Raw genomic sequence first — 113,122 nt, forward strand, 5'->3', positions numbered from 1 at the left:
ACCTGCACGTCCATATCTGGCACGGCGGCACCGATATCTCGATCCGCCCATCCGAATGCGGCGCCGAGCGTGGCGTCACGACGCTTGTCGATGCAGGATCCGCCGGTGAAGCCAACTTCCACGGCTTCCGCGAATATATCATCGAGCCGTCGAAAGAGCGGATCAAGGCCTTCCTGAATCTCGGCTCGATCGGTCTCGTCGCCTGTAACCGCGTTGCGGAGCTGCGTGATATCAGGGATATCGATCTCGATCGCATTCTCGAGTGCTATGCCGAAAACAGCGAACACATCGTCGGCCTTAAGGTGCGTGCCAGCCACGTCATCACCGGCTCCTGGGGTGTGACCCCGGTCAAGCTCGGCAAGAAGATCTCCAAAATCCTGAAGATCCCGATGATGGTGCATGTCGGCGAGCCGCCGGCACTCTATGACGAAGTGCTAGAAATCCTCGGTCCTGGCGACGTCGTCACCCACTGCTTCAACGGCAAGGCGGGCTCCAGCATCATGGAAGACGAGGATCTCTTCAATCTCGCGGAACGTTGCGCAGGCGAGGGCATCCGCCTCGACATCGGCCATGGTGGCGCCTCCTTCTCCTTCAAGGTGGCGGAAGCGGCGATCAATCGCGGGCTGCTGCCGTTTTCGATCTCGACCGACCTGCATGGCCATTCGATGAACTTCCCGGTCTGGGATCTGGCGACGACGATGTCGAAGCTGCTGTCGGTCGGCATGCCGTTCGACAAGGTCGTGGAAGCCGTCACCCATGCCCCGGCCTCGGTCATCAAGCTGTCGATGGAAGATCGCCTGGCTGTCGGCCAGCGCGCCGACTTCACCATCTTCGACCTGATCGATTCCGATATCGAAGCGACCGATTCCAACGGCGACGTATCGGTACTCAACAAACTTTTCGAGCCTCGCTACGCCGTCATCGGCAGCGAGGCGATCACGGCGAGCCGCTATATCCCGCGTGCCCGCAAGCTCGTGCGTCACAGCCACGGCTATTCCTACCGGTAAGAAAGAAGATAGAAATCGCATGACAGGAGCTTACGTGAACACGTCTCCAACCACCGCCAAACTATCCGGTTCGCCTCAGGAGAGGCTGGCGGCGCTTGGCATCACCCTGCCGCCGGCGCCGCCGCCGATCGCCAATTTCGTGACGCATGTCATCGAAGGCAATATTCTCTACCTGTCCGGCCAGGGGCCGCGGGAGGCCGATGGCTTCCTGCATTCCGGCAAGGTCGGCGCCTCCGTCAGCGTCGAGGATGCCTACAAGCATGCACGGCTGACCGGCATCAACCTGCTGTCCGTCATGCAGGATGCACTCGGCGATCTGTCGCGCGTCAAGCGCGTCGTCAAGCTGCTCGGCATGGTCAATGCGGTGCCTGATTTCCTTGATCATCCGAGTGTCATCAACGGCTGCTCCGATCTCTTCATCGATGTCTTCGGCGAAGAGCGCGGACAGCACGCCCGCTCGGCGGTGGGTTTCGGCTCGTTGCCGGGAAACATCACCGTCGAGATCGAAGCGATCGTCGCCTTGCGCGACTAGAGGAGAATGTCAGTGGTTGCGCCAGCCCATAATCTTTTCGATGCGTTCCGCCGACGCGCGCACATGCGCCGTGTAGCGGTTCTCGTCCGAAAAGGCCTTCTGCTCGGGAAGGACGATGGAGATGGTGGCAACGCACTGGCCGTCGCGATCGCAGATCGGCGAGGCGATGCAGGCGACCGCATAGTCGGATTCGCCAGCCTGGATCGAAAGGCGCGACTGGAAAGCTGCGCCTGCCGAACTCGACAGCACCTCGGCGTCCATTTCCGCCCGGCCGGTCGGCGAGGTCTTGGCGCATCGTTTGAACAGATCGACGCGTTCCGGCTCCGGCAGGTGCCCGACGAGCAGGCGGCCGGAGGCCGTCCAGTTCAATGGCACGCGGGTTCCGACGCGGGACGCGACCTGGAAATGGCTCGGACCATCGGCCATGGCAAGCACCAGCATATAGTCGCCGTCGCGGCCGCAGACCTGAACGGTCTCGTCCGCCTCGCGGCAGAGGTCGTGCATTTCATGGGTGGCGACGCTCATGAAATCCAACGAGCGGGCATAGGCAAGACCATAGTGGTAAAGCCGGGAGCCGAGCCAGACCGAGCCGTCCGTATTGCGCGACAGCATGTTCTTCTCGACCAGATCATCGACGATCACATAGACGGTGGAGAGCGGCGCCTTGACGGCCTTCGCGATCGCGTAGACACCGGCTGGAGACCCGGTTTCGTAAAGATAATCAATGACCTGCAGAGCACGGTCGATACCGCTTACGCGCGAACGGCGCGCAGTCTTGCCGCCGTCCGCCTCTTCCACAGAGACGCCGTCTTCGGAGTAAACTGCCGATGATGTCTTGCCGTCCAATTGCACGCTCCTCGTCTGAATATGCGAGTTTATTACATTACTATGGCATAGCCGTCACTGAGGCAAATCGCAACACCCCTCACGCAGCGGCCACCGAAATTGGAGATACAAATGTCTGATGACATCCGCACGTCGATCGGCCTTCGCCCGGTCATCAATGTTTCCGGCACCATGACCAGCCTCGGCGCGTCGATCGTCGTTCCCGAGGCAATTGCCGCCATGTCGGCGATCCTGCCGCAGTTCGTCGAGGTCAACGACCTGCAGCGCAAGGCAAGCGCCGTCATCGCCCGGCTGACGGGCGGCGAGGCGGGCTTCGTCACTGCATCCTGCTCGGCAGGTATCTCGCTGGCTGTCGCAGGCACCATCACCGGAAACAATCTGCTGGCGATCGAGAAGCTGCCTGAGGTGACGACGGAAAAGAACGAAGTGCTCGTGCAGATGGGCCACGTCGTCAGCTATGGCGCGCCTGTCGATCAGGCGATCCGTCTTGCCGGCGGCAAGGTCGTGTTCGTGGGACAGGCGACCTCGACGCATCGCTTCCATATGGAAAATGCGATCACCGAAAAGACAGCCGCCGCCGTCTATGTCGTCTCGCACCACGTCGTCGATTACGGTCTGCTGAACCTAAAGGAATTCGTCGAGATCGCTCACGCCAAGGGCGTGCCCGTCATCGTCGACGCGGCCTCGGAATATGACCTGAAGATCTTCCTTGAGCAGGGGGCAGATATTGCGCTCTATTCCGGCCACAAGTTCCTGGGCGGCCCGACCTCGGGCATCGTCGCCGGAAAGAAGGAGCTGGTCCGCAACGCCTTCCTGCAGAACATGGGCATCGGCCGCGGCATGAAGGTCGGCAAGGAAAGCATCTTCGGCGTCATGGCGGCCTTGGAAGCCTGGGAAAAGCGCGATCACGCCGGCATTCGCGAGCGGGAAACCAGCTATCTCAATCTCTGGAAGGAGAAGCTGGAGGGACGTCCGGGCGTGACCGCGCTGATCGAGCCTGATCCGACCAACAATCCGCTCGACCGCATGCGCGTGATCGTCAAGGCCGACGAGGCGCACATCACCGCCTGGGATCTGGCTGACGCGCTCGCCCGCGGCACGCCGCCGATCATCGTGCGCGATCACGAAGTCGAGCATCACTATTTCTATCTCGATCCGTGCAACCTGCATCCGGGCCAGGAAAAGATCGTCGCCAGCCGTCTGGGCGAGGAACTCGACAAGGCGCGTGGCTCCAACGAGATCATCGCGACGCCGATCGAAAACCGCAGCAAGCACCGCTTCGACGGCGCGCTTCGCTGGCCTGACTAAGGGCCGATTGCCCAGAGAATGAAGCAGTGCGTGAAGCCCTCCCCCTTGTGGGGAGGGGTTGGGGAGGGGATCTTACACAAACCCCTCCCGCCTGCCGTAACCCTCCCCACAAGGGGGAGGGTTACGGCTGCCGCAGCGCCGAGCACTGCCGGACGCAACTGAAACGAAGGGGACGACCATGATCGCGGAAGCTCAGAAAAGACAGGCCATTGATCCGGTCCTCTCCGTCCGTAACCTGACGACATCGTTTCTGGTCGATGGCGCCTGGAAGCCCGTGGTTCGCGAGGTTTCCTTCGATGTCGCGCCCGGCGAGACGGTGGCTATCGTCGGCGAAAGCGGTTCCGGCAAGAGCGTTACCTCGCTGTCGATCATGCGGTTGCTGCAGGCGGATTCGAGCCGTATCGAAGGCAAGATCATGCTTGGCGGGCGTGATCTCCTTGCTCTTCCCGAAGAGGATATGCGCAAGGTTCGCGGCAATGACGTCGCGATGATCTTCCAAGAGCCGATGACGAGCCTCAACCCGCTCTTCACCATCGGCGACCAGATTTCCGAGGCGCTGCTCTGCCACAGGTCGATGTCGAAGGCGGATGCCCGCGCCGAGACGATACGTCTTCTGGAGAAAGTGCGCATTCCCTCCGCGGCCTCGCGTTTCGACGAATATCCGCACCGGTTCTCCGGCGGCATGCGCCAGCGCGTGATGATCGCCATGGCGCTCGCCTCGCGGCCGAAGCTCTTGATCGCCGACGAGCCGACGACAGCACTCGACGTGACAATCCAGGGCCAGATCCTCGACCTGATCAAGATGCTGCAGGAAGAGCAGGGGACGTCGGTCCTCTTCATCACCCACGACATGGGCGTCGTCGCCGAAATCGCCGACCGGACCGTCGTCATGTATCGGGGCGAGCAGGTGGAAACCGGCGAGACCGCCGATATTTTCCACCGCGGCAAGCATCCCTATACGCGGGCGCTCCTATCGGCTGTGCCGGTGCTTGGCTCGATGCAGAACTATGAGCGGCCGCTGCGCTTTCCGGTCGTCAACACGGCGACCGGCGAGTCCGATATTCCGGTGCAGACCGCAGATACGGTCGCTGCCACGGCGCGTCCGGTTCTGGAGGTCAAGAACCTCACCAAGCGCTTCGACATTCACTCCGGTCTTTTCGGCAAGCTGACCGGCCGCGTTCACGCCGTTGAAAACGTCTCCTTCGATCTTCATGCCGGCGAGACGCTGTCGCTGGTTGGCGAATCCGGTTGCGGAAAATCGACCACCGGCCGCGCGATCATGCGGTTGATCGAAGCGCAGAGTGGTTCCGTCATCGCCGACGGCAAGGATGTGCTGGCGCTCGACAAGTCGGGTATGCGCGAGATGCGAAAGATCGTGCAGATGATCTTCCAGGACCCCTTCGCCAGCCTCAACCCGCGCATCCGTGTCGGCGATGCGATTGCCGAACCTTATCTCGAACACAAGATGGGAACGGCAAAGCAGGCAAAGGAGCGCGTCGCCGATCTCCTGACCAAGGTCGGGTTGACGCCCGACATGGCCTCGCGGTTCCCGCATGAATTCTCCGGCGGCCAGCGCCAGCGCATCTGCATTGCCCGGGCGCTTGCGCTGGAGCCAAAGGTGATCGTCGCCGACGAAAGCGTGTCGGCTCTCGACGTCTCGATCAAGGCGCAGGTCATCAACCTGATGCTCGATCTGCAGCAGAGCCTGAACCTCGCCTTCCTGTTCATCTCCCACGACATGGCCGTCGTCGAGCGCGTCAGCCATCGCGTCGCGGTCATGTATCTCGGTGAAATTGTCGAGATCGGCCCGCGCGCGGCGGTCTTCGGAAATCCGCAGCACGACTACACGAGAAAGCTGATGGCGGCAGTCCCCGTGCCCGATCCCGACAGAAGGAGCGAGAAACGGGCGGTGGCAAACGACGAGATCAAGAGCCCCATTCGGCCCGTCGATTACGCGATCAAGCCGCTGGAATACCGGGAAGTGTCACCCGGGCATCTAGTGGCGGTCTAGATCAGCCGCGCAGGGATTTCGAGTGCTGCGCCTGCATCCGCCAGGCGGCGGTCCAGCGTTACGAGTTGCGCGCGCGTTTCCTCGGCCAAAGCCAGGTGCAGTGCGTCGCCGGCCCCCAGGTCGACGTTTCGCTGGGCGGTAAGTTTCGCCGCAAGGGCAAAGTGGCGTCTTTCGACGGCAAACCAGCTCGAAGGTCTCGTGGACCAATCCCTCGAAGACCTGCTGGATCTCGGCCTGATATTGGCTGTTCAGCTGCCCGGCGCGGATTTTCAACGCGATTGCCGACGAAAACTCGGTCAGCGTCCAATCGCTGACAACCACGCGGCTCGTGTTCACCGCGTCCCACAAAAAAGCGCTGGCCCGCTCGCTTGAATCGTCGTTGACCAGCGCGGCGATAATGACGGACGTGTCGAGATAGAACATTCAGTACCGTTCGCTGTTGCGCATGCTGCGGATGAAAGTGCCGGAATCGACGCTCTGCTTCGGCTGCGCTTGGCGCAATGCCCGCAACGCTTCGAGGTCGATCGGTGTCTTGGGTTTCCTGATCGGCACGATTTCGGCCACCGGCTTGCCGTGTTTCAGAATTTGCACGGTTTCGCCTGCCTCGACGCGTTCGACGAGTTCGCTGAAATGCGCCTTCACGTCTTCAAGATTAACCTGCGTCATCGCCGCACCTTCATGGGTCTCGAGAGGGTCATATTACCGGAGAGAGGTGAGGGGCAAGCGCATAAAACAGCGAAAGCCGCCGCGTGGGGGATCGCGGCGGCTTTCGCACGGGGGCAGGGAAGGTCCCCGGATGTCAACCGAAGCAGCAAACCGTAGACGGATTTGCGGAGGCCCGGTTGGCGATGGCGTTGATGAAATTGCCGACCTTGGAGGTGTTCGGCTCGCGTTTACGTGCGGCCGTCTCCAGGAGTTGCTTGAAGTCTTCAAGCTTCACGCCGTCGGCGCGCATCACCATGGCGATCAGCGGGTCGCGAAGAGCTTCGGAAATGGTCAAATCTATGGCCTTTGTCATGGTAGTCCTCCTTTCGTGGGCGGTCGCCCGTGTTCCGCAGCCGCAGTCTGCCCTCTCGGCATTGACTCTCGCGATCGGCGGTGTTACCGGTAAGTAACAATGCATTTGTTACCGATCGGTCACATCGATGTCAAGGACTTCGTCCTCAAAAAAATCAGAAACTTCGACTGAAATCGCCCAAGGCATCACGGACGAAAAGATCCCTCCGCGGGAGCGTATCGTCTCGACGGCCTCGGAGCTTTTCCGCGAGCATGGCATCCGCGGCATCGGCGTCGATGCCATTGCCGATGCGGCTCTTACGAACAAGATGACGCTCTACAGGCATTTCGGCTCCAAGGATGAGCTGATCTGCGAAACGCTGCGGCGCGCCTCTGAAAAGGCGGAGCAGATCTGGCGTGATCTGGAAACCGCTCACCCGGGTAATCCGCGTGCCCAGCTCGATGCCTGGGTCGAAGGCCGCGCGCACTGTCTGAACGGCGAGCCGGCGGGCTGCGATCTTGCCAATGCGGCGATCGAGCTCAAGGGCGAGGGCCATCCGGCCTATGGCGTCATTGAGCGCCACAAGGCCGATCAGCGTCAGCGCCTCGTCGCGCTTTGCGCCGCAGCCGGCGCCAGCGAGCCGCAGCTTTTGGCCGATACGCTCACTCTGCTTCTCGAAGGTGCGCGCGTGACGCGTCAGTCGATGGGCAGCGATGGCTGCTGCAGCCATTTCGCCAAAGCGGCAAGTGCTGCCGTCGCCTCCTATTGCTGAAGCACACCGCCGTGGAACCTCCGCGGCGGCGAGGCGTTACCTTCCTGGTCAGGAAGAACCCGTGGCAGTGATATGAACTACACCTATCTCCATCGTCTCTATGCCAAGCGCGCCGAGCTTGAAGCCAAGCTTGAGTTGCACGAGGCACGCGACTGCTTCGGCGACGAGGAGATAGAAGACGGTACCGAAGCAGATCTGCGGCAGCGCCTCAGCGAAGTCACCCAGGAAATCGACAATCTGGAACATTCGCCGGGCGGCTAACTTGCAGCGTCCAGAAGCTCGACAGTCCGCCTGTCGAATTCTCCCTCGTAATATTTGTCGATCGCCCGGTGAAAGGGCGAGCCGTGGTCGCTGATCGCGGCAAACAGCGTGAGCGACGAGCGGAACTTCAGATCATCCGGCGACCCGAGAATGTCATGAGCGCTCCGGCCATCCACCGCCAGCATCGCATCGACGCAGCGAAGCAACCTGGTTCCAAGGATCGGATCGGCGAGATAGGCGGCAGCTTCCTCGGCAGAGCGGATGGCGTATTTCTCCGCCATCGATGAAGTTCCAAGTCCTGCGATCTGCGGAAAGATGAACCACATCCAGTGCGATCGCTTGCGGCCTGCCTTCAGCTCGGACAGAGCCTGGCCATAAATGCCGTTTTGTGCGTCGATGAAACGATCGAGATCGTAGTTCAGGTCACTGGACATGGGGCGCCTCCCTTGCGGGGAACATATGGGAGGCTGCGTGGATTTCCATCATGCTGCCGTCAGCAGCCCCTTTCGGCGTAGGGGCTATATTCGCGGCACGCATCCAGATGGTGGTGGGGGTGCGGAACAGCGGTGACGGGCGCGGCAATTGCCGAGGTCGTCACGGGATCGGTTGCGACAGGCGTGGTGAAGTGGCCGGTGAGGCCGACGATCGCAAGAAGCGCGATCGCTGATACGACTACGAGCCGCTCAATGCCTGAAAGCCTCTGGGCCTTCACATGTTCGGCATAATCCTGCTCGCCGTCGCCGGCGCTAAAACTGTCAAAATTGGTCATGGCATGAAACTCCGAGTATCGCCGCGAGACCTGCCATGAGCTAACCGCTCACAGCGGGTGGGAGCCCGCGTGCGCCACACATTTATGTAGCCGCCTCATTGAATTTAAGCCGTCGCTCAGCAAACGCTGTGTTCAGAAAATGGTATCAATAGACGTTATTGCCCAATCCGGTACTGGCGATGATCGGCGATCCGCGATAGTTCTTTGACCCAGCAGAGATTGCGGATTTTTTCCATGACCAAATCATATGGCGCGATGTCCATTGCGCAGCTTTCTGTCCTTATTCAAAGCGGTGAAGCGGATCCTGTCGCAGTGACGGAATCGATCCTTGCCGGTATCACATCCTATCCGGATCAGACGATTTTCCTCGAACTGACCGAGGATCGCGCCCTTTCGGAAGCCAAGGCATCGGCCGAGCGCCTGAGGCAGGGCCGGTCGCTCGGCGTGCTCGATGGCATACCGATTGCCTGGAAGGATCTCTTCGATATCGAGGGCATCCCGACGACGGCGGGCTCGACCGTTCTGTCCGATGCGCCGGCGGCAAAGAGTGATGCGGCTATCGTCACGGCGCTGAAGCAGGCCGGGATGATCGCCGTCGGCCGCACCAATATGAGCGAATTCGCTTTCTCTGGCCTCGGCATCAATCCGCACTACGGCACGCCGCACAACCCGCACGGCAAGGACCAGCCGCGCATTCCGGGCGGCTCGTCTTCGGGTGCGGGCGCTGCCGTCGCCGCGGGCCTCGTGCCGGTTGCCATGGGCACCGATACCGGTGGATCGGTGCGTATTCCGGCGGCGTTGAACGGCATCACCGGCTACAAGGCAACCCACGGCCGTCACGCCATGGGCGGGGTCTTCCCATTGTCCGGAAATCTGGATTCGCTTGGTCCGCTCTGTCGCACAGTGCAGGATGCCGTGTGGGTGGACGCAGCAATGCGCGGCCGGACTTCGTCCGAGATCACCCGGCGCCCGATCGAAGGTCTTGAAGTCGTCATTCCCGAGAATGTTGTATTCGACGGTGCCGAGCCCGGTGTTGTCGCCACCTTCGAAGCCACAGTCGAGCGGCTGAGCCGCAAGGGCGTCCGCTTTACGCGCATCAAGATGCCAGTCTTCGACGAGATTTTCGCGTTGATGGCAAGATACGGTGCGCTTGTCACCGCAGAAGCCTTTGCCCTGCACCGCGAGCGTCTGGCGGGGCCGGAAGCGGCGCGGATGGACCATCGCGTCGTCATGCGCACCCGGCTCGGCGAGCGCACGACCACTGCCGATTATATCGCCATTCTGGCTGAACGCCGCCGGATGATCGCCGAGAGCGAGGCGCTGATCGCTGGCCGGTTGCTCGCCTTCCCGGCAGTCGCCCACGTCGCGCCGCCGATCGCGCCGCTGGAAGCGGATGACGAGCTCTTCATCGCCGTCAACGGCAAGACCTTGCGCAACACGCTCATCGGCAATTTCCTCGACTGGTGCGGCGTCTCGATGCCCTGCGGCCGCGGCGATGCGGATATGCCGGTCGGCTTCCTGCTGTCAGCGCCTGCCAACTGCGACGAAGCGCTGCTTTCGGCGGCGCTCGCGATCGAGCCGGCGGTGCAGGAGGGGTTCTGAGCGGGCCCGAAAATTATCTGAAATCGGAGGAGTAAGATAATGACGTCACTGCCGAACGGCCGCTTCGCGGTCTCCACCTGGTCACTGCACCGCCTTTTGGGGCCGACCTATCCCTACAGCCCGGATCCGGCAAAGAGCGCTGCGCGCCAGGAGCCGTACGGGGCAGGCGGGGCATCGCTGATAGAACTGCCGAAGCAGCTTGCCGAGCGCGGCATCCATTGCATCGAAGTCTGCTCCTTCCATCTGCCGAGCCTCGATCCGGCCTACCTGGCCGAGTTTCGCGCGGCGATGAAGGCGTCGGGTATCCTGTTCCAGACGCTGCTCGTCGAAGACGGCGATCCGAGCCATCCTGAAAACAGCGAGCGCGATATCCGCTGGATGGCCGGCTGGATCGAAATCGCCAAGGCGCTCGGCGCCGAAAATATGCGCGTCATCGCCGGCAAGCAGAAGCCGTCGGAAGAAAACCTGCAGCGGGCGCTGACGAAACTGAAATGGCTGGCCGCGCAGGCTGACGGAAGCGGTGTTCGCATCGTTGTCGAGAATTGGTTCGACCTGCTGCCGGCACCCAAAGAGATGAACTGGCTGCTCGACGGTCTCGACGGCAAGATCGGGCTCAACGGCGACCTCGGCAACTGGGCGGCGCCTGCGAAATATGCCGGTCTCGCCGATATCATGGGCCGCGCCGAGCTTTGCCACGCCAAGGCCGATTACAATGCCTCCGGGCTCGACTCGGACGACTATCGCAAATGCCTGGAGGCCAGCCGATCGGCGGGTTACACCGGGCCGTTCACGCTGATCTATGACTCGCCCTTCTTCGCGGACGAGTGGGATGGCATCCTTTTGCAGAAGGCCTTCATCGAGGACTTCTTGGACACGCGCCAACGCGCAATCGCTTGAAATGCAAGGAGACATGACATGAGCGCCCCATCGGCTATCGACGGCTTCGCGGCGAGGATCAAAAAGGGCGGCCACGGCGGTCTGGTTTCAGCCTGGATCGGCATTCCCTCGCCGCTGATGGTCAATCATCTGGCGCAGGAGGATTTCGACACGCTGGTCCTCGATATGCAGCACGGCATGTGGGACCTCGGCACTGCGGCGGCGACCGTCTCGCAGATCAGGGCGGCTGGAAAGCCGGCGCTGGCGCGCATTCCGGTCGGCGATTTCGCGGCTGCCTCGCGCCTGCTCGATGCCGGTTTCTCCGGTATCATCGCGCCGATGGTGAACTCCAAGGCGGATGCCGAAGCACTGGTTAGCTTCACCAAATATCCGCCGCTCGGTGAGCGCAGCTGGGGACCGACACTGGCCCTGAATCACACGGGCATTTCGGCCGGCGATTATCTGAAGACCGCAAACGACCTGACCGTGACGATCGCCATGGTCGAGACCCGGGCAGCACTCGCTGCAGTCGACGATATTCTTGGCGTTGATGGTATCGACGGCATTTTCGTTGGCCCTTCGGATCTCTCGATCGCGCTGTCCAACGGTGCGAAGGTTGCGCCGGATACGCCCGAGATCGACAAGGAGCTGTCGCATGTGATCGCCCGCTGCCGGGCGCACAAGAAGTTCGTCTGTGCCTTTGGCAGCGACGGCGCGCGGGCCGGCGAAATGCTGACGCTCGGCTGCGATCTGGTGATCGCGGCAGGCGATTCCACGCAGTTGCGCAATGGCGCCGCCCGCGAGATTGCGGCCGCCCGGAAGGGCTTCAAGGCTTAACGGTTAGGCTTGACCGCCAGCCAGATAACGTGACGCGCGCCGCGGCCCTTCCCGGCGCGCGTACTCACCGCTTCGGTGGCAAAGCCGCCATCCTTGAGCCGGCGGGTAAAGCTGGTGTCCGGTCCCGACGACCAGACGGCCAGCACGCCGCCGGCGCGCAGTGCGGCCTTGGTCGCGCTTATGCCGCCGAAATCGTAGAGCCTGTCGTTGGACTTGCGGGTCAGCCCGTCCGGGCCATTGTCGACGTCGAGCAGGATCGCATCGAACCCAGCCTTTGCGGCGCGGATCGCTTCGCCGACATCACCCTCGAAGATCGTCACGCGCGGATCATCCAGGCATCCCTTGAACACCTCGGCCATAGGCCCGCGTGCCCAGGCAACGACTGCCGGAACCAGCTCGGCGACGACGACTTCGGCATCACCGGGGAGAACGGCGAGCGCCGCCCGCAGTGTGAAACCCATGCCGAGACCGCCGATCAGCACCTTCGGCCGCTTGTGGCTCTTGATGCGCTCGTAGGAGAGGGTGGCGAGGGCTTCTTCCGAGCCGCTGAGACGGCTGTTCATCAGCTCGTTGGCGCCGAGCATGATGGAAAATTCCGAGCCGCGCTGCTTGAGCCGCAGGTCGCCGCCGTCGCCGGGGATGGTTGCCTTGTCGAGTTCGATCCAGGGGAGCATGCCGTTTCGCCTTCCGTTCGGCCGCTCCCCTAGCACAAGCGATAAATGAAGTCACAGGCTGCGGGCAAAATGTCCCGGCGATGCCTCGATGATGGTGTCCTGGGTGGCGGCAGCCGCCTTGCGGATGCCATCGACCTCTTCCGGCTTCAGCCGCGTCTTCGGATCATCGAAGCGGACGTCCGGATCCGGTACCGCCGACAGCAGCAGCCGGGTATAGGGATGGATCGGGTTGTCGATCACCTCTGAAGTCGGTCCCCATTCGACGATCTGGCCGGAATACGTGACGGCGATATCCTCAGCGACGTAGCGGGCGGTCGCGATATCGTGGGTGATGTAGAGAAGGCCGAGATTCATCTGTTGCTTCATCTCGTTCAGCAGATTGAGGACGCCGAGGCGTACCGAGACGTCGAGCATCGAGGTCGGCTCGTCCGCCACGATGATCTCGGGCTTTGCAGCAAGCGCACGCGCAATGTTGACGCGCTGGCGCTGGCCGCCGGAGAGCTCGTGCGGATATTTCGGGGCGACGAGATCGGGGTCAAGGCGCACGCGCTCGAGCAGCTCGCGCACTGTTGCCTCGATCGCCGACGCCTTGATATCGGGGCGGTGCAGCTTGAGCGGCCGTGTCAGATGATAGGCAATCGTATGCGCCGGGTTCAGCGAAGCGAAGGGATCCTGAAAGATCATCTGCACCGAACGCCGGTAGTCGGCGATTTCAGCGCGGCCCGCAGCTTCGACCGGCCTGCCCTTGTAGAGGATCTGGCCCGAGGTCGGCGCATATTCGCGCATGGCCATGCGGGCGCAGGTCGTTTTGCCGCTACCGGATTCGCCGACCAGCGCCAGGGCGCGGCCGGGGTGGAGCGCAAACGAGATCGACCGCGCGGCATGCACTGTCGAGCTGCCGTGTCCGAACGTCTTATCGACCTTGTCGAGAGAGAGGATCGCTTCGCTCATGCGAGCACGCCTCCATGCAGTGAGGGGAAGGAGGCCCAGAGCTTCTTCGTATAGTCGTGCTGCGGGTTCTTGTAGATGTCTTCGGCGCTGTTCTGCTCGACGAGCTTGCCCGCCAGCATGATGCCGATGCGGTCGCAGAACTGCACCATCAGTCCGAGATCATGGGTGATGAACAGCACCGAGAAGCCGAACTGGCGGCGCAGCTCGTTGATGCGCTGCAGGATTTCGCGCTGGACGACGACGTCGAGTGCCGTCGTTGGCTCGTCCATGACGACGAGCTTCGGATCGAGCGCCATGCAGATGGCAATGACGATGCGCTGGCGCATGCCGCCGGAAAACTGATGCGGGTAGTTGCGCATCCGGTCCGGGGCGATATCGACGAGCTTCAGCATCTCGGCCGCCCGTTCGCGCGCCTGCGCCTTGGTCATTCCCTTGTGCTTCTTCAGCACGTCATAGAACTGGTCCTCGATGCGCAGAACCGGGTTCAGCGAATTCATGGCACTCTGAAAGACCATGGCGACTTCGCGCCAGCGGAAGGCTGCAAGGGCTTGCGGGTCGAGGTCGAGGACTTCGCGGCCGGCAAGCAGGATTTCGCTGCCCTTGCGGATCAGCGCCGGCGGCTTGTGCAGGCGGCTGATGGCAAAGGCGATCGTGCTCTTGCCGCAGCCGGATTCACCGGCAAGGCCGAAGACTTCGCCGGGCGCTACATCGAAGCTCACATTGTCGACAGCGCGGAAATCCTTTTCCTCGCCGATATAGTCGATGGTCAGGTTTTTGACCGACAGCAGTGGCTGGCTCACAGGCGGCCCTCCCCGGTGCGGATCAATGTCTTCCAGCGGCCGAGCTGTCCGCCGGTGCGAAGCCGCGGATTGGCAACCTCGTCGACGGCGAAATTCAGCAGCGACATGCCGATGCCGAGCAGCGCCAGTGCGAAGCAGGGTGTCAGGATATCCCACCAGGCGCCGACCGAGAGCGCGGATGCCTTCTGTGCGTTATAGAGCATGGCTCCCCATGAAACGGCCCGGGGATCGCCGAGACCGAGGAATTCCAGCGTCGCTTCGGTGATGATCGCAAAGATGACGCTGCCGATGAAATTGATGCCGACGATCGAGATGACGTTCGGGAAGATCTCGAACAGCATGATGCGCCATTGCGGCTCGCCCATCGTTTCTGCCGATTTGACGAAGTCCTTCTGCTTGACCGAAAGCGTCTCGGCGCGGGTGACGCGTGCGCCCCAGGCCCAGGAGGTTCCGCCAAGGATCAGGGCGATGACGAGGGGGCTCGCCTGGCCGATGAAGGCGGCGAGCACGAGCAGCAGCGGCAGGTTCGGAACGACGAGCACCATGTTGGTGAAGAAGCTGATGACCTCGTCGGTCTTGCCGCCGCGGTAGCCTGAGATGATCCCCAGCGCCGTGCCGACGATGGTGATCAGCAGGCCGGCGCCGAAGCCGACGGCGAGCGAGGTTCGGGCGCCGTAGATCAGCCGCGAAAACACGTCCTGGCCGATGCGCGTCGTGCCGAGCAGATGATCGAGCGACGGCGCCTGATGCGGACGGCCGGTGCGCGCCGTCGGATCATATTGCGTGATCAAAGGCGCGGCGATCGCCACGATGATGATGAAGAGAATGATGGCAACGCCGACGAGTGCCTTGCGGTTGCGCAGCAGGCCGGAAATGAGGGTCTTCATGTCACGCTCCCTTCAATCGCGGATCAAGCAGCACGTAGCTGACATCGACGATGAAATTAGCGACCAGCATGGTGGTGGTCATGATCAGGAGCTGTCCCTGGATAACGGGGTAATCGCGGGCTAGGATTGCCTGGTAGAGGATGTTGCCGAGGCCGGGATAATTATAGACCACCTCTGTGACCAGCGACCCGCCGAGGATGGTGCCGATGGCGATCGCCAGCGACGAGACGGTCGGCAGCAGCGCGTTGCGCGCGGCATACCAGATCATCACGTGCCGGTCGGAGAGACCCTTGGCGCGCGCCATGACGATATAGTCCTCGCCGAGCAGGTTGATCATGTTGTTGCGCATGGTGACGGCAAAGCCGCCGGTCATGACGGCGCAGAGCGTGATCATCGGCAAGACGGCGTGATAGAGCACGCTGCCGATATATTGCAGCGTGAAGGCCGGATCGAGCGACGGATCGGCGGCATAGCCGTTCGGAAACCAGCCGAGCGTGAAACCAAAGATGAAGACGACGATCAGCGAGGTGACGACGGCCGGAACCGAGGTCGCGAAGATCGCCACGACCGAGACGATGACGTCGAAAGCACTGCCACGGCGCCAGGCGGCGAGGATGCCGAGGAAGCTGCCGATGGTGAAGCTGATGACCGTCGCGGTGCCCATCAGGCCGACGGTCCAGACGAGGGCATGACCGAGAACCGAGGTGACCGGCAACGGGAAATACTTGACCGAGCGGCCGAGATCACCGGTGAAGATACTGCCGAGATAGGTCAGATATTGCTGCCACAGCGGCCCGTCCACGAAACCGAAAGTCAGCTTCAATGCCTGCAGGCTCTCCGGCGGCAGTTCGGCGCCGGCGCTCGAGAACATGATCTGCACCGGGTCACCCGGCATCAGGCGCGGCAGGAAGAAATTGATCGTTGCCGCCGCGATGAAGGCTGCCAAGTAGAAAGCCAGGCGGCGTAGCAGGAAAGCCATGGAAACTCCGTGAAACCGGGAGCGGCTGAGGGGAGCCGCTCCCGAGGGTCCGTGCTTACTTTACCGGCTCGAGAGCGAGCAGGTTCAGAAGGCGAGCGGGGTTGGTGCGCGAGATGGACGGATTGACGAAGGGGTTCTCCTTGGTCGACCAGCCGGTGAAGCGCTTGGTGTTGTACTGATACCAGTTCGGGTTGTTGAAGACCGGGATCATCGGCAGATTTTCGGCAACGATACGCTGAGCCTTGTTCATCGCTTCCTTCTGCTTGCCGAGATCGGCGGTCTGCGTGAACTGGGTGACGAGAGCCTCGACCTCGGGATTGAACCAGCGCTGCGCCGTGAAGCGTGTCTTGCCCTTGTCCGAAGCGCTGAAGGCGCGCTTGTAGGGATAGTAGGGCGACGACGAGGCCGGCAGGCTGTTGATCGCGGCGTCGAACTTGCCTTCGATCAAGTCAGAGGTCCAGACGGCTTCTTCCGGGGTCTCGATCTTGGCGTCGATGCCTACGGCCTGCATGCCTTCGATGGCGATGTTGACGGTGTCGATCCAGTCGGTCCAGGAATTCGGCACGATGATCGTGAAGGAAATCTTCGAACCGTCAGGATTGTCGCGGAAACCGTCGCCATCCTTGTCCTTGTAGCCGGCTTCGTCGAGAAGCGCCTTGGCGGCGTCGGCGTCATAGGCTGCCGACTTGCCGAAATCGGCCTTCACGGACGGGTCCGCCCAGCTCTTGTAGAGCTCGCCCATCAGGCCGGGATCTTCGTTCAGCGTCGGATAGCCGTAGCCTGCGACGTCGATCATCGTCTTGCGGTCCAGCGACATGGAGACCGCGCGGCGGAACTTGACGTCGTTGAAGGCCTTCTTGTTGCTCTCGTTGGCGGTTTCCTGGTTGAACAGGAAGGCCACCATGCTACTCGGCGAATACCAGTAGTGATAGTGATCAGGGTCCTTCGAGACATAGACATTGTCGATATCGGGAATGAAGGAAACGCCCCAGTCGAGCGTGCCGTCAGCGGTCGCCGTCAGGATCTGGTTGTTGTCGGCGAGCTGCGGGAAGCGCATGCAGTCGACCTTAAGGTGCTCGGCATCCCAATAGTTCGGGTTGCGGCACTGGTCATAGGTCTGGCCGGTGAAGCGCGGAACTTCGGTCAGCGGGCCGCTGCCGACAGGGGTTTCGTTGGCGAAGGTGACCGGATCGGCAACGTCCTTCCAGACGTGCTCGGGAACGATCGGCAGCTGCGACAGCTGTTCGGCGGCGAGCGAGCTCGGGTCCTTCAGCGTGAAGCGGACGGTCTGGCCATCGACGGCTTCGACGCCGGTGATGAAGCTCCAGATGCTGACGAAGTCGAGAGCCGGGAACTTCTTGAGATATTCGTAGGTGAACTTGACGTCGGCAGCCGTCAGCGGCTTGCCGTCCGACCACTTGAGGCCCGAGCGCAGCTTGAACTCGATCGTCTTCAGATCGTCGGACTGCTTGAAGCTTTCGGCCAGGCGGAAGACCGGCTTGTTGCTGTCGAAGCGGTTGAAGATCACCAGCGGCTCATAGATGAAGTCGAGCGTCGACTGGCGCGACGACGTCTGGTTGAACGGGTTGAAGTTGCGAACCCAGGTCGTCGCCGGTTCGATGTTGGCGGTCAAAACGGTTTGCGCCATGGCGGTGCCGGACAGCAGTGACAGAGCTGTTGCGGCGGCGAATATGTATTTTTTCACTTTATTCCCCTTGGTTGGTTGCTTCGCGAACCGGGCTGGTCAGGCGGCCAGCACGGTCTTGAACATGTCCTCGACTTCCGCATGTGCAGCGCGGACGTCGATCTTGAGATTGCCGAGGCGGGCTTTGCCGGCCTCGATACGGGCAAGTGCTGCAGCTGTGAGCGGGCGGGCGGCCTTGGCGGCTGCTTCGCTTTCCGGAATGTCGCCATGGCTGTGAAGCGCGATGTCGAAACCGGCGTCGAGCACCTGCTTGACGCGTTCCGGCATGGTGCCCTGCAGCGATTCCATGAAGATGCAGTCCGAGATCAGCACGCCCTCGTAGCCCATGTCCTTGCGGATCACGTTATGCATGACCGGCGAGATGGAGGCGGGCAGTTCCTTGTCGTAGGCGGTATAGACGACGTGGGCAACCATCGCCCAAGGCGTGTCCTTCAGCGCCACGAAGGGCTTGAAATCGGTGGCTTCGAGTGTCTCGCGCGATGCATCGACGACTGGGCGCTCCTTGTGGGAATCGAGCGTTGCGCGGCCGTGGCCCGGAATGTGCTTCATGACGGGCATGTTACCGGTTTCGAGCAGGCCATCGACGACCTCGCGGCCGAGGGCGGCGATGATGTCAGGATCGGCACCGAACGAGCGGGCGCCGATGACGGCGCTCGTGGTCGGGAAGACCAGGTCGAGAACCGGCGAGCAGCCGCTCGTCAAGCCGAGCTCGGTCATCATCGCGCCCATGGCCTGGGAGGAAAGGCGAAGTGCACGCTTGGCGAGTTCGAGATCACGCTGAGCGAGCTCGGCAAAGGCGCCGAAGCTGCGGAAGAGCGGCCATGGACCGGCATCCAGATGCTGGACGCGTCCGCCTTCTTGGTCGGTGAATACAGGCGCATCCTCACGGCCAACAGCCTCGCGGAAGCGTTCGATCAGCACCTTGACGTCGCCGGGGGTCTTCAGGTTGCGGCGGCCGACGAAGAGACCAAGCGGATTGGTTTCGCGAAACAGCGCGAACTCGTCGTCCGACAGGGTCGGATTGGGCATGCCGACGAAAAGGGCGAGGGGGGTCTTGGACACTCTTTATGCTCCGGTATCAGTTTAGGTCTTCGGCTTGCTTCTGAGCATGCCTTCGTAGGTGCCCTTGTCGGGCGCGGGGATGGGTACGGCGCCAGCGGTCTTGGCGTAGAAATCGACCGGGCCTGCGTCGCCGATGAAGGCATAGGCGTGGCCAAGCGTCTTCATCGTCTGTAGGCAGGCGGAAAAGAGGGCGAGGCCGATGCCCTTGCCGCGGGCTTCAGGTGCCACGCCAGTCGGGCCGAAGAAGCCGCGTGCCGTGGTGTCGTAACAGGCAAAGCCGAGAAGCTTGCCGCCATCGACGGCGATCAGGCACGCATTGGGCTGGCGGGAAAACGCGACGGTGACTTCGCTCGCCCAGTTCTCGCTGAAATGCTCGCGAACCCAGGCGGTAACGACATGCATTTCCGGCGGCAGGGCCGGACGGATGGTGACACCGGTTTCATCGGCCTTTAATCTCAGTCCGTCGAGCGTCTTCGAATATAGGTTTACCAGCAGGTCGGGCACCTGTCGTCCTCCAATATTCCGTTATTACGGAATGTATCCCCTTTTAATGACATAGACTTCGTCGTTTCGATCCTGGATGTCAACAGGGAATCTGGGGGAGGACAGAACGCCGCGCAGGGGGCGGCAAAACGCAAATAGCCCGGCTCTGCGCCGGGCTATCCAAGGCTCTTGCAAGATCAGTGATTTAGCGCGCTGCCCAGTTGGCTCCGCGGCGGAAGATGGTCTTCATTTCAGGCACGCCGAATTCCTTGGCCTGATGGCCGAGCGAGGAATAGAAGACGCGGCCCTTGCCATATTTGCGCTTCCAGACGACGGGCATGACCACGCCGTCGATCCAATAGGCATGGTCGCCGGTGAAGGTCGTCGTCGCCAGCACTTCGTTCGACGGATCGACATGCATGTAATATTGCTCCGACGTGTAGGGGAAATCGACGATCCCCTCCATGACAGGGTCATCGTGCCTGGTGATGTTGACTTTATAGTCGATGATATTGCCGGGGTGGGCGACCCACTGGCCGCCGATCATGAACTGGTATTCGACGCATTCGCGAAAGCTGTCGCCGGCGCCGCCGTGGTAACCGGCAATGCCGACGCCGTTTTCCACAGCCGCGGCCAGGTTCTTGATCTCTTCCTTTTCGATCTTCGACATGGTGACGATCGGTACGACGAGGCTGAGATCGTGCACGGAAGGGTCGGCGAAGGCTTCGGTACTATGCTCGACATAGACCTTGAAGCCGTCCTCCTCGAGCATGTCCTTGATGATGACGGCGCATTCCTGCGGCTCGTGGCCGCTCCATCCGCCCCAGACGATCAGTGCTTCACGCATGCATATTCCTCCTGAAAATTATTTGGCGAGCCGCCCGTCGACGAGCGATTCCGAGAGCGGCGCGGGCCGCTCGGTGGCCGTGGTGATGGTGACCGTGCGGCCGCTTTCCGAGGCCGTGTGGAACGCTTCCATGACCTCGAGCACATGCAGCGCCAGACTGCCATTGGCGCGATGCGGCCGGTTCGAGCGGATCGCATGGGCAAGGTCGGCGACACCGATCGAGCGGTAGTTGCCATCGGCATAAGGCGAGGTCAGTTCCTGCGTCTCGAAGCTGCCGCCCTTCTTGAAAAACTGCACTTCGCCGCCGAAATGGTTCGGATCGGGGACGATCAGCGTGCCCTCGGTACCGTAGACTTCAAGTGGCACATGCTTGTGGCCCGCAACATCGAAGCTCATGCCGATCTGCACGACCGCGCCATTGGCAAAGGCCATGACACCGGCCACATGGGTCGGCACGTGAACCGGGATCTTCTCGCCGTTGCGCGGTTCGCTGGTGATGACGCGCTCCTTGCGCGGTGCCACGGCGAAACCGGCAACCTGCGCGACCGGGCCGAAGAGATTGACGAGATCGGTGATGTAATAAGGCCCCATGTCGAGCATCGGTCCGCCGCCGACTTCATAATAGAAGGCCGGATTCGGGTGCCAGCGCTCATGGCCCGGGCACATGAAGGTCGCGGTGCCGCCAACCGGCTGGCCGATGACGCCGCTATCGACGAGAGTCCGCGCCGTCTGATGGCCGCCACCGAGGAATGTATCGGGCGCTGCGCCAATGCGAAGATTCTTCGCCTTGGCGGCTTCCGCCAATTTTTTCCCTTCCGCGAAATTAATGCCGAGCGGCTTTTCGGAATAGGTGTGCTTGCCTGCGTCCAGCGCCTGCAGGCCAACGGCGACATGGGCCTTCGGCACCGTCAGATTGACGATGATCTCGATCTTGGGATCGGCGAAAAGCTCGTCGATATTCTTTGCCGGGACATTGAATTCCGCCGCTTTCGCATCGGCCAGTGCGCGGTTGAGATCGGCCACGCCCCGGATGTCGAGGATCGGGAAGGAAGCCATCGCCTTCAGGTAGGCGCCCGAAATATTGCCGCATCCGATGATGCCGATACCGACTTTTTCCATAAGTTCCTCCCAGGATATGTATCTGTTTCAGCGCTATAGCGCTGGCCCCGTGGTGCTCCAGGGCGATTCATAGAGTTCGTAGAGCGCGACGGCGGCAGCACCCTGCGCCCAGAAATCGTCGCTGGAATCGTCGAAGACGAGTTCGGTGACGCCCTTCAGCGATGGCGGGATCGCCACCGCATAGGCATCGCGAAGGCTGTTCAGGAACGGCTCGCCGAGCGCCAGGCTGGATCCAACGAGGATGACGCGCGGTGGAGCGAAAAGGGTTACTATATTGGCGACCGTCAGGCCGACTGCCTCACCGGCGCGAATGGCCGAGGCGATCAGCGTATTGTCCTCGGCCTTGATCAGCGCCTGGGCGTGGGTCATGCCCCGGCCAAGCCGGATCGCTTCGGCAAAACGGCCGTCGGCCTGTTGATCGCCGAGGATGGCGCTTTCGCCCGCCTGAGTGGAGAGGCGTACCGTGCCCTGCGGCCCCATGCCGAGCACGAGGTCGCCGAGATTATGGCTGAGGCCGCCCGCGCCGCGGAACAGCTGGTTGCCGTGCAGCACCCCAAGGCCCAGCGTTTGTTCGAGCGAAATCAGCACCATGTCTTCCAGATCGCGCGCCTTGCCGAACCAGTGATGGGCAAGCGTGATGGCGTGCGCGTCACTCTCGACGATCGTCGATGTGCCGAGTCGCGCCGTCATCTCGGCGGCGAAATCGACATTCACCTCGCGGAAGATCGGGCTGCTGCGCACATGACCGGTGCGATGTTCGATGACGCCGGGAAGGCCGAGGCAGACGGTATCGACATCCTCGAGCGAGAGCCCGGCATCGACCACGCAGCGGCGCACGCCGTCTTCCACGAGATCGGCGATGACGGCGATCGGCTGCCGGTCGATGCGGATCGGAAGCGTCAGCTTTGACAACACGTCGCCACGAAAATCGGTGACGACGAAGATCATGCGGTTGGCGGCGATCTTCGCGCCGACGACGCGGGCGGCATCCGGGTTCAGCTCCAGCATCACCCGCGGTCTGCCGCGCGCCGCTTCGTTGCGGATGTCGCCTTCATGCCGCGGCAGGATGAGGCCGTCGTCGAGCAGCGAAGCGGTGATCGCGGAAACGGTCGTCGTCGACAGCTGGGTGCGTTCGCTGATCTCCACACGCGAGATCGGCCCGTGGCGGCGGATCGTATCCAGCACGTTCAAGCGATTGATCGCGCGCATCAATTCGGGATCTGCGGTCTTCATGAAATCTAGCCGGGCAATCGCTTGAATGGGGCCGTGGCCCAAATATTTTCGACGGGTTACAAATTAAATAACAGGCAGTAACAGGCCTCTGTCAAGCCGGAACGGCAAAAATTTGGGCAGTTGGGTTGACATTGTGCGCAAGCTCCGTTGAATTAATCCGCATAGGGGAAAAATTGTGAGGATGGAGCCCCTGGGAGGAAAAATCATGACGTATATGCACAAGGGCCTGGCCCTTCGCGGCAAGCGCATTGCATTTCTGGCAGCCGCTGCAGGGGTTTCGCTGATACTCGGCGCCAGTGCGGCTTCGGCGAAGACTGTCGTCAAATGGCTACATCTGGAGCTTGATCCGAAATTCGTGGCGAAGTGGGAAGAGATCGTCAAGAAATACGAAGAGCTGCATCCCGACGTCGATATCCAAATGCAGTTCCTGGAAAACGAGGCCTTCAAGGCCAAGCTGCCGACGCTTCTGCAATCCGACGACGTGCCCGATTTCTTCTACAGCTGGGGCGGGGGCGTCCTGAAGCAGCAGTCCGAAACCGGCGCGCTGCAGGAGGTCACGGCCGCGCTCGACGCTGATGGCGGCAAGCTGCGCAAGCAGTTCACGCCCGCTTCCGTTAACGGCATGTCCTTCGACGGCAAGGTCTGGGCCGTGCCCTACAAGGTCGGCCTCGTCAGCTTCTTCTACAACAAGGAGCTGTTTGCCAAGGCCGGCGTGAAAGCCGAAGACATCAAGAGCTGGGCCAATTTCCTCGATGCCGTGAAGAAGCTGAAGGATGGCGGCGTCGTGCCGATCGCCGGTGGCGGCGGTGAGAAGTGGCCGATCCACTTCTACTGGAGCTACCTCGTCATGCGCGAAGGCGGCCAGAAGGTGTTCGACGCTGCCAAGAAGGGTGAGGGCGAAGGCTTCCTCGATCCGGCGATCATCAAGGCCGGTGACGACCTCGCCGCGCTCGGCAAGCTTGAACCCTTCCAGCCTGGCTACCTTGGCGTGACATGGCCGCAGGCGCTCGGCGTCTTCGGCGACGGCAAGGCGGCGATGATCCTCGGCTTCGAGAACACCGAAGCCAACCAGCGCAAGAATGCCGGCGACGGCAAGGGTCTGGCGCCTGAGAATATCGGCCGTTTTGCCTTCCCGACAGTCGATGGCGGCGCGGGCAAAGCCACTGATACGCTCGGCGGTCTGAACGGCTGGGTGGTCACCAAGAAGGCGTCCAAGGAGGCGATCGACTTTCTCGCCTATCTGACGAATGCCGATAACGAGCGGGAAATGGCGAAGAACGCCATGTTGCTGCCGGTCGCTGTCGGCGCCGATGACGGTGTCGTCAACCCGCTGCTCGCCGAATCCGCCAAGCAGCTCGCCGGTTCCACCTGGCACCAGAACTTCTTCGACCAGGATCTCGGCGCCGCCGTCGGCCGCGTCGTCAATGACGTCTCGGTCGAAATCGTCTCGGGCCAGATGAGTTCGAAGGATGGCGCCCAGCAGATCCAGGACGCGTTCGAACTGGAGCAGTGATCCACTCCGCATTCTCTTCCCGGCGCCGCAAGGCGCCGGGACCTGATCAGGCGCATGCGAAAGCAGGACACATGGCTGACATTTCCGTTTCAACTGGCATCGGCGCGAAAGGCCTTTCCAAGAGCGCGCGAAAGAACCGCAGTTCGATCGCGCATGACCGCTGGGCCATCCTGCTGCTCTTCCTGCCGCCGGCGCTGATCCTTTTCACGCTCTTCGTCATCATGCCGATGGGCGAGGCGGCCTGGTACAGTTTCTACAAGTGGAACGGCTACGGCACGCCAACCGAATTCATCGCCTTCAAGAACTTCCAGGTGCTGTTCCGCAATGCCGCCTTCAGCCAGGCGCTCATCAACAACGGCCTGATCATCATCATCTCGATCGCCATCCAGGTGCCGCTGGCAATCTGGCTTTCGACCATGCTGGCGCACCGCATTCCGGGTGTCGTCACTTACAGGCTGATCTTCTTCCTGCCCTACGTCCTGGCAGATGTCGCGGCCGGTCTCATCTGGCGCTTCGTCTATGACGGCGACTATGGCCTGTTTGCCGCAACGGCCAATTTCTTCGGCTTTGCCAACCCCTATGTGCTGGCCGACAAGGACGTGGCGATCTATGCGGTGCTCGGCGTCGTCGTCTGGAAGTACTTCGGCTTCCACATGATGCTGTTCATCGCCGGCCTTCAATCCGTGGACAAGAACGTGCTCGAAGCAGCCGATATCGACGGCGCTTCCGGCTGGCAGAAATTCCGCTACATCACGCTGCCATTGCTCGGCTCGACGCTGCGCCTGTCGATCTTCTTTGCGGTCATCGGCTCCCTGCAGCTTTTCGACATGATCATGCCGCTGACCGGCGGCGGCCCATCGAACTCGACGCAGACGATGGTCACCTTCCTCTACACCTACGGCGTCATGCGCATGCAGGTGGGCCTCGGCAGCGCCGTCGGCGTCGTGCTGTTCATCATCTGCGTGACGCTCGCCTTCGGCTACAAAAGGATATTCATGCGCAATGACTGACACGACCGACACCATTCGCATGCAAACGGGGACGAAAGTCTATCTCTACGTCTCGCTGACGCTGATCGCCGCCCTCGTGCTCATTCCGCTGCTGACAACGGCGCTTGGCGGCTTCAAGACGCTGGGGGATTTGCGCGTCAATCCGTTCGGCCTGCCGGCCGCATGGCAATGGTCGAACTATACTGACATCCTTTTCGGCGAGCGCTACTGGCTGCAGATCTTCAATTCGCTGGTCATTGCGGTGCTGACAGTGTCGCTGACGCTGATCGTCTCGTCGATGGCAGCCTTCACCTTCGCGCATGTGCGCTTCTTCGGCTCGTCGTTCCTGCTGAACTATTTCCTGCTCGGGCTGATGTTCCCGGCCGCCACCGCCATTCTGCCGCTCTTCATCCGCATCCGCGATCTCGGATTGCTGGATACCTATTGGGGCGTGGTGCTGCCGCAGGTGGCCTTCGGCCTTGGTATGAGCATTCTCTTGTTTAGGAATTATTTTCGCAACCTTCCGGAAGAATTGTTCCAGGCGGCCTTCGTCGATGGCTGCGGCTATCTGCGCTTCTTCTGGTACATCTCTCTACCGCTATCGCGGCCGATCATCGCCACGGTTAGCATCATCTCCTTCGTCGGCAGCTGGAACAGCTATATCCTGCCGCTCATCATGCTCAATTCGGAATCGAAATATCCCTGGCCTCTCGGCATCATGGTCTATCGCGGCGAATTCGGCACCGAATGGCAGCTGGTGCTGGCCTTCATCACGTTGACGATCATGCCGACCATCATCGTCTTCTTCCTTGCCCAGAAACACATCATTGCCGGTCTGACGGCCGGAGCGGTCAAGTCCTGAGCGAGTTGAAGTTTGCGCCGTGGCCGCTACCATGGCCGGGCGCAGGCTTCACGGGGGATAAAGCGAATGGCTCCGATCGTCGTCGATCCGGACAAGGTGCATGAATTCAGCAATGCCGGGGAATTCTACGACTGGCTTTCGAAGTATCACGATAAAGAAAACGAGGTCTGGATCCGCATCTTCAAGGTGGCCTCGGGCCTGCCATCGATCACGCCCGTCGAGGCGATCGATGCCGTGCTCTGCTGGGGCTGGATCGATGCGGTGCGCAAGAGCCTCGATGAGAAGAGCTATTTGCAGCGCTACACCCGGCGCACGAAGAACGGAACATGGAGCCAGATCAACGTCGACAATGTCGCACGACTGATCAGTGAAGGCCGGATGACCGGTCACGGTCTGCGCGAGGTCGAGGCCGCCAAGGCCGACGGCCGCTGGGACCGTGCCTATGGCAGCGGCAAGAACATGAAGATCCCCGACGATCTGCAGGCGGCGATCGATGCCGAGCCGGAGGCGAGGGACATGCTGGCAAAGCTCAGCGAGCAGAACCGTTTCGCGCTGGCATTCCGCATGCACAAGATCAAGACCGAAGCCGGCCGGAGGCGGAATATCGAGAGCTTCGTCGCCATGCTCAAAAAGGGCGAGACGATCTATCCGCAGGGAAAAAAGCAGAAGGGTTGAGACCGGCGGCTTTTTCGCCGGTCCCGGTGTCTCACAGGTCCGGCTCGTTCCACAAGGCGTGAAAGTGATGGACGGGGCCGTGACCTGAGCCGACGCCGAGTTGACCTGCCGCCGCCACCGCATCGGCGAGGTATCGCTTGGCGATGGCAACGGCGGCTTCCGGCGATTTGCCCTTGGCGAGCTCTGCGGCAAGAGCGCTGGAAAGAGTGCATCCGGTACCATGGGTGTTCTTCGTCGGAACCCGCGGTGCCTCGAACCAGGTGATGTGATCGGCGCTCGCCAGCACATCGGGACTGTCGTTGCCGCCGAGATGGCCGCCCTTGAGGAGAACCATTCCAGGGCCGAGCGTCAGCAGCTTGCGCGCCTGATCCTGCATCTGCTCGCGGCTTTCGGCATGGCCTTCACCGAGCAGCGCTGCCGCCTCCGGCAAGTTCGGGGTCAGCATCGTTGCGAGCGGCAGGAGACGCGTGGTTAGCGCGCCGATCGCAGCAATGTCGAGGAGGGTGGCGCCGCCCTTGGCGATCATGACGGGATCGAGCACGATGGGAATACCGCGATGCGGCTGCAGGGCATCGGCGACCGCCTCGGCAATCGCGGCATTGGCGATCATGCCGATCTTGACGGCATCGACGCGCACATCGGCGAAAACCATGCGGATTTGCTCAGCGACAAACGCCGGAGAGACCGTCTGCACGGCAGAAACGCCCGTCGTGTTCTGTGCGGTCAGCGCCGTCAGCACGGCCATGCCATAGGTGCCACGCGCCGAGAAAGCCTTGAGATCGGTCTGGATGCCGGCGCCGCCCGAGGGGTCGGACCCGGCAATCGAGAGGACGTTACGGATCATGAGCGTGCCTTTCTGATGCTGGCTGCGATGGCTGCGGTCGCCGCCTGCGGATCGGGCTGGCCGCAGATCGCCGAGACGACCGCAAGGCCCTCGGCGCCGGTGGCAAGCACCGGGCCGACATGCTCGGCCTTCAGCCCGCCGATCGCTACGGAGCGAACCGGGCAGGCACGAACGAGATCGGCCAGACCTGTCAGGCCGATCGGTTGCTTATGGTCAGGCTTCGTCGCGGTGGCAAAGACCGGGCCGATTCCGGCATAATCGACGATGGCGGGATCCACCGCGGCGGCAAGCGCCGCCGTCTCGACCGACAGGCCGAGGATCATGTCCGGCCCGATCTTCCGGCGAGCTTCAATCGCGCCGAGATCATCTTGGCCGATATGCAATCCGTCGGCACCGAGCGCGATCGCCGCCTCGACATCGTCGTTGACGATGAGCAGCGCGTTGCTGCCCGTGAGCACATGCTGCAAAGCCCGGCCGGTTTCGATCATTTGCCGGGTGTCCGCCGTCTTGTCGCGCAGTTGCACGATGGTCGCCCCGCCGGCAACGGCGGCACGCGCGGTTTCGACAAGCCCGTATCCGGCACAGAGATGCGGATCGAGGACGAGATAGAGGGAAAGATCGAAGGTCTTCACGCCGGGCTGATCCTTGCCGCCTGGTCGAGGCCCGGACCGTCGAGTGCCGCGAGCGCATCAAGGAAACGCCAGGAGAAGGAGCCGGGGCCTTTCGCTTCCAGCGCTGCCTGTTCGCCGGCGACGGCAAACATTGCCAGCGCTGCGACTGTCGCATCGAAAGTCTCCTCGGGCGCAATCGCGGCAAAGGCGCCGGTCAGGCAGGTCAGCGAGCAGCCGAGCGCGGTGATCTGCGGCATGAGGGCCGAGCCGCCGGCGATCCTGACAGCACGCGCGCCATCGGTGACGAAATCGATCGGACCGGTGACCGCAACGGCAGCACCATACTGGGCGGCAATGCTGCGGGCGGCACCTTCCGCCTGCTCGACGGGATCGCGGCTGTCGACGCCCTGGCCGCGGCTTTCGCTGCCGGCAAGCGCGATGATCTCGGAAGCATTACCGCGGATGATTGCCGGATTGAGATCGAGCAGCGCCGCAACGCTCTCCCGGCGGTAGCCCGTCGCGTAATGGGCGACCGGATCCAGCACCCAGGGCTTGCCGTTGCGGGCAGCGGCCTTCGCCGCCTGTTTCATGCCGCTCACCCAGGCGGGCGACAGCGTGCCGATATTGATCGTCAATGCCCCGGATATCGCCGCGAATTCACCGGCTTCCTCTTCGGCATGCACCATGGCGGGCGAGGCGCCCGCGGCCAACACGACATTGGCGGCGATGTTCATCGCGACATAGTTGGTGATGCAGTGAACGAGCGGCGGCGCGGCGCGCAGCGCGGTCAGCAATTGTCCGGGTGATCTCGAAGTCGTCATCTTGCGTCCCTTGTGGGGCGGGGCAAGACGCCGGAGGCCGGACGAACGAAAGCGAAGGGCCTCGAGCGACTCCCTCCGCCAGCATTATCTGGTTCAGGTTCAAAGGGTACTTCTCAGCCCGCCTTCCGGCGAACGCCCCTGTCTCTCAACGCCTTCGTCATCGCAAATTATCGGCGGCTTGTCACGCCCTATCAGTTCAGCCGGGCCTCGCCGCTGACGATACGCTGCTCGCCTTCATCGAAGAGATGAACGGCATCATGAATGGGCGCAACCTTCAGGACATCGCCGGGCGCTGCTCTGATCCGCTCGCGGAAGACGCAGCTGATGGTCTGCGTACCGAGTCTGGCGATGACGAGGGTTTCCGATCCCGTCGGCTCAACGACGACAGTGGTGATCTCGATGCCACCGGGGTCGAGCCGGAGATGTTCGGGGCGGATGCCGTAGGTTACGGCATCGCCCGGACGGCGGTCGCTTGGGAGGATGATGCCGTCTTCGGTGCGGAAACCCACATCCGTCATGCTGCCCTTGATGAAGTTCATGGCGGGCGAGCCGATGAAGCCCGCGACGAACAGGTTGTTGGGCCGGTCGTAGAGATCGAGCGGAGAACCGGACTGCTCGATGCGGCCGTCCTTCATGACGACGATCTTGTCGGCCATGGTCATGGCCTCGATCTGGTCGTGGGTGACGTAGATCGTCGTCGTCTGCAGCCGCTGGTGCAGTTCCTTGATCTCCGAGCGCATCTGGACGCGCAGCTTGGCATCGAGATTGGAGAGCGGTTCGTCGAAGAGGAAGACGGCCGGGTCGCGCACGATTGCCCGGCCCATGGCAACACGCTGGCGCTGGCCGCCGGAGAGCTGTTTCGGATAGCGTTCGAGCAGGCTTTCGAGGCCGAGAATCTTGGCGGCATTGCCGACGCGCTTGTCTATCTCCTCTCGCGGCATACGCTTCAGCCGCAGCGAGAAGCCCATGTTCTTGGCAACCGTCATATGCGGATAGAGCGCATAGTTCTGGAACACCATGGCGATGTCCCGGTCCTTCGGTGCCAGCTCGTTGACGATGTGCTTGCCGATCTGGATCTCACCGCCGGTAATGCCCTCGAGGCCGGCGATCATCCTGAGCAGCGTCGATTTTCCGCAGCCGGACGGTCCGACGAGAACCACGAACTCGCCGTCGCGGATATCGACCGATACGCCCTTGATGGCCTTGAACGCGCCATAGTCCTTGCGGGCATTATTCACGGAAACATGAGCCATTGTCGTCCTCCCCAGGCCGCGATCAGAGCGTGTTCAAGGTGTTTCTGAGAAAGCCGAGGCCGACGCGCTCGCCCTCCTTGCGGGCCTCCAGGTCCTTGCCCGGCCAGCCGTAGGCGGCATCCTCATGCTCGATCGAGATCGTGCCGTCGAAACCGTAGCTCACGGCCTGGCGCAGGAATTTCGTCCAGTCAAGAAGGCCGAGGCCGGGCAGCTTGTATTGCCACCAGCCCTTGCCGTGATAGCCGACGGCCTGCTGTACGGCGGGATCGATCGCGGTGTCCTTGGCATGGAGGATGGCAATGCGGTCCTTGACGTCCTCGAGCGCCTTATAGGGATCGACGCCGATGCGCAGGAAGTGCGAGGGGTCGAATTCCAGCCCGAAGCGGCGGTCTGGAATGCGCTTGAACAGCTCGTCGTAGCCCCTCGGCGTCGTGCCGACGAAATTGTCCTTCGGCCCTGGCCAGTTTTCGATCGCGAAGATCAGGCCGCTCGATGCCGTCTCGGCAATCAGGCCGTTGGTGTAGGCGGCGAAGTCGTCATAATTGGCCTCGTCGCTGGCTTCATCGTTGCGTCCCGGGAAGATCACAAAGATCGGCACACCAGCCTCGCCGATCGCCTGGGCGAATTCCGAGGTGCGCGAGCGCAGATCCTTGCGCTTGGCATTGTCGGCGTCGAGCTGGTTGCCGAAATAGGTGATGGAGGAGACGTAGAGATTGCGCTCGCGAGCGAGTGCCACGGCAGAGCGGACCTTGTCGGGCGTCTTGATATGCCCGCCGACATCGATCTCGATGGCATCGAAACCGGCGGAGGCCGCGAAATCGACCACTTCTTCCAGCGGCCGGTCGTTGAACGTCGACGTATAGAAACCGATCTTCATCAAAATCCTCCCAGGCGCCGCCGCGGCGGCTGTTCTAGTTGTTCAGGCGATCCATGTATTTCAGGGGTGAACGCGTGCGTTGAACCTCATCTGACGACGCTAGCATCAGCGCTGCCGCCATTGGCATGGCCGCAGCACCGATCGCCGAAGCATCGTCGCCAAGCGAGGCGCGGTGAAGCGACGGCAAAGCGGCGTCGGCGGCATCGAGATGCTCATGTACATAGCGCAGCAGCTCGTCGATCATGCGGATCGGCAGCCGCCCGCCGACCAGGATGGCGTCGGGATCGATGATCATGCCGATATGCCGGACAGCGACGGCCAAATGGGCGCTCATCTCCCGCAGCCATTGCGAGACCAGCCGCTTTCCGCGCGTATCGAGCGTCAGTAGATCCTGCGGTACGCTGACCTTGATGCCGTGTTCCGCGAGGAACTCGTAAAGGCAGAACAGGGAAAAGATCTCGCCGAGCAGCCGCACCTTCTGCGCCCGCTCGTCCTTACCGTCGGCAATCGGCAGCCAGCCGATTTCGCCGCTAAGGCCCATGGCGCCGCGGTGGCCATTGCCATCCAGCACCAGTCCGCCGCCGGGGCAGGCATTTATGGCGATGTAGAGGAAGCTGCGGCTTTCGGCGCCGAGCCCATAGTCGAGTTCGGCCAGTGCCGCGGCATTGGTTTCGTTCTCGATGAAGACGGGGTGCTGCGTCAGGCCTTCGATCGCGGTGCGCACGTCGAATTCCAGCCATTCGGAATAGTCGGCCGGCTTGCCTGGAAAGGATATTTCGCCCAGCCAGTCCGGCATGGCGAGACCGATACCGGCCAGATGAGCGTCGTCGATCAGGCGGCTGCGCTGAAAATGTGATATCGCGTCGGCCGACAGCTGCATGAATTCGGCAGGCAGAATGTAGCGCTTTTCGTGATGCACGCGGGCACGCACATTGCCGACCGCGTCGACGGCAAGGATGGTCAGGTGATCGCGGTCGATATTGATGCCGATGGCGAAGAACGCGTCCGGATTGATCTCGAGCTCGATGGCGGGCTGTCCGCGCAAACCGTGGCGGCGCCGAGCCTCGATGATCAGGCCCTCGTCCAGCAGCCGGTCGACGATGCGGGCGATGGCCGGCTTGGTGAAGCCGGTCTGTCTTGCAATCTCCGCCCGCGAAATCGGGGCCTGCCGGTGGATGCAGCGCAGCACGACGGCGCGGTTATGCTCGCCTGCATCTTCGACATTTGCCCCCGATAGATCGGGGGAGAGCTTGACGCCCGCGGTCTGGTTCATGGTCGCGATCCTTCATCTTCCATCGGCATCAGACCGGTCTCATCCCTTGACTGCGCCGCTGGTCATCGCGCCGAGAATCAGTCTCTGGAGCGACAGGAAGGCCACGATCGCCGGTACGACGGAGATCAGGCAGGCGGCGGCAAGCAGCTGGATCGACGAGTCGGTCTGCATGCCGCGGAAGTTAAAGATACCGACGCCGATCGGCATCAGATTGTTTTGGGTCAGCAGCAGAAAAGGCACGAGGAATTGCGACCATCCGGCAATGACGGTGATAATAAAGACCGAGGCGATGCCCGGCGCCGAGAGCGGCAGGACGATACGCCAGAACACCGAGAAGCGATTGCAGCCATCGATCATCGCGGCCTCGTCAAGACTGCGCGGGATGCTATCGACTGTGCTCTTCAACAGCCAGGTCGCCAGCGGCACCCCGAGCGCGATATAGACCATGACGACGGCAAAATGCGTGTCGAGCAGGCCTAGCTTGTTCATGTAGCGATAGAGCGGCACCATGATCACAAGCGGCGAGATCATCTGGAAGAGCAGCAACCCCATCATCGACAGGCCCTTGCCGCGAAAGTGGAAGCGCGAGAAGGCATAGGCTGCAGGCAGCGCCACGATGAGAACGCCGAGACCGCTGAGCGCCGCAAGCTTCAGCCCGTTCCACAGATAAAGCGGGAAATAGCTGTTGTTGAGAACGGCGACGAAGTTTTCCATCGTCGGATTGTGTGGGATGTAGCGGGCGACGCCGCGATAGATCTCGCGCCGGTCGCGCATCGCCATCGACAGCAGATAGGAGAGGGGGCCGGCGAAGAAAACGAACATCGCCAGCATGAACAGATAGCTCAGAAAATCGCCAAACCGCGTGCCGGTGCGCCCGCTCATTGCTCTTCCTCCTTGGGCAGGAACGACGCATAGACGAAGGCGAGCCCGAGACTGATGATCAGCATCAGCACGGAGAGAACGCTGCCGCCCGACAGGTCGTAATTTCTGAAGACGATGTTGAAGACGTAAAGCGAGATCACTTCCGTCGCACGGCCGGGACCGCCACCTGTCAGCGTGATGATCGCGTCGAAGGTGTTCAGCGTCATGATGGTGATCAGGATCATGTTGACCAGGATCGCGGCGCGCAGCTGAGGAATGGTAACGAAGAAGAACTGCTGCGATCCGGTTGCGCCATCCACTTCCGCCGCCTCGTAGAGCGAGGGGTCGATCGCCTTCAGTGCCGCATACATGACGACCATCGAGAAAGCCGCACCGCGCCAGATGTTGGATATCAGCGCCGACCAGGGCGCGATCGACGGATCCGAGAGCCAGGCGACGGCGGGCAGGTGCATCATTCTGAGGATGCTGTTCAGCGCGCCATAAGGCGCTTCGGAAAACAGCATCTGCCAGATGATGCCGCCGGCGATACCCGGGACTACCCAGGCGACAAGCGCCGTGGTGCGCAGGATCGTCGTGCCGAACAGGCCGCGCTTTTCGCCTCGAACGACGACGACCGCGACGGCAAGTCCGAGGATCTGCTGGCCGATAACGCTCCCGCCGACGAAGATCAGCGTTGCCCACAGGATATCAGGCAGCTGCGGCGAGCTCAGCGCATTGGAGATCGAGCCGAGTGTATAATCCTGATTGTCGCCGATCAGCGTGGCATTGGTGAACGACAGGCGGAACACGTCGATGACGGGGTAGAGATAGAAGATGCCTATGACGATGATCACGGGCATGATCCAGGGCAAGGGTGCCCCGGCGAAACGGCGCATGAACGATCTGCTGTGAGGCGGGCTGACGGCCTCGATGGCGATAGGGCTCATTGGGCTTCTCTGTCCGGGTTTGGGAATGCCGGCGGCGCCCATTTCCGGGCGCCGCCACGATCACAATCTCTAGAGACGCTTGTAAGCCTCCATCGTCGCATTGAACGCGCCGTCCAGTGCTTCTTCCGGCTTCTTGGTGCCGGAGAGGACGTCACCCATCATGATCTGGATCTGGTTGGAGATCTCAGGATAGATCGGTGCACCCGGCCGCGCCTGACCGTTCACCAGGGCGTCGGCGAAGGTCTTGTTGGCTTCGGTCGAGAAGACATCATATTTCGTGAACAGCGACTTGCGCGTCGGAAGCTGCTGCTGCAGAGCGTTTGCCGGTCCCATATAAACCTCGCGGGCGAGGTTGGCGCACATCTCGACCTTGTCCTTGTCCTTGGCGAAGGATGCGATCGTCCAGCCGCCGGTTCCCGTTGAGCGCTGGTCGGCGGTCGGACCGGGGATCGGCGAGAAGGTCCAGTTCTTGAACTCTTCGTCGTCGAGCGTGGCCTTCAGCTGTGCATATTGCCAGTTGCCGCCGATGAAGAGGGCGGTGGTTCCGGCCGCAGCCGCCGCGTTCAGGTCGTCATAGTTACCGATCGTCGTCACGCGCTTCGGTGCGGCACCTGAATCGACGAGGTCCTTGTAATAGTTGAGCGCCTTGAGGAACTTCTCCTTGTTTTCACCTTCGCCAAAGATCGGCTTGCCTGTGTCGTCGACCAGTTTGCCGCCGAGTGCCCAATAGTTGGCGAGCCAGTCGAAGGTCGAGCCCTCATAACGGCCGGCGTTGAAGAGGATTCCCTCCATGCCTTCGCCGACAGATGCGATGCCGGCCTTCTTCAGGTCGTCCCAGGTCTGGGGCGCGTCGGCGACGATCGACTTGTTGCGATAGAGCACGCGCAAGTCGGTATCCCACCACCAGGCGCGGACGCTCTTGTCCTTGTCGGTGATGCCCTCGCGGATGAAGGGGAAGAGGTCGTCCACTTCTTCCTTCGAGAAGTATGGCGTGAAATCCGCCAGCACGTGATTGACCATGAACTGCGAGAGCACGAAGGAATCGACCGCGGCGCAATCCGGCGCGTTGCCGGCCTTGGCCTGCTCGAGCATCTTGGCCTGTTCGGTGCCGATATCGGCCGACATGAACTGCATCTGCAGCTTCCAGTCGGGATGCTTCTTGATGAAATCGACGAAGAGTTTCTGGTAGCCTTCGGCGATCTTTGCGTCGGCATTGTTGGGACTGTCGTTTGTCAGGCGAACGACGAGGGACTTCGGTGCATCGGCAAGGCCGATCCTGTCCTTCGTCGCCAGTTCTTGGGCAAATGCGGCAGGCACTGAAAATAACATTGTGCTCAGCGCCAATGCGCCGACGAACGCTCTCTTCATGATGGGTCTCCTCCCCATTTTCAACGGATACAGCCTGGTGGTCAGTTGACCTCTCCTCAATTCCATGCTGCATTAATTAGATTAAGTTACTTTGATTTGATGTCAAGCCGCACTTGGGAGGAATGAGATGCTGGCGACATTCAACACAAGTTAGGCGGGTTAAAACCCGGTTTCCCACGGATCGAACAGGCGTCTTGCGACCGTCGCAACACGCACAGGATGTGTTTTGCCCGGCTGCCGACGTGGTGGCCGAACGTGATATCTATGGAGGATAAGATGCGATTACTCATTCTCGGCACTGGCGGAATGGCGAACCAGCACGCTGCGCGGTTCAAGGAGATCGAAGGGGTCAGCGTTGTCGGCGGCGTCGATGTCGTGCCCGAGCGGCTGGCGGCTTTTTGCGCCGAACACGGCATAGCCAAGCAGTTCAGCACGCTTGAGGAGGCGCTGGCTTGGGGCGAATTCGATGCTGTCGCCAATGTCACCCCCGATCGAATCCATCATCCGACGACGCTGCAGGCGATCGCCGCTGGCAAGCATGTGTTCTGCGAAAAACCGCTCGCAACGGATGCCACCAAGGCGATGGAAATGACCGAAGCGATCGAGAAATCGGGCAAGGTCGGTATGGTGAATTTCACCTACCGCAATTCGCCGGCTCTCCAGAAGGGAAGGCAGATGGTGCTGGCTGGCGAGATCGGCGCTGTCAGGCATGTCGAGGCTTCGCATCTGCAGAGCTGGCTGGTCGGCCGCCACTGGGGCGACTGGAAGAGCGAGAGCAAATGGCTGTGGCGGCTTAGCAAGAAGCACGGCTCGAACGGCGCGCTCGGCGATATTGGCATCCACATCGTCGATTTCGCCTCTTATGGTTCGGGGCTCGACGTCGCCCATGTCTTTGCGAGGTTGAAGACTTTCAACAAGGCGCCGGGCGACAAGATCGGTGAGTATGATCTCGACGCCAATGACAGCTTCACGATGAATGTCGATTTCACCTCAGGGGCGATCGGCACCATCCAGGCGACACGAACGGCAGCGGGGCAGATGGACCAGCTGCGCCTTCGCGTCTATGGCGAGACCGGTTCGATCGAAATGATCTACGACACCGGAAAATCGACGCTGCGCGCCTGCCTTGGCGAGGACGTGCACACCGCGACCTGGCGCGATATCGGCTTCGATCCCGTCGAGACCAACTACCAGCGTTTCGTCCAGGCGGTGCGTGCCGGGAAGACGCAGGAGCCGTCGTTCCGGCGGGCGGCCAATATCCAGAAGGTTCTGGACAAGGCGCTCGCTTCCGATCTCAGCCGTACGGACGAAGCGCTGGCATAGATCAGGCCGAAACCGGCGGCAGCAGGGTGTTGAGGAACGGCAGCAATGCCGCCCCGAGCGCAATGCCGCCGCCGCTGAAGCTGGCCGGTTTCATCGGCGAGATCCACGGCGTCAGGAACGGGCGCTTCGAGGTATCGCGGCGCTCCACCGACAACTGATGGATCAGCGCCTCGATGGTAGCCCGCGGCAGATCGCTGCCGATCATGATGACGCTCGGGGCGACGAAGCCGGCGATCGCGATGATCGGGTCGAGCAGATGGCTTGCGGCGTCGCGGATCCACTGCCCGAGTTCGTGCGGCGAGGCCTCACCATCTTCGAGAACGCGTGCAAAGGTCTCGCTGCCGACAGCCGCGCGCAGTGCTCCGAACCCGGCCACGCTGTTCAGCCTGACATTGTCGGGACCGGTCAGCATTTCGCCAATGCCGCCCGCCCTGCCATGAACGCCGGAATAGGGCGCGCCGCGGACGAGGAAGCCGGCCTGGACGTCCTCGTCGAGAATGATCATCGCAAGGCCGCCCACCGTTGCCGGGCTGCCGATCGTGCGCTCGGCCAGCAGGCTGGCGGTACATTCGTTTTCGACCTCGGGCTTCGGAAGTCCGGAGAGCGCAGCAAGCGCCTCGTTCTGCTCGTCCGTCCAGATATTCGAGCCGATGCCTGCACCGATGATCGGCAAGGCCGCGTGGCGGTCCATCATTTCCTTGATGGCGCTGTGGACGGACGTCACCATGGCAGCTGGATCTGGCTGGAAATAGGCGCGGTCATGCACCTGGCCGCTGAGATCGATCAGCACGGCTTCGCAGCGGCGTTCACGGATCCTGATGCCGATCGAAAAGGCCCCACCCGGGCGCAATGCGAATTCGGCAGCGGCCGCCCCGCCGCCCGCGCCATTGCGCCGGTTCGAGGTCACAAGGCCTTCTTCGCCGAGGCGGCGAAGGATGTTGGTGATCCCTGGGCCGGTCAGTCCGGAGTGCTGGCCTAGCTCCATCCGCGTCAGCGGCCCATGTCGGCGGATCGCCTCCAGGATGACGCGGATATTCCGGTCGGCGATCTCCCCGGATCGCAAACCAACCGTTTTGCCGCGCGCAACGCCCGGTTCCTGGGTCTGACGCCGCGGCCCTGATCGAAGATACCGCATGACCGTCTTTCTTGAGCACTGACTTGCTTTTGTATCACACCCGAAAGTCTCGCAACTGATTTCTCGCGCTTGACGTGAAAACAAAGTTACTTAATCTAAGAGGGCCGCGCGATCTGTTGGAGGAGACGGAGCCGTGCCGCTGGCGGCTCGTCCGCGCCATTCCACTCTCCCCGCCCGAGCATTCGACATCATTCGATAGGACACGCCATGTCTCTCACCATTGCCCAGCGTCTCGACAGCCTGAAAGCACGCACCGCCGAACTCGCCCATTGGCGCGACAGGCAGAGCGTGGAAATCGACGGCTGGACCTTCGACGGCGAGCCGATCGCCCATCACCAGGATTGGCCGCATCGCAAGGGCACGGTGCATTTTTCCGCTTCGGCAAAAGCGCCGGCCGACTGGCCGCTGGACAAGATCCGCCTGCAGCTCGATCTCGGTGGCGAAAGTCTGGTCACGCTTAACTACGGCGGTGAGGAAGCCGAGACGTTCGGGCTCGATCCCTATCATCAGGAGTTTCCTGTCAGGGGCCGCGAGTTTTCCATTTCGACGGAGAGCGTCGCGCGTTTCCCCTTCGGCGAGCCCAACCGTGCGCCGCGGCTGAACAAGGCGCGGCTGATCTGGCTGGACGAGCCGGTTCACCGGCTGCATCTGCTGCTGCGGCAGATCACCGAAGCTGTCGATGTGCTCGACGGGCACGAAGCTGTCGCGCATATGATCGAAGCGGCCGAACAGGCGCTCAGCAGTCTCGACTGGCCGTCGGATACGGCTGCCTATGTGTCCCGCACGTCGGGTGCTGTCATGCAGCAGAGGATCTGGGAATTGCCTGAGCTGCAGGATGATCCGGCCGGGCTCGACGACCAGCAGAGCGCCACGGCGCAGGCAGCTTTCGATGCGCTGACGATCAGGCTGAAGGAACTGCAGAAGCGCTTCCCGCCGAATGGCGAACTGCTTTTGACCGGCCACGCCCATATCGATCTCGCCTGGCTGTGGCCGTATAACGAGACCCGCCGGAAGATGCGCCGTACCTTCAATACCGCCCTGTCGCTGATGGAGCGCTCCGGCGATTTCCGCTTTAATCAGTCCACCGCCCATTATTATGCGCAGATGGAAGAGGATGATCCGGCGCTGTTGGAGAGGATCAAGGCTAAGGTCGCCGAAGGCAAATGGGAAACGGTCGGCGGCATGTGGGTCGAGCCCGATACCAATATGCCGACAGGCGAAAGCCTGGTCCGCCAGGTTCTCTATGGTCAGCGCTATTTTGAGAAAACTTTCGGCATCCGCCACAGCGTCTGCTGGCTGCCGGATTGCTTCGGTTTTTCGGGCGCCTTGCCGCAGATCCTCAAGCTTGGCGGCATCGACAGCTTCTTCACCATCAAGGTCAACTGGAGCGAGACCAACCATATTCCCTCCGATCTGTTCTGGTGGAAGGGCCTCGATGGCAGCCAGGTGCTGACCCATACATTCGACAATCCGATGCATGGCTATAACGGCTTCGTGCAGCCGGATTGCTTCGTGCCGACCTGGAAGAATTTCCGCGGAAAGACCCAGCACGAGACCTCGCTTCTGGCCGTCGGTTACGGCGATGGCGGTGGCGGCGTGACGCCTGAAATGGTCGAGCGCGAGCTGCAGCTGCGCGATTTCCCGGCGATCCCGCAGGCCCGCTGGGGCACGGTGAAAGGCTATTACGAACAGGCGCACAAGACCGCGGCGGAAAAGCAGCTGCCGGTCTGGGATGGGGAAATCTATCTCGAACTCCACCGCGCCACACTGACGACGCAGAGTGGGGTCAAGCGCAAGCATCGCCAGGCCGAGCGTGCGCTGATCACCGCTGAAACCATTGCCTCGCTCGCCCATATGCTGGGCGCGGAAAAGCCGCGGAGCCTCGAAAGCGATTGGCGCGTGGTGTTGAAGAATGAGTTCCACGACATCCTGCCGGGGTCAAGCATCCGCGAGGTCTATGCCGATGCCGAACACGAGCTCGACGGCGTGATCGGCAACGCCCGCCAGGAGCAGGCGGCAGGCCTGACCGCGCTCGCCTCTGTCCTGCCAAGGGGCGCGGCATCATCTGCGCTTCTGGTGGTCAATCCGTCGCTTGCAGCGCGGCCGCTGAACGCCACGCTGCCTGACGGAACGGCCATTTCGTCTGCCGATATCGTCGCGCCGCTTTCCGTCGCGGTTTTCGATCGCAGCGCTCTGAAGCCTGCCAGCGGCCTGAAGGCAGCCAGGCAGGTGCTGGAGAACGAGCATCTCTCCGTGACAATCGGCACGGATGGCTCGGTGACGAGCCTGATCCACAAGGCAAGCGGCCGTGAGGCGGTCGATGGCTCAGCCAACCAGCTCTGGGTCTATCCGGCCGACAAGCCGCGCAATTGGGATGCCTGGGATGTCGATGCCGACTATACCGCCAAGGCGATCCGCCTCGATACGCCTGATAGCATCGAGCTGATCGAGAGCGGTCCGTCGCGGGCGGCGATCCGCGTCGTGCACCGCTACCGGAATTCGCGCGTCACCAACACCTATGTTCTGACGGCCAATGCCAAGCGCCTCGATATCGAGACCGAGATCGACTGGCACGACCGCCGCACGATGCTGCGCACCCTGAACCCGGTCGCCATCAGCGCCCGGCAGGCAACGTTCGAATGCGCTTATGGCGTGGTCGAGCGCGCGACCCATACGAACACCTCTTGGGAACAGGCGATGTTCGAAGCCGCCGCCCACCGCTTCGTCGATATCAGCGAGCCGGGCTTCGGCGTGGCGCTGCTCAACAATGCCAAGTATGGCCACAGCGCCCGCGGCAATGTCATCGGCATGAGCATCGTGCGCGCGCCCGTCTATCCCGATCCGCTTGCCGATGAAGGCGCGCAGAAATTCACCTATGCGCTGATGCCGCACGAAGGCGCCTGGCATGAGGGCGGCGTTCTCGACGAGGCACTGGATCTCAACCAGCCGCTGATGACGGTCGAGGCAAGCGGACTGGCAACCGGAACGCTGTCGCCTGTCGGCGTTACGGGCACGCCTGTGGCCTTCTCGGGCCTGAAGCCTGCAGAGGAGGGCGAGGGGCTGGTGCTGCGCCTCTACGAACCGGCCGGGCGCCGCGGCAAGCTTTCGCTGTCGCTGCCCTCCGGATGGAAGGCATCCGGCGCGTTGAACATCCTTGAGGAACCGATGGAGCGGAAAGGTGCTGCCGACATCATGCCCTTCGAAATCCGGACCTGGAAACTGCAGAAGGGCTGATGCCGATCGGCAGGATAGCGCCCGCTAACGCGGGCGCGTCTGCCTTAAGACTGCGGCGGCGAGATCGGCCTGGCTATAGGGCTTGAGAAGAACAAGCGCGCTTTGATCTGCCTCGAAGCCTGCGACAGACGTATTGCCTGTCGCAAAGATCACGGGGAGCTGGGGATCGAGGGCGCGCGCCTTCTTCGCCAGCTCGGCGCCCGAGAGGCCGGGCAGGCCGACATCGGTCAGCAACAGGTCGAAACTGTCGGGTGACAGCTTCGCCAGCGCCTCTTCTGCGCTGCCTGCCTCGCTGACGCGGTGCCCGGATTGCTGCAGCATCTCGGCGGTATCCATGCGGATGAAATCGTCGTCCTCGACATAGAGGATCCGCAACGACGCCGCCGGGGCCGCAGCTGCGGCGCTCCGCCGTTCGCCCTGCGCGGCGCGCGCCAGATTGCGCTGGCGCTGATTGTTCAGAACGTGGCGGATCTTGCGGGCGAGGGCCTCGCGGCTATAGGGCTTGGACAGGAGATCGACGCCGGCATCCAGCCGCCCGCCGTGGACGATCGAGTTCTCCGTATAACCAGATGTGAACAGCACGGCGACATCGGGCAGGCGCTCTTTCGCCTTGCGCGCCAATTCCGCACTTTTCAGCGGTCCGGGCATGACGACGTCGGTGAACAGCAGATCGATCGGAATGCCGCTTTCGATGACCGTCAGTGCGCTGGCTGCGTCCTTGGCCTTCAGGATGCTGTAGCCGAGATCGGCAAGCATCTCGACAACGGTGGCACGAACTTCCTCGTCGTCCTCGGCAACAAGGATGGTCTCCTGGCCGCCGGTCGCCGGGCCATGGTCGCCTTCGGTCAGCAGATCCTCTTCTTCCAGAGTGCGCGGCAGATAGAGACGAACGGTGGTGCCTTGTCCGATCTCCGAATAGATCTTCACGTGGCCGCCGGATTGCTTGACGAAGCCGTAGACCATCGAAAGGCCGAGTCCGGTTCCCTTGCCGACAGGCTTGGTCGAAAAGAACGGTTCGAACACCTTGCCGATGACCTCGGGCGGCATGCCGGACCCGGTGTCGCTGACCGCCAGCATCACATATTGCCCGGCGCTGACATCGGCATGCCGGCGCGCGTAGTCGTCGTCGATAAAGGCGTTGCCGACCTCGATCGTCAGCTTGCCGCTTCCATCCATCGCATCGCGGGCATTGATCGCCAGATTGAGGATGGCGTTTTCGATCTGCACCGGATCGACGAAGGTGTTCCACAATCCTCCGGCGCGGATCGTCTCGATCTCGATGGCTTCGCCGATGGTCCGCCGCAGCATCTCGCCCATATTGGCGACGAAGCGCCCGACATTGACGACCTTCGGCTCAAGCGGCTGGCGCCGACCGAAGGCGAGTAGCTGGCTCGCAAGTTTCGAGCCACGATTGACGCCGGCAAGCGCGTGATCGATGCGCCTCTGCGCGCGCTCGTTGCCGACGACATCCTTGCTCAGAAGATAGAGATTACCGGCAACAACCTGTAGCAAGTTGTTGAAATCATGCGCAACGCCACCGGTCAGCTGGCCGATCGCTTCCATCTTCTGCGTTTGCCGGATCAGCTCTTCGGCTTCCTGTAGTGCCGCGGCCTGTTCTTTCTCGGCCGTGACGTCCCGCCCATAGGCATAGACCATCTCCTGCTCGAAGGAAAACCGCCAGGAAACAGTGCGTTGGCCGCCTTGCTTGTGGTTGAACCGCAGCTCGACACCCTGCAGCTCGCCGCCGGAAACGGCCTGCTTCAGGGCGGTGTCGAAGACCGTTGCGTCACCGGTCACCAGAAACTCACACATGCGGTGACCCGCCACTTCCTTCCGGCGGTGGCCGAGCAGCCCGGACCATGCCGGATTGATCGCCCGCACTTCGCCATCGGGCCGCATGACGACGAGAATGTCGCCCGCGTTGCGCCAGACGCGGTCGAGTTCAGCGCTGCGTTCCGCGACTTTCCTCTCCAGCGATGCGGCAAATTCCTGCAGCGCCTCTTCAGCGCGGCGGCGTTCGACGGCAGTGCGGGTGCGCTCGGCAAAATCACGGATGAAATCGAGCTCGACCTGCGGCCATTCGCGGGGCACCGCGTTGTTGAGGAAGAGAACGGCAGCAATCTGGCCATTCTCGCTCAAGGGAACCGTGACGGCGGAATGGACACCGATCGCCTTCAGCGCATGGGAGGTCGCAGCCGTGCGCGGATCCTCGTCGACATCGGCAAAGACCACCGTCTCGTTGCGCTTGAGGTCGTCGATATAGGTGCCGTATTCGCGAAAATGCAGCGTGCCTGCAATGCTCCGATTGCCGGCAACGTTCCAGTCCCGCTCGATCGTCACCGTTTCGGCAACCGGATCGATGATCCCGTAACCGGCCCGGGTGACGTGCATGGCCCGGCCGAGGATTTCGGCTGCGGCATAAGCAATTTCAGTCGGTTCGGTCGTTTGGCGGATGCAGTCTGCGAGATCGATCAGAGCGATGCGGCGCGCCTCCTCGTGCCGTGCGTCGGTGATATCGCTGTTGACGCCGATCATGCCGAGGAACTCGCCGCGAACGCCGAAGCGGGGCCGGGCGTCGGTGTGCAAGAGGCGGTACTCGCCTTCGTCGTTGCGATAGCGCGCCTCGACCGCAAAGGCCTCGCGCCTGGCGACGGCCTTTGTCACCTGGTCCATCAGCGGCGGGACATCGTCGGGATGGATCGTGGCGTTCCAGTCGAATGTCGAGATATCGCGCTCCGCCACACCCCAGAACTGCCGCATCGAGGCGTTGAGATAAAGGCAGTGCATCGCCTCGTCGCTCATCCAGAGCATGACCGGGGCATTTTCGGCGACCAGCCTGAAGCGCGATTCACTTTCGCGCGCAGCGTCCTCGGCTTCCTTGCGCTCGGTGACATCGTAGCCTTGGACGAAAATGCCGCCGATTTCGCCGTCATCGCCGGTCAGCGGCTGGTAGATGAAATCCAGGTAGCGGTCGATCAGTTCGGCATCCGGCCGTTGCTGCAGCTTCACCAGCTGTTCGCTGCCGATATAGGGGATGCCGGTGCGGCGCACCTGATCGAGCAGGGCCACAAACCCCTGCTCCTCGACCTCGGGCAGCGCTTCGCGGATCGTCTTGCCGATCACGTTGCGATGGCCGACAAGCTGCTGATACGCCGCATTGGCGATTTCGAACCTGTGATCCGCGCCGCTCATCGTCGCCACGAAGCCGGGCGCCTGTTCGAACATTTTCTGCAGCCGCGCCTTTTCGGCCCTGAGCTGACGTTCCGCCTTCACCTTGGCCGTTGTCTCGACGACGATCGCCATGACCGCGACCGGTTTTCCGGTCTCGTCGCAGATCGGCGAATAATCGAGCTTGGTCCACAGCCGCTCCGGCTCGCTGGTGCCACGGCGATAGAGCATCAGCTCCTGATCTTCATAGACAAGCGTCCCGCCAGCCAGCACGACCTTCATCACATGGTCGTTGAAGTCGGCGACTTCAGGCCAGCCCTCGCGAACCTTCGAGCCGAAGAGATTAGGATGACGGCGGCCGGCGAAATCGGAATAGGCGTCGTTGTAGATCATCACGCCGTCTTCGTTCCAGAGCGTCACGATCGGCACGGGGGAGTTCAGGATCAGGCTGCAAACGCTTCTCAGCGTCGGCGACCATCCGCTGATCGGCCCAAGCGAGGTTGCCGACCAGTCGAAGTTTGCAATGATCTCAGCGGCCTCGCTTCCTCTCTTCAGGAAGGAATGACCGTGTATGCTGGCTTGATGCATCTTGTCCGACCCGCGTTTCCATCGGGAAACTGCCCATGAATATCGCCATAACTATAGAGCGATCGCTAACCGGCAAGAGCCCAGGAAAATCGAGATTGCAAAACCAGTTAACGCCGGTTCTTAAGCCTTGTGGATCGGATCGACCCAGGCCACTTCCTCCGGCTTCTCGACCGGCTCGATATCGAGATTGACGACCACCGGATCCTGGCCGGAGCGGACGAGCACGCATTCCAGCGTCTCGTCGCGGCTGGCATTGATTTCCTGGTGCGGAACGTAGGGCGGGACGAAGATGAAATCGCCGGGGCCGGCCTCGGCGACGAATTCCAGGTTTTCGCCCCATCGCATTCTGGCCTTGCCCTCGACGACGTAGATGATGCTTTCGAGATCGCCGTGGTGATGAGCGCCGGTCTTGGCATTGGCATGGATCGTCACGGTGCCCGCCCAGATCTTCTCGGCGCCGGCGCGGGCATTGTCGATCGCCGTCGCCCTGTTCATGCCCGGCGTCTGGGCCGTGTTCGGATCGAGCGCATTACCCGGAATGACCTTCACGCCGTGTGCGCGCCAATCGATCGGGCCGTGCGTGTGATCTCCCGAATGGTCGTGATCATGGCTCATCGTAAATCTCCTCTTCGGCAATTGTGCCCGGGATAGCGCAGGCGAAGCAAGAGGTACTTGCCCGAGATCGGCGATGGAGTTTGAGAGCCCGGACTGCTATCTCCGTCGCGACGGAGAAACGAGAATGACGCCATGAGCCACATCCCGCAGATCGACTACGACACCGCATCCGACGATATCCGCCAGGCGCATGACGAGGAAGTCCGGGTGCGCGGCCGGATGACCAATATGAAGAGAACGCTGCTGCACTCGCCTGCCGCGCACCGCATCTATGCCGAATGGTTCACCCTGCGCGCCGAGCTCAATCCTGCCGTCAGCGACCGGGAGATCTGGATCTTCTCGCACGCGATCTCGAAATCCTGCAACTCGAAGATCGCCATCACCTTCTTCCGCCGCGCGCTTGTCAATGCCGGCTTCGATCCGGATGCGCTGGTTCTTTCAGACAGGGAACGCCTGCTTGCCGATTTCGGCACGGCGATCGTTGCCGACTCGAACGCGATCCCCGCGGCGATCTGGGAGCGGCTCAAGCAGCTCTATCCTGCCAAGGTGCTCGTCGATCTCGTCGCCTTTGCAGGCATCATGCTGGCGACGGCGGTCTTCAACAACGTCGTGGAGATCGATTTCGATCCGGAACTTGAGGCATTTGCCGAAGGTGCTGCGCATCCCGTTACGTCAGGTTGAACTCCGCGTGGCATTCTCCTGTGCGAAACCGGCGCATATCCCCAAAAAGTGGGATATCGCTGCGGCCTAAATGAGCACATAACCCGCCCTGGTTGAGCGGCAACGATTCGGTATCGTCGCTGCTTCCAAGGAGGAGTTGAGGATGATGTCTGATGTGATCGCGCAGATCGCCCGCGCAGCGGCGGAGCTGGAGGTGGAGCTTCGTTCTTTACTGCAGCTTGATCAGGATATGTCGCAGCCGTCTCAGGATGATGCCGAAACGTTGCCGCATCTTCTGGCCGAACGGTTTCCGCAGCTTTCCGGCGAACGTGCAGAACTTAGAGGCCTGCTGAAGATCGGCCGGGCGGCGCGGCGCAGCGAGCACCTGTCTCCGGCCGTTGCCTCCGCAGCGCTGGCAATGACGGCCGAATTCCGAACGATGATTGCAAGACTGGGCGCACGCGCGCAGCTCGTCTAGCCGCTCGCATGACCCGTATGCCGCTTTACGCGCAGCGGAAGCTCGCTTAGTTCTTCTGAACAGGGTTCAGGAGCGGATCGAGCGATATGGCCGGCAACATAGCTTCCACTGATATCTTGGCGCCGCTTGCTGCCATCTCGGAATTTTGCGAGCGGGTCCTGACCGCCTCGGGCGCCAGCCAGTCGACGGCAGAGGCCGCCACGAGAGCGATGATGCACGGAACCCGCCACGGCATCGACAGTCACGGCGTCCGGCTGCTGGCTCACTACGTGAAAGGACTGACCGAAGGGCGGCTCAATCCCAATCCGGCGCTGAAATTGGCAAGCGCCTTCGGCGCCATCGCCTCGCTGGACGCCGACAATGCCCATGGCGCGCTGGCGACCTATACCGCCATGGAGCATGCGACCCGTCTGGCGGGCGAGTTCGGCATCGGCGCCGTCGCGGTGCGTAACTCGTCGCATTTCGGCCCGGCCGGCGCCTATGCGATGGATGCGGCAAGCCGGGGCTTTATCGGTTTTACCTTCTGCAATTCCGACAGCTTTGTCCGTCTTCACGACGGCGCGATGCGTTTTCACGGCACCAACCCTATCGCCTGCGCCGTGCCGGTTCGGGGGCAAAATCCCTGGCTTTTCGATACGGCGACCAGCGCGGTTCCTTATAATCGCGTCCAGCTCTATCGCAGCCTCGGCCGCGACCTTCCATCCGGTGTTGCGTCGGACGAGCGCGGCCACGATACGACAAACCCCGATATCGCCGATATGCTGGCGCCGCTTGGCGGTGAATTCGGCTTCAAGGGCGCCGGGCTCGCCGGCATTTCCGAAATCCTCAGCGCCGTGCTCACGGGGATGAAGTTGAGTTTCGACGTCGCACCAATGCCAGGCCCCGATTTCTCGACGCCACGCGGACTTGGCGCCTTCGTCCTCGCGCTCAATCCGGCGGCGTTTCTCGACGTCGAAACTTTCGACGCCGCCATGACGCGCTATGTCGAGACGTTGCGCAATTCGCCGGCGCGCGATGGCTTCAATGTCATGGCACCCGGCGACCGGGAGTGGGCTGTGGCGGAGCGCCGGGAGCGCGAAGGCGTCACGATCGACCCGGTAACCGCGGCATCCTTCCGCAAGCTCGCCGCGGACTATGCTGTGAACTCGCCTATTTGACGTCATGCGGCGGATTGACGCACAACTTTGCCGATGGTACGTCTGATTCAATTGGTCAGGCCATTTGACCGATTGCGCGCTTGAGGAGGCGCGTCAGGGGGAGGCAGCCATGTTTTCGGCCGTGGAGTCACGCCGCCTTTACAGGCAGGTGGCGGATCAGATTCGTCTTATGATAATCCGCGGCGACCTTGCCGTCGGGCACCGGTTGCCGGCCGAGCGCGACCTTGCCGAACAGCTCTCGGTGTCGCGGCCGACGGTGCGCGAAGCGCTGATCGTTCTTGAGGTTGAAGGTCTCGTCAACATCCGCATGGGCTCTGGCATCTATGTCGTGCGCCAGCATGCCGTCGGCAGCACGGGTAGCGAGCGGGAGCCGGTCGAGGGACCCTTCGAGCTGCTGCAGGCACGCGCGATCATCGAATGCGCCATTGCCGAAGAGGCCGCCAGGACTGCAAAGCCCGAGGATATCGAGCGTCTCGATGAGACACTGCAGCGCATGAGCGGCGTGGTCAACGATGCCAGTGCGGTGCTTGCCGCCGACCGTGCGTTTCACACCGGCATCGCCGCAATCGTACAGAATTCCACGCTGATCCGGGTCACCGGCGAAATGTTCGACATGCGCCTGACGCCCTATTTCGAGAAGCTGGCTAGCCACTTCGAGGGGCCGGTCACCTGGCGCTCTGCGGTGGACGAGCACCGCGTCATTCGCGATGCGATCGCCGCTGGCGACGCAGCGGGCGCGAAGGCTGCGATGCGCGCACATCTGACCATGTCGCAGAAGAGATTTTCCGAAAGCTTCGGGGAGGAGTTTTCGGGGGAGGAGGGGCGCGGCCAGCAGGCCGGGCCGAAAAAGGGAATTGCAGTTACTTAAACAGAGCTCAGGAGGAGAGAGCGATGAAAATGAAATTGGCAACGATCGTCTGCACGGCTGCGGCGATCATGGCATCGACGGCAATTGCACATGCGCAGACGGTTCTGAAATGGGCCCATGTCTACGAAACCTCGGAACCCTTCCACACGGAATCGGTCTGGGCCGCCGGCGAGATCAACAAGCGTACCAATGGCCGCTACAAGATCGACGTTTTCCCGGCTTCGCAGCTCGGCAAGGAAGCCGACATCAATCAGGGCCTGAAGCTCGGCACCGTCGATATCATCATCTCCGGCTCAAGCTTCGCCGCCCGCGACTACAAGCCGATCGGCGTCACCTATTTCCCCTATATCTTCCGCAGCCCGGAACACCTGATCGCCTATACCAAGAGCGACGTCTTCAAACGCCTCGCCAAGGGCTACGAGGACAAGACCGGCAACCACATTGCCGCCGTCAGCTACTACGGCACCCGCCACACGACCTCCAACAAGCCGATTGCCAAATGCGCCGACATGGCGGGGTTGAAGATCCGCGTGCCCGATGTGCCGGCCTATCTTGCCATGCCGCGCGCCTGCGGCGCCAACACGACGCCGATCGCATTCGCGGAAGTTTATCTGGCGCTCCAGAACGGCACGGTCGAGGCCCAGGAGAACCCGCTGACGACGATCGAGGCGAAGAAGTTCTATGAGGTTCAGAAGAACATCATCCTGACCGGCCACATCGTCGACCACCTCAACACGGTGGTCTCGAAGACACTGTGGGCGAGCCTTTCGGACGAAGACAAGAAGATCTTCGGTGACGTCATGCAGGAAGCCGCCGAGCGCACCACCAAGACGATCGAAGGCAAGGAAAACAGCCTGATCGCTACCTTCAAGGAGAAGGGTCTGAACGTCGCCGAGATCGACAAGGCCGATTTCGAGAAGACGGTCATGGACAAGGTGAAGTTCGAGGACTTCGGCTACGACAAGGCCGATTGGGAAGCGATCCGCGCGATTCAGTAAAGCCCGCGGCGCGGCGTCTCCGGACGCCGCGTCCATTCTTTCCGCAGGGGATCAACGCCGCTCATGACGCAAGAAATTCACACGCAGGTGACCGCCGAAGAGATCGGTCAGGAATTCGAAGGCCACGCGCCGACCGCCAACATTTCCGACTATGCCATCGAAGACTGGATCACGCTGATCGTCTTCTGGCTGATGGCGGGCTGTGTCTTCCTGCAGTTCTTCACCCGCTATGTGCTGAACGACAGCTACGCCTGGACCGAGGAAATTGCCATCAACTGCCTGATTGGCGTCGTTTTCCTTGGCGCGATCATGTGCGTGCGCACCTCGCGCCACATTCAGGTGGACGTCTTCTATCACTATATGCCGGCACGCCTGGCCCGCGTCCTCGCGACTGTCGTCGATATCGTCCGCATCGGCTTCTTCGCTTACGCCTGCCACCTGATGTGGCGCTATGTGGACGTTGTCGCCGACGAGCAGATGGTCACCATCGATCTGCCCCGCAACATCGTCTTCTACAGCGTGCTCGTCGCCTTCGTGCTGATGCTGATCCGTGCGGTGATCGTCTTCATCGCCAACATGCGCCGCGGCTACTCGGTTCTCGAGCGCCCCGAAGAATTCCAGACCGTCGAGGGTTGATCCAATGCTGCTGCTTCTTGGCTCTTTTCTGGTGCTGATGCTGATCGGCGTGCCCGTTGCTATCGCGATGGCCGTCGCCTCGGTGCTTTACATTGTTCTCTACGGTGTTGCGCCCGATATCATCGTGGCGCAGCGGATGATCGCCGGCGTCGAAAGTTTCCCGCTGCTCGCCGTGCCCTTCTTCATCCTCGCCGGCAATCTGATGAACTCGGCAGGCGTGACCGGCCGCATTTATTCCTTCGCGGTGGCCCTCGTCGGCTGGATGAAGGGCGGTTTGGCGCAGGTCAATATCATCGGTTCGGTGATCTTTTCCGGCATGTCCGGCACTGCTCTCGCCGATGCCGCCGGTATCGGCACCATCGAGATCAAGGCGATGAAGGACCACGGCTACCCGGTTGAAGCTGCTGTCGGCGTCACAGCCGCCTCGGCGACGCTCGGCCCGATCTTCCCGCCGTCGCTTCCCTTCGTCATCTACGGCATGATGGCGAATGTTTCTATCGGCGCGCTGTTCATGGCCGGCATTCTGCCGGGCATCGTCATGACGCTGCTGATGATGGTCACCGTTGCCGGTTTCGCCTATGTCAAACGCTGGGGTTCGGACGCGCCGTTCGACGTCAAACAGCTGCTTTCGGCCGGTATGGAAATCGTCGTGGTTCTCTTGGTGCCGCTGTCGATCTATCTGATGATGCTTGCCGGACTATCGATGAATGCCGCTGCCGGTATCGCGCTCTCGACGCTGCTCGGGCTCGACTGGTATTTCGGCTTCTCCGCCGTCATGGCGCTGATGACCCCCGTCATCCTGATCGGCGGCATGACGATGGGCTGGTTCACGCCGACAGAAGCGGCCGTCGCGGCCGTTCTCTGGTCGCTTTTCCTCGGCCTGGTGCGCTACCGGACGATGACATTCTCGACACTGGCGAAGGCAAGCTTCGATACGATCGAGACCACGGCTTCGGTGCTCTTCATCGTCACGGCCGCCTCGGTCTTCGCCTGGCTTCTGACCGTCAGTCAGGCGGCGCAGCTGCTGTCGGACGCGATCCTGTCGATCACCGACAACAAGTGGGTGTTCCTGATCCTGGTCAACTTGCTGATGCTCTTCGTCGGCTGCTTCCTCGATACGATCGCGGCGATCACCATTCTGGTGCCGATCCTGCTGCCGATTGTTGCCAAGTTCGGGATCGATCCGGTGCAGTTTGGCCTGATCATGACGTTGAACTTGATGATCGGGCTGCTGCATCCGCCGCTCGGCATGGTGCTGTTCGTGCTCTCGCGCGTGGCCAAGCTCTCGGTGGAGCGGACGACGATCGCCATTCTGCCATGGCTGGTGCCGCTCTTCGTCGCATTGATCTTGATCACCTTTGTGCCGTCTATATCTCTCTGGCTGCCGCAGCAGCTTGGCCTGTTGCGCTAGGAGGATGGGAATGCAGACGCGTCTGGCACGGCTTTATGCCAAGGGTGACTTGAGGATCGAGGCGGCTGAGGTTCTTGAACCCGGACCGGGAGAGGTTTTGCTGAAGATGGCGGCCGCAGGTATCTGCGGCTCCGACTTGCATTATTATCAGGACGGTGGCTTCGGCCCCGTCAGGGTTCGCGAGCCGATCATTCCGGGACATGAAGCGGCGGGGATTGTCGAAAAGGCGGGCGAGGGTGTTCCCCTGAAGGCGGGTACGCTCGTCGCGGTCAATCCGAGCCAACCCTGCGGCCATTGCGAATATTGCCAGAAGGGCATGCCGATCCATTGCCTGGAAATGCGCTTCATGGGCAGTGCCATGCGGCTGCCGCACGAGCAGGGGATGTTCCGCGAGTGGCTGGTGGTTCCCGCCAAGCAGTGCTTCGAAGCCGGGCCGGAAACAAGTGCGGCGGAGGCTGCCTGCAGCGAACCCTTGTCTGTCTGCCTGCATGCCGCCTCGCGGGCGGGAGAGATCAGGGGCAAGCGGGTTCTGGTCACCGGCGCCGGGCCGATCGGCTCCTTGATGGTTGCCGTTGTCAAACATCATGGCGCGGCGGAGATCGTCGTCACCGACCTTGCGGATGCCGCGCTGGAGCGTGCTGTGGCGATGGGTGCAACGCGTGCGGTCAATGTCTCCCAGGGCGCCGGGGCACTCGCGGAATTCGAGGCCGGCAAGGGCTATTTCGATCTCGTCTTCGAATGCTCCGCGGCAGCCCCGGCGATCCGCGGCGCGATCGCGACGGTGAAGCCGCGCGGGACGATCGTGCAGGTGGGTGTATCGGGCGAAGTTCCGGTGCCGCTCAATGCCATCGTTGCCAAGGAGCTGCATATCCACGGAACGCAGCGGTTCCACGAGGAATTCGCGACCGCCGTCGCGCTGATCTCAAGCCGGGCGATCGATGTCCGCCCGATCATCAGCCACAGCCTGCCGCTTGCGCAGGCAGATGCTGCCTTCCTGCTGGCGGGCGACAGGAGCGCCGCCTGCAAGGTGCAGCTGACCTTTTAGACGGGTAGCGCAACACCCAGCCGTTCGGCATGAGGCTTCAGTGAGTCCATGATGCCCGGAAACAGCACGACGCCGTCCTCGAGCGCCTTGCGCTTGCGGGCAAGGCCATTCTCGCCGGGAAGGCGCACACGCGCCACGCCGGGGCGGGGCGGATTGCTGTGGCAGGCGTCAACGAGCCAACCGGTCTGGCGCAGGAAGGCGTCACGGCCGCCGAAGGCATCGGGATCGAAGACCTGAACGGTGACCGCCGCATTGGTGCCCTTCGGCTGATCGACGCGGCCATAGCCGGCGAGGCCCTGGGTAAAGGCTTCGACATGCAGCGCCATGCCATACCCCTTCTGGCCGTGGTCGAGACCGCCGGTTGGAAGAAGCGTGCCGCCGCGCTCGATGACACGTGGGTCACGGCTCGGATTGCCGTTCTCGTCGAGCAGCCAGTCGTGCTCGTATTGCCTGCCTTCGCGAACCAGGCGCTGGGCCATGTTCACCGTGGTGATCGAGGCGCTGATATCGATGAGAATGGGATCGCCGGGTGTCGGGATGCCGTGGGCGACCGGGTTCGGCGTATAGACGCCCTTGGTGCCGCCGAAGGGGGCGACTTGCGCGCCCGAAGGGCTGGAACTGGCGATGCTGACCATGTAGCCGCGGTCTGTGGCGAGCGTCAGGTAGGCGGCGAGGCAGCCGATATGATGGCTGTCGGCAATCGTCACGGTGGCCGTTCCATATTGCGCGGCGCGATTGCTGGCGAGCTTGACGGCTTCGGACGTCAGCCAGGCGCCGGGCAGGCGCTTGCCCTTCCAAGCAATGGCCGGACCGCGATCCGAGATGACATCGGGGGCGCCCGAAACCGTCATCACACCGTCGGCAACGCTCTGCAGATACCAGCCTGCAAGCGCCAGACCGTGTGTCGTATGGCCGAGCAGGTCGGCTTCGACAAGAAATCGCGAGACGGCGTCCGCCTTGTCATCCTCAAGACCAGCCGCCGAGAACAGCGACGTTGCGAAGGCGCGCAGTGCCTCCGCCGGATAGCGTTTGTCTGTCGTATCGGCCATGTCAGCCTCCGTTGGTGTTCAGCGGGCGAGGAAGCGCGGATGCAGGGTCTCGCCGCGCAAGGTCGCCAACACATGTTCGGCCGCGATGACCGACATGGCGCGCTTGGCGTCGAGCGTGACGCCGGCGACATGCGGCGTGACGATGGTGTTCGGCAGCGAGAAAAGCGGGTTGTCCTTATCCGGCGGCTCGACGGCAAAACTATCGAGTCCGGCTCCTGCGAGGTGGCCGCTTTTCAACGCCGCAATCAGTGCCGCTTCGTCGACGACTTCGCCGCGCGCCGTATTCACGAGGTAAGCGCCGCGCTTCATCAGGCCGAGCCGTCTGGAGTCGATCAGGTCGCGCGTCTCAGGCGTCAGAGGGCAGTGCAGGCTGACGATGTCGGCGTTTGCCAGCAGTTTGTCGAGATCGGTCTCGCGGGTGACGTCTTCGAAGGCTTCGGCAGGCGTATGCGGATCGAAGGCGGAAATTTCCATGCCGAGCGCCTTCGCCATCTTGCCCAGCGTCTGGCCGATAAAGCCGAAGCCGACGATGCCGAGGCGCTGGCCGCGCAGCTCGCGGCCCTGATACTGGCCCTTGTCCCAAGTGCCATCGCGGATCAGCGCATCCTGCCGGGAAAAATCCTTCACCAGCGCCATGATAAGCGCCAGCGCGTGCTCGGCGACAGAAATGCCATTGCTGCCTGTCGTCATCGAAACGGGAATGCCGAGCTCGGCGGCCGCCTTGACGTCGATATCGTTGGTGCCGACGCCGTGTTTGGCGATATGGCGGAGGTTGCCGCCTGATGTCATTTCTTCGGGGCCGAGGACATCGGCAAGCAGGCGGATGATGGCACCCTGGGGCTGGTGCTCCTTCATCAGGGCAATCACCGTAGCGCGGTCGATATAGGGCTTGGTCTGGACGACCTTGACGCCTTCCTTCTCCAGGACTTCGCGCCCTTCGGGCGCAAGTTCTCCTCCGAGAACGAGAACGGTTCTCTGCATGCCTGCCTCCTCATTTCCTCCCGGAAAGCGGCGCAGTCTGCGCCGCCGGGTGCTACGCCGCCTTGCGCGGCGAGCGCGCCATCAGCCGGGCATAAGCGATGGCCGAGAGCATGTTGACGTGATTGGCCTTGCCGGTTCCGGCAATGTCGAAGGCCGTGCCGTGATCGACCGAGACGCGGTCGATCGGCAGCCCGAGCGATACGTTGACGGCGGTCTCGAAGGCGACGAGCTTGATCGGGATATGGCCCTGATCGTGATACTGGGCGATGACCAGATCGAAAGCGCCGTTATAGGCGCGGGCGAATACGGTATCGGCCGAGATCGGGCCAACGACATCGATGCCCTTGGCCTGCGCCAGCTCGACCGCTGGGGCCAGGAATTCGCTGTCCTCGGTGCCGAAGAGGCCGTTTTCGCCGCAGTGCGGATTGATGCCGGCGACGGCGATCCGCGGCTTCATCCCGAGACGCATGAAGTGATTATGGCCAGCCTGGATCGTCGCCAGCACGCGCTCCGTCTTGGCGCGCTCGATGGCGCCGCGCAGCGAGACGTGGGTGGAGACGTGAATGGTGTTCAGCCGCTCTGAGGCGAGCAGCATGAAGGAGCTCTTCGAGCCCGTCAGATGCGCGAGCAGGCCGGTATGGCCATCGAAATGATGACCGGCAAGATTCATCGCTTCCTTGTTGATCGGCGCGGTGACGATGACGTCGGCTTCGCCCGACATGGCGAGATCGACGGCGCGGCTGATGTATTTCACCGAGGCATCGCCTGCAACCGGGCTGACCTTGCCGATTTCAGGCAGTGGCGCGCCAAGCTCCACTTCGTCGACGGCGATCGTCGAGCCGTCTTCCGAGGCAGTGGGTCCGAAGCGCAGGCTGGTGCCGGTGGCGCGGTCGGCGCGAACGAGCGCTTCCGTATTGCCGACGATGACGAAATCCTTACGCTCGCCAGCCGGCATTGCCGCCAGCGCCTTGACGATCACTTCAGGGCCAACACCAGCGGGATCACCGAGCGTTACCGCCACTTTTGCATTCTTCGTCATCGTCAAATTCCCTTAAAAAGCAGCCTGGTAGATGGCGCGGATATCGTCACGCGCGAGTTCGCGGGGATTATTGTCGAGCAGGCGGCGGATCGCAAAGGCATCGTCCGCCATGGCATCGAGATCATCGGAGGGAACGCCAAGGCCCGAGAGCTTCATCTCGATGCCGAGATCGGCGCAGAAGGCATAGGCCGCATCGAAGACCGAGCTGACGTCATCGGATGTCTGGTGGCCGAGGGCGGCCATCACGGCGCGGGTCTTTTCCGGAACGGAAGGCGTGTTGAAGGCCAGCACATGCGGGAAGATCAGCGCGTTGGCGGCGCCATGCGCCACATGCCAGCGGGTGCCGAGCGGATAGGCCAGTGCATGCCCACCGGCGGTATTGACCGGACCGAGGCAGAAGCCGCCATAGAGCGAGGCAAGCGACAGACCGGCACGCGCTTCGGCATCGGCACCATCCTTGACGGCGCGGGCAAGATACTTGCCGACGAGGCGGGCGCCTTCTATCGCATAAATATCGATCATCGGATGGGCCTTGCGATTGGTGAAGGCCTCAACGCAATGAGCCATGGCATCGACACCCGTTGCAGCCGTCGTGCGGGCGGGAACGGTAAAGGTCAGACCGGGATCGATGACCGCGATATCGGCCAGCATGTAAAGGCTTTCGACGGCAAGCTTCACCTGCGTCGCGGGATCGGTGACGAGGGCGCGGGTGCCAGCCTCGCTGCCGGTTCCGGATGTCGTCGGAACCTGCGCCAGCGCCACCTTGCGCGGGCCGGTCACTTTGTGGGGGCCGACGACCTCGCGCAGCGTTTGCGGCGAACCGGCGAGAACGGCGGCGAGCTTGGCAAGATCCATGGCGCTGCCACCGCCGAAACCGACGATCAGCTCGGCATTGGCCGCATTCGCGGCGGCCAGCACCTTGTCGAGATTGGCAATGTCGGGCTCGGGAGTGACATCGGCGAACACGGAGACGTGGCCCGGCAGTTCCAACACATCGACACGCGACGCGTTGAACGCATCGGAGATGACGAGCGTGCGCGTATAGCCCTTGCTTTCCGCCCACTTGCCGAGCTTGTCGGCGGTGCCGACGCCAAACTCGATGACTTCAGGCCTGACAACCGTGATGGGCGAATCCAGACTGACCATGAACACGGCTCCTCCATAAATGCGGCCAAAGCCGTTATTGATGTAAAGTTGTTATATCAACTTCACGTTTCTGGCAATAAGCGAGGCGATGGTTTTTCAGCAGTTTTGCGGAAACGTTCTGAAGCGCATCCGATAAAATCGAGAAAATAGCCTATAAATCAGGATGTTGATGGCTTTCATCTTGTGCCGTCAACTGTGATGTCGCAAATCCAAGCTATGCCCGGCAGCTGCGAAATCACTTGTAAATAGACGAGTCGATCCCGCGTCAAAGCGCGCGGAATCGGCCGACTTGATCCTTCATACGGCTACATCGCTTGGCAGGCGAACATATTTGATCGCCCGGCGATAATAGGTGTAGGCGATGTGCAATGCTCCATCCGGCCCCTCGGTGATCGACGGATAGGAGAATTCGCGGTTGAGCGAGTCCTTAGAGTTGTTGCTGAGGCAATAGCCGTCGCCGGTATCGAGATCGATATGGCTATCGAAGCTCTTGCCGCTATTGGTGGAGATTGCCAGGCTGAGCGGTGCGCGCGGAACACCCCACACGGCCTTTCGCCTTGTTTCTGCTGCGCTTTCTGTGGCTTTCGCCTCGCCCTTATCGCTTTCGATCTCGTCGTAGAGCGACTCGCGGCGCGCATCCGATGTCTCGGCATTGCTGTGGTTGTAAACCATCGCAATCCGCCCGTCCGCCAGCTTGGTTGCCTGGATCGACGAGTTGTTGTTCGGCAGGTTGACCGGCTTCGGCGCCGACCAGCTCTCGCCATTGTCATCCGATTCCGAGGAGAGAACATGTTCGGAAAAACGGTTGCGGAAGAAAGCGACCATTTTACTTCCGTTGAGCGGAATGATGTTCATGTGGACGGCGCCGAGGCTGTCGGGCACGTCGATCATCGTCCAGCTCTCGCCCTGATCGCGCGATACGAGAACGCCTGCCGTGTCTGCATCGCCGCTCCAGCGCTGGCCGGGCAGGCTCACACAGCGGAATGCCGGCAGAAGCCAGGTTCCCGCGGAGTTGACGATGACAGGCTGGCGAACGAAGGTGCCGGGCAGATCGCAGAGAACACGGACGGATCCGAACGTCTTGCAACCATCTTCGGAGATGCGGCACTTTACAATTGACCCATCCTGGTCACCAGATGTCTGTGACGTGTAAAGCAGCCAGACGTTTCCGTCGGGGGCCTTGAAAATCAGCGGATTCTGCTCGGATTTTGCCGGATCGTCGGAGAGCTTTTCGGCTTCCGACCATTGATCCGACCCCGGCGCGAGGCGCGACATGTAAACGGAAATGTCGCCCATTCCCTCCATCGTTCCGCCGAACCAGACGCAGGTCAGCGTGCCATCGGCCAGAAAGGCCAGGTTGGCGGCATGGTTCTGGATGCAGGGTGACGGCAGGTAGGCGTCGGCCCGGCCGGGCTGCGCCGGATTGGGGCCGATTTTCCCGTTCATCAGCGCCGGAACGGCTTCCGGCGGCAGCGCGGTAAAGCTCATGACATCCTCCTCACGGCAGCTGCGCGTAACCTTCGGAAAGGGCGGCATAGTCGGCGTCGCTGAGGGCGACGAGCGGCGGGCGGGTGCGCTTCCAGGCGGCATTGCCGGTCTTCAGGCCGACCATCGCCTTGATCGTCGGGATCTGGACGTAGGAGTTGGAGAGCGTACGGTAGGCATTGATGCGGGCCTGGGCCTTCTCGACCTTGTCTGCCTGCGCTTCGTCATGGACGTGATCGTAAACGGCGCGCAGCGAGTCGGCGACGAGGTTGGAGGTCGCCGTGATGCAGCCGGCGCCGCCGGCCTTGAGGAGCGGCAGCAGCAGCGGATCGGCGCCGCAGAGAACCGAAAAATCCGGATAGGCGGCGATGATCGCCTGCATGTTGTTGAAATCGCCTGCAGATTCCTTGATGCCGACGACCGTGTCAGGGAAAGCCTCGATCAGGCGGCCGATCAGCGGAACGGACAGCGGAATGCCGGAGACCTGCGGGATGTGATAAAGGATCACCTGCAGGCGGCTGTCGTTGATGCCTTCGAAAATCGCCGAATAGGCGTTGAAGAGACCGTCGTCGGTCACGCCCTTGTAGTAGAAGGGCGGCAGCATCACGACGTTGGTGACGCCAAGCGAAAGCGCATGCTTTGTCAGCTCGATCGTTTCGGGAATGGCGGCAACGCCGGTGCCCGGAAGGAGCTTGTCAGGCGAGATGCCGGCCTTCAGCGCGGCTTCGAGCAGCATCCGGCGCTCGGCAATCGAAAAGGAGTTCGCTTCGCCTGTCGTGCCGAGCAGGGCAACGCCGTGGCAGCCTTCATCAAGCAGGCGCTTGCAATGCTCGGTGAAGAGCGCAACGTCGGGGCTGCCGTCGGCGTTCAAGGGCGTGGTGGCGGCGCTGAAAACGCCGGTGATCTTGTGATTGCTCAAAGCATCCTCCTCTGCAGCGTGATGCTGCTCCTGGCACTTGCCGTGCGTGACTTTTCCTCGAAATGATAAGTTGTTGTCAATCTTACAAGCTGCGTCAGAATGACGTTGGTATTTTATCTATATGAAATTAAATGATAAAAATTTTTTGCGTGGATTTGAAAGTTGAAAACGGCAAATTTGGATTGACAGATTTACATTATCGCGCAAATCTCAGGGGCATTGTAAGGCGTCCGGCTCGGGGAGGGTTTTCGAGTACGCGCTGTTTTGCCCATGGGAGGAATGTATGACAGACCGCAATGACAAGAATGCTTCCACGGTTTCGCGCCGCGACGCGCTGAAGCTCGGTCTCGCCGCCGGCGTCGGCTTCACGCTGTTTGGCATGAGCGCCCGCATCGTCATGGCTGACGACGGCCAGGTGCTGAAGGCCATCAATCCGGCCTTCGATCAGGACTGGTCGCCGCTGCGCGGCGGTGGCCGTACGTTCCGCTGGAATTCATTCTGGTGGGCCTCGCCGATGTATTTCGACGCCGAAGGCAAGCTCAATCCCTACGTCTTCACCAGCTGGGAATCCCCGGACAAGAAGGTCTGGACCTTCAAGATCGATCCGAAGGCTGTGTTCTCCGACGGCAGCAAGATCACCGCGGCCGACGTCAAGGGCTCCTGGGAAGTCGCTTCCCGCCCGAACACCAAGAGCCAGCGCGCCGATCAGGTCATGGGCAAGGTTGACGGTTACAAGGACGTCGCCGGCGGTTCGGCCACCGAGATCTCGGGCGTTGCCACGCCTGACGAAGGTACCGTCGTCGTCACGCTGACGGAAGCCGACCCGATCTTCTTCATGCGCCTTGCCAACCACATCATCCCGATCACCAAGGCTTCGCAGTCCAAGGGCAGCGATGGCGAGGAAGTGGCTGACTGGTACAAGCCCGACAACAGCGCCGTCTATTCCGGCCCGTTCAAGCTGACCGCGCTCGATATCGACGCTGGCACGCTGACCTTCGAGCCGAACGAGAACTTCTTCGGCACCAAGCCGAAGCTTGCCCGCATCGAGATCGCCTCGATCGAAGACAACGTCACGGCAACGCAGCTCATCAAGTCGGGCGAATACAATGCCCATACCGAGCTGGTCACCTCGACCATCATCCAGGACCTCGGCCCGGAATTCTCCGCCGGCCCGATCATCCCGACCAGCCAGCACTTCTGGTTCAACGTCAAGCGCGCGCCGATGGACGATCCGAAGGTTCGCCAGGCGCTGATCATGGCGATCGACCGCGACGGTCTCTTCAAGGCATCCTATCCGGATGGCCCGCACAAGAAGGCCGATCAGATCCTGAACTCGGTCCCGGGTGCCGACAATTCCGGCTTCGAGCCCTATCCCTACGATCCTGAGGGCGCCAAGAAGCTGCTCGCCGAATCCAGCTACGGCGGTCCCGATCGCCTGCCGAAGATCATGTTCGTCGGCATCTCGGCTCCGGCCATTCAGGCAGCTGCCCAGTTCATTGCTGAGCAGTGGCGCCAGAACCTCGGCATCACCGCCGTCGATATGAAGCCGCAGCAGGACTCCTATGCCGGTCCGGACCAGAACTCGGTCCAGATCTTCCGCGACGACGTCGGCACCCGCGTTCCGGATGCCGTGTCCTATCTCTCGGGCTGCATCGCCTCCACGTCGTCCAACGCCCAGAACAAGCTCGGCGGTTACAAGAACGACAAGGTGGATGCGGCTCTCGCAGAAGCGGCCACCAAGGCTGCTGACGATCCTGATCGCATCAAGCTCGCCCAGGATGCCCAGAAGGCATTCCGTGACGATTGGGCGTTCATTCCGTGGTATTCTCAGGCCATGTCCCGCTGGGCAACCAAGGACGTCAAGGGCATGGAGAAGAACCTCGACTGGCAGGTCGTCGCTCCCTGGGACGTATCGGTTGGCTGATTGAGACGGCAAAGCCGGTCTCTCCAGCCCCCAAGCAACCGCGCGAAGGCCTCAGGGTCTTCGCGCAAGTTTCAAGAAAAGGTGCGGTCCGCGTCAGTTTGCGGAGAACGTTCCTGACAACAGGTGGGAGGTGGCCTTGCTTCGCTACGTGTTAACGCGATTTGCCATCTGGATTCCGTCGGTTCTCGTCGTCATGCTTGCCGTCTATGCGATGGCATTCTACGGCGCCGGCGATCCGATCAAGCTGATCTTTCTTCGTGCGCCAGGCGACGTCGCCTATAATCCGGAGCGCATCGAAGCCATCCGCGAAAGTGCTGGCCTCAACAAGCCCTTCATCGAGCAGTTCGGCTATTACATCTGGAACCTGCTGCATGGCCAGTTCGGCAATTCGCTGACCTCAGGCCGTTCGGTCTGGGCCATGGTCTCGGCTGCCGCGCCTGTGTCCTTCAAGCTGGCGCTCTGTTCCATCATCCTGACGGCGGTTGTTGCGATCCCGCTCGGGATGATCGCCGCGCTGAACCAGAATTCCCGCATCGACTACACGATCATCGGCTCGGCGCTGTTCCTCTGGGCGATCCCGGCCTATGTCGCCGGTCCGCTGCTGATGGTCGGCCTCATCGTGCTCCTGCCGATGATCAAGGTGCCCTATGGCTGGGGCGGCGTCTTCGACGTGCGCATCATCCTGCCGCTGATCGTCTTGTCCTTCCAGCCGATCGCGCTGATCGTGCGCCAGACACGCGCCGCCGTCATCGAGGTGCTGTCGGAAGATTTCGTCCGCACCGCCCGCGCCAAGGGCGTTCCTGAACTGGTCGTGGCGCTGAAGCATATTCTGCGGCCCGTCCTGACGCCCGTCGTCACCCAGCTCGGCCTCATCATGATCACCATCGTCAACGGCGCGATCTTCGTCGAGCTGGTCTTCGGTCTGCCCGGCCTTGGACGCCTGACCGTGCAGGCGCTGACCAACTCGGACTACCCCGTCATCCTCGCGATCACGCTGATCGGATCCTTCCTCGTCATGGTCTCGAACCTGCTTGTCGATGTGCTCTATCCGATGCTTGATCCGCGTGCCAACGACGCAAGAAGGAGCCGCTGACCATGTCCGCCATCCCTCTCTCGACAATCGAAACTGCCGATGAACCGCCGGTCAGCCTGTGGCGTGACGCCTGGTTCCGCCTGAAGCGCAACAAGCTTGCTGTTTTCGGCCTGGCTGTCGTCCTGATCCTGGCATTCGCCGCGATCTTCGGTCCCTATCTGACGCCTTACGACTACCTCAGCCAGGATCTGCAGGCGCGTAACGCCGCCCCGTCCATGGCGCATCTGTTCGGAACCGATGATCTCGGTCGCGATGTCTTCAGCCGCGTCGTCTTCGGCACGCGTACGGCGTTTCTCGTCGCCGTGGTCGTCACCTTCATCGCCGTGCTGATTGGCCTGACGCTCGGCGCGGTCGCGGGCTTCTTCGGCAATCCGTTCGACCGCGTCATCATGTGGCTGACTGATGTCACCATGTCGGTACCCAACCTGCTGCTCGTCGTCGTCATCAACGCATCGCTGAAGTCGCCGATCACCAACTGGATGGAGGCGCAGTATCAGGCGACCCTCAATCCCTTCTATCGCCAGACGATCTGGGTCGACTTCCTGCTGGTCTTCGGTTCGATGGCGTTGATTTCCTGGCCGCCCTATGCACGCCTCGTCCGCGCCCAGGTGCTGTCGATCCGCAGCCGGCCCTATATTACCGCCGCACAGGCACTCGGTCTTTCCAACTGGGTCATCATCAAGCGCTACGTGATCCCGAACGCGCTCGGTCCGCTGATCGTCTCGGTCAGCGCTGGTCTCGGCACCGCGATGGTTCTGGAAAGCGCGTTCTCGTTCCTCGGCGTCGGCGTCAACCCGCCGACCCCCAGCTGGGGCAACATGATCTCGGATGGTCTGCGCGTCTGGCAGCATTATCCGCATCTTCTTGCCGCTCCGGCGGCCGTGCTCGGCCTTGCCTCGGTTGCCTTCAGCTTCCTCGGCGACGGTCTCAACGACGCGCTCAACCCGCGGGGCAACAAGTGATGAACACGAAGACATCAGAACGCCTTCTCGACGTCCGCGATCTCACCGTCGAGATCGATGGCCGCAACGGCCCCGCCGTCGTCGTCGATGGCATCGATCTCTATGTCAACAAGGGCGAGACGCTCGGCGTCGTCGGCGAATCCGGTTGCGGCAAGAGCCTGACGATGCTCTCGCTCATGCGATTGCTGCCGAACAAGATCAAGGTCACCAAGGGCAGCGCCGCCTTCGATGGCCGCGACTTGCAGAAGATGTCGAATTCCGAACTGCGCAAGGTGCGCGGCGGCGATATCGGCTTCGTCTTCCAGGATCCGATGACCTCGCTGAACCCGGTCATGCGTGTTGGAGCGCAAATATGCGAGCCGCTGATCTATCATCGCAAGATGAGCAAGGCGGAGGCACGTACCCGCGCCATCGAACTGCTGCGGCTCGTCGGCATTCCCGGCCCGGAAGAGCGGCTGATGGCCTATCCGCACGAGCTTTCGGGCGGCATGCGCCAGCGCGTGATGATCGCCATCGGGTTGGCCTGCAATCCGAAGCTCCTGATCGCCGACGAGCCGACGACGGCGCTCGACGTCACCATCCAGGCCCAGATCGTCGATCTGGTGAAGGATCTGCGCGCCAAGCTCGGCATGTCTGTCGTCTGGATCACCCACGATCTGGCGCTGATCGCCGGTCTGGTCGATCGCGTTGCCGTGCTTTATGCCGGCACCGTTGTCGAAGACGCGCCTGTCGACGAGCTCTATGCCCGTCCGAGCCATCCGTATACGCGCGGCCTTTTGGCCTCGATCCCGAAGCTCTCGGACGCGCCGACGAGTCGGCTTTCCTCGATCGGTGGAACGCCACCGGAGCCCGGCCGCCGCCCCAAGGGCTGCCCGTTTGCGCCGCGCTGTCCGCTGGCGGAAGCCATCTGCCACGAGCGGGTGCCGAAGCTCGAGCCCGTCGCCGGTGCCGGAAATCACCGCGCCGCATGCTTCGTCGTCCAGAAAATGCAGGAGGCTGCGTGATGGGTGCTCAACCGCTTCTGAAGGTCGAAAACCTCGTCAAGCATTTCCACGTCAAGCTCGGCGCCTTCGGCGACCGCTCGGCGACGGTTTATGCGCTCGACAATGTCAACCTCGACATCATGGAAGGTGAGACGCTGAGCCTCGTTGGAGAGTCCGGCTGCGGCAAGTCCACGACCGGTTTCACCATTCTCAACCTCTACAAGGCGACTTCGGGCCGCGTGGTCTATAAGGGCCAGGATCTGGCGACGCTCGACGAAAAGCAGATGCGGCCCTTCCGCCGCGACCTGCAGATCGTCTTCCAGGACCCGTATTCGACGCTCAACCCGCGCATGACCATCGGCGAGGCGATCGGCGAACCGATCCTCTTCCACAAGCTCTGCACCAAAGCTGAGCTGAAGGACAGGATCGCCGCGCTGCTGACCGATGTCGGCCTGCCGACCCGCTTTGCCCAGCGCTACCCGCACGAACTGTCCGGCGGCCAGCGCCAGCGCGTCGTCATTGCCCGCGCTCTCGCCTGCCAGCCGAAATTCATCGTCTGCGACGAGGCAATTTCGGCGCTCGACGTGTCGATCCAGGCGCAGATCATCAACCTGCTTCTCGACCTGCAGGACAAATACGGACTGACCTACCTCTTCATCGCCCACGACCTTGCCGTCGTGCGCCACATCAGCACCCGCGTCGGCGTCATGTATCTCGGCCGTCTGGCCGAGCTCGCGAGCCGCGAGGAGCTGTTCGACAACCCGCTCCATCCCTATACCAAGGCGCTGCTTTCCGCGGTTCCGGAAACCGATCCGGAGCATGAACGCACCCGTCAGCGGCAGATCCTGCAGGGTGATGTTCCGAGCCCGCTCAACCCGCCGTCTGGCTGCCGTTTCCACACGCGCTGCCCAGTGGCGATGGACGTCTGTTCGAAAGTCATTCCGGAATGGAAGGAAGCCAAACCAGGCCATCTGGTCGCCTGCCACGCCGTCAACACGGGACAGACTGCATGACGTTGAAAGCTGCCATCATTGCCGACGACCTGACGGGCGCGCTGGATACCGGCACGCCCTTCGTGGACGCCGGGCTTTCGGTGGCGGTGGCAATCGATGTCGAGACCGCCGATGAGGCGCTTGCCGCCGGAACGGATGTTGTGGTCATCAACACGGCGTCGCGGGCTTTGTCCGCGGACGAGGCGGCCGGACGTGTCCGGCTAGCTGCCAAGGCGCTGAGCGCCAGGCAACCCGGTATCGTGATGAAAAAGATCGACTCTCGGCTGAAGGGCAATGTCGCTGCGGAGTCCGCAGCTCTTGCGGACGCGCTCGGCCTTGCCAGGATCGTTGTCGCTCCTGCCATTCCCGATCAGGACCGGACCACCTATCGCGGCTTTGTCGTCGGCCGCGGCGTCGAAAAGCCGATCCCGGTTGCCGATCTCTTCGCCGGACGCGAACTGGACGTCTCGGTTGCCGACGCCGAAAGCGATTATGATCTCGACGATATCGTTCTCGCCAACGATTGGGCTTTGGTCCTGGGGGTCGGTGCACGCGGCCTCGGCTCGGCGCTTGCCCGAAAGCTTGGCCGGAGCGGTGGCCAGCCACTGCCGTTCGAGGCATCGCGCCGCACGCTCTTTGCCTTTGGTTCGCGTGACCCGATCACCTCGGCACAGATGAACCGGCTGGAAGCCTCCGGCACGCTGCGCGCCGCAATCGATGCGCCGATGGGCACCGTCGAATGCGGCGAGGGCCTTGCCCTTCCCGTGCTGCTCCGCTGCAGTGGCGAAATCTCGGGAGACGGCGCTGCCGTCGCCCGGCGTTTCGCCGGCGGCGTCAAGGCCGTCATCGACGACACCAAGCCCGACATGCTGATGGTCGGCGGCGGCGACACGGCGCTTGCGGTCTTTCGCGAACTCGGCATCCGCACATTGATGCCGAAGGGCGAGATCGAGGCTGGCGTGCCGTGGTTCGACGTTGCGGCTGCTGATGGACGGCATTTCCGGTGTGCGGTGAAATCCGGGGGCTTCGGCAATTCCGAGAGTCTGCTAAGACTGGTTCCACGGAATCAGGCGGCTTGAGCATGAGACCGACGGGGAGAATGGGCGTGGATGAAGCAAATGGCGCATCGCTGAATGCGGGGAACGGTCCGGCAGCAAAGCCGGAACGCGGCAAGGCCGTGAAGCTCGTCGATCGCGTCTTCGACCAGATCCTCGAGCGCATCCGCGCCGGCAACTATCCGCCGGATTCGCGCCTGCCTGGCGAACATGAACTCGCCTCGATGCTCGGCGTCTCGCGCCCGATCGTTCGCGATGCGCTGGCGAAGCTGCGCGAGCAGGGCACCGTTTATGCGCGCCAAGGCGCCGGCACCTTTGTCAGCGCCCACGGCTCGCCGACGACGCAGCTTGCCTACTCGCCGGTCAAGACGATCGCCGATATCCAGCGCTGCTATGAATTCCGCCTGACGATCGAGCCTGCGGCGGCCTATTTCGCGGCCAAGCGGCGCGATGAGCCGGCGATCCAGAAGATCGCCTCGGCGCTGTCGGATCTGCGCGAAGCGACGAGCCACCAGCTGCATCGCAGCGATGCGGATTTCGTCTTCCACCGCTGCGTCGCCGAGGCGGCAAACAATCACTATTACACTGCCTCGCTCGATGCGCTGAAGCCGCATATCGCGGTCGGCATGCATCTGCACGGCCTGTCGCTGCTCGGCCCGCGCCAGGGTCTCGAGCAGGTCTACGAAGAGCACAACGAAATCTACAGGGCTGTCGCCGAGGGGCGCGCCGACGATGCGCGGAACCTGATGCAGACCCACCTCGAAGGGTCGCGTGACCGCTTGTTCGAGGGCAGGGCGCTCGATCTGTCGTTCAAATAGCGCGTTTGCCGATATCGGCGATAGCGCAAGCCTCGCCGCCGCCGAAAATGCGCGAGCGGGTGAGGAAGCGTTTCTCGCGTCCATTGTCCAGCGAGAACATGCCCCCGCGTCCGGGTACAACGTCGATGATCAGTTGCGTGTGTTTCCACGCTTCGAACTGGCTGGCGCTGATATAGACCGGCACGCCGCCGATCTCGCCGAGCTTGACGTCGTTGTCGCCGATCATGAATTCGCTTGCGGGGTAGCACATCGGCGACGAGCCGTCGCAACAGCCGCCGGATTGGTGGAACAGGATATTCGGATGATCGGCACGGATTTCACCGATCAGTTCGAGAGCTGCGTCTGTGGCCAGCACGCGAGGCTCGCCTTCGATTGTTTCTTCCATTTGGTTCCTCCCGTGGTTGAGGAGAGGAAACCCCTCCCCAACCCCTCCCCACAAGGGGGAGGGGCTAGTCTGTTGCGCCCTTCCTGTCCGCAACACCGTCTCATCCGCATTGATGTTGCCGAAGAACGAGCGGGTGCCTCAAGGTAAGCCCCTCCCCCTTGTGGGGAGGGGTTGGGGAGGGGACTCTCCCTCCAAACGCTACTCTCAGAAGAACCCAAGCGACTTCGGGCTGTAGCTCACCAGCATGTTCTTGGTCTGCTGATAGTGATCGAGCATCATCTTGTGGGTCTCGCGGCCGATACCGGATTGCTTGTAGCCGCCGAAGGCCGCATGCGCCGGGTAGGCGTGGTAGCAATTCGTCCAGACGCGGCCGGCCTGGATTTCACGGCCGAAGCGGTAGGCGCGGTTGCCGTCGCGGGTCCAGACGCCGGCGCCGAGGCCATAGAGCGTGTCGTTGGCGATCTCCAGCGCTTCCTTCTCATCCTTGAAGGTCGTCACCGAGACCACCGGCCCGAAGATTTCCTCCTGGAAGATGCGCATCTTGTTGTGGCCCTTGAAGATCGTCGGCTTGACGTAGTAGCCGCTCGCAAGCTCGCCACCGAGATCGTTGCGGGCGCCGCCGGTCAGAACCTCGGCGCCTTCCTGGCGGCCGATATCGAGGTAGGCGAGGATCTTTTCCAGCTGCTCGCTCGATGCCTGAGCGCCGATCATCGTCGCGCTGTCCAACGGGTTGCCCTGCTTGATCGCTTCGACGCGCTTGACGGCCTTTTCCATGAAACGGTCATAGACGGATTCCTGGATGAGCGCGCGGCTCGGGCAGGTGCAGACCTCGCCCTGGTTCAGCGCAAACATTGCAAAGCCTTCGAGCGCCTTGTCGAGGAAGTCGTCATCCTCGGCCATCACATCGGCGAAGAAGATGTTGGGCGACTTGCCGCCGAGCTCAAGCGTCACCGGAATGAGGTTCTGGCTGGCATATTGCATGATCAGCCTGCCCGTAGAGGTTTCGCCGGTAAAGGCGATCTTGGCAATGCGCGGGCTGGTGGCGAGCGGCTTGCCGGCTTCGAGACCGAAACCGTTGACGATGTTGAGGACGCCGGGGGGCAGAAGATCGCCGATGATTTCCGCCCAGACGAGCAGCGATGCGGGCGTCTGTTCGGCCGGCTTGATGACGACGCAGTTGCCGGCGGCGAGCGCCGGAGCAAGCTTCCATGCGGCCATCAGGATCGGGAAGTTCCAGGGAATGATCTGGCCAACGACGCCGAGCGGTTCATGGAAATGATAGGCGACGGTGTCGTTGTCGATCTCGCCGATCGAGCCTTCCTGGGCGCGAATGCAGGATGCGAAATAGCGGAAGTGGTCGATTGCCAGCGGAATATCGGCGGCCATGGTTTCGCGGATCGGCTTGCCGTTGTCCCAGGTTTCGGCCTGTGCCAGAAGCTCCAGCTTGTCTTCCATGCGCTGGGCGATCTTCATCAGGATATTGGAGCGCTCGGCAGGCGCCGTTCTGCCCCACTTGTCCTTGGCGGCATGGGCCGCGTCGATCGCCGCGTTGATGTCCTTTTCGTCGGAGCGGGGGATTTCGCAGAGCTTGCCGCCGGTGACGGGCGTGATGTTGTCGAAATATTTCCCGCCGATCGGTTCGCGCCACTCGCCACCGATATAGTTGCCGTATTTCAGCTTGAACGGAGATTCGACGATCTTCTGATGCAGCATGTCATCCTCCCTTGATGATGCCAGGTTCGGGAACGAACCAGTGGAGGAAATCTGCGCGTCTTTTGGCTTTCGAAATACCCGCCCGGGGCAATGCCGCACTGCACACTGTCGCAGCGCTGCGACAGGCTTGAGAGCTCAGTGCAGGTTGAGCCGCTTCATCTTGCGGTGAAGCGTGGCGCGGCTCATGCCAAGATTGGCAGCGGCCTGCGAGACATTGCCGTTGGTGCGTGTCAGCGCCCGCATCAGCGCAGCGCGCTCGGCGTCCATCAGCGCCTCCTCGCCGTCGGCCGGGCGGCTTTCCTGCAGGGCATCGGCCGCGGGGATGCCGGCGGCGATCCGGCGGTCGTCGAGTTTCAGCGCCAGCCGGGCGGCACGCGTGGCGCCAAGCACCAGATCGTGACGGTCGACGGCAAGCAGGGCGGCAGCGGAATTGGAGCCTGAAGGCACCATCAGGAAACGGGAGCCTGCAAAGGCGCTGCGGAAGATATTGAGCTCGATACGCATCGCCGCGTCACGCACCGCCTGCGCCAGGATCGACAGGGTCATCTCGTTGACGTCGTCGCGGCAGGTGGAGATGTCGAGAGCGGCGGCCAGCTGGCCGCGATGGTCGCGGATCGGCGCGGTCGTGCAGCTGAGCTTGATGTTCGAAGAGAGGAAGTGCTGGTCGCGAAAGATCGAGACGGAGCGCTCGTCGGCCAGCGCCGTGCCGATGCCGTTCGTACCGACGCTCGCTTCTGTCCAGACCGAGCCGGTCCAGAGGCCGAGGTCGTTGAACTCCTTGTCGTCGGCACTGGCGCCGCGGCGCTCCAGTGCCACCCCTTCGCGGCAGGTCAGAAGCAGGCAGCAGCCTGCCTTGCCGACCGTCAGGAACAGCCGGTCGAGCTCATCGCTCGCGTCGCGGATCAGTTGTTCGGATTGTTCGCGGGCAAGCCGGAATTCCTGCTCGGTCAAGCGCAAGGGGGTGCGCTTCTCTTCCGGAGTCAGCTGATGCTTGTCCATGCAGCGGCGCCAGGAGGCAACGATCGGGGAGCTGGCTGCAGCAGAGTTCTGCTGCGCCCACGTGTAGACATGGTCGGCATGCGCTGTGGTTTCGTGCATCTGCTCCTCCCACGGAACGTAGACAGCAGTCTGGGGCAAATGCCGTCTCATTGCAATTCTGCTTAAGGAAGCAGCCTGTTCCATGTCTCAGGGGAACTGTCGCAGATCTGCGACAGTTCGCTGTTTCAGCTGGTCTTTGGCTGTGTGGCGGGCAGAAGCTTGCCGCGGGCAATCAGCCAGAGCGTGCCGATCGCGATCAGGCCGACCACGGCATTGACAGCGATGAAGATTACCACGGCCAGACCTTGGAGCGCCGCGTCGTCGCTATGGCTGGCAACGCGGATCGTGGCGGTGGCAAGGGCGGTCGCACCGAAGGTGAAGGCCCAGTAGGAACCAGCGAAGGGCTGCTCCATGATCCAGGGCAGGAGACGCAGCAGGATAGCCGCCTCCAGGATGGCGTAGCCGAGCATCGCATGAACCAGCATGTCGGGCGTCCCGCCGTTGACACTGAGATAGGCGACACTGCCGACCGCCGGAGGGGCGAGCTGGATACCCAGTGTCGGGCGCAGTTGCACGGCGAGTTCCGGCGCCGTCAGCAGGCGATGCAGCAACACCGAGTCGATCGCCAGCCAGGCGAAGAAGCCGGCGCCGAAGGCAAGCTGGCCGAGCTCATGGTGTCCGAGTGCACCGAGAACGATGGCGGAGACGAAGGAGCCGGCGACCGTCGGCAGATAAAGGACGGGTGTCGTGGCGGTCACATCACGGCCGCCCTGCCACAATCCTCCGGTCCGCCACAGGGCGAAGGCGAAGGTGAAGACGACGCCGACACCGAAGAGGAGTTCGGTCGCTGCCCGCGAATAGGGCAAGAGAGCGAGGCCAGCCAGCATGGTGGCGACACCGGCGAGGCCGACGAAGCAGCATTGAACGGCATGCTCCAGCTCGGCCAGTGCCTCGCTCCGGGCATTCAGCCATTTCAGGCCGTAGAGGACGCTGACGACGAGCCAGACGGCCACTGCCAGCAGGCTGAGGATCTCGCCCGGCGCGGCGGGCAAGCCCCAGACCGAGGCCGCCGCCCGCCAACTGTTGCCGAGCCCGGCAATGCCGAGAACCATGCCGAAGAAGGATGCCGGGACACGCGGCATCTGGAAACCGGCCCTTGCCGGCATGTCTGCAGCTTGCATTGCCATGACCTCGCTTCAACAGGGGAGCGGAAGGCGCGCGCCTTCCGCGTCGCAGAATGTACTTAACCGGCGATCGCCTCGGCGGCGTCGAGGACGCGGGCCGAATAGACCATGGCGGCGCCGGCATTGATAGCCACCGCAACACCGAGCGCCTCGGAGATTTCCTCCTTGGTCGCACCCTGCTTCAGGGCTTCCGTCGTGTGGACGGCAATACAGCCGTCACAACGCACCGTCACCGCAACGGCGAGCGCGATCAGTTCGCGCTGCTTGGCGTCAAGATAATTGGTCTTCTGCCCGGCCGTCGAGAGGGTCTGGTAACCCTTCACCGTCTCAGGCACGGTCTTGCCGAATTCGCCGATCCGGGCGATCAGCTGGCTGCGGTATTCTTTCCAGTTCAACATGGTCTTGCCTTTCCATCATCTTCAGCAGCGCCGTCGCTGTCTGTTGGGATGGAATATGGACTTTTCAGGCGATCCGATGAATGTTTGAGAAAGTCAAATTCTAGCGTGATCGTCTCATGGATATCCTCAGCCGCCTTATCGACCTTGCCGGGCTGCGCACCAGCCTGGACATTCGCTGCCGTCTTGAGGGCTCTTTCGCGATCGACCACGAACCGGCCGGTCGCGGCGTGATCCCGTTTCATGTCGTCCTTTCCGGTAGCTGCCGTCTGCGGCTACCTGATCGGCGAACCTTCGAAATGGTGGCAGGAGATTTCCTCCTGCTACCGCGCGGCGAGGCGCATCTGATTGTCGGCCGCGACACCGGTGCCCGGCCATCGCCCGTCAGGGTCTCACATGACGGTATGCTTCCGGTGCGGGCGAATGGCGATGGACCGCCCGATGTCGATCTGCTCTGCGGGCATTTCGATGCGGCAGCGGGTTTGTCATCGCTGCTGCTCGACACCCTGCCTGATGTCTTTCATGCTTCGCTGGCCGGAGCGCAGTCGCAGGAGACCCTGAAGCTGCTGGTCGGAATCCTGCGTGACGAGGCGATGCATCAGGAAGCCGGTGCGTTGACGGTTGCCACGGCAATCTGCCTCGCACTGCTGGCGATGGCGCTGCGGGCGCTAAACAATGCAGCGCTCGGCACCGCCGGTCTCGTGGCGCTGATTGCCAATCCGCGCTTCTCGCGCGCGCTGAAGGCTGTGATCGCGAACCCGGCGGAAGATTGGACGATCGAGCGGCTGGCGTCGCTCAGCGCCATGTCACGCGCCACTTATGCCAGACAGTTCAAGGAAACGTCGGGAATGACCGTGGCGGGCTTTCTGACCGACCTCCGTATGACGCTTGCCAGCGACCTCTTGATCCGCACGCGCCGGACGGTCGCCGATATCGCAGTGGAGGTCGGCTATGACTCCGAGGCGGCCTTCGGCAAGGCATTCAAGGCAAGGCGTGGAGTGCCACCGGCGCGCTTCAGGCAGCAGATGGCCTGAAGCGCGCCGGGCATTTTCTCAGGCGACGGCGCCGAACTGGGCGTCGTGCAGGCGGGCATAGGCACCGTTGCGGGAGAGAAGCTCCTTGTGGGTGCCTTCCTCGTCGATGCCATCGCGCCCCATCACCACGATGCGGTCGGCATTGCGGATCGTGGCCAGACGGTGGGCGACGACGAGCGTCGTGCGTCCCTCCGAAAGTTCCGAAAGCGCCTGCTGGATCTGATACTCGGTCGCCGTGTCGAGCGCCGACGTGGCCTCGTCAAGGATCAGGATCGGCGGGTTCTTCAGGAAGATGCGGGCGATCGCCAAACGCTGCTTCTGGCCACCCGAGAGCTTCACACCCCGCTCGCCGGTCGGCGTGTCCAGCCCTGACGGTAGGGAGCGTACGAATTCATCCAGCGACGAGCGGCGCAAGGCCTCCATGATCTCGGCATCGGACGCGCCAAGACGGCCGTAAGCGATATTCTCGCGGATGGTCGAGCCGAACAGGAACACATCCTGCTGGACGATGCCGATCTGGCTGCGCAGCGACGCCTGCGTCATGTCGCGGATATCAATGCCATCGATGGTGATGGCGCCCGACGTGACATCGTAGAAGCGCGGCAACAGCGAGCAGATGGTGGTCTTTCCCGCACCCGAGGGGCCGACAAAAGCGACGGTCTCGCCTGCCGATATCTTCAGGTTCAGATGCTCGAAGACCTTGCCGTCGTCCGAATAGCCGAAGGAGACGTCGTTATAGACGATGTCGCCCCGCAACGAGTTGACCGTCATTGCATTCGGCCGGTCGGCGAGATCCGGCTCGGTGTCGATCAGCGAAATGAAGCGCTTAAAGCCGGCAATGCCCTTCGGATACATCTCCAGCACCGAGGTGATCTTGTCGATCGGGTGGAAGAAGACATTGACCAACAGCAGGAAGCCGACGAAGCCGCCATAGGTCAGCTCGCCTGACACGACATACCAGGTGCCGGCCACCATGATGATCAGCTGCACCAGGCGCGTGCTGAAATAGCTGAGCGCGATGCTTGCGGTCATGTAGGCATAGGCGTTGAGCTTGGTTTCCTTGTAGCCTTCGTTGTTGCGGGCAAAGAGCTCGCTTTCGTAGCCTTCATTGCCGAACGCCTTGACGACGCGGATACCGCCGACGCTTTCCTGGACGCGGGTGTTGAAGTCACCGACCTTGCGGAACAGATTGCGCCAGGTCACCGTCATCTTGGCGCCGTAACGGCTGACGAGCCAGGTCATGAACGGCACGATCGCGGTGGTGATCAGCGCCAGCTTCCAGTGGACCGAGAACATCAGCAGGAAGGCGCCGATGAAGGTCATGATGGCGATGAACACGTCCTCGGGGCCGTGATGCGCGACCTCGCCGACCTCTTCGAGGTCCTTGGTGACGTGGGTGATCAGGTGGCCGGTCTTGTTGTTGTCGAAATAGCGGAACGACAGCTTCTGGATGTGATCGAAAGCCTGGCGGCGCATATCCGACTCGATCGAGATGCCGAGCGCATGGCCCCAATAGTTGACCACGGCCGATAGAGCCGTGTTGATCGCGTAGATGGCGAGCAGTGCCGCGGCGACGGCAGCAATCAGTCCCCAGTCGCGGCCGGGCAGCAGCTCGTCGACGAAGAGCTTGACGGCCAGCGGAAAGCCGAGCTCCAGCAGGCCTGCCAGAACGGCGCAGCCGAAGTCGAGGAAGAACAACCGCTTGTAGCGGCCATAATAGGAAAAGAAGCGACGAAACATGAATGCCCTCCGGGGCAATATTTGTCAGGATCGTTGGATGGGAAGCGGGTCAAGCAGACGCGCCAGATCGGCACCGCTGCTCAGCGTTGAAATGTGCCGAAATTTCTCATCGGACGATCCTCCTTCATGAGTCGCTGAAGCCTTATAGTATGAGCTGCTGTATAAGTCACTACAGCTTGTGGGTGGAAAACGAAAAGCCCGGCGAGCTATTGTCCGCCGGGCTTCAAGAATGACCGTGATCAGAGGCTCACTTCGGTGTGACGTCGAAGCCGAACCACTTTTCCGACAGCGTCTTGATGGTGCCGTCAGCCTTGGCGGCGGCGATCGCGTCGTTGAACATCGCCTTCAGTGCGGCGTCGTCCTTGCGCAGGCCAACCGAGCTGCCACGGCCGAGGAAGCCGCCCTGGAAGCGCGGACCCGTCGTCGTCATGTCTTCGTTGCCCGGCTTCTGCGAAGCGGTCGTCAGGTAGGCCATCGAAGCCATGACCAGATCGACGCGACCGGCCTTGAGGTCGAGATCGTGCTCTTCGGTGGTCTTGTATTCGCGGACTTCGACGACGCCCTTGAGGTACTTGTCGACGAAGGCGGCAGCGGTGGAGGCTGTCTGGACGCCGATCGTCTTGCCCTGCAGCGCAGGCTTGATCTTGTCGATTTCGGCGGCGGCGCCGGACTCATCGCTGGCGAGCGAGAAGACCTGGCCCTTTTCCGGCAGGTTTGCCAGATCGCTCTGCTTCGAGGTGGCAAAGGCCTGACCGGTCGAGCCGTAGGAATCGCTGAAAGCGATCACTTCCTCGCGCTTGGCGGTCGCCGACATGCCGGAGATGATGGCGTCGAACTTGCCGGCGTTGAGTGCCGGGATCATGCCGTCGAAGTTCTGGACGACGACCTTGCACTCGACCTTCATGTGGGCGCAAAGATACTTGGTGAGCTCGATCTCGTAGCCGTCGAGCGTGCCATCAGGCTTGGTGAAATTGTAAGGCTTGAACGAACCTTCGGTGGCGATCGTCACCGTCGTCCACTTCTTGTCGTCGGCATGGGCGATGCCTGCCGTGGCGAGAACGGCCGTCGCGGCGGCCGCAGTCAAAACCCGCGAAAGAATTGTCATTGTAGCTCCCCTTTTCTTGGTTTGGGCTGAGAAATTACTTGCTGATGAACTGCTTGAAGCGTTCCGAGCGTGAATTGGCAAAAACGTCCTGCGGCTTGCCGTCTTCTTCGACGAGTCCCTGATGCAGGAAGACGACGCGGCTTGAGACGTCGCGGGCGAAGCTCATCTCGTGGGTTACGACCAGCATGGTGCGGCCTTCTTCGGCGAGCGCGCGCATGACGCGGAGAACTTCGCCGACCAGTTCAGGATCGAGCGCCGATGTCGGCTCATCGAACAACATCACTTTCGGACGCATCGCCAGCGCCCGGGCGATCGCCGCACGCTGCTGCTGACCACCCGAAAGGTGGGCCGGATAGAAATTGCGCTTCTCGGCAATGCCGACCTTGGCAAGCAGTGCCTCGGCCTCCTCGATGCATTCGGCGCGATTGCGCCTCTGCACGTGAACCGGCGCCTCGATGACATTCTCCAGCACGGTCTTGTGGGACCAGAGATTGAAGCTCTGAAACACCATGCCGAGCTGCGAGCGAATGCGATCGACCTGTTTGCGATCGGCCGGGCGGCTTGCGCCCTTGGCGTCAGGGACCATCCGGATTGTTTCGCCGGCAACGGTCACTTCGCCGGAATTCGGCGTTTCCAGCAGGTTGATGCAGCGCAGGAATGTCGATTTTCCAGAGCCTGACGAGCCGAGGATCGACACGACGTCGCCTTCATGCGCGTCGAGCGAGATGCCTTTGAGCACTTCGACATTGCCGAAGCTCTTGTGCAGTTTTTTGACGCTGAGCGCGATCGGGGAAGGGGTGGGGGTCATCGGGCCTCTCCTTCAAGTGCGGGAGCAGACACGTCTGCCGGATGATAGGGCACGGGCTGGCGCAGATGCGGGCTCAACCAGTATTCGACGAGATGGACGAGGCGCGTCAGCAGGAAGTTGATCGCCAGATAGATCGCACCGGCGACGATGAAGACCTCGATCGCCCGGTAGCTCTCGGAGATGATGCGCGCGGCAACGCCGGTGACTTCCATCAGCGTGATGATCGATGCCAGCGAGGTCGCCTTGACCATCGAGATCATCTCGTTGCTGTAGCCGGGCAGAGCCTGGCGGATCGCCAGCGGCAGCACGATGCGTCGGAACTGCATTAGCCGCGGCATCCCGCAGGCGCGTGCCGCCTCGATCTGGCCGAAGGGAACCGAAAGCAGACCGCCGCGGATGATTTCGCTGGCGTAGGCCGCGGTATTCATCGTCAGTGCCAGCACCGCGCACCAGTAGGGGTCGCGCAGGAACGGCCAGAATATGCTGTGGCGGACGGCTGGAAACTGGCTGAGACCGTAATAGAGCAGGAAAATCTGGACGAGCAGCGGCGTGCCGCGAAAGACGAAGACGTAGGCGCGGGCAAACCACTCAAGCCCCTTGTTGCCGGACAGGCGGCAGAGCGCGATCGCCAGTGCCAGAACGGCGCCAAGTGCGATCGAGGTGGCTGCAAGTTCGAGCGTCAGCGGGATGGCTGAAATCAGGTTGACGAAGGTCTCGGAAAGAAATTGCCAGTCCATCAGCCTCTCCTCACGCCGCGCGAGAAGTGCTTTTCGGCACGTCTCAGGAACAGGCCAGAGCCGGTGGAAATGACGAGGTAGATTGCACCGGCAATGACGTAGAAGTCGAAGGGCAGGCCGGTCGAACCGGCGGCGATCTGCGTCTGGCGCAAGAGTTCGGCGACGCCGGTGATCGAGACGAGGGCGGATTCTTTCAGCACCACCTGCCAGACATTGCCGAGACCGGGAAGGGCGTGGCGCAAGGTCAGCGGCGCGATGATGCGGCGGAAACGCAGCCAGCGGCCCATGCCGCAGGCGATCGCCGCCTCGATCTCACCGGGATGTACCGCCTTGAAGGCGCCGCGGAAGACTTCGGTGAATTGGGCGCCAGAGGTGATGCCAACGGCGAGCGAGCCGGCGAGGAAGCCCGGAAACCCGAGAAAGCCTTCGGCCCCGAAGAGCTGGCCGATCGCCGTCACGGCGGCACTGCCGCCGAAATAGAAGAGGTAGATGACGAGCAGATCGGGAATGCCGCGCAACACCGTGGTGTAGGTGTCGGCAGCGATCCTGAGGCCGCGTCCGCCTGATATCTTCGCCCAAGCGCCGAAGGAACCGATGACGGCGCCGGTCGAATAGCCGGCGAGCGCGACGAGAACGGTCATCCACGCGCCTGCAAGCAGCGCCTTGCCCCATCCATCGGGGCCGAAGCTGATGAGCTCTAGGATGCCCGGCTGATTCATCATGCCGACCTTTCGGGAAGCGGCGGCTGCACGTCGTCGGGGATCGGATTGACGAACGGCGTCCCATCGAGGCGGGCCTTAAGGTCCGCCTTGGCCGCCTCGATGAGATCAGGGTTGCGGATCAGATCGATGGCGGTGCTCGCCATGACCTTCGCCGCGTGTTCCGTGCCCTTGTGGGCAGCCGGAAGTTTGCCCTGGGCAACAAGTTGCCAGGAATGACCGGGCGTACCGATCGCATAGGTGGCGCCGCGCATCTGCACTGTTGGTACTACCCAGCTCACGCTGCCGACATCGGTGGAACCGACGATCGAGCTGTCGCCGGCATAGAGCGGGAAGATCTCTTCGCAGAGCGGCTGATCCTTCTTTGGCTTCAGACCGAAACGGGCGTAGGACGAGGCGATATCCTCAGGGCTCATCGTCGCCTGGAACTTGCGGGCGGTCTCGCGGTCGGCATCGTCGAAGACAGGCGGGCCGAGGCGCTGGAGATTGGCAAACATAAGATCTTCGAGCGGCACGTTGCCAACCAGATTGGCGTCGCCGCTGATCACTTCGCTGCGCACCGATGTTTCCGTCATCAGCGCGGCACCCTCGGCAACCTTCTTGACGCGGGCAACGAGTGATAGAAGTTCCGGCAGGTTGCGGGCGCGGACCAGATAACGGACGGTCGCCTTGGCCTGAACCACGTTCGGCGCCGAGCCACCGGTATCGGTGACGGCGTAATGGATGCGGGCGCTCGACGGCATATGCTCGCGCATGTAGTTGACGCCGACATTCATCAGCTCGACGGCGTCAAGCGCGCTGCGGCCGAGATGCGGGGTGGCCGAAGCGTGCGAGGCGCGGCCGGAGAAATGGAAGTTTAGCTCGTTGCAGGCAAGCGACAGCGGATTGTTGACGCCGGCAAAGGCTGCCGGATGCCAGCAGATGGCGATATCGACGTCATCGAAGACGCCGGCGCGAACCATGAAACCCTTGGAGGAGCCGCCCTCTTCAGCCGGGCAACCGTAATAGCGGATGCGTCCCTTGAGACCATTCGCAGCAAGGAAATCCTTGACGGCGGAGGCTGCCAGCATGGAGCCGGCACCCAGCATGTTGTGGCCGCAGCCATGGCCGTGACCGTTCACTTCGGCCTCGCGCTTTTCGGCAAGCCCGGCCACCTGGCTGAGGCCTGGAAGTGCATCGAACTCACCGAGAATGGCGATCACGGGTCCGCCCTCGCCAGCCTCGCCCATGACGGCGGTCGGCAACCCGGCAATCCCGCGCTCGACGCGGAAGCCCTCGGCTTCCAGCTGGCGCGCATGCTCGTCGGCCGAGCGGTATTCCTCGTAATTCGTCTCCGGCATATCCCAGATGCGGTCACTGAGCGCAGCGAAGGATGCGCTCTTGGCTTCGACGATATCCCAAACGGCTTCGATGTTTTTCATGACTTTCAAAACGGCTTCGTTTCGCATAGTATCCAAAATTGGCGCCAATTTAGGTTACAAAAATTCTTTGCGCAATCCATGTGCATGAATAAATTTTGGACAAACTCAAGCGGTTGCCACGCCTACAGAATTTGGAACAGGCGTGCTATCGATGATGCAAAACAGGGGATTGCGAATGGCAGACGTCGTGATGGAAGAGGGGCCGGAAGCGGCAGAAGCACGCGACGTCACGGACTTCATCCTGCAGGACATTCTCGCCGGCGTGCTTTTGCCCGGGACGTGGCTGAAGCAGATCGATCTCGAGCGCCGCTACAAATGCACGCGCCCCGAAGTGCGCCGTGCGCTGGACCGCCTGGCACAGAAGCGCCTTGTCGAGCACGTTCCGAACCGCGGCTACCACGTTTATGAGCCGGATGGCCGCCGCGCCCAGGAAGTCAGCGAAATCCGCATCATTCTCGAAACCGCGATCGCGGCAACGATCGTTTCAAATGCTGCGGCAGACGAGATCGCCAAGCTTCGGAAGCTTGCCGATCATTTCGACCTGATGGTGCTGAATGGAACGATGCTGGAGCTCTACGAAGCCAATCTGGCCTTCCATCGCCAGCTGCTGACGCTCGGCGGCAATCTCGAACTTGTCGACCTCATTACCGAAATCCGCCAGAGGACCTCCTCGGCGCCGGTCTCGCAATGGCGCACCCGCGCCCGTGTCGAACAATCCGGCCGCGAGCATCATCAGATGATCGATGCGATTGCGGCCGGGGATGTCGAAAGCCTGAAGGCGCTGGTCCGCCAGCATATCCTGCAGCGCTGAATCAAACAGGCCGGGATACTCGTATCTCCCGGCCTGCCTTTGGTCATGATCAGTTGGACTGCCAGCTCTTGACCAGCTCGTCGTAATTGACCGTCACCGGCTTTTCCTTCTCGTTCTCGATCTTCAACTGCGGAGCGAGGTTGCCCTTGGCGACGGCATCCTTGTTCCAATACTCAAGATCATGCTCTTCGGCGAGCTTCGGACCGATATCACCCTGCACCTTGGCGCGTTCGAGGCGTTGGAGCACCTTTTCCTGCTCGGAGCAAAGCGAGTCCATGGCTTCCTGCGCGGTCTTGGCGCCGGAAGAAGCGTCACCCACGGCCTGCCACCAAAGCTGTGCCAGCTTCGGATAATCGGGAACGTTGGTGCCGGTCGGAGACCACTGAACGCGGGCCGGCGAGCGGTAGAACTCGATCAGGCCGCCGAGCTTCGGAGCGCGCTCCGTGAAGCTCTTGTCGCGAATGGTCGACTCGCGGATGAAGGTGAGGCCGACATGGCTCTTCTTCACGTCCACGGTCTTCGACGTCACGAACTGCGCGTAGAGCCATGCGGCCTTGGCGCGGTCATCGGGGGTCGATTTCATCAGCGTCCAGGAACCGACATCCTGATAGCCGAGCTTCATGCCGTCCTTCCAGTAGACGCCATGCGGTGAAGGCGCCATGCGCCATTTCGGCGTGCCGTCCTCGTTGACGACAGGCAGGCCTGGCTTGACGGCGTCAGCCGTGAAAGCCGTATACCAGAAGATCTGCTGAGCTACTTCGCCCTGCGCCGGCACGGGGCCGGATTCGGAGAAGTTCATGCCCTGTGCTGCCGGCGGTGCATAGGCCTTCAGCCAATCCAGATATTTCTGGATCGAATAGACGGCAGCCGGGCCGTTCGTGTCGCCGCCACGGGCAACGCACGAACCGACAGGACGTGAATTCTCGTCGACCTTGATGCCCCATTCGTCGACAGGAAGACCGTTCGGCAGGCCCTTGTCACCATTGCCGGCCATCGACAGCCAGGCATCGGTGAAGCGCCATCCGAGCGACGGGTCCTTCTTGCCGTAGTCCATATGGCCGAAGACCTTCTTGCCGCCGATGTCGCGGCCGGTGAAGAATTCGGCGATGTCCTCATAGGCTGACCAGTTGACCGGAACGCCGAGATCGTAGCCGTACTTCGCCTTGAAGTCGGCCTTGTTCTTCTCGTCGTTGAACCAGTCGTAGCGGAACCAGTAGAGGTTCGCGAACTGCTGGTCGGGAAGCTGATAGAGCTTCTTGTCGGGCGCAGTCGTGAACTTGGTGCCGATAAAGTCGTCGATGTCGAGGCCGGGATTGGTAACGTCCTTGCCTTCGTTGGCCATCCAGTCGGTGAGCGAACGGGCCTGCTGGTAGCGCCAATGGGTGCCGATCAGGTCCGAGTCGTTGACATAGGCGTCGTAGATGTTCTCGCCCGACTGCATCTGCGTCTGCAGCTTTTCGACGACGTCGCCTTCGCCGATCAGGTCGTGGGTGATCTTGATGCCGGTGATTGCCGTGAAGGCGGGCGCCAGGACCTTCGATTCATATTCGTGGGTCGTCAGCGTTTCGGAAACGACCTTGATGTCCATGCCGGCAAAAGGCTTGCCCGCATCGATGAACCACTGCATTTCCTTTTCTTGGTCGGCGCGCGGAAGCGACGAGAGATCGCCGATTTCCTTGTCGAGAAAGGCTTTCGCCTCGTCCATCCCGGCATAGGCAGAGCCTGTCATTGCCAGCAAAATGCCTGCTGTCGTCGCAAATAGATGCCGTCGCATAATATCCTCCCAGGGTTAGCGATTGCAGTCTTCACGTTTCAGGCGGCCAGTACCCCCGGCCATCTGTCTAAACTTGGCATCACACGTAACGGAACACGCCGATCGCGTAGATCACGGAGATGCCAAGAGCCCACCACAGGCCGGGTCCGACAAGGCCCAGCCATGCGAGATGAATGAACGCTGCCCCCAGCAGCGAGATGAAGAGACGGTCGCCGCGCGTGGTCTCGAAGCGCAGCAGGCCGGTGCGCGGAGAGCCCCCCGGCACGAAATATTCCCAGACGCTCATGCCTGCGAGCAGCACGAGGATCGTCAGGAAGAACAGCGCCGTCGGCAGTGTCCAGGCCATCCAGGAAAAGCTCATTTCCGTCTCCTCCTCAGACGCGGCCCAGGGCAAAGCCCTTTGCGATGTAGTTTCGAACGAAATAGATGACGAGTGCGCCGGGCACGATGGTCAGCACCCCGGCCGCCGCAAGCACACCCCAGTCCATGCCGGCCGCCGAGACCGTTCGCGTCATGATCGCCGAGATCGGCTTTGCCGCGGTTGTGGTCAGCGTGCGGGCGAGCAGCAGCTCCACCCACGAGAACATGAAGCAGAAGAAGGCCGCGACCCCGACGCCGCTGGCGATCAGCGGCATGAAGATCTTCACGAAGAAGCGGGGGAAGGAATAGCCGTCGATATAGGCCGTCTCGTCGATTTCCTTCGGCACGCCGGACATGAAGCCTTCAAGGATCCAGACCGCCAGTGGCACGTTGAACAGGCAATGCGCCAGCGCCACGGCGATATGGGTGTCGATCAGCCCGAAGGCCGAATAGAGCTGGAAGAAGGGCAGGGCAAAAACTGCGGGCGGTGCCATGCGGTTGGTCAAGAGCCAGAAGAACAGGTGCTTGTCGCCGAGGAACCGGTAGCGCGAAAACGCATAGGCCGCAGGCAGGGCCGCCAGAACCGAAATCACCGTATTCATGGCCACATAGATGATCGAGTTGATGTAGCCGTTATACCAGGACGGATCGGTGAAAATCACCGCGTAGTTGGCGAGCGTCGGATTCTGCGGCCAGAGCGAGAAGGCCCCGGTGATTTCCGAGTTCTCCTTGAAGCTCATGTTGACCAGCCAGTAGATCGGCAGGAGCAGGAAGACGATATAGAGCGTCGAAACCACCCAGGAGAAGTTTCCGGCGGGCTTGTATTTCATTGTCTGAGCCATGGTCCTCTCCTTTCTCAGGCGTTTTCGTCGCTGCTGGTCATCACGGTGTAGAAGATCCACGAGAGCAGCAGGATGATCAGGAAGTAGATGATCGACATGGCCGCGGCCGGGCCGAGGTCGAACTGGCCGACCGCCGTCTTCACAAGATCGATCGACAGGAACGTCGTCGAATTGCCAGGCCCGCCGCCTGTCACGACAAAGGGTTCGGTGTAGATCATGAAGCTGTCCATGAAGCGCAGCAGCACGGCGATCAGAAGCACGCGCTTCATCTTCGGCAGCTGGATGTAGCGGAAGACGGACCAGCGAGAGGCGCCGTCGATCTTCGCCGCCTGATAATAGGCGTCGGGGATCGAGACGAGGCCGGCATAGCAGAGCAGCACGACGAGGCTCGTCCAGTGCCAGACATCCATGACGATAACGGTGATCCAGGCATCGGCGGGATCACGGACGTAGTTATAATCGAGCCCGATCGCCTCCAGCGTATGGCCGAGCAGACCGATATCGACGCGGCCGAAGACCTGCCAGATGGTGCCGACGACGTTCCACGGAATGAGCAGCGGTAGCGACATCAGCACCAGGCAGACCGGGACGCCGAGCCCCTTCTTCGGCATGTTGAGCGCGATGAAGATGCCGAGCGGGATCTCGATCGCCAGAATGATCAGCGAGAAGGCGAGGTTGCGCTGCAGCGCCGCCCAAAACCGATCCGATTCCAGCGTCTGCACGAACCAGTCGGTTCCGGCCCAGAAGAACTCGTTGTTGCCGAACGTGTCCTGAACCGAATAGTTGACGACGGTCATCAGCGGGATGACGGCCGAAAAGGCGACGAGCACCAGCACCGGCAGGACGAGAAACCAGGCTTTGTTGTTCAAGGTCTTTTCCATGGATCAGGCCTCCCTGCCGACGCGCCAGGAATTGGCGTAGATGCTGATGGCCGCGGGATCGAAATTGACCCGGGCATCCTCCGGAATTTCCCCATCTTCGGGCACGACGATCGCCAGCGGCTGCCCGGCGAAGCGGGCGCGGACGATCTTCTGACGGCCGATATCCTCGACCTTCGAGATCGTGACCGGCATGCCCTCGCGGCCGAGCCTGACGAATTCGGGGCGGATGCCGAGCTCCACCTTCGATGCCCCGTCAGTGCGTGGCGCGTAGTCGAGATTGATGGTCTGTTCGCCGACGCTGACCGCGTTTCCGGAAACTTTGGCCGGCATGACGTTCATGCCCGGCGAGCCGATGAAATAGCCGACAAAGGTGTGGCTCGGCCGTTCGAACAGTTCGGCCGGCGTGCCGATCTGGACGATCTCGCCCTCATACATGACGACGACTTTTTCCGCGAAGGTCAGCGCCTCGGTCTGGTCGTGGGTGACATAGACCATGGTGAAGCCGAACTGCTTGTGCAGCCGTTTCAGCTGCGAGCGCAGCACCCATTTCATATGCGGATCGATGACGGTCAGCGGTTCGTCGAACAGGATGGCGTTGACGTCGTTGCGAACGAGGCCGCGGCCGAGCGAGATCTTCTGCTTCTGGTCGGCGGTCAGACGCTGCGCCTTGCGCTTCGCCCAGTCCGAGAGATCGATCATCTCGAGGATTTCGCGGACGCGCCTGTCGACTTCGGGCTCGGCGACGCCGCGGTTGCGTAGCGGGAAGGCCAGATTGTCGTAGACGGTCATCGTGTCGTAGATGACCGGGAACTGGAATACCTGGGCGATGTTTCGCGCTTGCGTCGACAGGTTGGTGACATCCTTGCCGTCGAACAGGATGCGTCCATGCGATGGCTGAAGAAGCCCGGATATGATGTTGAGAAGCGTGGTCTTTCCACAGCCGGAAGGGCCGAGCAGCGCATAGGCGCCGCCATCGGTCCATTCGTGATCGACTTCCTTCAGGGCGTAATCCTTGTCGGATTTCGGATCCGGCCCGTAGGCGTGGCGGATATGGTCGAGCGTGATGCGTGCCATGTGAGCCTCCTAAGCCGCGTGGTTGCCGGTTGCGATCGCTCGTCCACCCGGCCCGAAGGCCATCAGATGGCGGGTATCGAGGAAGACAGCGACCTCAGTGTCCGGGTCGATGTCGTGAATGCCATGCGCCAGCATCACCCAGCGCACGCCGTTGAAATCCAGATGGACGAAGCTCTCCGACCCGGTGATCTCAGATATCAGCGTGCGTGCCGAAAGCTTCGGCGAGGCGCCGGTCTGCTGCGAAAGCGCCAGATGGTGAGGGTGGAAGGCGATGGTCACGACGCCATCCGCCATGCCGGCGAGATGCCGGGGCACGGGTATCTCCGCACCGCTTGCATGCTGGAAGCTTGCTGCGCGCTTGGTCACCTCGATGAAGTTCAGCGGCGGGTCGGCGAAGGTCTTGGCGGTGATCAGATCGGCTGGGCGGCGATAGACCTCGATCGTCTTGCCGAACTGAGTGACGCGGCCTTCGCTGAGGGTAACCGTGTTGCCGCCGAGAAGCAGCGCTTCCGAGGGCTCCGTCGTAGCATAGACGAAGATCGCGCCCGAGGCGGCGAAGATGCGCGGCAGTTCCTCGCGCAGTTCTTCGCGCAGCTTGTAGTCCAGGTTGGCGAGCGGCTCGTCGAGCAGCACCAGGCTGGCGTTCTTGACGAGGGCTCGGGCAAGGGCCGTGCGCTGCTGCTGGCCACCGGAGAGATTGAGCGGCGTGCGATCGAGATACGGCGTCAGCTTCATCAGCTCGGCCGCCTTGCGCACCTCGGCGTCGATGGTCTTGGCGTCGTGACCTGCAATGCGCATCGGCGAGGCGATGTTCTCATAGACCGAGAGCGCCGGGTAATTGATGAACTGCTGGTAGACCATCGCCACCTGGCGCTTCTGCACCGGCATGCCGGTGACGTCGGCGCCGTCGAAATAGACGGAGCCGCTGGTCGGCTTGTCGAGGCCGGCCATCAGGCGCATCAGCGACGTCTTGCCTGACAGCGTCGGCCCCAGCAGGACGTTCAGCGTTCCCCGTTCGAAAGTCAGGTTGGTCGGGTGAATGTGATACTCACCGCCGACCATCTTTGCGGCATTGCGCAGTTCCAGCATTCCGGCTCCCGTGCCTCCTCAAGACGGGGACCACATGCCGCTCTATCCGGCCATTTGCGCGGGCAGGGCGGCGATGTACTCCTCCAGTGTCTGCATCTGTTCCGTCGTCATGTGCAATCCGGCCTTCGTTCTCCGCCAGAGAACATCCTCGGCGGTGAAGGCCCATTCATTCTGCATGAGATAGCGCACCTCGGCCTCATAGAGATCCGATCCGAAATGCCTGCCGAGATCGGCCGTGGACGCGGCCTTGCCGAGCAGCACATTGGCCCTGGTGCCATAGCGGCGCGTCAGCCGGCGGGCATGGGCCGACGTTAGGAACGGATAGGCAGCCTTCAGCTTGCCAACCTCCGCCTCATAGCCCTGCACCGGAAAATCCCCGCCCGGCAGATGGCTCTTGGCCGTCCACGGACTGCCCTTGACGCCGATCGCCTCGCCGATCTTATCCAGCGCATGTTCCGACAGACGCCGGTAGGTGGTGAGCTTGCCGCCGAAGACGTTCAGCAGTGGTGCGTTGTTGACTTCGGTCCCGTCCTTGCCTTCGAGCTTCAGCACGTAATCGCGGGTCGCCTCCTGCGCCTTCGAGGCGCCATCGTCGAACAGCGGGCGAACCGCCGAATAGGTCCAGACGATATCCTCGGGCTTCACCGGCTCCTTGAAATACTCGGAGGCCGCGTTGCAGAGATAGGTGGTCTCTTCGCCGGAGATTCTGACATCCTTGGGGTCGCCGGTGTAATCGCGGTCGGTGGTGCCGATCAGCGTGAAGTCGCTCTCATAGGGAATGGCGAAGATGATGCGGTTGTCGGGGTTCTGGAAGAAATAGGCCTTCGGCCCCTCGAACTTCTTCCGGACGATGATATGGCTGCCCTGGACGAGGCGGACATGGCGTGCCTCGTTCTCGCCGAAGGCGGCGCGGATCACATGATCGACCCAGGGACCGGCGGCATTGACCAGCATGCGGGCCTGATGCGTTGAACTGCGTCCCGACAGCGTATCGACCGTCTCGATGGTCCAGAGGCCATTCTCGCGCCGTGCGGAGACGACTTTCGTGCGCGGCATGATCAGCGCGCCGCGGTCGCTGGCATCCCTGGCATTGAGCACCACCATGCGGGCGTCGTCGACCCAGCCGTCGGAATATTCGAAGGCTTTCGTAAACAGCGCCTTCAGCGGCTTGCCGGCCGGATCGGTTCGCATGTCGAGCGTCGCCGTCGGCGGCAGCAGCTTGCGGCCACCGAGGTGATCATAGAGGAACAGCCCGAGACGGATCAGCCAGGCAGGCCGGATGCCGCCCTTGTGATAGGGTAGCACGAAGCGCATCGGCCAGATGATGTGCGGGGCCATTGCCCAGAGCACCTCGCGCTCCATTAGCGATTCACGCACCAGGCGGAATTCGTAATGTTCGAGATAGCGCAGACCGCCATGGATCAGCTTGGTGGCACCCGACGACGTGCCGGAGGCGAAGTCGTTCATCTCGGCCAGCGCCACCGAATAGCCGCGTCCAGCCGCATCCCGGGCGATCCCGCAGCCGTTGATACCGCCGCCGATCACGAATAGGTCGTGAAGTGCCTGGCCCACATTCCCCTCCCGTGTGCCTTTTGTCTCGGTTACCCTCCCCGGCAAACCGAAACTACGCAGACTAGAAGTGAAGACGAAGCGAATGTCAAACGAATGTTTCGGGCATCTAAAACCGGAAGATCAGAGGCAAATCATTGCTCAGCTGTGCAATGACTGAAAACCGCACTTTCGCTTTGCCGCCGCATGCGGTGGCTCAAGCCCGCTCCTCCCAGATCCTGGCGATTTCGACGATCGTCGCCACGGCCTTTTCCATATCCTGCAGGCTCACCCACTCCAGCGGCGAGTGGAAGGCATGTCCGCCGTCGAAGATGTTGGCGGTCGGCAGGCCCATGAAGGAAAGCCGCGAACCGTCCGTCCCGCCACGGATGCTGCCGCGCAGCGGGGTCATGCCTGCACGCCTGATCGCCTCGATCGCGTGGTCGACGATCTCCGGATTGCGGTCGAGCACGGCCTTCATGTTACGGTACTGGTGCTTGACGCTGAATGTGTAGGAGGAGCCGGGATAGGCTTTCATGACATCCTTGACGATCCCCTCGAGCAGGGCTTCCTTGGCGGCAAGGCCGTCATCGACGAAATCGCGGATGATGAAGCCGAGCTCGGCCTTCTCCATCGAACCGCTGACGCCGGTCGGGTGAATGAAGCCGTCGCGCCCTGAGGTCGTTTCCGGCGCGATCTCTTTCGGCAGCCGGGCGATGATATCGCCGGCGATCTTGATGGCGTTCTCCATCTTGCCCTTGGCAAAGCCCGGATGCATGGCGAGGCCCTGGATGACGATCTCGACGCCGTCGGCGGAAAAGGTCTCGTCCTCGATTTCGCCGGCCGTCGAGCCGTCGACCGTGTAGGCGAACTCGGCGCCAAGCTTCTTGAGATCCGCCTTGTCGACGCCGCGGCCGATTTCCTCGTCTGGTGTAAGCAGCAGTTTGATCGTCCCGTGCTTGATATCGGGATTATCGATCAGGAATTTCGCCGCCGTCATGATTTCGGCGAGCCCCGCCTTGTCGTCGGCGCCGAGCAGCGTCGTTCCGTCGGTGGTGATGATGTCGTTGCCGATCTGGTTCTTCAGCTCGGGATGATCCGCGACACGGATCACCTGCTGCGGATCGCCCGTCAGCCTGATATCGCCGCCCTGGTAATTCCTGACGATCTGCGGCTTGACGTTCGTCCCGGTAAAGTCGGGCGCGGTGTCCATATGCGAGCAGAAGCAGATCACCGGAACGGTCTTGGCGGTGTTTGCGGGAATGGTCGTGTAGACATAGCCGTGCTCGTCGAGATGCGCGTCGGCAAGGCCGATCTCCAGCAGCTCTTCAACGAGGACCCGGCCGAGATTCTTCTGCTTCTCGGTCGAGGGCTGGCTTTTCGATGCCGGGTCTGACTGGGTGTCGATGACGGCGTAGCGCAGGAAGCGGTCGAGAACGGTGGGGGTCATGGGATCATCCGGTATGGCGTGGCGAAAAGACCGGTATAGCCGCTGACGGCGCCAAGGTGAACGGCGTTTCGGCGCCTATCGCAAGACAGCGCGAAGCCGCGGCGCGGCAAAGTCGAGAAAGGCCCGGAGCTTCAGCGGCAGGACGCCCTGTGACAGATGCACGAGACTGACGGGGGAGGGTGGCTGTTCGAATTCTTCCAGTAGCGGCACCAGCAGCCCGTCCTCGACGGCGCGTTTTGCCTGGTAGGAGAGCGTCCGGGTGATGCCGAGACCGGAGACCGCCGCATCGACCGCAGCTTCGGCGGTGTTGACGGAAAGCCGGGGATGGATCGGCGTGGAGACATCCTGACCATCCTGGCGAAAGACCCATAACTGGGCCGGTGTGACCCCTTCGAAGGAAATGCAGGCGTGATCGGCAAGCTGCTGCGGATCAAGGGGCGTGCCGTGCCGCCGCAGATAATCCGGGCTGGCATAGGCCGTTCGCCTGACGGTGCCGAGCCGGGTCGCAATCAGGTTGTTTTCCGAGAGGTGGCGGATGCGCAGCGCCACGTCGATGTGCTCGTCGGCCAGGCTGACCGGCCGGTCGCTCATCACCAGCCGCATGTTGATGTCAGGGAAGGCTTTCAGGAAATCGGTGATGACAGGCAGGACGTGCAGCCGTCCGAATACGATCGGCGCTGTCATCGTCAGGTCGCCCTTGGGCGCCAGATATTCGCCGGTGGCTCGCCGTTCCGCCTCCTCGACGCGTCCGAGGATTTCGCGCGCCGCACTGACATAGCCTTCGCCTGCTTCGGTCAGCGAAATGCGGCGGTTGGTGCGCCTGATCAGCCGGATGCCGAGATGGGCCTCCAGCTCCGATATCTTGCGGCTGACAGTCGGTAGAGGCGAGTGCAGGGCGCGCGAGGCCGCCGACAGGCTGCCATTCTCGACCACCGCCAAAAGCACGCTCATCGCATCAAGACGATCCATCTGACCTTCCGAAAAACGAGAGGATAACTATCAAGATCGCTATCTACTACAGAAAAGCGGAAATCACTAGGTTTCTTCGCAGGTCTTCGGACCAACGGATTTCAACCCGCTGCGAAAGGCACCCCAATGAAACTCCACCACTTCCCGCTTTCCGGCCACGCGCACCGCGCCGTCCTGTTTCTCTCGCTCCTCGGCGTCAAGGCTGAGCTTGTCGAAGTCGATATCCCCGGCGGCGCACATAAGTCGCCTGACTATCTAAAGCTCAATCCGTTCGGCCAGGTGCCGGTTCTGGAAGATGGCGACGTGGCGGTCAGCGATTCCAACGCCATCCTCGTTTATGTCGCCACGAAACTTGGCCGCAAGGATTGGCTGCCGGATGATGCTGCAACGGCGGCGAAGGTGCAGAAGTGGCTTTCGGTGGCTGCAGGCGAAATCGCCTACGGCCCAGCAGCGGCGCGCCTGATCACCGTCTTCGGTGCCAATTTCCGCGCCGAGGAAGTGATTGCCCGCGCCCACCGCATTCTGACGCTGATCAATGCCGAGCTTGAGACGCATCGTTTCATCATCGGCGACCGGCCGACGATCGCCGACGTCTCGCTCTACAGCTACATCGTCAACGCACCTGAGGGGAACGTCGACCTCGCGGCCTATCCCGAGGTTCGCCACTGGCTGGCCCGGATCGAGGCGCTTCCGGGCTTCGTGCCGTTCCAGAAGACAGCGGCTGGCCTTGCCGCCTAGCGGCAAACCGCGGCCGGAGACATCCGGCCGCTTCTCCATTGGAGGCTCCCATGCTTGATAGTGCCGAAATACCAGCTTCGCCCTGGCACGAAGGCGAACTCGAACTGCAGCGCAGCGTCGGGATGGCCGAGCAGATGGATCCTGTCGGCCGCAAGGTGCTGCGCACCTATCTGCTCGACCAGCATCGCGAGTTCTACCCGCTGCTGCCGTTCATCGTCATCGGCGCGGTCGATCCGGATGGCGCCCCTTGGGCGACGATCCGCGCCGGGCAGCCCGGTTTCCTGCATTCTCCGGACACGCTGACGCTCGATGTCGAGGCGGCGCGTGATCGTAGTGATCCGGCCGAGCGCGGCATGGAGGACGGCGATCCGATCGGTATGGTTGGTGTCGATCTGATCACCCGCCGCAGAAACCGGCTGAACGGCACGGTCAGCCGCAGCGCAGATGACCGCTTTTCCGTCACCGTCGGCCAGAGCTTCGGCAACTGCCCGCGCTATATCCAGAACCGCCAGTTTGCGTTCATCCGTGATCCGGCTGCAAGCTCCACTCCCGCGGCAATCGTCTCGGACCGGCTGGAAGGCGAGGCACGGAAGATCATCGAGGAAGCCGATACGTTCTTCGTCGCCTCTTATGCCGATCGCGGTGCGGGCCGGGAAGTGGACGTTTCCCACCGCGGCGGCAAGCCGAGCTTCGTTCGCATCAATGCCGATGGCAGCCTGACCGTGCCGGATTTCAACGGCAACCTGTTCTTCAGCACACTTGGCAATTTCATGATCAACCCGCGTGCAGGGCTGGTGTTCGTCGATCACGAAAGCGGCGGCCTGCTGCAGTTGACGGGAGCGGTCGAGGTCGTCCTGGATTCGCCGGAGATCGCAGCGTTCGATGGTGCCGAGCGCCTCTGGCGCTTCACACCGGAGAAGATCGTGCTGCGGCCGGAGGCCTTGCCGCTGCGCTGGACCTTTGCCGAAAACGGCTTCTCTCCGAGCAGCCTGATGACCGGCAGCTGGGCGCAGGCGGAGCGCCGCCTGCAGGCCGCCGAAAGGGCCAACAACTGGCGGCGTTTCCGCATCGAGAAGGCTGTCGATGAGAGCGAGACGATCCGTTCGCTGACACTGGCACCCGTCGATGGCGAGGCGCTCATCCCGCATCTTGCGGGTCAGCACCTGCCGATCCGCATCGCCGACGGCGATCAGCATATCCGCCGGAGCTATACGATATCGAGCGCGCCATCGGACGGCCACTACCGGCTGAGCGTCAAGCGGGAGGGCAAGGCATCGAACCTGCTGCACCGGATGCAGCCTGGCGACGAGATCGAGGCACGTGCGCCTGGCGGTGCCTTCACCATCGAGGCGATGGAGCGCAAGCGGCCCGCGGTTCTGCTGGCCGCCGGCATCGGCATCACGCCCATGCTATCGATGCTACGCCATGTGGTTCATGAAGGCGACCGCACACGTCACCGCCGGCCGATCTGGCTGTTCCGGTCGTCACGCACAGTGGGCGAGCGCGCCTTCGATCAGGAAATTGCCGGGCTGGTCGAGCGCGCAAATGGCTCGGTCCACGATATCCGAGTGCTGAGTTCCCCGGCTGCCGAAGATGCGGGAAATTACGATGCGGCGGGCCGCATCGACATGAATCTCCTGAAGGCGCATCTGCCATTCGGCGACTATGACTTCTATCTCTGCGGCCCCGGCGCCTTCATGCAATCGATTCATGATGGTTTGCGTGGATTGAACATCGCGGAAGAGCGCATCCATGCCGAAGCCTTCGGTCCCTCGGCCCTGAAGCGCGATACCTTGGCAGGACAACCCAACACACCGCCGTCGGTTCCTGCTGCGACAACGCCTGCGAAGGTAATCTTCACGCAGTCTGCCAAGGAAGCGCGATGGAAGCCGGGGGATGGTTCACTGCTTGAATTTGCCGAAGCACGCGGGCTTTCCCCGGCATATGGCTGCCGTGCCGGGAACTGCGGCGACTGCAGAACGCGCATCGTCAAAGGCGCTGTCAGCTACATCTCGGAGCCCAGCTATCCAGTCGAAGGCGGCGAGGCGTTGATCTGCTGTTCGGTGCCTGCAGAAGGTGGCGATCTGCTACTCGACATCTGATGCAAAATGGGCGTCGAACAGGCGGAAAAACTGGCTGAATACAGCCGTTAACGGCGCCTATACCATGAAATATGATGCTCGTTTTGCGTTCTTTACCAAGTGGCACACCTTATAGGAAAATCTGTCCCACTATCAAACAGGAGGGACAGCATGAACGCTGCACCAAATTACGGTCTGATAGGTCTGGTCAGCGTAACAATGATCGTTATAGCTGCCGCCGTTTTGACTTACGCCGCGTGAGTCAGACAGACCATGTCATATCGCGCCAAATCTCATAAGGCGCTTGGCGAAGGCTTCTCCCCGGCCTCGTTAAGCTTACCCCGTAACCACCACATCAGCATTCACTTGAATACGCCCCATTTCAAGGCATTCTCCGGCCGTGGCCACACGAGCCGGTTCAAGTATTGCGTACCGGCTTTCTAGTACGCCCGCCTCCCAGCCCTGATGGGAGGCGGGTGTCCTTTAAGCGTCGTGGGGACGCCGATCAATAAATTGCAGAAAATGCCCATCGAACCCTTGAAATCGCGGGGGCGTGAAGCTATTTAGCGCTCACCACCCGTATCGATGGCCTGCGAAGCCGACCTCTGGTCAGCCAAGCGTTTGCCGTCCGGGCAATAAAGAAAAGGTGCTCCCCGAAAGGGTAGAGCACCTTTTTCTTTTTCGGCTCTATGTCAGCGTTGCAGCCCAGGCTGCGACTTTTGTGCCTGTTGTCTTCAGATGGTCGGACGCCGAGAAGCCGGAAAGCTTCTTGCGCGGGACCAGGTCATGGTCGCCGTCTTCCAGCCACAGGATCCGGATCGCTGCCGAAAGCCTATAGCCCTCGACCTCGGGCCGGGTGCCGAATTCGTCGCGCGTACCCTGCACGATCAAGGTTGGCGTGCGTAATCCTTCCAGATGGGCGGTGCGCAGCTGCGCTGGTTTCTCCGGCGGATGGAAGGGATAGCCGAGGCAGAGAAGCCCGGCGATCTGACCGGCCGCGAAAAGGTCATCGGCCACCATGCTGGCGACCCGCCCGCCCATCGACTTGCCGCCGATGATCAGCCTGCCTTGGCAATTGAGAGCCTCGACGGCGTCACGATATTCCGACTGCAGCGTCTCGGCCTTCGGTGGAGGGCGGCGCTGGCCGGATGTCCGGCGGGCAGACATATAGCCGAATTCGAACCGGGCGACGCGGAAACCCGCGTCGGCGAGTGCTGCAGATACAGCATTCATCGATTTGGAATCCATTGGGGCGCCCGCGCCATGGGCGAGAAGAATAGTGGTTCCGGCGTCATCGGCGCCTGTTATCAGGAAGCGGCTGTCCATCGCTGCTTTCTACAGGCTGACCGCGGTTGCCGCCAGCGCCTTAATGGAAACGCGGCAGATCCGGCAGACCGGCGAATTGCTCCGTCAGAATTTCGCTGAGCGCCACCAGCACTTCCTTGCGGGAAAAGCCGACTGCCTCGAACCTGTCGATGATATCGACGATGTCGAGTTCGACCTCTCCACGGCAATGAGCGACGCGCTCGGCGGAGACCATCAGTGCGTCTTCAAGTGTCAGCATGGTTTTGCTCCTTCTGCACAAGGCAAACTGGCGAGCAAACAATTGGTTCCGCAACCGGTGGAGGGGAGCCCGCTATTGCGGGCTCCCTGATCCATCAAACCGACTTGAACACCGTATCGATGGCGCCGGCGGCCGCCTTGACAACGATATCGGCCTCTTCGCGGGTGAGGCAGAGCGGCGGCGCAAAGCCGAGGATATCACCCTGCGGCATGGCCCGGCCGATGACGCCGCGCTCGAGAAGGGCAGCAGAGATCTGCGGGCCGATCTTGCGGGAAACGTCGAAGAATTTGCGGTCGTCCTTGTCCTCGACAAATTCGATCGCCGCCATGAGGCCGTCGCCGCGCACTTCGCCGACATGCTTGTGGGAGCCGACAGCCTTGGCAAGCTCGCTGCGGAAATAGGCGCCGGTCTCGCCGGCATTCTTGACGAGATCCAGCTCGTCGATCAGTTCGAGATTGGCAATGCCGGCTGCCGCGCAAATGGGGTGCGCCGCATAGGTCCAGCCATGACCTATCGCGCCCATTTGATCCGACCCCTGAACCAGCACCTGCCAGACTTTGTCGGAGACGATGGTGCCGGAGAGCGGCGCGTAGGCCGAGGTCAGGCCCTTGGCGATGGTGATGAGACCCGGCTTCATGCCGTAGTGATCGGAGCCGAACATGGTGCCGAGGCGGCCGAAGCCGGTGACCACTTCGTCGGCGACAAGCATGACGTCATACTTGTCGAGCACGGCTTGAATCTTCTGCCAGTATCCCTTCGGCGGCGGCACGATGCCACCGGTCCCGAGGATCGGCTCGCCGATGAAGGCTGCAACCGTATCCGGGCCTTCGGCGAGAATCATCTCCTCCAGCTTGTCGGCGCAATATTGCGAGAACTGCTCCTCGTCCATCGAGCGGTCCGGGCGGCGGAAATAGTACGGTGCCTCGGTGTGGAGGACGGGCGCTCGCGGCAGGTCGAAGGCCTTGTGGAAGAGCTCAAGCCCGGTCAGCGAGCCGGTCATGACACCGGAGCCGTGATAGCCGCGCCAGCGCGAGATGATCTTCTTCTTTTCCGGGCGGCCGAGAATGTTGTTGTAGTACCAGATCAGCTTGATGTTGGTCTCGTTCGCATCCGAGCCGGACAGGCCGAAATAGACGCGGCTCATGCCTTCGGGTGCCCGGTCGATGATCATCTTCGACAGCGTGATGGAGGCTTCCGTGCCGTGACCGACATAAGAATGGTAGTAGGCGAGGTTCTTCGCCTGATTGGCGATCGCGTCGGCGATCTTCTGCCGACCGTAGCCGACATTGACGCAGTAGAGACCGGCAAAGGCATCCAGGCTGGTGCGGCCGTTGGTGTCGGTGATGTAGGCGCCTTCGCCCGACGAGATGACGCGGGTCGGCGTTTCGCCGCGGGCATGCATGCCCATGTGCGTCGAGGGATGGAAGAAGTGGTCGCGGTCCCAGGCGTTGAGTTCGTTGCTTCTGTCGAGCATGGCAGATGTCCTTGATGTGGTGAGTGTGAGTGCCGCGTCAGGCGGCGGTGTCGATGCAGAGATATTTGAGCTCGGTGAAGGCCTCGATGCCGTGGCGCGAACCTTCGCGGCCGAGGCCGGATTGCTTCCAGCCGCCGAAGGGGATCGGACCGCCCGTGATCTTGACGCGGTTGATCGCCACCATGCCGTATTCGAGCGCCCGTCCGAGCCGCATCTGCCGCGCACCATTGGCGGTCACGACATAGGCGACGAGCCCGTATTCGGTGTCGTTCGCCTTGGCGACGACTTCCTCTTCGGTATCGAAGACGGTGATGCCCGCGACCGGGCCGAAGGTTTCCTCGCGCATGATCAGCGCATCGGCGGGAACATTGGAGAGCAGCGTCGGCTCGAAAAACAGTTTGCCCGCCTTGTGCCGCTTGCCGCCGGTGACGAGCCTGGCGCCGCGCTTCAGCGCATCCTCGACCTGCTCCTCGACCTTGGCGATAGCCCGCTCATGCATCAGCGGGCCGATTTCGGCACCGGTGGACAGGCCGTCGCCGACCTTCAGTTCGCGGATACGCTCGGCAAATGACGCTTCAAACCGGGCGGCGATCGAGCGATGCACGAAGATGCGGTTGGCGGCGAGGCAGTCCTGGCCGGAGGTCGCAAACTTCGCATCGATGGCGATCTTCACCGCCTGCGCGACATCGGCATCATCGAAGATGATCAGAGGGGCGTGGCCGCCGAGCTCCATGACGAGCCGCTTCATGGTTGGCGCGCATTGGCCCGCGATCAGCCTACCGATACCGGTCGAGCCGGTAAAGCTGATTGCCCGGATGCGCTCGTCTTCGCAAAGGCGGCCGACGATGGTCGCAGCATCGCCGGTCACGACGTTGAAGACCCCGGCGGGAAGCCCGGCACGCTCGCCGAGTTCGGCAAGAGCCAGCGCAGAGAGCGGCGTTTCGGAAGAGGGGTGGGCAACGACGCTGCAGCCGGCGGCAAGGGCGGCGGCCGCCTTGCGGGTGATCATCGCGGACGGAAAATTCCAAGGCGTGACGATGCCGACGACACCAAGCGCTTCGCGGCGAACGATCATCTCGGCGCCCGGCAGATGGCTGGTGACGTTTTCGGCATTCAGCCGCTTGCCCTCTTCGGCATACCATTCGACGAAGGAGGCGGCATAGTCGATTTCGCCGAGCGATTCCGACAGCGGCTTGCCTTGCTCCAGCGTCATGATCAGAGCCAGATCGTCCTTGGCTTCCAGCATCAGGTCGTGCCATTTGCGAAGAATCCGGGCCCGCTCCTGCGGCAGCATCGCCCGCCAGGCGGGCATGGCGCGGGCAGCGGAATCGATGGTCGCCGTGGTCTCTTCAGCGCCAAGGCTCGCCACCCAGGCGATGGTCGCGCCGCTTGCGGGATCGGCAACCTCGAAGCTTTTGCCGTCGGTGCCTGCAGACCAGCGGCCATCGCAATAGGCGAGGTCGCGCAGCAGATGCCTGTCCTTGAGGCGCGACAGCGCCTGATGAAAATCGGGGCGGGCAAAAACCGCAGTCATGTCTGTCTCCTCGTTACCGACGGCGAAGTCTTTCACGGGAGGAGGCGAGATTTTGTCCTTTGAGGGCGCTTTAAAGAGAGAGATTGTCTAAGGCTTCGCGGCAGGCCACACGATCTGTCTATGGCGCGGATGGGGTCTCTGTCTGCACCAGGGCTGCGACCGGCAAGACCGTCTCATCCTTGACGGTCTTGGTGACGATATAGGTGAAATAGCGCTCGATCCCGAGCTCGCGATCGAGCAGACCATCGATCAGCCGCTGGTAGGCATCGATGTCAGGAGCTGCGACCTTGAGGAAGTAATCGACGCCACCACCAACCGACCAGCAGCCGACGATTTCCGGGACGCCGGTGACCGCCCGCTCGAAGCGTTCGAAATCGCTCTGCCGGTGATTGGCGAGCGTCACTTCTACCATCACGCTGGCGACCGGGGCGATTTTGCGCAGGGCGATGCGCGCATGATAACCGGTGACGATGCCTGCCTTTTCCAGCTTGCGCAGCCGCATCCAGCAGGGCGTCGGCGAAAGCCCGGCCTTTTCTGCCAAAGCAAGTTTGGTAATGCGGCCATCCCGCTGAATCGCATCGAGAATTCTGAGGTCGATGGCATCAAGTTTCATGATCGTTCCGGCCGTCCAAATCATTTCAAAAGCGAGCGCGACAATGGAAGCGCATTTGGCTGGCGTCAATCGAGGTGACCTCCAGGATACCTGAATAACGCCGCAAGGCAGATCGGGACGCGATCTCTTCGATGCGCAAGCAGTCGTTAACCATCGCCGGTCTAACGATTGAGTTCGTGAACCGGGATGATTCGATGGATGCCTCTCCTGCGGCGCTTCTTGCCGCTCTTAAGAACAGTGAACTTTTGATCGTGCGCGATGTGAGCAAGGCAGGCGATGTCGATCGTTGCGCCGAAACGCTCGACAACCTGCATGGCGAGGCAGCCGTGACATTCTGGAAGGCTGAGTGCCGCCGGCTGGCGGATGAATTGGCACAGTGCGGACTGGCAAGCGAAGCGATCAGCGAGCGCGTTCTCGATTTTCAGGCAACCGTCCAGACGGTACTCGTCCAGCGCCACCAGGCCCGGGCCTTGGCCGCAACGCGCGCCGAACAGCAGAAGAAGCGCCGTATCGCCTGATTGTCAGAGCCGGCGCAGGCTGATCTCGCTGGTGACCACGGTCTTGCCGGATGCCGGATCCCTGTCGACCGTCTGGATCGACAACTGGCTATTACCGCGCTTGCTGATCGTCATGTTGGCATTGCGGTCGCCATTGATCAGACGCGCCCAGCGGACCGCGAGATTGATCACATCGCCCTGACGACTTCCCGAAAGCTGCGAGGGCGCCCCTGACGGGCCGACATAGGTTCCGGAATAGCGCGTGCCCCGTGCCGTCAGGTCGGCTGATATGGCGCGGTTGATCACCAGAAGCCCGCGACAATTTCCGCGCATAGAGATCGAAGCGCCCGGCGCGTTGATATTGAACTTGCAAGAGACATTGATCGGCGAGCTGCCGATCTTGCGGGTGACCTTGCCGGTCCCGGTCCAGTTGCCGCTGAGCGGCTGCAGGAAGCCCGCTTCGTCAGCGGCGGCCGGTGCCGCAACGCAAAGTCCGGCAAGAATTGCAAAGAGGCGTGCCTGAATACGCATGATCTCAATCCCCATGAGCGGAATTGACACAGAACGCAGTGAAAGCGGCGACGGTTCCGCCCAATGGCATCAGAGCCAGTTGATGCGTTTGAGGATATAGAGGGTCGCGATCGAGGTTGCCGCCACGAAGGCGACGATGATGATGAAGGCCCAGGTGTCGTTGACGCCAGGAATGCCGCCGACATTCATGCCGAACAGGCCGGCGACGACGCTCGGCGGCAGCAGTAGCGCCGCAAGGGCGGCAAGCCGGTTGGAATTGCGGGCGATGCGCTCACTGATCACGGTCGACAAGTCGTCATGCAGGATGCCGGTGCGGTCGCGGATCGCATCCAGATATTCGATGAAGCGCATCAGCTTGTCGATGACCTCGCGCATCCGGAGCTTGTCGCGCTCGGCAAGCCAGGGCGCGTCGTCATGCTCGATGCGGTTCAGCGCGTCGCGCTGTGGTGCGAGGTAGCGGCGCAACTGTACGGACCGCCGGCGCAACAGCTTCAGACGCTCCCGGACCTCGGCGGCCTCACCATGAAAGATCAATTCGTCGAGTTCGTCGACTTCCTCGTCCATCTGGTCAAGAACCGGCTCCAGGTCCCTGACAAGCTTGTCGCTGACGAGGGCGAGCAACTCGCCTGTCCGCTTCGGCCCTTTGCCCTTTTCGAGCGCCTGCCGGATATCGCGCAGCGCTGTGATGTAGTGGCCGCTGTCGCGTAGCGTCACGACGCGATTTTCATCCACCCAGGCATGGAGGGGAACGAGATCGATCTCGATGGTGGCGTCCCCGGCTTCCTCGGGTGGCGCCGCGCAGACGCCGCGCAGGATGATCAGCAGACCGTCGTCGACGGGCTCGACGCGTGGACGGGATTCGTCCTCCAGCAAGGCATCGGCAACGAGCGGATCGAAGCCACCGTTGCTGGCGACCCAGGCGGCTGCGGCGTCGTGATCGCGTTCCAGGTGGACCCAGAGAATGCCATCAGCAGGCTTCCAGTCACGAAGACCGGCCGCGCCGATTTCGCGGCAGCCGCCCTTGCCATCGAGAATGACGGCAAAACGTATGCCGGGTTCCACGCCATAGCTTAGCTGGATCTTCTGGCCTGCGACCTCCATCCGTGCCCATCCTCCCGTCGAAAGTGCAAAAAAGAAAGCGAAATCATGCGGCTATTTCGGCATGGTTTAGCACTTCGCGAAGGGCGGCGGAACTACAGTTTCTGATCAATGATCGCATGCTTTACGGCCTGTTCGGCCGAGCCGATCACTCCGCTGCAGCCGCAAGACATCCGTCGATGATCGTGCGGATTTCGGCGCGGCAGGAGCCGCAATTGGTTCCAGCATTCAGCTCCTTGCCGACCGCTTCGACGCTGTGACAGCCGCCGCGGATCGCGCCGATGATCTGGTTGACCCCGACGCCGAAGCAGGAGCAGACGGTGGCGCCCGGATCCGGCTTTCCGGCGCCCGGCCGGCCGGCGGCGATCGCGAAGCGTTTGCGCAAGTCGTCATGCGAGGCAACCAGTTGCTGGATCGCCCAGGCGCGGGCGACGGCGACCGGCTCGGCGGCGATAAAGAGGGCGGCAAGCAGGCGGCTGCCGTCGAAAAAGGCGAGGCGGGTCTCACCAGTCGCGCCGTCGGTGTAGCCGATCGGCTCGGCCTCTATCGGAATTCCGAGATGCGCTCTGCACCACCCTGTCCAATCCTGCATGCTGTCGCATGCGGCAAATTCCAGCCGCCAGCCACCGTCGGCCTTGGCGAGTGCCCAGTAATCGCAGTCGAGACCATGCGGTTTTTCGACCGATACCGCGAAGCCATAGTGCTGTACCTTCACCGGCTGCAGCTTGACCGCGACGTTCTTCGAGGCCGGCTGGCCGGAAAGCGGATCAACGACAGGGGCGACAACGGCATCGATGCGGGACCGGGCGGCGAACTGGTCGTTCCAATGCATCGGGACGAACACGCTGCCGCGGGCCTGCCGGCCGGTCACCAGCGCGCGGACAACCGCCGTGCCATGCGGACTTTCGAGCTGCACCAGACCGGCACTGCGCACACCAAGTTCGATCGCGTCGCGGGGATGGATTTCCGCGAAGGGTTCGGCGATATGGGCAGACAGGCGCGCGCTTTTTCCCGTGCGGGTCATGGTGTGCCACTGGTCGCGGATACGCCCGGTGTTGAGTGTCAGCGGGTAGTCGCTGCTGGTGCGATCCGTCTCAGGCAACTCGATGGCGATGAAACGGGCACGGCGATCGCCGTGAAAGAAGCCGCCCTGGCTGAAGAACCGGGGCGTGTTGCCACCGCCTGACGGCGCCGGCCATTGGAAGGGCGGCTGACTGTCGTAAGCATCAGGATCCAGATCGGCATGCGCGCCGATATCGAAATCGCGGGTGCCGGCATTCTCGAAAGCGGACAATGCGGCATGCTCGGCGAATATCGTCGCAGGGTTTTCGAAGCCGAAAGCGCTCGTGTGTCCCATGCGGCGCGCGACTTGCGCAAGCTGCCACCAGTCCGGCTTTGCCTCGCCGGGAACGGTCAGGAACGGACGCTGGCGGGAAATGCGGCGCTCGGAGTTGGTGACGGTGCCATCCTTTTCTCCCCATCCAAGCGATGGCAGCAGCACATCGGCATGGCGGGTCGTATCAGTCTCTTGCAGAACATCGGAAACGACGACGAAGGGGCAGGCGGCAATCGCTGCCTCGACAGCATCGGCATCCGGCATCGAGACGACGGGATTGGTGGCCATGATCCAGAGCGCCTTGATGCGCCCATCGGCGACGGCGCGGAACATGTCGACGGCCTTGAGACCGGGCTTCTGCGCAATGACGGGCGACGACCAGAAGCGCTGGACACGATCCCTGTCGGCGGCGTTTTCGATTGCCATATGCGCAGCCAGCATATTGGCGAGACCGCCGACCTCGCGTCCGCCCATGGCATTCGGCTGGCCGGTCAGCGAAAACGGCCCCATGCCCGCCCGGCCGATTCGGCCGGTCGCCAGGTGACAGTTGATGATGGCGTTGACCTTGTCCGTGCCCGATGACGACTGGTTGACGCCCTGGCTGTAGCAGGTGACGGCCCGCTCGGTGGTCTCAAACAGCCGGAAGAATTCGCGGAGCTGCATGGCGGGCAGCCCGGTCCGTTCAAGCAGCGTGTCCCAGCTTACCGATGATGCGGCCGCGAAGGCCTCGCCAAATCCCGCCGTGTGAGCGCCGATATAGTTCTGGTCGATCGCTGGACTGGTGGCGATATGCGCCAGCAATCCGGTAAAAAGCGCGACGTCGCCATCGGGGCGGATCGCAAGGTGCAGGTCGGCGATATCGGAGGTCATCGTTCGGCGCGGATCGATGACGACGATCTTCATGCCCGGGCGGGCGGCCTTGGCGGCGGAAAGCCGCTGATAAAGAACCGGGTGGCACCAGGCAAGATTCGAACCCGTCAGGATGACGAGATCGGCAAGCTCCAGATCCTCGTAGGCGCCGGGCACGGTGTCCGATCCGAAGGCGCGGCGGTGACCGGCGACGGACGACGACATGCAGAGGCGGGAATTGGTGTCGATATTGCCCGAACCGATGAAGCCTTTCATCAACTTGTTGGCGACGTAGTAGTCCTCGGTCAGCAGCTGGCCGGAGACATAGAAGGCGACGGCATTGGGACCGTGTTCGGCGATAGCTTCGGAGAATTTGGAGGCTACGAGGTCGAGGGCGGCATTCCAGTTTGACCGTTCTCCACCGATCTCAGGATAAAGCAGGCGGCCGTCGAGATCGATGGTTTCGGCGAGGGCCGAGCCTTTGGAGCAGAGGCGGCCGAAATTGGCGGGATGGTCGGGGTCGCCTCGGACGGAGACGGTGCCGCTGTCATCGAGTTTCGCGATGACGCCGCAGCCGACGCCGCAATAGGGGCAGGTCGTTTTGGTTTCAGTGGGCATGGGGGTTGGCCCTCATGCCCTGGTGCGTGGGGCTACCCCCCTCTGTCCTACCGGACATCTCCCCCACAAGGGGGGAGATCGACATGTGGAACGCATCTCCCCAAACAACCGAGGTTGGAGCGAGCGGGCGAGCCCAGCCAATCTCCCCCCTTGTGGGGGAGATGCCTGGCAAGGCTGAGGGGGGTAGCTCCGAACGCATCCGTCTGATCACTCCGCCGCCATCATCAAGCTCTCGAACGCGACAAACAGCGCCCCATCCTCGTTTCTGACAGGGATCGTCCGCACCGCTCCATCATCCGCCCCGAGCGCCTTGCCCGTTTCCAGCGAGATCACCCAGTTGTGCAGCGGGCAGGTGACGGCTTTGCCGTGGACGATACCCTGCGAGAGCGGCCCGCCCTTGTGCGGGCAGTGATCCTCGATCGCGAAGACCTCGTTCTCCGCCGTCCTGAAAACGGCTATCTTGCCTTGAGGCGTCTTTACGCAGCGCGCGCCGCGCAGCGGGATGTCGGATATGCTGCCGATCGAAATCCAGTTCATATCCATCTCCTCACTCTGCCGCTTCGCTGAAGCCGACGGTCGCCATCGGCTTGAACTCGTGCTTGTCCTTGCCGGAGACCCGCTCCGACCAGGGGTCGACCTGGGCGAATGTCTGCGAGAAGACGAAGCGCTCGTAATATCCGCGGCGCTTGTCGTGATCGGTCATGATCTGGCGGCGGATCTCGTCGAGACCGATGCGCTTTGCCCATTTATAGATGCGCTCGAGATAGCGGCCCTGCTCGCGGTACATCTGCGTCAGCGCCACGATATGCTCCAGCGCCTCATCCTCGGTTTTCACCAGGCCGAGCACCTCCGTGCCCTTGATGTCGAGACCCGCGGCGCCGGCAAAGTGGATCTCGAAACCGGAATCGACGCAGATGACGCCGATATCCTTGCAGGTCGCCTCGGCGCAGTTGCGCGGACACCCGGAGACCGCGAGCTTCAATTTTGCCGGTGTCCAGGAACCCCACATGAACTTTTCGATGCGGATGCCGAGGCCGGTGGAATCCTGCGTGCCGAAGCGGCACCAGTCGGAGCCGACGCAGGTCTTCACGGTCCGAAGTCCCTTGGCATAGGCCTGACCGGAGATGAAGCCCGCCTTGCCGAGATCGGCCCATACCGCCGGCAGGTCTTCCTTCTCGATCCCCAGAAGGTCGATCCGCTGGCCGCCGGTGACTTTCACCATCGGGATCTCGAACTTGTCGACGACATCGGCGATGGCGCGCAATTCGCTGGCGTTCGTCACCCCACCCCACATGCGCGGCACGACGGAATAGGTGCCATCCTTCTGGATGTTGGCATGGACGCGCTCGTTGATGAAACGTGACTGGTAGTCGTCGGCATATTCATCCGGCCAGTCGGCGACGAGATAATAGTTGAGCGCCGGGCGGCATTTGGCGCAGCCGCAGGAGGTCTTCCATTCCAGTTCCTGCATGACCGCGGGGATCGTCTTCAGCTTTTTCGCCTTGATCAGGCGCCTGACGTCGTCGTGGCCGAGCTCGGTGCAGGTGCACATCGGCTGAACCGCCTTGGCACTGTAGGCGTCGCCGAGCGTCAGCGACATCAGCTGTTCGACAAGCCCGGTGCAGGAGCCACAGGAGGCTGACGCCTTCGTATGAGCGCGGACATCATCGAGCGATGTCAGACCCTTGGAGGTGATGGCAGACGTGATCTTTCCCTTGCAAACGCCGTTGCAGCCACAGATTTCCGCATCATCCGGCAAGGCTGCAACGGCCGCCATAGGGTCCAGCGGCGACCCTCCCTGGTAGGCCTGGCCGAAGATCAGCGTATCGCGCATCTGCGAAATATCGGTCGCCTTCTTCTTCAGGTCGTTGAACCAGGCGCCGTCGGCGGTTTCGCCGTAGAGCACCGTGCCGATGATGCGGTTTTCCTTGATGACGAGCCGCTTGTAGATGCCGGCTGTCGCATCGCGGAGCACGATCTCTTCGCGATCGTCGCCATCGGCAAAATCGCCAAGCGAGAAGAGCTCGATGCCGGTGACCTTAAGCTTGGTCGGCGTATCGGAGTGGACGAAGGCGGGTTTGGTATCACCGGCCAGATGCGCGGCGGCAATGCGCGCCATCTCGTAGAGCGGCGCGACAAGTCCATAGACCATGCCACCGACCTCGGCGCATTCGCCAAGCGAGAAAATGCTGCCGTCGGACGTCTGCATGCCGTCATCGACGACGATACCGCGATTGACGGTCAGCCCGGCGTCCTTTGCAAGACCGGCATTGGGTCGGATGCCGACAGCCATGACGACGAGGGTGGCGGGAATGATCCTGCCATCATCGAGCTCGATGCCTTCGACCTTGCCATTGCCGATAATCGCCTTGGTATTGGCCTTGCAGATCACCTTGATGCCGCGTTCCTCGATCGCCTTCTGCAGGAGATAACCGGCGGCGGGATCGAGCTGGCGCTCCATCAGGGTCGGGTTGACGTGCAGCACGGTCACATCCATGCCGCGCAAGCTGAGACCCGCGGCCGCTTCAAGCCCCAGCAGGCCGCCGCCGATGACGACGGCCTTGGCGCGCGACTGTGCGGCAAGCAGCATGGCCTGCACATCGTCCAGATCGCGATAGGTGATGACCCCCGGCAGATCCTTGCCGGGAACCGGGATGATGAAGGGAACGGAGCCTGTGGCGATGACGAGTTTGTCGTAGCTCTCGGTGACGCCGTGATCTGACGTGACGGTCTTCGCTGTCCGGTCGATCGCGACGATCTTGTGGCCCTTGTAGAGCGTGATGCCGTGATCGATGTACCAGCCGTCGCCATGGATGACGATCTGGTCATAGGTCTTCTCACCGGAGAGAACCGGCGACAGCATGATGCGGTCGTAGTTGACGCGCGGTTCCGCGTTGAAGATCGTGACCTGATAGCGGCCGGGTGCCTGTTCGAAGAGATGCTCCAGCATGCGCCCGGGCGCCATGCCATTGCCGATGATGACGAGTTTCTCGGTCATGGGGTCACTCCGCAGCTTCGACGAAGCGGTGACGTTCGTAAAGGAACTTCAGCACGGCCTCGCGGCATTTGAGATAGGTTCGGTCGGAAGCAAGCTCGATTCGGCCCCGCGGCCGCGGGATCGGAACGTCTAGGACTTCGCCAATCCGGGCAGCCGGGCCATTGGTCATCATCACGATCCGGTCGGACAGCAGTACCGCTTCATCGACGTCGTGGGTGATCATCACCATGGTGTTGCCGAGCCGCTGATGAATTTCCATCACCGCATCCTGCAGATGGGCGCGGGTCAGGGCATCGAGCGCGCCAAAGGGCTCGTCGAGCAACAGGATCTTCGGTTCCATCGCTAGTGCGCGTGCTATGCCGACACGCTGCTTCATGCCGCCCGAGATTTCGGCGGGGCGCTTGTCCCTGGCATGCGCCATCTGCACGAGATCGAGATTGGCCATCACCCAGTCATGGCGTTCCGCCTTCGTCTTGGTGCCGCCGAAGACTTTGGAGACGGCCAGATTGACGTTGTCATAGACCGACAGCCAGGGTAGCAGCGAGTGGTTCTGGAACACCACGGCGCGTTCCGGCCCCGGTGCATTCACCTCCCGGTTTTCAAGCAAAACGGCGCCTGAAGATACCGGCGTCAGGCCGGCGATCAGGTTGAGCAGCGTGGACTTGCCGCAGCCGGAATGGCCGATGATCGAGACGAACTCGCCTTTGGCGATCGTCAGGTTGATCCCCTTCAGGACTTCGGCGCGCGTGCCGCCGCGGTCGAAATGCTTGTCGATATGGTCGAGCTTCAAATAGGCAGTCATCTGAGTATCCCTTGTTGTGGACGCAATTCCGGACCGAAAACCGGTTCCCATTTTTCCTGGAATTGCTGCTCCTCAGTTTGCGCCGCGGGTAATCAGCCGTCCGGCTGCCGCAACGAGCTTGTCGAGGGCGAAGCCGACGACGCCGATATAGGCGAGCGCGACGATGATGTCGGGCAGGCGCGACGAGTTCCACGCATCCCAGATGAAGAAGCCGATGCCGACGCCGCCAGTCAGCATTTCGGCCGCGACGATGGCGAGCCAGGACAGGCCGACGCCGATCCTAAGGCCGGTGAAGATGTAGGGGGCGGCAGATGGCAGCATGATCTTGAAGAAGAATTCGACCTGGTTGAGCCGCAGCACCTCGGCAACGTTGCGGTAGTCCTGCGGAATGTTGCGCACGCCAACGGCAGTATTGATGATCACGGGCCAGACCGAGGTGATGAAGATCACGAAGATTGCCGATGGATTGCTGTCCTGGAAGGCAGCCAGCGACAGCGGCAGCCAGGCGAGTGGCGGAACGGTGCGCAGCACTTGGAAGATCGGGTCGAGCCCGCGCATCGCCCAGACCGACTGGCCGATGATGGCGCCGATGACGATGCCGCCCACGGCCGCCAGGCCGAAGCCATAGGCAACGCGTTGCAGCGAAATCAGCACGCGCCAGCCGAGGCCGATATCCTGCGAACCATAGTTGAAGAACGGATAGGCGATCAGATCATAGCTTTCCTGCCAGACCTGATGCGGCGAGGGGAGCGAGGCGGTCGGCGACGAACAGAGAACCTGCCAGACGCCGAGGATGATGAAGAGCACGATCATCGGCGGGACGACATTGCGTACGATGGCCGCGCCGAGATTGCCGAGGTTGAAACGCCGCACCGGCGGCTTGGTCAGATGCACCACTTTCGCGGCTTTCGATGAGGCCGGGACCGGCGTGAGCGGTTCGTTCTTTGCGAGGGCTGACATGCGATCGCTCCTTGAGAATGAAAAGGCCGGCGCGCCCGTCACGCGCCGGAGGCGGGAACTAGGACGCGGCCTTGATGGCGAGGCTATGGAGGTAGGCGGATGGGTTTTCGGGATCGAAGACCTTGCCGTCGAAGAAGGTCTCCTTGCCGCGCGATGCCGAGGCCGGAATATCCGCGGCGGCAACGCCGAGATCCTTGGCAGCCTCACGCCAGATGTCCTCGCGGTTCACCTGATCGACCAGTGTCTTGATATCCGTATCCGGCGCGAACTTACCCCAGCGGATGTTTTCGGAAATGAACCAGCTGTCATGGCTCTTGAAGGGGTAGGAAACGCCGCCGGCCCAGAACTTCATATAGAGATCCGTGCCATGCTCGACGCGGCCATTGCCGTAGTTGATATCGCCCTTGAGGCGCCCGAGCACATCCTTCGGCGGCACGTTGAACCATTGCCGCTTTCCAAGGATCGCCGACATCTCCTCCTTGTTGTCCATGCTGTCGCACCATTGCTGGGCTTCCATCACCGCCATCAGCAATGCCTTGGCGGCGTTCGGGTTTTTCTCGATCCAGTCGGCGCGCATGCCGAGCGCCTTTTCAGGGTGGTGCTTCCAGAGTTCGCCGGTGGTTGCCGCGGTGAAGCCGATGCCCTGGTTGACGAGCTGCTCGTTCCAGGGCTCGCCGACACAGAAGACGTCCATGTTGCCGACCTTCATGTTGGCCACCATCTGCGGTGGCGGAACGACGATGGTCGAGACATCCTTGTCGGGATCGATCCCGCCGGCGGCCAGCCAATAGCGGACCCAGAGATCATGCGTGCCGCCCGGGAAGGTCATCGCAACCTTGACCTCACCGCCACCGGCTTTCTTCTTCTCGAAGGCCGCCTTGAGCTTCGAGGCGTCAAGCCCGACGCCGGTACCGGCATATTCCTTGGCGACGGAGATGCCCTGGCTGTCGTAGTTGAGGCGCGCGAGTAGAGCCATCCGCACCGGCTGATTGTTCTGGGTCACCTTGCCGGTGTGCATGAGATAAGGCAGCGGCGAGAGGATATGCGCGCCATCGATGCCGTTCGCAGCACCGCCAAGGACGAGATTGTCGCGCGTGGCACCCCATGACGCCTGCTTGGCGACATCAACATCGGGCATTCCGTGCTTTTCGAAGAGACCCTTTTCCTTGGCCACGATCAAGGGAGCTGCATCCGTCAGCGCGATGAAGCCGAGCTTAGCGCCGGATGCTTCCGGTCCTGCCGATGCAGCGAAAGCGCCCGATGGGAAGGCGGAACGGACTGCGCCGATGAGGGCAGCGGTGGCGGTTATCTTCAGGACGTTGCGGCGGCCGATGCTGCCGGAGAAGATCTTGGTCATGCGCAGTCCCCTTGCTGTCGAGTGGTTGCCGGATTTTGGGCATAAAAAAACGCCGCTCGGAGATTGCGTCTGCGGGAAGGAAGGGTCCCGGACTGCAAAAACCTTGCGACGTCGATGTCTGTTGCGAACGCCTATCGCGCGCTCGTCTGCCTGGATCGCCGTTGATCCGGGCGCTATTAGCCTTGCAAAGGGCGTGCCAGTTTCAGAAGAGGCTATTCAAGCATCTGGAAAGGTTGCGCCTTTTAGCCAAAAAGGGCGATCTGCCTCAAATAGAGCAGCGCTGAGAACTGCGTATCTTTTATGCGAATGCTCTCAACAAGGCGCGCCCGGCTGCCATCGATTTGTGCAGCGCAGTAGAGCTTACGCCTCTGTGGGCTCGCGGATAAAGATGGATGCGCTCTTGACCGGAAAGCCGTTGATGTAGCCCGCGAAGTCGCCCGGATCGAAGATCCGGCCGTCCATGAAGCGGTCGCCATCGCGCTCACCCTCGATTCGGACATCGGCGTCTTCAGGTGTGCAGTCATCACCGAGTGCAGCACGGTAGAGGTCGGGCCGGTAGGCGGAAGCGGCGGCGCGTGCCAGCGTCAGGCTTGGTTCCGCCTGGCCCCAGCGCACCATCTGGCTATAGATCCAGAGCGCCTGGCTGGGCCGCGGATAATTGGCGTGACCGGCGTGGAATTGGAAGTAGTTTTCGATGATCCGGCGGTTGCCCTTGGCGTCGAGGCTGAATTCGCCGGCGAGAACGTGACGGATGATCTCGACCGGGGCAGCGATATAGCGAGCGTCGGCCAGCGCTTCCGCCAGCGCATCGTGATTGGCGGGGTCGTCGCACCAGCGGGCCGCGCCATCCAGCGCCACGATCAGCCGTGACACGGTTTCCGGGTGGCTCTCGGCCCAATCAGGCCGCATGCCGATCACCTTTTCCGGCGCCGAAGGCCAGATATCCTGCTTGGCGGCGACGATGCGGCCGACGCCGCGTTCGGAGGCCACCATGTTCCACGGTGCGCCAACGCAGAAACCGTCGATGCCGCCGGCCGCCAGCGCGTCTGAGGTCAGCGGCGGCGGAACGACTACCAGCTTCACGTCCCTGTCCGGATCGATGCCGCCAGCTGCGAGCCAGTAGCGGAATTCGTAATTGTGCGACGAGAAGGGATAGGTCATCCCAAGAGTCGGCATGGCTTCGCCGCGCGCGCGCATATCGGCGAGAACGGCCGCAAGCGCCTTGGCATTGTCGAGCGCGCCGGCGGTCTCGGAAATGCCTGCCGTCTGCTGCATGCGCTCGAACAGGCGAGTGGAGAGTGTGATCGCATTGCCGCCGCGGCCGAGCGAAAAGGGCGTGATTGCGGGGGACGGATTGGAGCCGAGGCCGAGCATGGCTGCGACCGGCATCGGCGACAGCATATGGGCGATGTCGAATTGGCGGAACGCTAGCCGGTCGCGCACATTGGCCCAGGAGACATCCTTGACCAGGTCGAGCGTCAGCCCTTCCTTCTTGGCAAAGCCGAATTCCGCAGCAGCGATCAAGACCGAAGCGTCGACCAACGGAATGAATCCGGCGCGCAGGACTTTTGGTCCTTCACCGGTCAAGAGTGCGGGAGATGCGGCGCGGCCATCGCCGCTGCTGATTTTGGTCAAGACATTCACTCCAGCGTCCTCCGGGCACCCATCGCGTCGAAGAGAGGGCTCACATCAAAAGCCCGGCCGCAGTCACGACGCTCTGCGCGATTTCAGACATTTTCTTCTTTTCGTTCATCGCCGTTTGGCGCAGCAACGCGAAGGCTTCCTCTTCCGACAGGCCACGCATCCGCATCATGATGCCCTTGGCCCGCTCGACGACCTTGCGCTCCTCAAGGGCTGATTTGGCATCGGCAAGCTCGCGTTGCAAGCGGCTGAAGGCATTGAAGCGACTGACGGCCATATCGAGGATCGGCTTGACGCGCTCCTTCTTCAGTCCGTCGACCACATAGGCCGAGACGCCGGCATCGACGGCAGCCTCGATCGAGGCGCTATCGGAGCGATCGACGAACATGGCGATCGGGCGGCTGACCGAGCGCGTCAGCTGAAACAGATGTTCCATCATGTCGCGGTTCGGATTTTCGATATCGATGATGATGACATCAGGCTTTAGCGTTTCGATAATGCGCGCCACGCCCTGGACCTCGTGAATGACGGTGACGCGCAGATGCCCGGCTTCGCGCAATCCCTCTTCGATGATCGAGGCACGGATCGCGGTTTCGTCGATGACAAGGATCGTCAGGTCGAGGTGGTTCATGCGTCAGTTATGACGCAGTGCAGCAAGACTCGCAAGAGAATGGCTATAAATTTGAGCAAAGCGAATCTGTGGATAAAAAATAGGCGACCGCTGTCGAGTTAGTCCCGCCTCAATCCTTTATCATCGAACAGTCTGATATCCTCCGGCGAAGCCCGCAAGGCGACCTCGGCGCCGACGTCGATCGGCACGGCCGAACGGTATTCCACCGTCAGCGGCTGGCCATCCGGCAGCTGGCAGTAGAGATATTGCGTCCCGCCGAGATATTCGGAGAAATCGACGGTGGCTCGCAAGGTGCCCGCGGTTTCGCCGGTTGCAAGGGTCAGATGCTCTGGGCGAATGCCGAGCGTCACCTTGGTACCTGTCGAAAGACCGTCGCCGGAGATCGGCGACTGTATCGTCTGTCCACCGGCCGCGATAAGGCCAACGCCGCGCCATTCGGCGTTCAGCAGGTTCATGCGCGGCGAGCCGATGAAACCAGCGACGAAGACATTTGCCGGCCTTTCGTAGACTTCGCGCGGCGTGCCGGTCTGCTCGACGCGGCCATCGCGCAGCACGACGATCTTGTCGGCCAGCGTCATCGCCTCGGTCTGATCATGCGTCACATAGATCATCGTGTTGCCGAGCTCGCGGTGCAGCCTGGCGATCTCGATGCGCATGGAGACACGCAGCTCTGCATCCAGGTTCGACAAGGGCTCGTCAAACAGGAAGACGTCGGGCTTGCGGACGATGGCCCGCCCGATCGCGACGCGCTGCCGCTGGCCGCCGGAAAGCTGGCCGGGGCGGCGGTCGAGAAGATGGTCGATCTTCAGGATCGCCGACGCCGCCTTGACGCGGGCATCTATCTCCGGAGTTTGTGTCCGCGCCATCTTCAGCCCGAAAGCGAGGTTATCGCGCACGCTCATATGCGGATAGAGCGCATAGGACTGAAAGACCATGGCGATGCCGCGGTCGGAGGGATCGAGATCGGTGACATTGCGTCCCTTGATTTCGATCTCGCCATCGGTGACATCTTCAAACCCGGCAATCATCCGTAGTAGCGTGGACTTGCCACAGCCGGACGGGCCGACGAAGACCACGAAGGATCCCTCCGCGATCGTCAGGTCGACGCCATGGATGACGTCGAGACTGCCGAAGCTCTTGCGAATGCCTGAGAGCACCACTCCTGTATCAGGCATCTTATTCACCACGGGCCTCGCCAGCGCGAACCCAGACCAGCATCTCACCCGGTTCGCGGTTATCCCACAGAGGATAAGGAACGAAGCGCGCCGTTGCGGGCTTCGCTGAAGGCGGTGATGTCCGGTAGAGATCTGCACCCCAGTCCGACGTGTCGCGGCTCACCGGCAGATCGAGCGCGACGGCGCCGCGCAATCCGGCGACTTCCGAGACCTTCGCCTTCGACGGATCGGCGGAAAGCGAAATGCCGTTCAGTCCTGCGCCGTTATCCGTCTCCTCGACGCAATAGACCAGCGGCCCACGCATCAGCGCGGTGCGTCCGGCATCCTGGCGCAC

The 113,122-nt window shown here is 62.1% G+C and carries 107 protein-coding genes, 1 pseudogene and 1 riboswitch (2 of these 109 running past the window's edge); of the genes and pseudogenes, 35 read left to right on the forward strand and 73 right to left on the reverse strand.

From position 1 onward, the window contains the following. Together AC1DJO_RS06685 and AC1DJO_RS06690 are read left to right on the forward strand one after the other, a co-directional pair. A protein-coding gene (locus AC1DJO_RS06685) for an amidohydrolase/deacetylase family metallohydrolase (RefSeq protein WP_112388432.1) crosses the window boundary here: on the forward strand, positions 1–1,007 show its 3' portion. 202 nt of this gene lie to the left of the window's left edge; 1,007 of the gene's 1,209 nt are visible here — the last part of the coding sequence; its start codon lies off the left edge, out of view; the stop codon is at positions 1,005–1,007. A gap of 19 nt (positions 1,008–1,026) precedes the next feature. Next, a complete protein-coding gene (locus AC1DJO_RS06690) occupies positions 1,027–1,539 on the forward strand; it encodes a RidA family protein (protein WP_112388431.1) in 513 nt (170 codons plus the stop codon). Between the two features lie 9 nt (positions 1,540–1,548). On the opposite strand, the gene AC1DJO_RS06695 is transcribed toward AC1DJO_RS06690, so the two are convergent. Beyond that, on the reverse strand, positions 1,549–2,391 hold the full coding sequence (locus tag AC1DJO_RS06695; RefSeq protein ID WP_112444098.1) for an IclR family transcriptional regulator: 843 nt from the start codon (positions 2,389–2,391) through the stop codon (positions 1,549–1,551). 105 nt (positions 2,392–2,496) lie between these two features. Between AC1DJO_RS06695 and AC1DJO_RS06700 the strand changes: the two genes are divergently transcribed. Next, positions 2,497–3,693 (forward strand): aminotransferase class V-fold PLP-dependent enzyme, encoded by a 1,197-nt coding sequence (locus AC1DJO_RS06700; protein ID WP_112388429.1) that lies wholly within the window; start codon positions 2,497–2,499, stop codon positions 3,691–3,693. 178 nt (positions 3,694–3,871) lie between these two features. Beyond that, positions 3,872–5,704, forward strand: a complete 1,833-nt coding sequence (locus AC1DJO_RS06705; RefSeq protein WP_112388428.1) for an ABC transporter ATP-binding protein — start codon at positions 3,872–3,874, stop codon at positions 5,702–5,704. Here the strand turns inward: AC1DJO_RS06705 and AC1DJO_RS06710 are convergent. The 4 genes and pseudogenes from AC1DJO_RS06710 to AC1DJO_RS06725 all read right to left on the reverse strand — a co-directional run bounded on the left by AC1DJO_RS06710 (position 5,701) and on the right by AC1DJO_RS06725 (position 6,722). Further along, on the reverse strand, positions 5,701–5,943 hold the full coding sequence (locus tag AC1DJO_RS06710; protein ID WP_112388427.1) for a PIN domain-containing protein: 243 nt from the start codon (positions 5,941–5,943) through the stop codon (positions 5,701–5,703). The two genes, AC1DJO_RS06705 and AC1DJO_RS06710, sit on opposite strands and share 4 nt — an antisense overlap. Continuing rightward, positions 5,942–6,127: pseudogene (locus AC1DJO_RS06715) on the reverse strand (PIN domain-containing protein); the annotation flags it as partial. The gene AC1DJO_RS06710 and the pseudogene AC1DJO_RS06715, both read right to left, overlap by 2 nt. Further along, the gene (locus tag AC1DJO_RS06720) at positions 6,128–6,370 is read right to left on the reverse strand and encodes a type II toxin-antitoxin system Phd/YefM family antitoxin (protein WP_112388426.1); all 243 of its coding nucleotides are present in this window, start codon (positions 6,368–6,370) and stop codon (positions 6,128–6,130) included. It lies immediately after the preceding pseudogene. A 133-nt stretch (positions 6,371–6,503) separates the two neighbouring features. Next, positions 6,504–6,722 (reverse strand): hypothetical protein, encoded by a 219-nt coding sequence (locus AC1DJO_RS06725; protein WP_112388425.1) that lies wholly within the window; start codon positions 6,720–6,722, stop codon positions 6,504–6,506. A gap of 127 nt (positions 6,723–6,849) precedes the next feature. On the opposite strand from AC1DJO_RS06725, the gene AC1DJO_RS06730 reads away from it, so the two are divergent. Next, positions 6,850–7,473: a TetR/AcrR family transcriptional regulator gene (locus AC1DJO_RS06730; protein ID WP_112388424.1), complete on the forward strand. Its 624-nt coding sequence runs from the start codon at positions 6,850–6,852 to the stop codon at positions 7,471–7,473. Positions 7,474–7,545: 72 nt separating this feature from the next. Next, positions 7,546–7,734 (forward strand): hypothetical protein, encoded by a 189-nt coding sequence (locus AC1DJO_RS06735; RefSeq protein ID WP_112388423.1) that lies wholly within the window; start codon positions 7,546–7,548, stop codon positions 7,732–7,734. Here the strand turns inward: AC1DJO_RS06735 and AC1DJO_RS06740 are convergent. After that, positions 7,731–8,168: a DUF1810 domain-containing protein gene (locus tag AC1DJO_RS06740; RefSeq protein ID WP_112388422.1), complete on the reverse strand. Its 438-nt coding sequence runs from the start codon at positions 8,166–8,168 to the stop codon at positions 7,731–7,733. The two genes, AC1DJO_RS06735 and AC1DJO_RS06740, sit on opposite strands and share 4 nt — an antisense overlap. 59 nt (positions 8,169–8,227) lie before the next feature. Next, the gene (locus AC1DJO_RS06745) at positions 8,228–8,503 is read right to left on the reverse strand and encodes a hypothetical protein (protein WP_112388421.1); all 276 of its coding nucleotides are present in this window, start codon (positions 8,501–8,503) and stop codon (positions 8,228–8,230) included. 234 nt (positions 8,504–8,737) lie between these two features. Between AC1DJO_RS06745 and AC1DJO_RS06750 the strand changes: the two genes are divergently transcribed. Genes AC1DJO_RS06750 through AC1DJO_RS06760 form a run of 3 tightly spaced genes read left to right on the forward strand, consistent with a single transcriptional unit; the run spans position 8,738 to position 11,818 of the window. Then, complete coding sequence (locus AC1DJO_RS06750; RefSeq protein WP_112388420.1) at positions 8,738–10,105, forward strand: amidase; 1,368 nt, start codon at positions 8,738–8,740, stop codon at positions 10,103–10,105. Positions 10,106–10,144: 39 nt separating this feature from the next. Next, a complete protein-coding gene (locus AC1DJO_RS06755) occupies positions 10,145–11,002 on the forward strand; it encodes a sugar phosphate isomerase/epimerase family protein (RefSeq protein ID WP_112388419.1) in 858 nt (285 codons plus the stop codon). 18 nt (positions 11,003–11,020) lie between these two features. Continuing rightward, positions 11,021–11,818 (forward strand): HpcH/HpaI aldolase family protein, encoded by a 798-nt coding sequence (locus AC1DJO_RS06760; RefSeq protein WP_112388418.1) that lies wholly within the window; start codon positions 11,021–11,023, stop codon positions 11,816–11,818. Here the strand turns inward: AC1DJO_RS06760 and AC1DJO_RS06765 are convergent. The 11 genes from AC1DJO_RS06765 to AC1DJO_RS06815 form a co-directional block, all read right to left on the reverse strand. After that, positions 11,815–12,492: a spermidine synthase gene (locus tag AC1DJO_RS06765; RefSeq protein WP_112444096.1), complete on the reverse strand. Its 678-nt coding sequence runs from the start codon at positions 12,490–12,492 to the stop codon at positions 11,815–11,817. The two genes, AC1DJO_RS06760 and AC1DJO_RS06765, sit on opposite strands and share 4 nt — an antisense overlap. Positions 12,493–12,543: 51 nt before the next feature. Then, on the reverse strand, positions 12,544–13,443 hold the full coding sequence (locus tag AC1DJO_RS06770) for an ABC transporter ATP-binding protein (protein WP_112444094.1): 900 nt from the start codon (positions 13,441–13,443) through the stop codon (positions 12,544–12,546). After that, on the reverse strand, positions 13,440–14,243 hold the full coding sequence (locus AC1DJO_RS06775; protein WP_112388415.1) for an ABC transporter ATP-binding protein: 804 nt from the start codon (positions 14,241–14,243) through the stop codon (positions 13,440–13,442). The genes AC1DJO_RS06770 and AC1DJO_RS06775 overlap by 4 nt, the downstream gene beginning before the upstream one ends. Then, positions 14,240–15,118, reverse strand: coding sequence for an ABC transporter permease (locus tag AC1DJO_RS06780; protein ID WP_405049567.1), 879 nt, complete (start codon positions 15,116–15,118; stop codon positions 14,240–14,242). The genes AC1DJO_RS06775 and AC1DJO_RS06780 overlap by 4 nt, the downstream gene beginning before the upstream one ends. Before the next feature lie 13 nt (positions 15,119–15,131). Next, positions 15,132–16,109, reverse strand: a complete 978-nt coding sequence (locus AC1DJO_RS06785; RefSeq protein WP_112388413.1) for an ABC transporter permease — start codon at positions 16,107–16,109, stop codon at positions 15,132–15,134. Positions 16,110–16,164: 55 nt separating this feature from the next. After that, positions 16,165–17,814 (reverse strand): ABC transporter substrate-binding protein, encoded by a 1,650-nt coding sequence (locus AC1DJO_RS06790; protein WP_112388412.1) that lies wholly within the window; start codon positions 17,812–17,814, stop codon positions 16,165–16,167. 39 nt (positions 17,815–17,853) lie between these two features. Then, entirely contained in the window at positions 17,854–18,876 is a 1,023-nt protein-coding gene (locus AC1DJO_RS06795; RefSeq protein WP_112388411.1) for a glycoside hydrolase family 3 N-terminal domain-containing protein, read from the reverse strand. Positions 18,877–18,897: 21 nt separating this feature from the next. Next, the gene (locus AC1DJO_RS06800) at positions 18,898–19,380 is read right to left on the reverse strand and encodes a GNAT family N-acetyltransferase (protein ID WP_112388410.1); all 483 of its coding nucleotides are present in this window, start codon (positions 19,378–19,380) and stop codon (positions 18,898–18,900) included. Between the two features lie 184 nt (positions 19,381–19,564). After that, the gene (locus tag AC1DJO_RS06805; protein ID WP_112388409.1) at positions 19,565–20,206 is read right to left on the reverse strand and encodes a ThuA domain-containing protein; all 642 of its coding nucleotides are present in this window, start codon (positions 20,204–20,206) and stop codon (positions 19,565–19,567) included. Positions 20,207–20,224: 18 nt separating this feature from the next. After that, positions 20,225–21,325, reverse strand: coding sequence for a Gfo/Idh/MocA family protein (locus tag AC1DJO_RS06810; protein ID WP_112388408.1), 1,101 nt, complete (start codon positions 21,323–21,325; stop codon positions 20,225–20,227). 33 nt (positions 21,326–21,358) lie between these two features. Then, positions 21,359–22,558 carry an ROK family transcriptional regulator gene (locus tag AC1DJO_RS06815; protein WP_112388407.1) on the reverse strand — a complete coding sequence of 400 codons (1,200 nt, stop codon included), beginning with the start codon at positions 22,556–22,558 and terminating at the stop codon, positions 21,359–21,361. A 205-nt stretch (positions 22,559–22,763) separates the two neighbouring features. On the opposite strand from AC1DJO_RS06815, the gene AC1DJO_RS06820 reads away from it, so the two are divergent. From AC1DJO_RS06820 to AC1DJO_RS06835, 4 genes are all read left to right on the forward strand, one after another. Continuing rightward, on the forward strand, positions 22,764–24,071 hold the full coding sequence (locus AC1DJO_RS06820) for an ABC transporter substrate-binding protein (RefSeq protein WP_112388406.1): 1,308 nt from the start codon (positions 22,764–22,766) through the stop codon (positions 24,069–24,071). Positions 24,072–24,142: 71 nt separating this feature from the next. After that, complete coding sequence (locus AC1DJO_RS06825; RefSeq protein ID WP_112388405.1) at positions 24,143–25,081, forward strand: carbohydrate ABC transporter permease; 939 nt, start codon at positions 24,143–24,145, stop codon at positions 25,079–25,081. Beyond that, entirely contained in the window at positions 25,074–25,922 is an 849-nt protein-coding gene (locus AC1DJO_RS06830; protein WP_112388404.1) for a carbohydrate ABC transporter permease, read from the forward strand. The genes AC1DJO_RS06825 and AC1DJO_RS06830 overlap by 8 nt, the downstream gene beginning before the upstream one ends. 66 nt (positions 25,923–25,988) lie before the next feature. After that, a complete protein-coding gene (locus tag AC1DJO_RS06835) occupies positions 25,989–26,597 on the forward strand; it encodes a YdeI/OmpD-associated family protein (RefSeq protein WP_112388403.1) in 609 nt (202 codons plus the stop codon). A 31-nt stretch (positions 26,598–26,628) separates the two neighbouring features. Here the strand turns inward: AC1DJO_RS06835 and thiD are convergent, their stop codons facing one another. From thiD to AC1DJO_RS06880, 9 genes are all read right to left on the reverse strand, one after another. Beyond that, a complete protein-coding gene (thiD, locus tag AC1DJO_RS06840; RefSeq protein WP_112388402.1) occupies positions 26,629–27,441 on the reverse strand; it encodes a bifunctional hydroxymethylpyrimidine kinase/phosphomethylpyrimidine kinase in 813 nt (270 codons plus the stop codon). Continuing rightward, entirely contained in the window at positions 27,438–28,073 is a 636-nt protein-coding gene (thiE, locus tag AC1DJO_RS06845) for a thiamine phosphate synthase (protein WP_112388401.1), read from the reverse strand. The genes thiD and thiE overlap by 4 nt, the downstream gene beginning before the upstream one ends. Continuing rightward, complete coding sequence (thiM, locus tag AC1DJO_RS06850; RefSeq protein ID WP_112389000.1) at positions 28,070–28,873, reverse strand: hydroxyethylthiazole kinase; 804 nt, start codon at positions 28,871–28,873, stop codon at positions 28,070–28,072. Before thiM ends, thiE begins: the two co-directional genes overlap by 4 nt. Positions 28,874–28,926: 53 nt before the next feature. After that, positions 28,927–29,023, reverse strand: a riboswitch (TPP riboswitch). A 41-nt stretch (positions 29,024–29,064) separates the two neighbouring features. After that, positions 29,065–30,126 (reverse strand): sn-glycerol-3-phosphate ABC transporter ATP-binding protein UgpC, encoded by a 1,062-nt coding sequence (locus AC1DJO_RS06855; protein WP_112538213.1) that lies wholly within the window; start codon positions 30,124–30,126, stop codon positions 29,065–29,067. Between the two features lie 22 nt (positions 30,127–30,148). Next, entirely contained in the window at positions 30,149–31,003 is an 855-nt protein-coding gene (locus tag AC1DJO_RS06860; protein WP_112388399.1) for a sugar phosphate isomerase/epimerase family protein, read from the reverse strand. Between the two features lie 34 nt (positions 31,004–31,037). Beyond that, positions 31,038–32,276 (reverse strand): ROK family transcriptional regulator, encoded by a 1,239-nt coding sequence (locus AC1DJO_RS06865; protein WP_112388398.1) that lies wholly within the window; start codon positions 32,274–32,276, stop codon positions 31,038–31,040. Between the two features lie 39 nt (positions 32,277–32,315). Next, positions 32,316–33,158 carry a carbohydrate ABC transporter permease gene (locus tag AC1DJO_RS06870; RefSeq protein WP_112388397.1) on the reverse strand — a complete coding sequence of 281 codons (843 nt, stop codon included), beginning with the start codon at positions 33,156–33,158 and terminating at the stop codon, positions 32,316–32,318. Beyond that, a complete protein-coding gene (locus AC1DJO_RS06875; RefSeq protein ID WP_112388396.1) occupies positions 33,155–34,084 on the reverse strand; it encodes a carbohydrate ABC transporter permease in 930 nt (309 codons plus the stop codon). The genes AC1DJO_RS06870 and AC1DJO_RS06875 overlap by 4 nt, the downstream gene beginning before the upstream one ends. 69 nt (positions 34,085–34,153) lie before the next feature. After that, positions 34,154–35,452 (reverse strand): extracellular solute-binding protein, encoded by a 1,299-nt coding sequence (locus tag AC1DJO_RS06880; protein WP_112388395.1) that lies wholly within the window; start codon positions 35,450–35,452, stop codon positions 34,154–34,156. 276 nt (positions 35,453–35,728) lie between these two features. Here AC1DJO_RS06880 and AC1DJO_RS06885 point away from each other — a divergent pair, with 276 nt between their 5' ends. Then, on the forward strand, positions 35,729–36,775 hold the full coding sequence (locus AC1DJO_RS06885; RefSeq protein ID WP_112388394.1) for a Gfo/Idh/MocA family protein: 1,047 nt from the start codon (positions 35,729–35,731) through the stop codon (positions 36,773–36,775). Between the two features lies 1 nt (position 36,776). Here the strand turns inward: AC1DJO_RS06885 and AC1DJO_RS06890 are convergent, their stop codons facing one another. After that, positions 36,777–37,910, reverse strand: a complete 1,134-nt coding sequence (locus AC1DJO_RS06890; RefSeq protein WP_112388393.1) for an ROK family transcriptional regulator — start codon at positions 37,908–37,910, stop codon at positions 36,777–36,779. 207 nt (positions 37,911–38,117) lie between these two features. Between AC1DJO_RS06890 and AC1DJO_RS06895 the strand changes: the two genes are divergently transcribed. Further along, positions 38,118–41,144: an alpha-mannosidase gene (locus tag AC1DJO_RS06895; protein WP_112388272.1), complete on the forward strand. Its 3,027-nt coding sequence runs from the start codon at positions 38,118–38,120 to the stop codon at positions 41,142–41,144. Between the two features lie 24 nt (positions 41,145–41,168). Here AC1DJO_RS06895 and AC1DJO_RS06900 read toward each other — a convergent pair whose 3' ends face one another. Both AC1DJO_RS06900 and AC1DJO_RS06905 read right to left on the reverse strand, forming a co-directional pair. Then, entirely contained in the window at positions 41,169–44,900 is a 3,732-nt protein-coding gene (locus AC1DJO_RS06900; protein WP_112388271.1) for a PAS domain-containing protein, read from the reverse strand. A gap of 120 nt (positions 44,901–45,020) precedes the next feature. Then, positions 45,021–45,515, reverse strand: a complete 495-nt coding sequence (locus tag AC1DJO_RS06905) for a cupin domain-containing protein (RefSeq protein ID WP_112388270.1) — start codon at positions 45,513–45,515, stop codon at positions 45,021–45,023. A 132-nt stretch (positions 45,516–45,647) separates the two neighbouring features. Here AC1DJO_RS06905 and AC1DJO_RS06910 point away from each other — a divergent pair, with 132 nt between their 5' ends. From AC1DJO_RS06910 to AC1DJO_RS06945, 8 genes are all read left to right on the forward strand, one after another. Continuing rightward, positions 45,648–46,196, forward strand: a complete 549-nt coding sequence (locus tag AC1DJO_RS06910) for a carboxymuconolactone decarboxylase family protein (protein WP_112388269.1) — start codon at positions 45,648–45,650, stop codon at positions 46,194–46,196. 145 nt (positions 46,197–46,341) lie between these two features. Next, a complete protein-coding gene (locus AC1DJO_RS06915; RefSeq protein ID WP_148654897.1) occupies positions 46,342–46,653 on the forward strand; it encodes a hypothetical protein in 312 nt (103 codons plus the stop codon). An 86-nt stretch (positions 46,654–46,739) separates the two neighbouring features. Beyond that, positions 46,740–47,810 (forward strand): Ldh family oxidoreductase, encoded by a 1,071-nt coding sequence (locus AC1DJO_RS06920; protein ID WP_477969538.1) that lies wholly within the window; start codon positions 46,740–46,742, stop codon positions 47,808–47,810. A 109-nt stretch (positions 47,811–47,919) separates the two neighbouring features. Further along, positions 47,920–48,678 (forward strand): FadR/GntR family transcriptional regulator, encoded by a 759-nt coding sequence (locus AC1DJO_RS06925; RefSeq protein ID WP_112388266.1) that lies wholly within the window; start codon positions 47,920–47,922, stop codon positions 48,676–48,678. Positions 48,679–48,701: 23 nt separating this feature from the next. Next, positions 48,702–49,676 (forward strand): sialic acid TRAP transporter substrate-binding protein SiaP, encoded by a 975-nt coding sequence (locus tag AC1DJO_RS06930; protein ID WP_112446004.1) that lies wholly within the window; start codon positions 48,702–48,704, stop codon positions 49,674–49,676. 63 nt (positions 49,677–49,739) lie between these two features. Further along, positions 49,740–50,312, forward strand: a complete 573-nt coding sequence (locus tag AC1DJO_RS06935; RefSeq protein WP_112388264.1) for a TRAP transporter small permease — start codon at positions 49,740–49,742, stop codon at positions 50,310–50,312. Between the two features lie 4 nt (positions 50,313–50,316). Further along, a complete protein-coding gene (locus AC1DJO_RS06940) occupies positions 50,317–51,723 on the forward strand; it encodes a TRAP transporter large permease (protein ID WP_112388263.1) in 1,407 nt (468 codons plus the stop codon). Between the two features lie 10 nt (positions 51,724–51,733). Then, entirely contained in the window at positions 51,734–52,768 is a 1,035-nt protein-coding gene (locus AC1DJO_RS06945) for an L-idonate 5-dehydrogenase (protein WP_112388262.1), read from the forward strand. Here the strand turns inward: AC1DJO_RS06945 and AC1DJO_RS06950 are convergent. From AC1DJO_RS06950 to AC1DJO_RS06975, 6 genes are all read right to left on the reverse strand, one after another. Further along, a complete protein-coding gene (locus AC1DJO_RS06950; protein WP_112388261.1) occupies positions 52,765–53,817 on the reverse strand; it encodes an Ldh family oxidoreductase in 1,053 nt (350 codons plus the stop codon). The genes AC1DJO_RS06945 and AC1DJO_RS06950 overlap by 4 nt on opposite strands. An 18-nt stretch (positions 53,818–53,835) precedes the next feature. Then, a complete protein-coding gene (locus AC1DJO_RS06955; protein ID WP_112388260.1) occupies positions 53,836–54,798 on the reverse strand; it encodes a hydroxyacid dehydrogenase in 963 nt (320 codons plus the stop codon). A gap of 52 nt (positions 54,799–54,850) precedes the next feature. After that, complete coding sequence (gene pdxA / locus AC1DJO_RS06960) at positions 54,851–55,837, reverse strand: 4-hydroxythreonine-4-phosphate dehydrogenase PdxA (protein WP_112388259.1); 987 nt, start codon at positions 55,835–55,837, stop codon at positions 54,851–54,853. Positions 55,838–55,849: 12 nt separating this feature from the next. Beyond that, the gene (locus tag AC1DJO_RS06965; protein WP_112388258.1) at positions 55,850–56,983 is read right to left on the reverse strand and encodes an iron-containing alcohol dehydrogenase; all 1,134 of its coding nucleotides are present in this window, start codon (positions 56,981–56,983) and stop codon (positions 55,850–55,852) included. A 297-nt stretch (positions 56,984–57,280) separates the two neighbouring features. Continuing rightward, positions 57,281–58,471 (reverse strand): sialidase family protein, encoded by a 1,191-nt coding sequence (locus AC1DJO_RS06970; protein ID WP_112388257.1) that lies wholly within the window; start codon positions 58,469–58,471, stop codon positions 57,281–57,283. A gap of 10 nt (positions 58,472–58,481) precedes the next feature. Beyond that, positions 58,482–59,387 (reverse strand): dihydrodipicolinate synthase family protein, encoded by a 906-nt coding sequence (locus tag AC1DJO_RS06975; protein WP_112388256.1) that lies wholly within the window; start codon positions 59,385–59,387, stop codon positions 58,482–58,484. A gap of 283 nt (positions 59,388–59,670) precedes the next feature. Here AC1DJO_RS06975 and AC1DJO_RS06980 point away from each other — a divergent pair, with 283 nt between their 5' ends. From AC1DJO_RS06980 to AC1DJO_RS07010, 7 genes are all read left to right on the forward strand, one after another. Then, entirely contained in the window at positions 59,671–61,311 is a 1,641-nt protein-coding gene (locus AC1DJO_RS06980) for an ABC transporter substrate-binding protein (protein WP_112388255.1), read from the forward strand. 136 nt (positions 61,312–61,447) lie between these two features. Beyond that, entirely contained in the window at positions 61,448–62,404 is a 957-nt protein-coding gene (locus AC1DJO_RS06985; RefSeq protein WP_112388991.1) for an ABC transporter permease, read from the forward strand. A 2-nt stretch (positions 62,405–62,406) separates the two neighbouring features. Beyond that, on the forward strand, positions 62,407–63,366 hold the full coding sequence (locus AC1DJO_RS06990) for an ABC transporter permease (RefSeq protein WP_112388254.1): 960 nt from the start codon (positions 62,407–62,409) through the stop codon (positions 63,364–63,366). Further along, positions 63,366–64,370 (forward strand): ABC transporter ATP-binding protein, encoded by a 1,005-nt coding sequence (locus AC1DJO_RS06995; protein ID WP_112388253.1) that lies wholly within the window; start codon positions 63,366–63,368, stop codon positions 64,368–64,370. The genes AC1DJO_RS06990 and AC1DJO_RS06995 overlap by 1 nt, the downstream gene beginning before the upstream one ends. Then, the gene (locus AC1DJO_RS07000; protein ID WP_112388252.1) at positions 64,370–65,362 is read left to right on the forward strand and encodes an ABC transporter ATP-binding protein; all 993 of its coding nucleotides are present in this window, start codon (positions 64,370–64,372) and stop codon (positions 65,360–65,362) included. Before AC1DJO_RS06995 ends, AC1DJO_RS07000 begins: the two co-directional genes overlap by 1 nt. Then, complete coding sequence (locus AC1DJO_RS07005) at positions 65,359–66,420, forward strand: four-carbon acid sugar kinase family protein (protein ID WP_112388251.1); 1,062 nt, start codon at positions 65,359–65,361, stop codon at positions 66,418–66,420. Before AC1DJO_RS07000 ends, AC1DJO_RS07005 begins: the two co-directional genes overlap by 4 nt. Positions 66,421–66,446: 26 nt before the next feature. After that, positions 66,447–67,214 carry a FadR/GntR family transcriptional regulator gene (locus tag AC1DJO_RS07010; protein WP_310291159.1) on the forward strand — a complete coding sequence of 256 codons (768 nt, stop codon included), beginning with the start codon at positions 66,447–66,449 and terminating at the stop codon, positions 67,212–67,214. Here AC1DJO_RS07010 and AC1DJO_RS07015 read toward each other — a convergent pair. From AC1DJO_RS07015 to AC1DJO_RS07035, 5 genes are all read right to left on the reverse strand, one after another. Further along, on the reverse strand, positions 67,207–67,599 hold the full coding sequence (locus AC1DJO_RS07015) for a DUF779 domain-containing protein (protein WP_112388249.1): 393 nt from the start codon (positions 67,597–67,599) through the stop codon (positions 67,207–67,209). The two genes, AC1DJO_RS07010 and AC1DJO_RS07015, sit on opposite strands and share 8 nt — an antisense overlap. Before the next feature lie 204 nt (positions 67,600–67,803). Beyond that, a complete protein-coding gene (gene adh, locus AC1DJO_RS07020; protein ID WP_112388248.1) occupies positions 67,804–69,312 on the reverse strand; it encodes an aldehyde dehydrogenase in 1,509 nt (502 codons plus the stop codon). A gap of 135 nt (positions 69,313–69,447) precedes the next feature. Then, positions 69,448–70,410 carry a helix-turn-helix domain-containing protein gene (locus tag AC1DJO_RS07025; RefSeq protein WP_112388247.1) on the reverse strand — a complete coding sequence of 321 codons (963 nt, stop codon included), beginning with the start codon at positions 70,408–70,410 and terminating at the stop codon, positions 69,448–69,450. 125 nt (positions 70,411–70,535) lie between these two features. Next, positions 70,536–71,537 (reverse strand): dicarboxylate transporter/tellurite-resistance protein TehA, encoded by a 1,002-nt coding sequence (gene tehA, locus AC1DJO_RS07030; protein ID WP_112388246.1) that lies wholly within the window; start codon positions 71,535–71,537, stop codon positions 70,536–70,538. A 56-nt stretch (positions 71,538–71,593) separates the two neighbouring features. Next, positions 71,594–71,932, reverse strand: a complete 339-nt coding sequence (locus AC1DJO_RS07035) for a carboxymuconolactone decarboxylase family protein (RefSeq protein WP_112388245.1) — start codon at positions 71,930–71,932, stop codon at positions 71,594–71,596. Between the two features lie 116 nt (positions 71,933–72,048). On the opposite strand from AC1DJO_RS07035, the gene AC1DJO_RS07040 reads away from it, so the two are divergent. After that, entirely contained in the window at positions 72,049–72,963 is a 915-nt protein-coding gene (locus tag AC1DJO_RS07040; protein ID WP_112388244.1) for an AraC family transcriptional regulator, read from the forward strand. Positions 72,964–72,981: 18 nt separating this feature from the next. Here the strand turns inward: AC1DJO_RS07040 and AC1DJO_RS07045 are convergent, their stop codons facing one another. The 6 genes from AC1DJO_RS07045 to AC1DJO_RS07070 form a co-directional block, all read right to left on the reverse strand. Next, positions 72,982–74,703, reverse strand: a complete 1,722-nt coding sequence (locus AC1DJO_RS07045) for an ABC transporter ATP-binding protein (RefSeq protein ID WP_112388243.1) — start codon at positions 74,701–74,703, stop codon at positions 72,982–72,984. A 247-nt stretch (positions 74,704–74,950) separates the two neighbouring features. Next, entirely contained in the window at positions 74,951–75,808 is an 858-nt protein-coding gene (locus tag AC1DJO_RS07050) for a transporter substrate-binding domain-containing protein (protein ID WP_112388242.1), read from the reverse strand. A gap of 34 nt (positions 75,809–75,842) precedes the next feature. Continuing rightward, positions 75,843–76,616 carry an ABC transporter ATP-binding protein gene (locus AC1DJO_RS07055; RefSeq protein ID WP_112388241.1) on the reverse strand — a complete coding sequence of 258 codons (774 nt, stop codon included), beginning with the start codon at positions 76,614–76,616 and terminating at the stop codon, positions 75,843–75,845. Then, positions 76,613–77,353 (reverse strand): ABC transporter permease, encoded by a 741-nt coding sequence (locus AC1DJO_RS07060; protein ID WP_112388240.1) that lies wholly within the window; start codon positions 77,351–77,353, stop codon positions 76,613–76,615. Before AC1DJO_RS07060 ends, AC1DJO_RS07055 begins: the two co-directional genes overlap by 4 nt. Next, entirely contained in the window at positions 77,353–78,072 is a 720-nt protein-coding gene (locus AC1DJO_RS07065; RefSeq protein WP_112388990.1) for an ABC transporter permease, read from the reverse strand. Before AC1DJO_RS07065 ends, AC1DJO_RS07060 begins: the two co-directional genes overlap by 1 nt. Further along, positions 78,072–79,493: a M20 family metallopeptidase gene (locus AC1DJO_RS07070; RefSeq protein WP_112388239.1), complete on the reverse strand. Its 1,422-nt coding sequence runs from the start codon at positions 79,491–79,493 to the stop codon at positions 78,072–78,074. Before AC1DJO_RS07070 ends, AC1DJO_RS07065 begins: the two co-directional genes overlap by 1 nt. A gap of 175 nt (positions 79,494–79,668) precedes the next feature. On the opposite strand from AC1DJO_RS07070, the gene AC1DJO_RS07075 reads away from it, so the two are divergent. Further along, the gene (locus tag AC1DJO_RS07075; protein ID WP_112388238.1) at positions 79,669–80,304 is read left to right on the forward strand and encodes a GntR family transcriptional regulator; all 636 of its coding nucleotides are present in this window, start codon (positions 79,669–79,671) and stop codon (positions 80,302–80,304) included. A 49-nt stretch (positions 80,305–80,353) separates the two neighbouring features. On the opposite strand, the gene AC1DJO_RS07080 is transcribed toward AC1DJO_RS07075, so the two are convergent. The 9 genes from AC1DJO_RS07080 to AC1DJO_RS07120 all read right to left on the reverse strand — a co-directional run bounded on the left by AC1DJO_RS07080 (position 80,354) and on the right by AC1DJO_RS07120 (position 90,291). Then, positions 80,354–82,078: an ABC transporter substrate-binding protein gene (locus tag AC1DJO_RS07080; RefSeq protein WP_112388237.1), complete on the reverse strand. Its 1,725-nt coding sequence runs from the start codon at positions 82,076–82,078 to the stop codon at positions 80,354–80,356. A gap of 79 nt (positions 82,079–82,157) precedes the next feature. After that, positions 82,158–82,439, reverse strand: a complete 282-nt coding sequence (locus tag AC1DJO_RS07085; RefSeq protein ID WP_112388236.1) for a DUF2160 domain-containing protein — start codon at positions 82,437–82,439, stop codon at positions 82,158–82,160. Between the two features lie 13 nt (positions 82,440–82,452). Beyond that, positions 82,453–83,280, reverse strand: coding sequence for a carbohydrate ABC transporter permease (locus AC1DJO_RS07090; protein WP_112388235.1), 828 nt, complete (start codon positions 83,278–83,280; stop codon positions 82,453–82,455). A 14-nt stretch (positions 83,281–83,294) separates the two neighbouring features. Then, positions 83,295–84,161, reverse strand: coding sequence for a carbohydrate ABC transporter permease (locus tag AC1DJO_RS07095; protein ID WP_112388234.1), 867 nt, complete (start codon positions 84,159–84,161; stop codon positions 83,295–83,297). A gap of 3 nt (positions 84,162–84,164) precedes the next feature. Then, complete coding sequence (locus AC1DJO_RS07100; RefSeq protein WP_112388233.1) at positions 84,165–85,235, reverse strand: ABC transporter ATP-binding protein; 1,071 nt, start codon at positions 85,233–85,235, stop codon at positions 84,165–84,167. A 9-nt stretch (positions 85,236–85,244) separates the two neighbouring features. Further along, a complete protein-coding gene (locus tag AC1DJO_RS07105; RefSeq protein ID WP_112388232.1) occupies positions 85,245–86,324 on the reverse strand; it encodes an ABC transporter ATP-binding protein in 1,080 nt (359 codons plus the stop codon). Positions 86,325–86,366: 42 nt separating this feature from the next. Beyond that, positions 86,367–87,896 (reverse strand): glycerol-3-phosphate dehydrogenase, encoded by a 1,530-nt coding sequence (glpD, locus tag AC1DJO_RS07110; protein ID WP_112541036.1) that lies wholly within the window; start codon positions 87,894–87,896, stop codon positions 86,367–86,369. Between the two features lie 193 nt (positions 87,897–88,089). Continuing rightward, entirely contained in the window at positions 88,090–89,322 is a 1,233-nt protein-coding gene (gene pepT / locus AC1DJO_RS07115; protein ID WP_112388230.1) for a peptidase T, read from the reverse strand. A gap of 75 nt (positions 89,323–89,397) precedes the next feature. Next, complete coding sequence (locus tag AC1DJO_RS07120) at positions 89,398–90,291, reverse strand: LysR family transcriptional regulator (protein ID WP_112388229.1); 894 nt, start codon at positions 90,289–90,291, stop codon at positions 89,398–89,400. A 126-nt stretch (positions 90,292–90,417) separates the two neighbouring features. On the opposite strand from AC1DJO_RS07120, the gene AC1DJO_RS07125 reads away from it, so the two are divergent. Both AC1DJO_RS07125 and AC1DJO_RS07130 read left to right on the forward strand, forming a co-directional pair. After that, positions 90,418–91,029, forward strand: coding sequence for a glutathione S-transferase family protein (locus tag AC1DJO_RS07125; RefSeq protein WP_112388228.1), 612 nt, complete (start codon positions 90,418–90,420; stop codon positions 91,027–91,029). A gap of 50 nt (positions 91,030–91,079) precedes the next feature. Next, a complete protein-coding gene (locus AC1DJO_RS07130) occupies positions 91,080–93,131 on the forward strand; it encodes an FAD-binding oxidoreductase (protein ID WP_477969542.1) in 2,052 nt (683 codons plus the stop codon). 666 nt (positions 93,132–93,797) lie between these two features. Here the strand turns inward: AC1DJO_RS07130 and AC1DJO_RS07135 are convergent. The 5 genes from AC1DJO_RS07135 to AC1DJO_RS07155 all read right to left on the reverse strand — a co-directional run bounded on the left by AC1DJO_RS07135 (position 93,798) and on the right by AC1DJO_RS07155 (position 98,295). Then, positions 93,798–94,436 carry an alpha/beta hydrolase family protein gene (locus AC1DJO_RS07135; protein ID WP_112388226.1) on the reverse strand — a complete coding sequence of 213 codons (639 nt, stop codon included), beginning with the start codon at positions 94,434–94,436 and terminating at the stop codon, positions 93,798–93,800. A 40-nt stretch (positions 94,437–94,476) separates the two neighbouring features. Continuing rightward, entirely contained in the window at positions 94,477–94,674 is a 198-nt protein-coding gene (locus tag AC1DJO_RS07140) for a hypothetical protein (protein WP_112388225.1), read from the reverse strand. 94 nt (positions 94,675–94,768) lie between these two features. Continuing rightward, entirely contained in the window at positions 94,769–96,148 is a 1,380-nt protein-coding gene (locus tag AC1DJO_RS07145) for an aspartate aminotransferase family protein (RefSeq protein WP_112388224.1), read from the reverse strand. A 37-nt stretch (positions 96,149–96,185) separates the two neighbouring features. After that, entirely contained in the window at positions 96,186–97,682 is a 1,497-nt protein-coding gene (locus tag AC1DJO_RS07150) for an NAD-dependent succinate-semialdehyde dehydrogenase (protein WP_112388223.1), read from the reverse strand. Positions 97,683–97,800: 118 nt separating this feature from the next. Next, complete coding sequence (locus tag AC1DJO_RS07155; protein ID WP_112388989.1) at positions 97,801–98,295, reverse strand: Lrp/AsnC family transcriptional regulator; 495 nt, start codon at positions 98,293–98,295, stop codon at positions 97,801–97,803. Positions 98,296–98,489: 194 nt separating this feature from the next. Here AC1DJO_RS07155 and AC1DJO_RS07160 point away from each other — a divergent pair, with 194 nt between their 5' ends. Next, positions 98,490–98,813, forward strand: coding sequence for a DUF6074 family protein (locus AC1DJO_RS07160; protein WP_112388988.1), 324 nt, complete (start codon positions 98,490–98,492; stop codon positions 98,811–98,813). 3 nt (positions 98,814–98,816) lie between these two features. Here AC1DJO_RS07160 and AC1DJO_RS07165 read toward each other — a convergent pair whose 3' ends face one another. The 12 genes from AC1DJO_RS07165 to AC1DJO_RS07220 form a co-directional block, all read right to left on the reverse strand. Beyond that, the gene (locus AC1DJO_RS07165) at positions 98,817–99,323 is read right to left on the reverse strand and encodes a hypothetical protein (RefSeq protein ID WP_112388987.1); all 507 of its coding nucleotides are present in this window, start codon (positions 99,321–99,323) and stop codon (positions 98,817–98,819) included. Between the two features lie 69 nt (positions 99,324–99,392). Next, positions 99,393–100,424, reverse strand: a complete 1,032-nt coding sequence (locus AC1DJO_RS07170; RefSeq protein WP_112388222.1) for a CorA family divalent cation transporter — start codon at positions 100,422–100,424, stop codon at positions 99,393–99,395. 145 nt (positions 100,425–100,569) lie between these two features. Further along, positions 100,570–103,224, reverse strand: a complete 2,655-nt coding sequence (locus AC1DJO_RS07175; RefSeq protein ID WP_112388221.1) for a nitrate reductase — start codon at positions 103,222–103,224, stop codon at positions 100,570–100,572. Between the two features lie 207 nt (positions 103,225–103,431). After that, on the reverse strand, positions 103,432–103,767 hold the full coding sequence (gene nirD, locus AC1DJO_RS07180) for a nitrite reductase small subunit NirD (RefSeq protein WP_112388220.1): 336 nt from the start codon (positions 103,765–103,767) through the stop codon (positions 103,432–103,434). 4 nt (positions 103,768–103,771) lie between these two features. Beyond that, a complete protein-coding gene (gene nirB, locus AC1DJO_RS07185) occupies positions 103,772–106,222 on the reverse strand; it encodes a nitrite reductase large subunit NirB (RefSeq protein ID WP_112388219.1) in 2,451 nt (816 codons plus the stop codon). Positions 106,223–106,226: 4 nt separating this feature from the next. Beyond that, positions 106,227–107,024 carry an ABC transporter ATP-binding protein gene (locus AC1DJO_RS07190; RefSeq protein WP_112388218.1) on the reverse strand — a complete coding sequence of 266 codons (798 nt, stop codon included), beginning with the start codon at positions 107,022–107,024 and terminating at the stop codon, positions 106,227–106,229. A gap of 72 nt (positions 107,025–107,096) precedes the next feature. Continuing rightward, entirely contained in the window at positions 107,097–107,984 is an 888-nt protein-coding gene (gene ntrB, locus AC1DJO_RS07195; RefSeq protein WP_112388217.1) for a nitrate ABC transporter permease, read from the reverse strand. A 58-nt stretch (positions 107,985–108,042) separates the two neighbouring features. Next, positions 108,043–109,341, reverse strand: a complete 1,299-nt coding sequence (locus AC1DJO_RS07200) for a CmpA/NrtA family ABC transporter substrate-binding protein (RefSeq protein ID WP_477969544.1) — start codon at positions 109,339–109,341, stop codon at positions 108,043–108,045. A gap of 360 nt (positions 109,342–109,701) precedes the next feature. Beyond that, positions 109,702–110,976, reverse strand: a complete 1,275-nt coding sequence (locus tag AC1DJO_RS07205) for a CmpA/NrtA family ABC transporter substrate-binding protein (protein WP_477969546.1) — start codon at positions 110,974–110,976, stop codon at positions 109,702–109,704. 49 nt (positions 110,977–111,025) lie between these two features. Further along, positions 111,026–111,613: an ANTAR domain-containing response regulator gene (locus tag AC1DJO_RS07210; RefSeq protein ID WP_112388214.1), complete on the reverse strand. Its 588-nt coding sequence runs from the start codon at positions 111,611–111,613 to the stop codon at positions 111,026–111,028. A 98-nt stretch (positions 111,614–111,711) separates the two neighbouring features. Next, positions 111,712–112,788 (reverse strand): ABC transporter ATP-binding protein, encoded by a 1,077-nt coding sequence (locus AC1DJO_RS07215; protein WP_477969548.1) that lies wholly within the window; start codon positions 112,786–112,788, stop codon positions 111,712–111,714. 1 nt (position 112,789) lies between these two features. Next, positions 112,790–113,122, reverse strand: partial view of a glycoside hydrolase family 127 protein gene (locus tag AC1DJO_RS07220; protein ID WP_112388986.1) — the end only. Its footprint extends 1,596 nt past the window's final position; 333 of the gene's 1,929 nt are visible here — the last part of the coding sequence; the start codon falls outside the window, past its right edge — the gene reads right to left on this strand; the stop codon is at positions 112,790–112,792.

This window comes from Rhizobium sp. 05N430 (genome assembly GCF_056396985.1).

What these genes read in the sequence shown, in the direction of transcription:
- AC1DJO_RS07055 (WP_112388241.1), bottom strand. Translation starts at nt 76,616, where the DNA reads ATGACCCCCACCCCTTCCCCGATCGCGCTCAGCGTCAAAAAACTGCAC.
- AC1DJO_RS06725 (WP_112388425.1), bottom strand. Translation starts at nt 6,722, where the DNA reads ATGACAAAGGCCATAGATTTGACCATTTCCGAAGCTCTTCGCGACCCG.
- AC1DJO_RS06820 (WP_112388406.1), top strand. Translation starts at nt 22,764, where the DNA reads ATGACGTATATGCACAAGGGCCTGGCCCTTCGCGGCAAGCGCATTGCA.
- AC1DJO_RS07175 (WP_112388221.1), bottom strand. Translation starts at nt 103,224, where the DNA reads ATGCCCACTGAAACCAAAACGACCTGCCCCTATTGCGGCGTCGGCTGC.
- AC1DJO_RS06785 (WP_112388413.1), bottom strand. Translation starts at nt 16,109, where the DNA reads ATGGCTTTCCTGCTACGCCGCCTGGCTTTCTACTTGGCAGCCTTCATC.
- AC1DJO_RS07090 (WP_112388235.1), bottom strand. Translation starts at nt 83,280, where the DNA reads ATGGCTCAGACAATGAAATACAAGCCCGCCGGAAACTTCTCCTGGGTG.
- AC1DJO_RS07165 (WP_112388987.1), bottom strand. Translation starts at nt 99,323, where the DNA reads ATGCGTATTCAGGCACGCCTCTTTGCAATTCTTGCCGGACTTTGCGTT.
- pepT (WP_112388230.1), bottom strand. Translation starts at nt 89,322, where the DNA reads ATGACCCCCACCGTTCTCGACCGCTTCCTGCGCTACGCCGTCATCGAC.
- AC1DJO_RS07160 (WP_112388988.1), top strand. Translation starts at nt 98,490, where the DNA reads ATGGATGCCTCTCCTGCGGCGCTTCTTGCCGCTCTTAAGAACAGTGAA.
- AC1DJO_RS07200 (WP_477969544.1), bottom strand. Translation starts at nt 109,341, where the DNA reads ATGACCAAGATCTTCTCCGGCAGCATCGGCCGCCGCAACGTCCTGAAG.
- AC1DJO_RS07015 (WP_112388249.1), bottom strand. Translation starts at nt 67,599, where the DNA reads ATGGAAGAAACAATCGAAGGCGAGCCTCGCGTGCTGGCCACAGACGCA.
- AC1DJO_RS07060 (WP_112388240.1), bottom strand. Translation starts at nt 77,353, where the DNA reads ATGGACTGGCAATTTCTTTCCGAGACCTTCGTCAACCTGATTTCAGCC.
- thiD (WP_112388402.1), bottom strand. Translation starts at nt 27,441, where the DNA reads ATGATCCGTAACGTCCTCTCGATTGCCGGGTCCGACCCCTCGGGCGGC.
- AC1DJO_RS07045 (WP_112388243.1), bottom strand. Translation starts at nt 74,703, where the DNA reads ATGTTTCGTCGCTTCTTTTCCTATTATGGCCGCTACAAGCGGTTGTTC.
- AC1DJO_RS06965 (WP_112388258.1), bottom strand. Translation starts at nt 56,983, where the DNA reads ATGGTCAGTCTGGATTCGCCCATCACGGTTGTCAGGCCTGAAGTCATC.
- AC1DJO_RS06900 (WP_112388271.1), bottom strand. Translation starts at nt 44,900, where the DNA reads ATGCATCAAGCCAGCATACACGGTCATTCCTTCCTGAAGAGAGGAAGC.
- AC1DJO_RS07105 (WP_112388232.1), bottom strand. Translation starts at nt 86,324, where the DNA reads ATGCTGGAACTGCGCAATGCCGCAAAGATGGTCGGCGGTGAGTATCAC.
- AC1DJO_RS06905 (WP_112388270.1), bottom strand. Translation starts at nt 45,515, where the DNA reads ATGAGCCATGATCACGACCATTCGGGAGATCACACGCACGGCCCGATC.
- AC1DJO_RS06950 (WP_112388261.1), bottom strand. Translation starts at nt 53,817, where the DNA reads ATGGCCGATACGACAGACAAACGCTATCCGGCGGAGGCACTGCGCGCC.
- AC1DJO_RS06855 (WP_112538213.1), bottom strand. Translation starts at nt 30,126, where the DNA reads ATGGCTCATGTTTCCGTGAATAATGCCCGCAAGGACTATGGCGCGTTC.
- nirB (WP_112388219.1), bottom strand. Translation starts at nt 106,222, where the DNA reads ATGACCGAGAAACTCGTCATCATCGGCAATGGCATGGCGCCCGGGCGC.
- AC1DJO_RS07135 (WP_112388226.1), bottom strand. Translation starts at nt 94,436, where the DNA reads ATGGACAGCCGCTTCCTGATAACAGGCGCCGATGACGCCGGAACCACT.
- AC1DJO_RS06875 (WP_112388396.1), bottom strand. Translation starts at nt 34,084, where the DNA reads ATGAGCCCTATCGCCATCGAGGCCGTCAGCCCGCCTCACAGCAGATCG.
- AC1DJO_RS06705 (WP_112388428.1), top strand. Translation starts at nt 3,872, where the DNA reads ATGATCGCGGAAGCTCAGAAAAGACAGGCCATTGATCCGGTCCTCTCC.
- AC1DJO_RS06870 (WP_112388397.1), bottom strand. Translation starts at nt 33,158, where the DNA reads ATGAGCGGGCGCACCGGCACGCGGTTTGGCGATTTTCTGAGCTATCTG.
- AC1DJO_RS07000 (WP_112388252.1), top strand. Translation starts at nt 64,370, where the DNA reads ATGGGTGCTCAACCGCTTCTGAAGGTCGAAAACCTCGTCAAGCATTTC.
- AC1DJO_RS07190 (WP_112388218.1), bottom strand. Translation starts at nt 107,024, where the DNA reads ATGACTGCCTATTTGAAGCTCGACCATATCGACAAGCATTTCGACCGC.
- AC1DJO_RS07145 (WP_112388224.1), bottom strand. Translation starts at nt 96,148, where the DNA reads ATGCTCGACAGAAGCAACGAACTCAACGCCTGGGACCGCGACCACTTC.
- AC1DJO_RS07085 (WP_112388236.1), bottom strand. Translation starts at nt 82,439, where the DNA reads ATGAGCTTTTCCTGGATGGCCTGGACACTGCCGACGGCGCTGTTCTTC.
- AC1DJO_RS06755 (WP_112388419.1), top strand. Translation starts at nt 10,145, where the DNA reads ATGACGTCACTGCCGAACGGCCGCTTCGCGGTCTCCACCTGGTCACTG.
- AC1DJO_RS06720 (WP_112388426.1), bottom strand. Translation starts at nt 6,370, where the DNA reads ATGACGCAGGTTAATCTTGAAGACGTGAAGGCGCATTTCAGCGAACTC.
- AC1DJO_RS06980 (WP_112388255.1), top strand. Translation starts at nt 59,671, where the DNA reads ATGACAGACCGCAATGACAAGAATGCTTCCACGGTTTCGCGCCGCGAC.
- AC1DJO_RS06935 (WP_112388264.1), top strand. Translation starts at nt 49,740, where the DNA reads ATGACGCAAGAAATTCACACGCAGGTGACCGCCGAAGAGATCGGTCAG.
- AC1DJO_RS06865 (WP_112388398.1), bottom strand. Translation starts at nt 32,276, where the DNA reads ATGAACCAGACCGCGGGCGTCAAGCTCTCCCCCGATCTATCGGGGGCA.
- AC1DJO_RS07025 (WP_112388247.1), bottom strand. Translation starts at nt 70,410, where the DNA reads ATGCACGAAACCACAGCGCATGCCGACCATGTCTACACGTGGGCGCAG.
- AC1DJO_RS07050 (WP_112388242.1), bottom strand. Translation starts at nt 75,808, where the DNA reads ATGACAATTCTTTCGCGGGTTTTGACTGCGGCCGCCGCGACGGCCGTT.
- AC1DJO_RS06955 (WP_112388260.1), bottom strand. Translation starts at nt 54,798, where the DNA reads ATGCAGAGAACCGTTCTCGTTCTCGGAGGAGAACTTGCGCCCGAAGGG.
- AC1DJO_RS06915 (WP_148654897.1), top strand. Translation starts at nt 46,342, where the DNA reads ATGTCTGATGTGATCGCGCAGATCGCCCGCGCAGCGGCGGAGCTGGAG.
- AC1DJO_RS06810 (WP_112388408.1), bottom strand. Translation starts at nt 21,325, where the DNA reads ATGGAAAAAGTCGGTATCGGCATCATCGGATGCGGCAATATTTCGGGC.
- AC1DJO_RS07130 (WP_477969542.1), top strand. Translation starts at nt 91,080, where the DNA reads ATGCTTGATAGTGCCGAAATACCAGCTTCGCCCTGGCACGAAGGCGAA.
- AC1DJO_RS07150 (WP_112388223.1), bottom strand. Translation starts at nt 97,682, where the DNA reads ATGACTGCGGTTTTTGCCCGCCCCGATTTTCATCAGGCGCTGTCGCGC.
- AC1DJO_RS06925 (WP_112388266.1), top strand. Translation starts at nt 47,920, where the DNA reads ATGTTTTCGGCCGTGGAGTCACGCCGCCTTTACAGGCAGGTGGCGGAT.
- AC1DJO_RS06930 (WP_112446004.1), top strand. Translation starts at nt 48,702, where the DNA reads ATGAAAATGAAATTGGCAACGATCGTCTGCACGGCTGCGGCGATCATG.
- AC1DJO_RS06830 (WP_112388404.1), top strand. Translation starts at nt 25,074, where the DNA reads ATGACTGACACGACCGACACCATTCGCATGCAAACGGGGACGAAAGTC.
- nirD (WP_112388220.1), bottom strand. Translation starts at nt 103,767, where the DNA reads ATGGATATGAACTGGATTTCGATCGGCAGCATATCCGACATCCCGCTG.
- AC1DJO_RS06835 (WP_112388403.1), top strand. Translation starts at nt 25,989, where the DNA reads ATGGCTCCGATCGTCGTCGATCCGGACAAGGTGCATGAATTCAGCAAT.
- AC1DJO_RS06970 (WP_112388257.1), bottom strand. Translation starts at nt 58,471, where the DNA reads ATGAGCTTTACCGCGCTGCCGCCGGAAGCCGTTCCGGCGCTGATGAAC.
- AC1DJO_RS06880 (WP_112388395.1), bottom strand. Translation starts at nt 35,452, where the DNA reads ATGAAGAGAGCGTTCGTCGGCGCATTGGCGCTGAGCACAATGTTATTT.
- AC1DJO_RS07170 (WP_112388222.1), bottom strand. Translation starts at nt 100,424, where the DNA reads ATGGAGGTCGCAGGCCAGAAGATCCAGCTAAGCTATGGCGTGGAACCC.
- AC1DJO_RS06940 (WP_112388263.1), top strand. Translation starts at nt 50,317, where the DNA reads ATGCTGCTGCTTCTTGGCTCTTTTCTGGTGCTGATGCTGATCGGCGTG.
- AC1DJO_RS07080 (WP_112388237.1), bottom strand. Translation starts at nt 82,078, where the DNA reads ATGCGACGGCATCTATTTGCGACGACAGCAGGCATTTTGCTGGCAATG.
- adh (WP_112388248.1), bottom strand. Translation starts at nt 69,312, where the DNA reads ATGCTGCATCAGAAGATCGTCGAATCTCCGTTCAAGCTGAAATACGGC.
- AC1DJO_RS06995 (WP_112388253.1), top strand. Translation starts at nt 63,366, where the DNA reads ATGAACACGAAGACATCAGAACGCCTTCTCGACGTCCGCGATCTCACC.
- AC1DJO_RS07095 (WP_112388234.1), bottom strand. Translation starts at nt 84,161, where the DNA reads ATGGAAAAGACCTTGAACAACAAAGCCTGGTTTCTCGTCCTGCCGGTG.
- ntrB (WP_112388217.1), bottom strand. Translation starts at nt 107,984, where the DNA reads ATGTCAGCCCTCGCAAAGAACGAACCGCTCACGCCGGTCCCGGCCTCA.
- AC1DJO_RS07120 (WP_112388229.1), bottom strand. Translation starts at nt 90,291, where the DNA reads ATGGATCGTCTTGATGCGATGAGCGTGCTTTTGGCGGTGGTCGAGAAT.
- AC1DJO_RS06825 (WP_112388405.1), top strand. Translation starts at nt 24,143, where the DNA reads ATGGCTGACATTTCCGTTTCAACTGGCATCGGCGCGAAAGGCCTTTCC.
- AC1DJO_RS06730 (WP_112388424.1), top strand. Translation starts at nt 6,850, where the DNA reads ATGTCAAGGACTTCGTCCTCAAAAAAATCAGAAACTTCGACTGAAATC.
- AC1DJO_RS06895 (WP_112388272.1), top strand. Translation starts at nt 38,118, where the DNA reads ATGTCTCTCACCATTGCCCAGCGTCTCGACAGCCTGAAAGCACGCACC.
- AC1DJO_RS07035 (WP_112388245.1), bottom strand. Translation starts at nt 71,932, where the DNA reads ATGTTGAACTGGAAAGAATACCGCAGCCAGCTGATCGCCCGGATCGGC.
- AC1DJO_RS07140 (WP_112388225.1), bottom strand. Translation starts at nt 94,674, where the DNA reads ATGCTGACACTTGAAGACGCACTGATGGTCTCCGCCGAGCGCGTCGCT.
- AC1DJO_RS06750 (WP_112388420.1), top strand. Translation starts at nt 8,738, where the DNA reads ATGACCAAATCATATGGCGCGATGTCCATTGCGCAGCTTTCTGTCCTT.
- AC1DJO_RS06740 (WP_112388422.1), bottom strand. Translation starts at nt 8,168, where the DNA reads ATGTCCAGTGACCTGAACTACGATCTCGATCGTTTCATCGACGCACAA.
- AC1DJO_RS07215 (WP_477969548.1), bottom strand. Translation starts at nt 112,788, where the DNA reads ATGCCTGATACAGGAGTGGTGCTCTCAGGCATTCGCAAGAGCTTCGGC.
- AC1DJO_RS07155 (WP_112388989.1), bottom strand. Translation starts at nt 98,295, where the DNA reads ATGAAACTTGATGCCATCGACCTCAGAATTCTCGATGCGATTCAGCGG.
- AC1DJO_RS06815 (WP_112388407.1), bottom strand. Translation starts at nt 22,558, where the DNA reads ATGAAGACCGCAGATCCCGAATTGATGCGCGCGATCAATCGCTTGAAC.
- AC1DJO_RS06890 (WP_112388393.1), bottom strand. Translation starts at nt 37,910, where the DNA reads ATGCGGTATCTTCGATCAGGGCCGCGGCGTCAGACCCAGGAACCGGGC.
- AC1DJO_RS07210 (WP_112388214.1), bottom strand. Translation starts at nt 111,613, where the DNA reads ATGAACCACCTCGACCTGACGATCCTTGTCATCGACGAAACCGCGATC.
- AC1DJO_RS06805 (WP_112388409.1), bottom strand. Translation starts at nt 20,206, where the DNA reads ATGCGTGAAGCACTGATCGTCTGGGGCGGATGGAGCGGCCACGAGCCG.
- AC1DJO_RS06700 (WP_112388429.1), top strand. Translation starts at nt 2,497, where the DNA reads ATGTCTGATGACATCCGCACGTCGATCGGCCTTCGCCCGGTCATCAAT.
- AC1DJO_RS06765 (WP_112444096.1), bottom strand. Translation starts at nt 12,492, where the DNA reads ATGCTCCCCTGGATCGAACTCGACAAGGCAACCATCCCCGGCGACGGC.
- AC1DJO_RS06910 (WP_112388269.1), top strand. Translation starts at nt 45,648, where the DNA reads ATGAGCCACATCCCGCAGATCGACTACGACACCGCATCCGACGATATC.
- AC1DJO_RS06770 (WP_112444094.1), bottom strand. Translation starts at nt 13,443, where the DNA reads ATGAGCGAAGCGATCCTCTCTCTCGACAAGGTCGATAAGACGTTCGGA.
- AC1DJO_RS07040 (WP_112388244.1), top strand. Translation starts at nt 72,049, where the DNA reads ATGGATATCCTCAGCCGCCTTATCGACCTTGCCGGGCTGCGCACCAGC.
- AC1DJO_RS06760 (WP_112388418.1), top strand. Translation starts at nt 11,021, where the DNA reads ATGAGCGCCCCATCGGCTATCGACGGCTTCGCGGCGAGGATCAAAAAG.
- AC1DJO_RS07005 (WP_112388251.1), top strand. Translation starts at nt 65,359, where the DNA reads ATGACGTTGAAAGCTGCCATCATTGCCGACGACCTGACGGGCGCGCTG.
- AC1DJO_RS07070 (WP_112388239.1), bottom strand. Translation starts at nt 79,493, where the DNA reads ATGAAAAACATCGAAGCCGTTTGGGATATCGTCGAAGCCAAGAGCGCA.
- AC1DJO_RS07100 (WP_112388233.1), bottom strand. Translation starts at nt 85,235, where the DNA reads ATGGCACGCATCACGCTCGACCATATCCGCCACGCCTACGGGCCGGAT.
- AC1DJO_RS06860 (WP_112388399.1), bottom strand. Translation starts at nt 31,003, where the DNA reads ATGAAGATCGGTTTCTATACGTCGACGTTCAACGACCGGCCGCTGGAA.
- thiM (WP_112389000.1), bottom strand. Translation starts at nt 28,873, where the DNA reads ATGACGACTTCGAGATCACCCGGACAATTGCTGACCGCGCTGCGCGCC.
- AC1DJO_RS06945 (WP_112388262.1), top strand. Translation starts at nt 51,734, where the DNA reads ATGCAGACGCGTCTGGCACGGCTTTATGCCAAGGGTGACTTGAGGATC.
- AC1DJO_RS06735 (WP_112388423.1), top strand. Translation starts at nt 7,546, where the DNA reads ATGAACTACACCTATCTCCATCGTCTCTATGCCAAGCGCGCCGAGCTT.
- AC1DJO_RS07065 (WP_112388990.1), bottom strand. Translation starts at nt 78,072, where the DNA reads ATGAATCAGCCGGGCATCCTAGAGCTCATCAGCTTCGGCCCCGATGGA.
- AC1DJO_RS06990 (WP_112388254.1), top strand. Translation starts at nt 62,407, where the DNA reads ATGTCCGCCATCCCTCTCTCGACAATCGAAACTGCCGATGAACCGCCG.
- AC1DJO_RS06920 (WP_477969538.1), top strand. Translation starts at nt 46,740, where the DNA reads ATGGCCGGCAACATAGCTTCCACTGATATCTTGGCGCCGCTTGCTGCC.
- tehA (WP_112388246.1), bottom strand. Translation starts at nt 71,537, where the DNA reads ATGGCAATGCAAGCTGCAGACATGCCGGCAAGGGCCGGTTTCCAGATG.
- pdxA (WP_112388259.1), bottom strand. Translation starts at nt 55,837, where the DNA reads ATGACGAAGAATGCAAAAGTGGCGGTAACGCTCGGTGATCCCGCTGGT.
- AC1DJO_RS07125 (WP_112388228.1), top strand. Translation starts at nt 90,418, where the DNA reads ATGAAACTCCACCACTTCCCGCTTTCCGGCCACGCGCACCGCGCCGTC.
- AC1DJO_RS07075 (WP_112388238.1), top strand. Translation starts at nt 79,669, where the DNA reads ATGGCAGACGTCGTGATGGAAGAGGGGCCGGAAGCGGCAGAAGCACGC.
- AC1DJO_RS06690 (WP_112388431.1), top strand. Translation starts at nt 1,027, where the DNA reads ATGACAGGAGCTTACGTGAACACGTCTCCAACCACCGCCAAACTATCC.
- AC1DJO_RS06885 (WP_112388394.1), top strand. Translation starts at nt 35,729, where the DNA reads ATGCGATTACTCATTCTCGGCACTGGCGGAATGGCGAACCAGCACGCT.
- AC1DJO_RS06745 (WP_112388421.1), bottom strand. Translation starts at nt 8,503, where the DNA reads ATGACCAATTTTGACAGTTTTAGCGCCGGCGACGGCGAGCAGGATTAT.